Genomic DNA, 114,261 nt, shown 5'->3' with positions numbered 1-114,261 from the left:
AGTCTATGAATGGCTGGGCGGCTACAGCGAGAACGACCAGGGCGACAGCTACGCGAAGATCCGCCTGCAGGAGCTGCAGTGCGCGCACGAGCTGGCCACGGGCCACACCAATGTGGCCGGCATGGCGCCGGGCTACCTGTTCCAGATGACGCACTGCCCGCGCGAGGCCGACAACCGCGAATACCTCGTCACCCAGACCCGCTACGACCTGCAGGAGCCCGAGTACTCCACCGGCGGCACGGCCGAATCGGTGTGCGAGTTCGACTTCACCGTGCTGCCCTCCAACGTGGCCTACCGGCCCGCGCGCAAGACGCCCAAGCCGCGTACCAACGGCCCGCAGACCGCCACCGTGGTCGGCCCCGAAGAGATCTGGACCGACCGCTTCGGCCGCGTGAAGCTGCAGTTCCGCTGGGACCGCTACGGCCAGTCCGACGAGAACAGCTCGTGCTGGGTGCGCGTGTCGAGCAACTGGGCCGGCGCCAACTACGGCACCATGCACATGCCGCGCGTGGGCCAGGAAGTGATCGTCGACTTCATCGGCGGCGAACCCGACCGCCCGATCATCACCGGCCGCGTCTACAACAACGACCAGATGCCGCCGTGGGAGCTGCCGGCCAATGCCACGGCCAGCGGCATCCTCACGCGCTCCAGCACCGGCGGTGCGGCCAACCAGGCCAACATGCTGCGCTTCGAGGACCGCACGGGTGCCGAGCAGATCCTGCTGCATGCCGAGCGCAACCTCGACGTGGAGGTGGAAGCCGACGAAACGCACACCACCGACGGCACCCGCACCACCCTCATCAAGGGCCACGAATCGGCCACCTACCAGAGCGGCGAGACGCGCGACATCACCGCGGGCGCGAAAGAAACCATCACCGGCGGAGACACGCGCGACGTGACCGGCGGCTTCAGCGAAACGGTCCAGGGCGGCGTCACGCAGACCATCTCGGGCGGCAAGACGCGCACGCTCAGCGGCGGGCTGGACGACACGATCTCGGGCGGGGTGAAGCTTGCGATCACCGGCGGCTTCAACGGCACCATCGACGGGCAGGAGATCCGCTTCGTGAGCGACGGCCGCAACGACACGATCAACACCTCGAACAACGTCACGGTCAATGGCCCGTCGACCACGATCGTCACCGGCCCGACGGTCCACACTTCGCCCGACGTGACCTTCAACACGACCAACCACATCCACAACACGACGCAGCACGTCATCAACACCAGCGTCTACAACACCACGTCGAACACCTACAACAACCTGACCAACAACTACACGAACAACTCGGTCAGCTACACGAACAACTATGCAAAGAGCAGCGACTGGCGCTGGTTTCGCGCGGGCGGCGTGGGGGTGCGGATCAGCCTCGTCGGCATGTCGTTCGACGTATGGGGGGCGCGCCTGCAGTACTACGCGGGGCTCAACGCACAGATCGCCACGGTGAAGATCGACACCGCCGTCTTCTCGCTGAAGAACAAGCCGCTGGAGGTCAGTGCGAAGGGCCTGGCCATCGCGAACAAGGGGATGCTCATCGCCACCGGCGGCCTCGCCGCGAAGTTCAAGGTACTGACGCTTGTCGCTTGAAACCTTCGAAACCATCCTCTGGGTCGTGTTCGCCATCGTGATGAGCGCGGTCCTCGTGACGGCCGCGTCGGTGGTGATCGTCGCGTCCCGCGAGAACCGCATCTATTCCGCCGAGGAGAAGACCTGGAAGCACCTGGCGCGCAACGGCGTCCCCGCGGAAGCAGTTGTCGAATCGGTCAAGCGTTCCGAGCACGAGCTCTCGCGCGGTGGATCGCAGGGCCAGACGGTGCTGGCGGTCGAGATGTCGCTGAAGGTCTTCGACGGCGCGGGCGGTTCGCATCCGGCGATTGTCAGGACGCTGGTCGACGAAGCCCTGCTGCCGCAGCTCTGCATCGCGGGCACCCAGGTGCACCTGCTGCGCGACCCCGACGACGCCTCGCGCCTGGCCATCGACCGCGCGCGCACGCCGCTTGAAATCCCGCGGGCCTCGGACTGACCGGGTGCCAGCCACGCCGTGAAAACCGTCAAGCCCCTGCGCCTGAGCGTGATCACGCGCCCGTTCCTTCGCGCCGGCCAGCAGCGGCTGGGCGTGACAGCGATGGGCATGGTCTCCATGGGCGAGACCAACGTGCTGCAGCCGGAGCCCGAGTTCTGGAAATCCGTTTCCGACGAACTCGGTCCCACCGGCGTGCTCGACCTCGGCATGCCCAAGGCCTGCGCCGAATTCCTTGCGACCGGCCACGCCTACACGCACCACCAGAAGGACAAGACGGCCTGCGCCGTCGCCGTGCATGTCGGCGCACTGACCAGGCAACTGGCGGTCTTCGGCGACCGGTTCTGGCTCGACGGCCGCGCGACCGCGCCGCAGCCCTTCGAATCGATGCGGCTCGACTGGAGCCGCGCCTACGGCGGCCCGGCCTTCGCCGACAACCCGCTGGGCATCGGCCATGCGCCGGAGCCGGTGAACGGGCTGCTGGTGCAGCGTCTGCCGAACGTCGAGCATCCGCACCGCCGCATCGACCATCCCTCGCGGCAGGCGGAGCCCGCCTGCTTCGGCGCGATGGACGTGAGCTGGCCGAGCCGCATGCGCCTGATCGGCAGGCACTACGACGCGCACTGGCGCGAGAACCTCTTTCCGGGCTTTTCGGACGACATGGACTGGCGCCTCTTCAATGCGGCGTCGCCCGAGCAGCGCTGGGCGGACCTCGACCGCATTCCGGGCGGCACGCCGTACGAAGTCTGGAACATGCACCCCACCCTGCCGGTGCAGCGCGGGCGGCTGCCGCACTGGCGGGCACGCAGCTTCATTGCCCGCAAGACGGCATCGGGCCAGACCGAACCCGAGCGCTTCGAGGAAGTGCCCCTGCGGCTGACCACCGCCTGGTTCTTTCCGCACCTGGCGCAGATCGCGCTGATCTGGCACGGCGAGACCGCCATCGCAGAGGACGATGCCGCCGATGTCACGCATGTGATGCCCGCCATCGAGGCCGCGTCCGACGCCGCACGGCCGCTCGAACACTACTTCGCGATCCTGCAGCGCCGCTGCGATCCCGAAACCGGAGGCCTCTACATGTTCCGCGACGACGAGCTGCTGCCCGCTTCTTCCATCGGGCCGTGGATCGACGAGATGGAAGAGGAAGAGTCCGTGCTCGTGCGCAACATGCGCGAACGCGGCAATGCGCTGCGCCAGGAGCTGACGCAACAGGCGCTGGACGCCGGCCACAAGCCGCGCCACTTCAAGGAGCGCGCGCTGCCTGCGCCCTTCACCAAGATGCCGACGCTGAACGAGTTGCCCGAATTCATCGAGCGCACGAAGGTCTACGAACGCGAGCAGCAGCACAAGCTCGAGGCCGCGCGCCGCGAGCTCGGGCAGATGGCCGAGGCCAATGCGGTGGAGTCGCGCAAGGTGGGCTTCGACTCCGGTGAACTCGTGGCCGGCGCCAACCGCAGCCAGGTCAAGGGTCCCCCTGCGTTCGACGCCCAGGCCGTGACGCAGGGCATGCGGGACATCGCCGCCGCCACGCGCACCGCCCCCATGTCGCCGGCCCAGGAACTGGAGCTCGGGAAGACGGCGGAAAGCGGCCAGCGCGGCCTGATCGACATGTACCGGCTCGGCGCACAGCACCAGTCGGCGGCCGATGCCATGACCGTTGAACGCTCCGGCGAAGCGCGACGGCGGGTGCAGGAGCGCATGGCCACCACCCGCGACCTCTCCGGCCTGGACCTGACGGGCGCAGACCTCTCGAACATGGATCTGCGCGGCGCCTGCCTGCGCCGCACGCTGCTCGAAAGCGCAGACCTGAGCGCCGCGCGGCTCGACGGGGCCGATGCCACGGAGGCCGTGCTGGTTCGCGCACGACTGGCACACACCTCGCTGGCCGGTTGCGTGCTGCACAACGCGAACCTGAGCCTGGCGCATTGCACGCACACCTCGTTCATACGTACGCAGCTCCACGACACCATGATCGAGAAAACCCGCTTCGACGACTGCGATTTCTCGGAGGCTCGCCTGGCGCACCTGAATCTCTTCGGCATGCACTTCCAGAACTGCCGCTTCGACCGTGCCAGCTTCGATTACGTGACCCTGCTCGAACAGAGCCGGCTGCAGGATTGCAGCTTCCGCGCGGCGACCCTGCACAAGTTCGGGCTGATCTCCTGCCAGGTCGAGCGGCTGGATTTCTCGCAGGCAAAGCTCGAGGCCTGCGCATGGGTCCACACCCTCGGCGACCGGGGCATCGTCTTCACCGGGGCCACATTGCAGACCAGTTGCTTCGTCGGCACCAGCAGCCTGCGCACCATCGACTTCGAAGGTGCCACCTTGATCCAGTGCAGCCTGCGCGACATGACGCTGGACGGTGCGCGCTTCGTCCGCGCCACGCTCGACACCTGCGACTTCTCGGCCTGCAGCCTCGTGGGCGCGGACCTGAGCTTCATCGATGCACCCGAGAGCCTGTTCATCCGCGCCGACCTGACCCATGCCTCGCTGCGCGGCGCCAACCTCATGAATGCGAGTCTGCAGAAGGCGCGCCTGATCGGCGTCGATCTGCGCGAAGCCAACCTTTTCCGTACCGACCTGTCGCAGGCCCTGATCGACACCGTGACCGAAACGCGCAACGCCTACATCGCGCAGACCAAGACCGTCCCGCGGCGCGCGGCGGAACCGGCGCGATGACGCCGGACGTGTTGGCGCAGAAGGTTCGCAGCGGCGAGTTCATCAAGGGCCAGGATTTCAAGGGCATGCGCTTCGACCACCTCGACCTGCGCGGCGGGACCTTCGGCGAATGCGATTTCTCGCAGGCGAGCTTCAGCGGCGCGCAACTGACCGAGTCGATGTTCGACAGCTGCCGCTTCGACGGCGCGCGGCTCGACACCGCCGACCTGCAGCGCTCGGCCTTCCATAAGTGCAGTCTGTTGCAAGCCAACCTGCAGGGCGCAACGTTGACCCGGGTGGCCTTCAGCGAATCGAACCTGCAGGGCGCCGACTTTGCGAGCGCCGGCCTGGGCCTTGCTGCCTTCCACAAGAGCAGGCTCGACGCGAGCCGTTTCGACCGTGCCGACCTCACGAAGGCCGTGTTCGGCGAATCGACCCTGGACGGAACGCGCTTCGACAATGTGCAGCTCGACACCACCGTCTACTACCGGGCCGGGTTGCGCAATGCCAGCTTCCAGGGCGCCAGCTTTCACAACGCGATCTTCAGCGAGGCCGACCTGGCGGGCCAGGATTTCTCGACGCAACAGTTTCACCTCTGCCAGTTCATCGACGCCGACCTGGTGGGCTGCAGCTTCGACCGGTCGCGGCTCACCCAGTGCAACTTCAAAGGGGCCAGGCTCGAGCGCGCGGTGCTCACCGCGGTGCATGCGCCGCAGTGTCTGTTTCCCGAGGCCGACCTACGCGACGCCGACTGTCGCGGCGGCCACTTCGCGCAGAGCCTCTGGGTCGATGCGCTGCTGGCCGATGCCGACCTGTCGGACGCACAGTTGGTGCAATGCGTGTTTCACCGCGCGCGCTGCAACCGCACCTCGTTCGCGCGTAGCGAGCTGGTCTACGCCGACTTCTCGTACGCCGACCTGAGCGACGCCGACCTGCGGGGTGCCACCTTCCAGCGCACGCAACTGCACCGTGCGGTACAGACCGGCACGCGCTGGAGCGACCGGCTCGGCGTGCTCGACAACGACCCCGAGCTCTTCGAGGCCGAGCGCCACGCCGCCGCGCGGGCCGTGCGGCCACAGCGCGCCGGCCGCGACGCGCTGGGCCGTCCCCTTCCGCTGGCGCAAGACCCCAAGGACTTCTCATGACCCATCGCATCCTGCGCGAAGCCGCGCAAATGCAGCACCTGATGCCGGATACCGCCTCGCCCGCCGAGGAAGGCGACATGCAGGCGCTGCTGCGCAAGCCCCTGCCCGCCGCGACCGCCGCCTGGACCGGCAGCGCACTGGGCACGGTGCAGCAACAGCGGACCGACGGCAGCTTCCTGGTCGAGAGCCAGGACGGCTGCGAACGCTGGCCATGCCCGCGCGCCGCCAGCTGCCTGCTCCAGCCCGCGCCGGGTGACGTCGTGCTCGTGGCCGGACCGCACCGCGACTGCCTCTACCTGATCGCCGTCGTCACGCAGGCCGATGCCAGCCGGTCGTGCATCGTCGCCGAAGGCGATCTCACCATCAGCTCGCGACGAGGCCGCATCTCGATGCAAGCCCCCTCGCTCAGCCTGAAGGCAGAGAAGGCGCAGATCGACATTGCCGACATGGACTACCGCGGCGCCGAAGTGCGCGTGACCACGCTGGTCGCCCGCTTCGTGGGCCGCACGCTGGAGACGGTTCTCGATCGACTGAGCGTGCTCACGCGCTCCAGCTTCCGCCTGACCGAAGAGGTCGAGCAGGTGCGCGCAGGCCAGATCGACATGCAGGCGTCGGAAACGCTGCGCATGCATGCGAAGAACACCCTTGTCACCAGCAAGGCGCTGGTGAAGGTAGATGCCGAACAGATCCACATGGGCTGAAAGAAGGAACAACTACATGTTTGCCAATGCACAGATGATGGGCATGGACCTCGCCTTTCCCGACGTCTGCAAGACGCCGCCCGCGATTCCCGTTCCCTATCCCAACTTCGCGCTCGGGCCGACGGCCATTCCCAACGCCTGGAACATCCTCTACGGCGGCACGCCGGCCCACAACCTTGCCACCACCACGCCCATCACCAACGGCGACAACGCGGGCGTGCTGATGGGCGTGGTGTCGCAGACGGTGATGGGCCCTTCGCGCCACATCACGGGGGCTTTCACCGTGCTGCTCAAGGGTTCGCCCTGCACGCGCATGACCAGCCTCTCGGTGCAGAACCGCTGCAACATCGTGGGGATGCGCATCGTGCCGAGCCAGTTCAAGGTGCTGGTGCTCGCGGCCTGAGGCTTCCTGTTCCTATTCCGCCTTGACGCCCGCCGTGCGGATGACCTTGCCCCACTTGGCCGTCTCGGCCTTGATGAAGGCATCGAACTCCTCGGGCGTGCTGCCGGCCGGAATGGTGCCCATGGCGTCCAGCTTGGCGCGCGTCTCGTCGCTCTTGATGATGCGCGCCAGCTCTTCCGACATGCGCTTGACGATGTCGCGCGGCGTACCGGCCGGCGCCAGCATGCCGGCCCAGGTGCTGCCGGTGAAGCCCGCGAAGCCCTGCTCGATGAAGGTCGGCACATCGGGCGCGGCGCTCAGGCGCTTGTCGCCCGCCACGCCGATCAGTCGCACCTTGCCCGCCTTGGCCTGGTTGATGAGGCCCGTGGGCGCGTCGAAGAACAGCTGGATCTGGCCACCCATCAGGTCCGTCAGCGCGGGCACCGCGCCGCGGTACGGAATGTGGATCATGTAGGTCTGCGTGAGCGACTTCCACAGCTCGGTCGTCAGGTGCGCGGCCGAGCCGTTGCCCGACGAGCCGAAGCTCACCTTGCCGGGATTGGCGCGCGCGTAGTCGATGAGTTCGCGCGCCGTCTTGAACGGCGCATTGACGCTGACCGCCGCGAGCAACGGCGAGATGCCCATCAGCGAAACGCCCGTCAGGTCCTTCTGCGGGTCGTAGGGCAGCTTGGGATACAGCGTGGTATTGGCCGCATAGGCCGCAATGACGACGCCGAAGGTGGTGCCGTCGGGCGGCGCCTTGGCCATGGCATCGACGCCGATCAGGCTGTTGGCGCCCGGCTTGTTGTCGATCAGCACCGGCTGGCCGAGCCGCGCCTGCAGGCCGACCTGCACCAGCCGCGCCATCTGGTCGGTGAACCCGCCCGGCGTGTAGGGCACGATGATGCGGATCGGCTTGCTCGGCCAGGCGCCCTGCGCCAGCACGGGCATCGGGAGGGTCGCGGCGGCAGCGGCGGCAAGGGTGAATCGGCGGCGTGAGATGGGGGCCTGCGGCATGGGTGGCGGCTTTCTCTGAGAAGAGTGAGCTGACCATTCTCGAAGGCGCTGCGCGGGCACCCCCTCAGGGTTTGCCCCGGCGGGGGGCCGGTTCAGAGCGGCAGGATGTCGCGCGTGCGACCGGTTGCGAGCCAGCCCTCGAACTCGTCGGAGAGCCGCTCTGCCTCCCGCGTGGCCCTGCTCCATGCGCCGATGCGGGCCTGCGCATCGTTCGCGAAGTGGATGAAGTCCTTGCGGTCGGGCAGCTTGCCGTTGGGAAGCGAGCGCACCCAGCCGGCATCGGGCGCGAGCACCACCATGCGATCCAGGAAACTGGTGGACTTGTGGCGCCAGCGCAGGCCCTTGTCGAGCCAGCCCGGCACCACCGCGCGCTGGAAATGCGGGTACAGCACGATGCCTTCGTCGGCCGGCTGGTAGTCCAGGTGCAGGTGGTAGTCGGTGATGCCGCCGTCCCAATACGCGCCGCGCGGCGCGCCGGGAATGTCGTGCACCGCGGCCAGGAGAAACGGGATCGAGCACGAGGCCTGCAGCACCAGGTTGAAGTTCTCTTCGCTGAGCGCATGCTGGCGCGTGCGGAAATCCCTGGTGCCAAAGGGCAAGGCCGCGCCGGGCGTGGAAAAGACGCATCGCTCCAGCCATGCGCCCAGGCCTTTGCGATGCAGGCTGTTGGTGGCAAAGGCGCCCAGGTAGCCGAAAGGCGTGCGCGCCCCGCCCTCGCGCCCGAGGATGTGGCGGCCGCGCGAAGTCACCACGTGGAGCCGGTAGCGCGCATGGCCCAGCACCTCGCCGATGCGCCCGCCATAGAAGTCGACCAGGCTCTCGGCAAAGCGCTCGCTGAGCTGCTGCGGGCTCAGCCGCTTCTGCCCCGGCGGCACCTCGAACTGCTGGCGCACGTAGTCGTGCTCGAAACGCTCGAAGGCCTTGTGCGGATCTGCAAGACAGGCCGTCGAAAGCCGCCATGCCCCGATCGACGCGCCCACCAGGTGCACCGGCTGGCTCGATTGCGCGAGCCAACGCCCGAAGATGAAGCGGTCGAGCGGCCCGAGGATCAGGCCCTTGGGGCCGCCCGCTGCGCCGGGAATCGTGCGCACGTCCTGCGGACGCAGGCCATGCGCTTCGATGTGCTTGCGGGCGGCGGGGCCGGCGTAGATGCGCAGTGCTTTCATCATGCCGGTTGCGTCAGCAAGAACCGTGCAGCACGGTCTACTTGCGCAACCCCTGCAGCTTCGCAAACGCGCTGGCCATCTGCCCCGCGGGCTGCGGCGAGTTGTCGCGGCGCGGGCCCTGCTGCTGGCCGCGCCCGGCGCCTTCGAAGCGGTTGTCGCGCGGCCCGTCGCGGCGCGCGGGCGCTGCATCGAGCTTCATCGACAGGCCGATGCGCTTGCGCGCCACGTCCACTTCCATCACCTTGACCTTGACGATGTCGCCGGTCTTGACCACTTCGCGCGCGTCGTTGACGAACTTGTGGCTCAGCTGGCTCACGTGCACCAGGCCGTCCTGGTGCACGCCCAGGTCGATGAAGGCGCCGAACTGCGCCACGTTGCTCACGGTGCCCTCGAGGATCATGCCCTCGACCAGGTCCTTGATGTCGTCCACGCCGTCGTTGAAGCGCGCCACCTTGAAGTCGGGGCGCGGATCGCGGCCGGGCTTCTCGAGTTCGCCCAGGATGTCCTTGACCGTGATGACGCCGAACTTCTCGTTCGCGAACAGCTCGGGCTTCAGGGTCTTGAGCATCTCGGCGCGGCCCATCAGCTCGGCGATCGGCTTGCCGGTCTTGACGATGATCTGCTCCACCAGCGGATAGGTCTCGGGGTGCACGCCCGTCACGTCGAGCGGGTCGGCGCCGCCGCGGATGCGCAGGAAGCCCGCGCTCTGCTCGAAGGCCTTGGGGCCGAAGCCGCTCACGTCGAGCAGCTGCTTGCGGGTGGAGAACGCGCCGTTCGATTCGCGCCAGCGCACCACGGCCTTGGCCACGCTGGCCGAGAGGCCAGAGACGCGGCTCAGCAGCGGCACGCTCGCGGTGTTGAGGTCCACGCCCACGGAGTTCACGCAGTCTTCCACCACCGCCTGCAGCGTGCGTGCGAGTTCGCTCTGGTTCACGTCGTGCTGGTACTGGCCCACGCCGATGCTCTTGGGGTCGATCTTCACCAGCTCGGCCAGCGGGTCCTGCAGGCGGCGCGCGATGCTGGCCGCGCCGCGCAGGCTCACGTCCACGTCGGGCATTTCCTGGGAGGCGAATTCGCTGGCCGAATACACGGACGCGCCGGCCTCGCTCACCACCACCTTGTCGACCGTCATCTCGGGCGCGCCGGCCTGCGCGGCCATCTTGGCCAGCAGCTTGATGAGGTCGGCGGCCAGCTTGTCGGTCTCGCGGCTGGCGGTGCCGTTGCCGATGGCGATCAGGTTCACGCCGTGCTTGGCGCACAGCTTGCCGAGCGTGTGCAGCGATCCTTCCCAGTCCTTGCGCGGCTCGTGCGGGAACACGGTGGCGGTCTCGACCAGCTTGCCGGTGGCATCGACCACCGCCACCTTCACGCCGGTGCGGATGCCCGGGTCCAGCCCCATCACGACGCGCTGGCCGGCGGGTGCGGCCAGCAGCAGGTCGCGCAGGTTGTCGGCAAACACCTTGATCGCGACCTTCTCGGCTTCTTCGCGCAGGCGGGTGAACAGGTCGCGCTCGGTGGAGAGCGCGAGCTTCACGCGCCAGGTCCAGGCCACGCACTTGCGCAGCAGGTCGTCGGCCGGACGGCCGGCATGGCTCCAGCCCAGGTGCAGCGCGATCTTGCCTTCGGCGATGCTGGGCTTGCCCGGCTCGGGCTCCACCGGCAGCACCAGCTTGGCGTCGAGGATGTCGAGCGCGCGGCCGCGGAACACGGCCAGCGCGCGGTGCGAGGGCACGCGGCCGATGGGCTCGTCGTAGTCGAAGTAGTCGCGGAACTTGGCGATGTCGGCGTTGTTCTCGTCCTTGCCGGTCATCAGGCTGGACTTGAGCAGGCCTTCGTTCCACAGCCATTCGCGCAGGCTCTGCACCAGGCCAGCGTCTTCGGCCCAGCGTTCGGAGAGGATGTCGCGCACGCCGTCGAGCACGGCCGCGACGGTCGAGAAATCGGGGCCCGGCTTGCCGTCGTCGAGCGTGGTGGCGGGCTGCAGGAAGGCCTTGGCTTCCACGGCGGGATCGAGCGTGGGGTCGGCCAGCAACTTGTCCGCGAGCGGCTCGATGCCGAACTCGCGCGCAATCTGGCCCTTGGTGCGGCGCTTCTGCTTGAACGGCAGGTACAGGTCTTCGAGCTCCTGCTTGGTCGGCGCGAATTCGATCGCGGCGCGCAGTTCGGGCGTGAGCTTGCCCTGCTCGTCGATGCTCTTCAATACCGCGGCGCGGCGGTCTTCGAGTTCGCGCAGGTATGAAAGACGCGCCTCGAGTTCGCGCAATTGAATGTCGTCGAGGCCGTCGGTCACTTCCTTGCGGTAGCGGGCAATGAACGGAACCGTGGCACCGCCATCGAGCAGTTCGATGGCCGCCTTCACCTGGTGCTCGCCTACCTTGATCTCGGCGGCGAGCTGGCGAATGATTTTTTGCATGTCGGAGGGGATCCCTGGAACTGGCGACGCCGTTCGGACGCCTTGCGGATAAAGCGCGGAAGTTTGCCATAGGGTACGGCCGCTCCACGGGAACCGGAGCCCCTGAAAATGCCTGCGCTAGTGGTAAACCACTATATGTCGAATTGGTACACCACGCAGAATGTGGTCTAACCACTTTGATCCACCATGGCACTCAAGCTCATCCCTCCCTCCTCCGCAGCGATGTCGAAAATCGGCCAACCTCCGGCGGAGAAGCCGTACCAGCGCCTGGCTGCCAATATTCATGAATTGGTCAAACAGGGTGAGTTTTTGGTCGGCCATCGGCTGCCATCCGAAAGGGCGCTGGCGGAGCGCTTCGACGTCAGCCGCACCTCGGTGCGCGAGGCCATCATTGCGCTGGAGCTGCAGGGCGTGGTCGAGGTGCGCGGTGGCTCGGGCATCTACATCTGCCAGCCGCAGGACGCGCCCACGCAGCTGCCGATGGCCCAGGAAACCGGCGCCGGCCCCTTCGAGCTGCTGCGCGCGCGCTGCCTGATCGAGTCCGAGATCGCCTCGCTGGCGGCCACCACGCGCAAGGACGCCGACCTCGACAAGATGTTCGGCGCGCTCGCCACCATGCGCGAGCAGATGCACGACAAGGAAGCCAACGAGGCGGCCGACCGCATGTACCACCTGCACATTGCCGAATCCACCGGCAACAGCGTGCTGCTGCAGACGGTGACGAACCTCTGGGACCAAGCCAAGGGCCCGATCTGGACCCAGATCGAGCAGCACTTCCATTCGCCCGCACTGCGCCTCCAGTCGCAGGACGACCACCAGCGCATCTTCGCCGCGATCGTTTCGGGCGATGCCGATGCCGCGCGGCTGGCCATGCGGGCGCACCTGGAACGCGTGATCGGCGAATTCGCCCAGAGCTGGCGCTAGGCGCACCCTGCCCCCGCGCGCGGCTGCCTCGGCGCGCTTGACCCTTTCAAAAAAGACGGAGACACGAACCATGAAGCCCAACCTCGCCCATTGCCTTGGCGCATTGCTGCTTGCCGGCAGCTTCGGCGCCGTCCATGCACAGGAGCCGCCCGCGCCCGGCGCGAGCCCGCGCATCGATGCCATCCGCAAGGCCGGCGAGCTGCGCGTCGGCGTGCTGCAGAACGCGCCCTGGCTGATCGAGAACACCACCGGCAACGGCGATCCCTGGAGCGGTCCGGCCTGGCTGCTGGCCAAGGAGTACGCCCGCCTGCTCGGCGTCAAGCTCAGCACGGTGCCGGTGTCGCACGAGACCAAGGTGCCGGTGCTGGCATCGAACCAGGTCGACATGACGATCAGCCCGCTGGGCGAGACGCCCGAGCGGCTGAAGGTGGTGGACTTCGTCGTCTACTCCGCCACCAGCGTGTGCATGTTCGGCCGTGCCGACAACGCCAAGCTGGCGAAGGCTGCCTCGGTCGACGACCTCAACCGGCCCGAGGTGACGATTGCCTACTTCACCGGCGGCGCCGAGGAAGGCTGGGTCAAGGAGCGCTTTCCCAAGGCCATGCTGCGTGCGGTGGCCAGCTCCGGCGCCACCGCGCCGGTGGAAGAAATCATGGCGCGCCGCGCCGATGCGGCACCGATCAACCGCGTGCCGTGGGTCGGGCTGCAGCACAAGGTCAAGGGCCTCGCGGTGCTGCCGAAGGAAAACAACTGCCAGGGCAGCACCGAGAAAGCCTCGCCGGTCGGCCTGGCCGTCGACAAGAACCAGCCCGCCTACCTCGAATGGCTGCGCCAGGTCGCCAAGGCCCGCAAGGCGCAGCTCGACGCTGACGAGGCCCGCGTGATCGGCGCACTGAAATAGGCAAGTCACACATCGTTCAGTCAACAGAAAAACCGGAGACCTTCATGCCACACATCCCCCGCACTTTCCTCGGCCGCAGGCTGGCCCGTGCAGCACTCGCAGCCGCCCTGGCCGGCACCTGCCTCGGCGCCCTGGCCCAGACCCCGCCGCCACCCGGCGCGAGCCCGCGCATCGACGCCATCCGCAAGGCCGGCGTGCTGCGCGTGGGCGTGGTCAACAACCCGCCCTGGCTGGCGCAGAACACCGCCGGCGACGGCGAGCCATGGTCCGGCCCGTCGTGGACGCTGGGCAAGGAATTCGCCAAGCTGCTGGGCGTGAAGGTGGAGCCCGTGGCGGTGAGCCATGAGACCAAGGTGCCGTCGCTCACGGCCAACCAGATGGACATCATGATCGGGCCGCTGAACGAGACTGCCGAGCGCGCCAAGATCATCGACTTCGTTACCTTCTCCAGCACCGGCGTGTGCATGTTCGGCCGCGCCGACAACCCGAAGTTCACCAGCGCGCGCACCCTGGAAGACTTCAACAAGCCCGAGATCACCATGGCGTATTTCTCGGGCGCCGGGGAGGAGCCGCTGGTGCGCCAGCAGTTCTCCAAGGCCAAGCTGCGTGGCGTCGCCAACTCCGGTTCGGTCGCGCCGATCGAAGAGGTGATGGCCGGCCGCTCGGACGTGGCGCCACTCAACCGCATGCTGTGGCCCAACATCAGCAAGAAGGTCAAGGGCCTGGCCGTGTTCCCCAAGGAGAAGGACTGCCAGGACAGCAAGATCTTCCAGATCCAGACCGGCATGGGCGTGGCGAAGGACCAGCAGGTGTACCTCGACTGGCTGCGCGCCGTGGCCCAGCGCATGCAGCCCGCGCTGAGCGAAGAAGAGCGCCGCATGACGCAGAACCTGAAGTGACGCCATGCTGAACTGCGAAATCCACGGCGCGCTCGACCTGCGCCTTGCCGAACGCCCCGCCGAACCGCTCGCGCCCACCCAGGTGCGCGTGGCCGTCAAGGCGGTGGGCATCTGCGGCTCCGACCTGCACTACTACCGCCACGGCCGCGTCGGCGACTTCGTGATCCGCGCACCGCTGACGCCGGGGCACGAGGCCTCGGGCCAGGTCGTGGAAGTGGGCGCGCAGGTCAGCTCGGTGAAGCCGGGCGACCGCGTCGCCATCAATCCCTCGCGCACCTGCGGTGTCTGCCGCTTCTGCCGCGCGGGCACCTCCAACCACTGCGAGAACGTGCACTTCTTCGGCAGCGCCAGCCGCTGGCCCCACATGCAGGGCGCGATGCGCGAGCAGGTGGTGGTCGAAGCCACGCAGTGCCTCGCCGTGCCTGACACGCTGTCGTTCGAACTGGCCGCCTTCGGCGAGCCGCTGGCCGTGGCGCTGCATGCGGTGCAGGAGGCCGGCTCGCTGCTCGGCAAGACGGTGATGGTGGTGGGCGCCGGCCCGATCGGCGCGCTGATCCTCATGGCCGCGAAGCTCGCGGGTGCCAGCCAGCTGATCGCGGTGGACATCGTGGACGAGACGCTCGCGGCCTGCACCCGCGTCGGCGCGACGCGCACCATCAACGCGGCCAGGGAGCCCGATGCGCTGCAGGCGCTGGCCGCGGACAAGGGCCAGGTCGATGCGAGCTTCGAGGTCTCGGGCCACTATGACGGCCTGGCCAACTGCATCCGGTCGACGCGCCCGCGCGGCACCATCGTGCAAGTGGGCACGCTCGGCGGCAACAGCGAGGGCTGCCCGTTCAACCAGGTCATGGTCAAGAGCCTGCACCTCGTCGGCAGCTTCCGCTTCGTCGACGAATACGCCTGGGCGGTGGACTACCTGAGCCGCGGCGTGCTCGACGTGTCGCCGCTCCTGACCGAGGCGGTGCCGGTGGCGCGCGTGCACGACGCCTTCGCGCTGGCGGCGGATCGTCATCGCGCGATGAAGGTGCTCGTCACGTTCTGACGGGATCGCCCGATCCTGCCGCCCTTCCCTCTCTCGCGGAGCTTCCATGGAATTCGACTTTTCCCCGATTGCCGACAACTGGCGCTTCTTCGCCGGCGGCCTGGGCGTCACGGTCGCGCTCAGCCTCATCAGCGCGGTCACCAGCATCCTCGCGGGCCTGGCGATCGCGCTGCTGCGGCTGTATGGCCCCGGCTGGCTGCGCCCGCTGCTCGTGTTCTACATCGACTCCATGCGCGCCATTCCGGTGCTGGTGGTGCTGGTGTGGATGTACTTTGCGTTCCCGCTGTTCGTGGGCTTCACCTTCGCGCCGTTCTGGGCCGCGGTGATCGCGCTGACGCTGCACATCGCGGCCTATGCGGCCGAGGTGATCCGCGCGGGCATCGAGTCCATCCGGCCGGGCCAGACGCGCGCCGCATTGGCGCTGGGCATGTCGCGCGCACAGCTGCTGCGCAAGGTGCTGCTGCCGCAGGCCACCATCCGCATGCTGCCGGCCTTCGGCTCGATCCTCACCATCGCCATCAAGGACACCGCCATTGCCACGGTGATTGCCGTGCCCGAGCTGATGCATCGCGCCGAGACCGTCGCAGGCCAGAGCTACCGGCCGGTGGAAGTGTTCACCGCGGTGATGGTGGCGTACTTCGCGATCCTGTTCCCGGTCACGCGCGGCATCGACAGGCTGTACCACCGCGTCGCGCACCTGGGGCGTTCATGATGAAGAGGGCCACCCCATGACTTTCGACTGGTCCGTGATCTGGACGCACCGCCAGGCCTTGCTCGAAGGCGCGGCGCTCACCGTGGGGCTGACGGTGCTGACCATGCTGCTGGCCGTGCCGGGCGGCATCATGCTGGCGCTGATGCGGCTGTCGTCGAACAGGCTGCTGCAGTCCGCCTCGCTCGCCTTCGTGGAGTTCTTCCGCAACCTGCCGCTGATCCTGGTGATCTACTGGGTCTTCTACGTGATGCCGATGGCGGTCGAGTTCCAGCTCTCCCCGCTCGTCACCGCACTGGTGGCCCTGGTGCTCAACATCTCGGCCTACAACGCCGAGACCTTCCGCGCCGGCATCAACTCCATCCGCAAGGGGCAACTGGAGGCGGCGCTCGCCATGGGCATGTCGCGCCGCCAGGCCATGTTCAAGGTGGTCATCCCGCAGGCGGGGCGCCGCATCCTGCCCGTGATCGCGAGCACCTGGGTCTCGCTCTTCAAGGACACCTCGCTGGTGTCCGTCATCGCCGTGAGCGAACTGGCCTATTCGGCGATGCAGATCCGCGCGCAGACCTTCCGCGTGCTGGAGATGCTCACCGCCATGGCCGTCCTCTACTGGCTGATGGGCTACCCGCAAGCCAAGCTGGTGGACTGGATCCACCGCAAATATGGAGTCAAGGAATGAACAACGACATCGCCCGCGCCCCCGCGCGCAAGAACGCCGACCAGCCGCCGGTGCTGGTCTACGAAGAGGTGCGCAAGCTCTATGGCGACTTCGTGGCGCTCAATGGCGTCTCGCTGCAAGTCCACAAGGGCGAGGTGATGTGCCTGATCGGCCCTTCCGGTTCGGGCAAGTCGACCCTGCTGCGCTGTACCAATGCGCTGGAGACGATCAACGGCGGGCGTGTGCTGATCGACGGCGTGCCGCTGCCCGTGCAGGAGTCGGCGGTGCGCAAGGTGCGCCAGCGCATGGGCATGGTGTTCCAGAGCTTCGAGCTGTTTCCGCACAAGTCCGCGCTCGACAACGTGGCCATGGGCCCCATCACCGTGCTGGGCATGCGCGAGGCCGAGGCCAAGGCGCGCGCCATGGCGCTGCTGGAGAAGGTCGGCCTGTCGGCCAAGGCCGGCAGCTTCCCGGCCAACCTCTCGGGCGGCCAGCAGCAGCGCGTGGCGATCGCGCGCGCCCTGGCCATGGAGCCGGAGGTGATGCTGTTCGACGAACCCACCTCCGCGCTCGACCCCGAGACGGTGGGCGAAGTGCTCAGCGTGATGCAGAAGCTCGCGCAGGAGGGCATGACGATGATCGTGGTCACGCATGAAATGGGCTTTGCGCGGCGCGTGGCCGACTGGGTGGTGGTGTTCGAGTCCGGCGCCATCATCGAACAGGGCCCGCCGGCGCAGATCTTCGAGCAACCCACCGTGGAACGCACCCGCGACTTCCTCGGCCACCTCGGCTGGAACGGCTGACGAACGAACCAACGAATGCCGCCGCCATCTTTCTCGCTTCCATCATGAAAATAACCAACGCCCGCGTCATCGTCTGCAGCCCCGGCCGCAACTTCGTCACCCTCAAGATCGAAACCGACGAAGGCCTGACCGGCATCGGCGACGCCACGCTCAACGGGCGCGAACTCTCCGTGGCCGCCTACCTCACCGAGCACGTCATCCCCTGCCTGATCGGCCGCGATGCGCACCAGATCGAGGACATCTGGCAGTACCTCTACAAGGGCGCCTACTGGCGCCGCGGCCCGGTCACCATGACCGCCATCGCCGCGGTCGACACAGCCCTGTGGGACATCAAGGCCAAGGCGGCCGGCCTGCCGCTGTACCAGCTGCTGGGCGGCAAGAGCCGCACCGGCGTGATGGTCTACGGCCATGCCAACGGCAGCGACATCGAGCACACGGTGGACGAGGTGCTGCGCTATGCGGACGCCGGCTACAAAGCCATCCGCGCGCAAAGCGGCGTGCCGGGCCTGGAGAAGGTCTACGGCGTCGGCAAGGGCACGCTGTTCTACGAACCGGCCGATGCCGACCTGCCCTCCGAGCACGACTGGTCCACCGAGAAGTACCTGCGCCACACGCCCAAGCTGTTCGAGCGCATCCGCGAGAAGCTCGGCTTCGAGCACCACCTGCTGCATGACGTGCACCACCGCCTGACGCCGATCGAGGCGGGACGCCTGGGCAAGGCGCTGGAGCCCTTCAACCTTTTCTGGATGGAGGACGCGACGCCGGCCGAGAACCAGGAAGCCTTCCGCCTGATTCGCCAGCACACCACCACGCCGCTGGCGGTGGGCGAGATCTTCAACTCCATCTGGGACTGCAAGGAGCTGATCGAGAACCAGCTGATCGACTACGTGCGCGCCACCGTGGTCCATGCCGGCGGCATCACGCACCTGCGCCGCATCGCCGACCTGGCCTCGCTCTACCAGGTGCGCACCGGCTGCCACGGCGCCACCGATCTGTCGCCGGTGTGCATGGGTGCAGCGCTGCACTTCGACCTGTGGGTGCCGAACTTCGGCATCCAGGAGTACATGCGCCACACCGAGGAAACTGACGCCGTGTTCCCGCACGCCTACACCTTCGACCAGGGCATGCTCTACCCCGGCGACGTGCCCGGCCACGGCGTGGAGATCGACGAGGCGCTGGCCGCGAGGTACCCCTACAAGCGCGCCTACCTGCCGGTGAACCGCCAGCAGCACGACGGCACGCTGTGGAACTGGTGAGCGTCATGTCCAGGCTGAATGCCGAGACGCTGGCCGCGCTGCCACCCGCGGTCGCGCGCCCTGCCTACGACCGCGCCGCACTCGAGGCCGGCATCGTCCACCTGGGTGTCGGCGCGTTCCAGCGCGGGCACCTGGCCGCCGTCAACGAAGCGGCATTGCATGCGAGCGGCGACCTGCGCTGGGGCATCGCCGGCGTGTCGCTGCGCAGCGCCGAAACGCGCGATGCGCTCGCGCCGCAGGACGGTCTCTACACGCTCGCACTGCGCGACGTGGACGACACCGGCATGCCGCGCGCGTCGCTGCAGGTCATCGGCTGCCTGCTCGGCGTGCAGGTCGCGCCCGAGGATCCGGCGGCGGTGCTCGCGCGCATCGCCCATCCCGCCACCCGCATCGTCAGCCTCACCGTCACTGAAAAAGGCTACTGCCACGACCCGGCCACCGGTGCGCTGCGCGCCGAGCATCCCGACGTGCTGCACGACCTCGCGCGCCCCGATGCGCCGCGCGGCACGCTCGGTTTCCTGGTTTCGGGCCTGCGCCTGCGACAGCTGCGCGGCCTCGCGCCGGTGACGCTGCTGTCGCTCGACAACCTGCCATCCAACGGGCACCTGCTGCGCGGCCTCGTGCTGGACTTCGCGCAGCGCGTCGATCCGCAGTTGGCACGCTGGATTGCCGAGCACTGCAGCTTCCCCTGCTCGATGGTGGACCGCATCGTGCCGCGCACCACCGACGCCGACCGCGCACAGGTCAACGCCGCGCTCGGGCTGGAGGACGCCTGGCCGGTGGTCGGCGAACGCTTTCTCGAATGGGTGGTGGAGGATGACTTCGCCGCCGGCCGCCCGGCCTGGGATGCGGGCGGCGCGCGCTTCGTGCCCGACGCGCGCCCCTTCGAGACGCTGAAGCTGCGCATGGTCAACGGCGCGCACTCGGCGCTTGCGTACCTGGGCGCCATGGCCGGCCTCGACACCGTGGATCGCGCCGTCGCCACGCCCGCCCTGCACCGCTACCTCGACCGCCTGATGCGCGAGGAGATCGCACCCACGCTGCCGGCGCTGCCCGGCCTGGACCTCGATGCGTACCGTTGGCGCCTGCTCGAGCGCTTCGCCAACCCGGCGCTCGCGCACCGCACCGCGCAGATCGCAATGGACGGTTCGCAGAAGCTGCCGCAGCGTCTGCTGGGCACGGTGCGCGACCGCCTGGCCGCGGGCGCTTCGATCGACCGCCTCGCTCTGGCCGTCGCGGCCTGGCTGCACTACCTGCGCGGCGTCGACGAACTGGGCCGCCGCCACGAGATCCAGGACCCGCTCGCCGATGCGCTGGCCGAACGCTGCACGGGGGCCGAACGCGCGGCAGCCGCGGCCGAACCGGCGCACGCCGACGAAGCGCGCGTAGCCGTGTTCGCGGCTTTCGCGCCGGTGTTCGGCAACGACCTCGGAAGCAATGCGCACTTCGTCTCGGCCGTGGCCACGCAGCTGCGTGCGCTGCGCGAACTGGGCGTGCACAAGACGCTGGCCGACCAGGCCTGAGCCAGCGCCCATCGGCCCGCGGTCACAATGCCGTGGCCATGCGCTTCTTCATCCGCTTCCTGCGCGCCCTTGCTGCGGCGCTGCTCGTGCCCATCTTGCTGTTCGAGGAATGGGGCTGGGAGCCGCTCGCCGCGCTGGTGCGCCGCCTGGCCCGGCTGCCGCTCTGGGCGCGGCTCGAAGACCGGCTGCGCGAACTGCCGCCGTGGGGTGCACTGCTGGCCTTCCTGCTGCCGGTGCTCATGCTGCTGCCGGTCAAGGTGCTCGCGCTCTTCCTGTTCGGCCGCGGCCATGCCGCAAGCGGCGTGACAGTGCTGGTCGCCGCCAAGCTGATCGGTACCGCCTTCGTCGCGCGCATCTTCCAGCTGGTCGAACCCGCGCTCATGCGCATTCCGCTGTTCGCCCGCTGGTATCCGCGCTGGAAAGCCTGGAAGGACCAGGTGCTGACGCTGGTCCGCGAGAGCCGGCCATGGCGCGTGGTGCGGGCCCTGAACCGCCGGCTCGCACGCGGATGGCGGCGATTGCGCGAGGGGTGAGTGCTTATTTTTACCCGGGTATATTGTGTTTTTAGTTTTGCCCGGGTAATATATGGCGCATGAACATGCCCCAGGAGGCGAGGCGCGCCCTCGCCAGGAAATACAAGGAAACGGTCCGCCCCGCGGGCGTCTTCGCCATCCGCAATACGCTCAGCGGCCGCCTCTACTTGGCCGGCAGTCTCGATGTGGAGGGAGCGATGAACCGCGCCCGCTTCGAACTCGGCTTGCGCTCGCACCGCAACAAGGCGCTGGTGCGCGACTGGGCCGCGCACGGTGCGGCGGACTTCAGCTTCGAGGTGATCGACCGCGTCAAGGAGCGCGACGACCCGGCCTTCGACCGCGCCGCGGAACTCGAAAAACTTCTTGTGCTCTGGCGCGAGGAGCTTCAGTGCCACGGCGACCGGGGCTACGACGCGCCATGAGCATCGATCCGCTGAACTTGTGCCTCACCATCGGCCGTGTCCACGCCAGCCTGAACCTGAAGCTCCAGGAGGAACTGGGCGCCTTCCATGGCCTGAACTACGAAGACTTCACGCTGCTTCATCGGCTGCTGAGCGCCGAAGGCGGCAGCATGCCGGCGGCCGAGCTTGCGCGATCCCTGGGGTTGCCGGTCTCGGCGTTGATTCGCAAAATGGTCCTGCTCGAAAAATCGGGACTGGCCGAACGCACGGCCGGCGCGAATGGGGACGGCCGCCACGCAGCCATTCGCCCCGGCGGCAGAAAACTGATGCAAGCTGCCGTCACGACCGCCGAAGCAATCTGCGCCAATGCGGTGAAATCGCTGGCTCCGCAAAGCCTGCCGCAAATCAACGTTGCGCTCCTTGCGCTTTGCCACGACGACACGCCGTACGACTGAGCGGTTCAACGGGTAGATTACGCACCCGTTTCGACCGCCCTCCGAAGAACAAAGAAATCCGACATGCCATCCGACACGCCACCCGGCAACCTGATAGTTTTTGCCGCCCTCAAGTGCATCGCCCAGGGAAGCACCGCCGACGTGCTCGCACAATTGCGCGTGCGCAAGGACGACACGCCCTATCTCGTGTTCAACGAACAGACTGGTGAACTGCTCGACTTCGACGTGCACAACCGGGCCGGTATCGTGGCGCATGCGGCCAGCGCCGAGACCTCCGAGGAAACCCCGCGCGGCGTGGGCCGCCCCAGGCTCGGCGTGGTCGCGCGCGAAGTCACCCTGCTGCCGCGCCACTGGGACTGGCTCAACCGCCAGCCCGGCGGCGCCTCGGTCGCACTGCGGCGGCTGGTCCAGGAAGCGAGCCGCGTCAACGCCGACCGCGACGCCGTGCGCGCATCGCGCGAAGCGGCCTACCGCTTCATGACCGCGATCGCCGGCGCCCTGCCCGGCTTCGAGGAAGCCACCCGCGCGCTGTTCGCCGGCGAGCGCGAGCGCTTCGATGAACTCGTCGCGGCCTGGCCCGAAGACATCAAGGCGCATCTGCAGCGGCTTTCCGCCGCCGGCTGGAGCGCCGCATGAGCGCGACGCCGACCACAAGCACCGCCGAAGCCAGCGCCGACCCGAGCGGCCTGCGCGGCACGCCGGTGGCGCCGGTGGGCGCACCGCGCACGCTGTGGAAGACCTTCCTGTTCTTCCTTGCGCCGATGTTGCTCAGCAACATCCTGCAGTCGATGTCCGGCACCATCAACAACATCTACATCGGCCAGATGATCGGCGTCGGCGCGCTGGCGGCCGTGTCGAGCTTCTTCCCGGTGATGTTCTTCTTCATCGCCTTCGTCATCGGCCTGGGCGCCGGCGCCTCGGTGCTGATCGGCCAGGCCTGGGGCGCGCGCGACGCCGCCAAGGCCAAGGCCATCGCGGGCACCGCGCTGTCGGTCGGCATCCTGCTCGGGCTGGCGGTGGCCGTGTTCGGCGGCGCCTTCACAGCGCCGCTGCTGGCCTTCCTGGGCACGCCGCCCGACGTGCTGGCCGACTCCACGCGCTATGCGCGCATCATGCTGATCGCAATGCCGGGGCTGTTCGTGTTCCTGCTCTCCACCGCCATGCTGCGCGGTGTCGGCGACACGGTCACTCCCCTGCTCACGCTGCTGATCTCCACCGGAACCGGCCTCGTGGTCACGCCCGCGCTCATCCGCGGCTGGGGCGGCCTGCCGCAACTCGGCGTCGCAAGCGGCGCCTGGGCTTCGGTGCTGGCCTTCGTGGTCGCCACGCTGTGGCTGGGCTGGCGCCTGCGCCGCCGCGGCAGCCCGCTGGCGCCCGATGCGGAATTTATCCGCCACCTGCGCATCGACCCCAAGCTGCTGAAGGCCGTGCTCAAGGTGGGCGTGCCCACGGGCGTGCAGATGATCGTGGTGGCATTGGCCGAGGTGGCGCTGCTCTCGCTGGTCAACAGCTATGGCTCCAGCGCCACCGCCGCCTATGGCGCGGTGAACCAGGTGGTGGCCTATGTGCAGTTCCCGGCCATCTCGATCGCCATCACGGCGTCCATTCTTGGCGCGCAGGCCATCGGCGCGGGCCGCGCCGACCGGCTGGGCGCCATCGCCAGGACCGCGCTGCTGATGAACCTGGTGCTCACGGGCGGGCTGGTGCTGCTGGGCTACCTGTTCTCGCGCCACCTCATGGGCTTCTTCATCACCAGCGCGCCGGTGATCGAGATCGCGCAGACGCTGCTGCACATCATGCTGTGGAGCCTGGTGATCTTCGGCATGGCCTCGGCCATCTCGGGGATCATGCGGGCCAGCGGCTCGGTGCTGGTACCCACGGCCATCTCCATCCTCTGCCTGATTGGCATCGAGGTGCCCGTGGCCTGGTTCATGAGCCACCGCATCGGGCTCAACGGCATCTGGTGGGCCTACCCCGTGACCTTCGGCGCGATGCTGCTGCTGCAGACGGCCTACTACCGGCTGGTGTGGCGCAAGAAGGCGATCCGGCGGCTGGTGTAGCCGGCGCGGCACATCACTCGCCGTCGAAGGCCTTCTGCGCCGCAGCGAGGTCGAGCTTGACCATTTTCATCATCGCCCGCATCGCGCGCGCGGCCTTGGCCGGGTCCTTGTCCTGGAACATCCGGATCATCGCCATGGGCGCGACCTGCCACGACACGCCGTAGCGGTCGGTGAGCCAGCCGCACTGCACCGGCTGGCCGCCGCCCTCGAGCAGCCTGTCCCAGTAGTGGTCCACTTCGGCCTGTGTCTCGCACTGCACGAGCATCGAGATCGCCGGCGTGAACTTGTACTCCGGCCCGCCGTTGAGCACCATGAACGCTTGCCCGTCGAGCTCGAAGGTGGCGGTCAGCAGCGACCCCTTGAGGCTCGGATTGGTGTCGCCCCAGAACAGCCTGTCGGTGACGCGCGAGTTAGGAAAAATCGAACTGTAGAACTTGAGCGCGTCTTCGCCATTGCCGTCGAACCAGAGGCAGGGAACGATCTTCTGCATGGAAATCTCCTGAGTCTTTGATAATGAACCTGAAGGTTCAGTATCCAGGCGATGCGAGGTGCTTGTCAACCCTTCGGGCTCGCCGTGCAGTACGACGCGGAACCCCACGCCCTGGTTCAAAAGGCCCTCGGTCACTTCCACCCTGCCCCCCATGCGGCCGGCAGCCTGCCTGACGATGGCAAGGCCCAGGCCCGAACCGCTCGCTTCGTGTCCCGATCCGCGATAGAAGCGCTCGAACACCTGTTCATGCTCCGCCGCCGGAATACCGGGACCGTCGTCGGCCACCGTGAGCACCAAGCCTGCCGGGTCTTCGGTGCGAAGCGTCACGGTCACCTGCGCACCGCCATGCACATACTGAACCGCGTTGTTGAGCAGGTTCTCCAATATCGACTGGAACGCCGGCACGTCGATCGGCACGTTCAGGTTGTCCGGCGCATCGAATGTCAACTCGACGCCGCGCGCCATGGCCCGCGGCGCTGCCTGCGCGAGGATCTCGCGGGCCAGCTGCGCAACGTCGACGTGCTTCGGCACCGCGGGCTGGGCATCGTCCAGCAGCGCAAGATCGAGCAGCTGCTGCGTCAAGTGCGAGGCCCGCGCAATCGCCTGCTCCAGATGAGCCTGCGCGCGGCCGCGGCTCTCGCTGTTGTCCGCGCCCGCCAGCGCATGCGCCTGCGCCGCGATGACCGCCATCGGCGTTCGCAGTTCGTGCGCGGCGTCGTGCACGAACGCGCGCTCGCGCGCTACCTTGTCGCGCAACTGCTGCAGCATGCGCTCGATTGCGGACGTCAGCGGCCTGAGTTCCGCATAGGGCGGATCGACGCCAAGCGGCGAAAGGTCGGATGCCTTTCGATGCCCGATGCCGTCGGCCAGGCGGCGCAACGGCCGCAATCCGTGCTTCACCGCAAACCAGACCGGCAGCAGCACGATAGGAAAGGCGAGCAGCAGGTAGGGCAGCACGCTGCGCGTGTTGTTGGGCAGCACCTTGACGAACGTGCGCTCGGGCTCTGCAATGCGCAGCGACCAGCGCAGCGTTTCGTCCTGGTACACCCAGTACGGCTCGCCATCGATGTGCTGCGTTGCCACCTTTCGCAACGGCCCCGCCAGGATCTCGCTGCGCAGTTCCGGCGACGAATGAATCAGCTTTCCCCCGCGGTCCGACAGCTGGAACCGGAGCGTCCCCGCCGGGTTGCCGCTGATCCGCATGCTCTTGTAGATCGTTTCGGCCGAGGCGATCACGGCGCGCACGCGCGCTTCGTCATCGAGCTGCGAGATCGCTTGCGTCAACGACCTGCCGAGCCGGCTCAACCCCTGGTCGACGGTCAACGACTGCCGGAAGTTGATATACATGTACACCTGCAATGCCAGCAGCACGAAGACGAAGGCCAGCAGCACCGCAAGAAACACACGCTGCACGAGCGAGGGGTGCCACAGCCTGCTCATGACACGAGCATGTAGCCCACGCCGCGCACGGTGTGCACCATGGCACCGCCGATCTTGCGCCGCAGGTTGGACACATGCACCTCCACCGCGGCGAAATCCACCGGATCGCCCAGGGGCTCCAGCTTTTGCGCGAGCACACCCTTGGCAACCACCGCGCCCGGCTCGCGCGCCAGTTCGAGCAGCAGCCGGAATTCGCGCGGCGACAGTTCCAGCGGCTCGCCGTTCAGCGACGCCACGTGTCGGCGCGGTTCGATGGACAGCGTGCCCAGGGTCCACACCTCGCTGGCCTGCCGCGCCGAGCGGCGCAGCACGGCGCGAATGCGCGAAATCAGCTCGGCGGTGGCGAAGGGCTTGATCACGAAATCGTCGGCGCCTCCGTCGAGCCCGGCCAGCCTGTCTTCCACCGCCGATCGGGCGGTGATCACGATGACCGGGAGGCTGCTGCCCTCGCGCCGCCAGCGCGCGAGCAGCTCAAGGCCATTGCCGTCGGGCAGCGACAGGTCGAGCAGCACGCAGTCGAATGCGCTCCCGTCCAGCTCGCGTGGCGCATCCGCCGCCCGCCGGCGCCATTCGCTGCTCAAGCCGTCGACCTTGAGCGCGGCCTGCAGGGCGCGGCCAAGTTCAAGGTCATCTTCGATCAGCAGGATGTGCACCCGGCCATTGTGCGCGACCGAACCTTTGGCATAGCCAAAGGTTACCGCCCGCAGAATCCAGGCGCGGACAAAGCCGCACGCCAGAACATTCACGAGGGACGAAAAAACATGAGAAACATCAGGACCCCCAGCGGTTGGTACGCCGCTCTTGCAGCCAAGTGCAGCGCCGCGGCACTGCTTGCCGGCTGCGCCACCGGCCCCACGCACCCCGCACTGGTGTCGGCGCGGCAGGACAACACGCTCCCGCCTCTCGTGCCGATGCGGCGGTTCGTGGCGAACATCGATGCGGTCAACGGCCACGTTCTCTCGCCCGATGGACAACAGCTTGCATGGGTGCAGGCGGTCGGTACCGATGTGGGACTTGGCGTGCGCAAGACGTCCGATGCAGCCGAGGTCAAAAGCCCCAGCACCCGCACCTTTGCGATCGGCACGCTCGCGCGGCCCTTCGTGTCCGGGCCGACCTACATGTGGCTGCCCGACAGCCGCCACCTGGCCTACCTCAAGGACTTCACGGGCGACGAGAACACGCAGATCTTCGTGCTCGACACCGAGGCTCCGGGCGCCAGGCCCTGGGCCGTCACGCCCTGGCCGGGCGTGCGCTCGGCCATGCTGGGATGGGGCGCGCCGGGCAGTGCCACCTTCCTGTTCGCGAACAATCAGCGGGACCGCTCCAGCATGGATCTTTTCGAAGGCGATGCCCGCACGCGCACCGTGCGCGAAATTGCGCGCAGCGAGCCCGACAGCCGCGTGCTGGCCTGGTTCATCGACACCCGGCGCGAACTCGCGGGCCGCATGCGGCAGCTCGGAAGCGCGGACGGCTCCGACCGGCTTCTGGAACTGCGCCAGCCCGACGGTAGCTGGCGCGCCTTCAGAACGGTGAGAGCATTCGATTCCTTCTGGCCGCAGCGCGTCGATCTCGGCGCTGGGCGGCTCTGGGCATTGACGAATGTGGGACGCGACAAGCTTGCGCTGGTCGAGGTCGATCTCGCCAACGGCACGGAGAAGCTGCTCGCGGAAGATGCCGAGGTCGACCTTGACTACGGCGTGTTCCCGCCGCAGCAGGGAGCGCCGCTGGCGTATGTTTCCGAACCTAGCCGTCCCCGCATCTCCTATCTCGACACCGCACTGGCCAGCGAAGTGGCCGGCGCCGAGAAGACGGCCCGGGAGCGCGGCTGGCTGGAGGCCGAACCCGTCATCACGCGGCCCGCTAGCATGGCCAACGATGTGCGCCGCATCGTGCTGCGCTCGACCACCGAGAACGAACGCGTCGAACTGCTGCTGGACCGCGCGAGCGGTCAGCTCACACGCCTCACGCCGCCGCGCGAGCCGACGGCCAACCTCTTCTCGCCCATGGAACCCTTCTCCTTCAAGGCGTCGGATGGTCTCGTGGTGCATGGCTATCTCGTGCGGCCGCTCGGGGTAAAGGGGCCCGCGCCACTGGTGGTCGACATCCACGGCGGCCCCTGGGTCCGCGACTCATGGCAATCTGCGGGCTTTACACCCACTCAGATGCTGGCGAACCGAGGCTATGCCGTCCTCAACGTGAACTACCGCGGCTCTGGCGGCTACGGGCGCGCCTTCATGATGGCGGGCGCGCACGAAACCAGCGGCCGGCTTCAGCGCGACATTGCGGAGGCCGTGCAATGGGCCATCGATCAAGGCGTGGCCGACCCCAAGCGCGTGGCCGTGCTCGGCGGCAGCTTCGGCGGGTTCTCGGTGCTCGCCCAACTGATCCAGAAGCCGCACGACTACCGGTGCGGCATCGACGTGGTGGGCGTAGCCAACTGGCCCCGCGCGATCGAGAACTGGCCGCCCTTCTGGCGCAACCGCCACTATTTCGCACTCTTCTTCGGCGACGTGAACAAACCGGAGGAACGCGCACGCATGCTGCAGGACTCGCCCGTCTCGCAGATCGACCGCATCACCGCGCCGTTGCTGGTGATTCATGGTGCCAACGACGTGCGCGTGCTGCGGCAGGATTCGGACGATGTGGTGGCCACGCTCCAGAAGCTCGGCCGGCCGGTCGAGTACATGAGCTTTCCCGACGAAGGCCACAGCGTGCGCAAGTGGCGCAACCGGCTCGCGCAATGGCGAAAGATCGAAGACACCCTGGCAGTGTGCCTTGGCGGGCGCAGCAACGGGTTCGACTTCTACGAACTGATGCCCCGGCAATAGTCATCACAGCGCCGGGCGCAGCGCGGCTTTTTTCAGCCGTCGGTGCCGTGATCTTTCGCAGCCCCGCCGCCGATCATCCGCCAGGCGCTCAAGGCGCTGAGCACGGCGAGCCCGGCGCTCAGCAGCATCACCCAGCGAAAGCCCGCGACGAAAGATTCGGCCACGGCTTTCTTCAAGGCCGCGGCGGTGGCCGCATCGACGCCCGGCGGCAGTGCGGCGCCGGCCAGCTTGCTGCGCTCGCCCGCGAGAAATGCCGTCGCCTCGGGCGAGGCCCCCATGCCGCGCAGGCTCTCGGCCAGGGTGCCGTCGAAAGCCCAGGCCATGATCACGCCGAACACCGCAATGGCCAGCACCGCGGCCGCGCGCGACACCGCGTTGTTGACGCCCGAGGCCACCCCCGCCTGCTCCGGCCCCACCGCGTTCATCACCGTGGTGGTGAGCGGTGCCACGGTCACGGTCATGCCGAAGCCCAGCACCACCACCGCGGGAAAGAAGCCGCTCCAGTAGCTCGCGCCCACGCCGGGCACCGCGAACAATGCAAAGCCGGCTGCGGCAATCGCTGGACCGATCACCAGCGGCAGCCGCGGACCGAAGCGGTCGACCAACTGGCCGGCCCAGCCCGAGAGCGCGAACATGATGAGGATGAACGGCAGCAGCGCCGCGCCCGCCACGGTGGCCGAGTAGCCCTGCACCTGGATCAAGTTGAGCGGGAAGAAATACAGTCCGCCGCCGAGCGCTGCATACAGCAGCAAGGTCAGCAGGTTGGCACCGCTGAAGTTGCCGATGCGCAGCAGCACGAGCGGCAGCATCGGCGTGTGCGCCATGCGCTCCGCGGCCACGAAGCCTGCGCTGGCCGCAACGCCGATGCCCAGCGCGGCCAGCACCGGGGGCGAGCTCCAGTGCTGCGTGGGCGCCTCGATGAAGGCGTAGACGATGCCGCCGAGGCCGGCGGTGGCCAGCAGCGCGCCGACCAGGTCGAGCCCGCCGCTGGCCGACGATCCGTGGCTCTCGGGCACGTGGCGCCACGCGATCCACAGCACCAGCAGCGCCATCGGCACGTTGATGAGGAAGGCCCAGGTCCACGAGAAGTGATCGACCAGGAAGCCCCCGAGCACCGGCCCCGCGGCCGCAGTGATGCCGCTGAAGCCCGACCAGATGCCGATGGCCTTGCCGCGCTCCTTCTCGGGAAATGCGGCGCTGATGAGCGCCAGGCTGCCGGGCACCAGCAAGGCCCCGCCGATGCCCTGCACCGCGCGCGCGGCAATCAGCTGCTGCACGCTGCCGGAGAGCCCGCAGGCCACCGAAGCGATGGCGAAGATGCCCACGCCGATCGCAAAGATGCGGCGCCGCCCGAAATGGTCGCCGAGCGCGCCGCCCACCAGCAGCAGCGCCGCCAGCAGCAAGGCATAGGACTCGACCACCCATTGCGCCTGGAACGCCGTGGCCCGCAGGTCGGCCTGGATGGCCGGCAGCGCCACGTTGACCACCGTGCCGTCGATGAAGGCCATGCTCGAGCCCACGATGGCCGCGGCCAGCACCCAGGGCTTGGACGCTTCGGGACAGGCGCCCTCCTGCGCACTGGCGCCGTGCAGGATCAGCGTGTCGTCGCAGGGCGCCTTGCCGATCTGTGCCATGGTGACCTCCGATCTATCTGGAAGCAGATGCCGGGATTGCTCCTTCCGCTTCCGGTGGAAGGAGAAAGAATCAGGCCGGGCATGCGGTCACCGCCGGATTCGCGCGCGCTGCACTCACGCTGCGCGCGATGGCCGCGGCCGCCGCGGCAGTGACGCGCTGCGCGCCCTGCGCCACGGCATCGATGCCGCCCGCAACGGCTTCACCCAGGTTCAGCTGGCACGCCATCGTGCGGGGCTCGTCGGAGCGCCGCAGCGTCCAGTTGAAGCCCGCATCCACCCGGCCTCCGTCGACCGCGTCGAACTGGCGCACCTGCACCGCGATGCGCCACACGGGCTGCGAAGACTGGCGGCCGCCCTTGGTGACATCGAGCGCGCCGAGCCGCGCCGCGATGCCGCTGGCCAGCGCATCCTGCAGCTCGTTCTCGAACGACGCGGCCCAGCGGTGCTGCTCGAGCACATCCACCTGCACGCTGCCGTTCGGCCGGCCCACCACCATCTGCGGCCGCGCGAGCCGCTCGGGCACCGCCACCGGTGCCAGCTCGATGTAGAGCGGCGCGGCAGAGCCGAGGGTCGATGGCGCTGCGTCCGCCGCCGCGACCGGGCTGGCCAGCGTGTAGTAGTTGTCGGGCTTGCCCGCGCAGCCTGCGAGGACCATCAGCGCTGCGGCAGTGGCAGCGAGCAGGAACGGTTTTTTCTGCATCATTTCTTGTCGTCCGGTTTGCCGCGCAAGAGCGACTCGGGATGGCGCTCGAGGTAGTCGGTCAGCACGCGCACCGAGCCCGCGGCGCGGGTCAGCTCGCGCAGCGTCTGGCGCATGTCCTGCTGCAGCGGCGAGTCGTCGGCCAGCGTGCGCTCGGCACTGTTGACTGTCTTGCGCACGTCCTTCATGGCGGCGGCCAGTTCGGGCGTCAGGTCGGTGTTGATGCGGTCCACCGCCTGCTCGGTACTGGCCAGCGTCTTGTTGAGCGAGGCGAGCGTGGTGCGCAGGTCGGCCGCGATCTGCTCGTACGGCACCTTGTTGAGCTTGCTTGCGATCTCCTGCACCTGCGACTGGATCTCGTCGAGGCTGTTGGCGATGGTGGGCAGCTCGATTGGGTTCTTCGCCATGTCGATCTTGACGGGCGGCGCCTTGGGGAAGAAGTCGAGCGCCACGTACACCTGCCCGGTCAGCAGGTTGCCGCTGCGCAGCTGCGCGCGCAGGCCCTTCTCGGCCAGGAAGCGCAGCCGCTCCTGCTGGGTGGCGCGCGACTCCACGCCGCTCTCGCCCGCGCGGCGGCGCAGCCGGTCCGGGTAGACCTGTACCAGCACCGGCATGCGGAACTCGCGCTCGGCGCGGTCGAACTCTACGCCGATCGACTTGACCTCGCCGATCACCACGCCGCGGAAATCGACCGGCGCCCCCGGCGCAAGGCCGCGCAGCGACTGGTTGAAATACATCAGCAGCGTCTGCGAAGGACCGTCGGGCTCCTTCATGGCCGCGGTTTCGTCCTGCGCCAGCGTGAAGGCCGTGTTCTCCTTGGCCAGCGGACCCATGGCGTCATCGGGTGCCTGGAACGCGATGCCGCCGAGCAGGATGGTGGCGAGCGACTGCGTGCGCAGCGTGAAGCCGCTGGCGCTCAGCTGCGCGTCGATGCCGCTGGCCTGCCAGAAGCGCGTGTTGACCCCCACGAACTTGTCGTAGGGCGCATTGACGAAGATGCGCAGCGTCACGCCGCGGCCGTCGCCGTCGAGTTCATAGGCCGCCACCTGGCCGACCTTGATGCGCCGGAAATACACCGGCGAGCCCACGTCGAGCGAGCCCACGTCGGTGGCGCGCAGCAGGAACTGCTGGCCCGAGGCATCGCGCGTGACGATGGGCGGCACCTCCAGCCCCTTGAACTCGCTCGCGGTTTCCTTCGACACGCCTGCGTCGGCGCCGATGTAGGCGCCCGACAGCAAGGTGCCCAGGCCCGAGATGCCGGAGGTGTCGAGTCGCGGCCGCACCACCCAGAAGCGCGAATCCTCGGCGGTGAAGCTCTCGGCCTCCTTGCTGAGCTGCACGGTCACCTGCACATGCGACCGGTCGCGCGCGAGCTTCAGGCTCTGCACCGTGCCGATCTGCACGTCCTTGTACTTGACGGCCGTCTTGTTGGCCTCCAGGCCTTCGGCCGTGTTGAAGGTGAGCACGATCTCGGGCCCGCGCTGCATCAGGATCCTGACCACCAGCATCACGCCGACCAGCGCTGCAACGATGGGGATCAGCCAGATCAGCGAGGGCAGCCATTCGCGCCGGCGCACCACGCGCGGCGGAGGAAGCCCCGTCGGGGCCGCAGGGTCGTTGGGTCTGGCTTCTTCGTCACTCATGCTGGCTTCTGTTCCCTGTTGTCGCGTGCCGGTTCCCGGCGTTCCCGTTCGGCGTCCTGCTGCTGCCTGCTGTCCCAGGTGAGCCTGGGGTCGAAGCTCAGCGAGGCCAGCATCGTCAGCACCACCACCGACCCGAATGCCGCAATGCCCACGCCCGCGTTGATGACCGCAAAGCCCTGGATCTGCACCAGCCCGGTGAGCAGCGACACCACGAACACGTCGAGCATCGACCAGCGGCCGATGATCTCGATGATGTGATAGAGCTTGGCCCGCTCGGGCCGGCGCCAGTTGCTGCCGCGCTGCGCCAGCAACGCAAGCAGGATCAATACCGTGAGCTTGAACAGCGGCACCAGGAAGCTCGCAATGAAGATGATGGCCGCGAGCCCGTAGGCGCCCGACACCCAGAAATAGATGACACCGCTCAGGATGGTGTCGTACTGCGCACCGAACAGCGTGCGCGTGATCATCACCGGCAGCAGGTTGGCCGGGATGTACATGATGCATGCCGCGATCAGGAAGGCCCAGGTGCGGCTCAGGCTGTAGGGCTTGCGCGTGTGCAGGTGCGTGCCGCAGCGCCCGCACGGTTCGCCCTCGGCGGCGTGGCGCCAGACGGCATCGCAATGCGGGCAGGCCAGCAGGCCCATCGCGCTGGCCGTTGCCAGCGGCGCTTCGCCGTCGTCCCGGGTCTGGAGCTCGCCTGCGCTCACGCAGCCTCCCCGTCGGGCTCGCCGGGCGGGCGAAAGGTCATTTCCCAGAAGGCATTGGGATTGAACGAGAGCACGGCGGTGAGCATGACCGTGAGCGCCATGAAGGCCCACAGCGCCGGCCCGGCCACCACGCTCGCCATGCTGGAGAGCTTGACGATCGCCACCAGCACGCCGAGCAGGAACACCTCGATCATTCCCCAGGGCCGCAGCATCTGCATGGCGCGCACCAGAATGGCAAAGCCGGCCGGGCGGTACTCGCGGCTGAGCGGCACCAGCAGGTAGGTCAGGATGCACAGCTGCATCAGCGGGAATAGCAGCGTCGTGGCCAGCACCAGCAGCGCCACCACCGACATGCCCTCCCTGCTCAGCACCACGACCGCGCCGGCCAGCGTGGTCTGGCTGCGCAGGCCCTGCAGCTCGATCTCGACGATCGGGAACAGGTTGGCAATGGCGAACATGATCAGGCATGCCACCGTGAGCGGCAGGATGCGGCGGTGCTGGTCGCCCGGGTGGCGGTAGAGCTCGGTGCCGCAGCGGACGCAGCACGACACCTCGCGCGGCTTCAGGGGAGCGCGGCTGAAGACCGCGTCGCAGCCCGGACAAACCACGGTTTCAGGTACTTCCGTCATAGGGGCGTACCCTAACCTATTCAGCCGCCGTGCCCTGTCGTCTTCAGCCGCAGGCTGCTGAAGACCGCCGCCAGGCCCGCGCAGCAGGCCGCCAGCACCAGCGCCACCACCGGCCCGTGGCCGCCATGCGGACTCCAGACGCTGAACACGCCGGCCAGCACCACCGCGCCAAGCGTCTGCCCCGTGAGCCGCGCCGTACCCAGCATGCCGCTGGCCGCGCCACTGCGGTGCGCCGGCGGCGAGGTCACGATGGTGTGGTTGTTGGGCGACTGGAAGAGCCCGAAGCCCAGCCCGCACAGCGCCATGCGCCAGGCGATGTCGGCATTGCCCGGATGCGCCGGCAGCGCCGCCAGCAACCCCAGGCCGATGGCCAGCAGGCCCAGCCCGATGCCGCCGAGCAGCCCGTCCGGATAGCGCCCGATCAGCCGGCCCGCAATGGGCGCCATGGCCACGATGGCCAGCGGCCAGGCGGTGATGAGGAGCCCGGCCTCGATGTGGCTGCGGCCGTACACCTCGAGCAGCAGGAACGGCAGCGCAATGTAGGCCAGCATCTGCGCACAGAAGGCGGCCACCGAAGTGCCCATGGAAAGCGCGAACACCGGAATGCGCAGCAGGTCGATCGGAAACAGCGGCACCGCCAGCTTGCGCTGCCGCCGAAGATAGACGAAGCCCACCGCCACGCCGGCCAGCAGGATGGCCCAGGCCGACTGCTGCGAGCCGCCGCCGGCCACGCTGCCCTCGCGCACGCCCAGGCGGTCGACGCCCAGGAACACCAGCGAGAACATCAGCACGTTGAGCGCCACGTCGATCGGCGAAAAGCGCAGGCCCGACGCCGGTGCCACGCGGTTGAACGGCAGCGCCCGCAAGCCCAGCGCCAGCGTGATGGCGCCCAGCGGGACGTTGATGGCAAACAGCCACGGCCACGAAGCCACCGAAAGAATGGCGGCGGCCACCGAGGGTCCGGCCACCGAGGACGTGGCCACCACCATCGAGTTGATCGCCATGCCGCGCCCCAGCAGCGCCGAGGGAAAGGTCAGCCGCACCAGCGCCGCGTTCACGCTCATGATGCCGGCCGCGCCCAGGCCCTGGAAGGTGCGCGCGGCAATCAGCGTGGTCAGCGAATCGGCAAAGGTGGCGCCGATCGAGGACACCGTGAACACCGCCATGCCCACCAGGTAGACGCGCCGGTAGCCGACCAGGTCGCCCAGCGACGCCAGCGGCAGCAGCATGACCAGCGTGGCGATCTGGTAGGCGTTCACCACCCAGATGGCGTGCGAGGGGCTGGCCTGGAGTTCGCGCGCAATGCCCGGCAGCGCCAGGTTGACGATGGTGCCGTCGAGCACGGCCACCATGATGCCGAGAATGATCACCAGCATTGCGCGCTGGCGCGCGGGCTGGTCCAGCCCGTCGACGGGCTGCGCGGCCTTGCCGTCCACGGACGCCGCGGCTTCCATGTGCGCCGTGCTGCTCACGCCTGCTGCGTCCTGCGGGTGGGCTCTGACCGTACGCTGCCCAGCGTGAGCCAGGTCAGCACCAGCGCGATCAGCGCGCCGCCGGCCATGCCGGTCACCATCGGCAGCGGACGGCCGTCTGTGAAGAGGCCCACCACCGCCATGGCCAGCGCGCCGGTCAACATCTGCAGCGTGCCGAGCAGCGCCGAGGCCGTGCCCGCGATGGCGCCGTGCATCTCCAGCGCCAGCACGCCGGTGGTCGGAATCACCAGGCCCATGAAGCCGGAGGCGATGAAGTACAGCACGATCAGCACCCAGAGGCTGTCGCCGCCCGCCGCAAAGTACGAGAACATGGCCAGCATCGCGATGCCCGACGCCACGACGCCGAACTTGACCAGGCCCACCAGCCCGAAGCGCTCGCCCAGCGAGCCCGTGAACTGCGAGGCGCCGATGAAGGCCGCCGCGTTCACGCCGAAGGCCACGCTGTACAGCGCGGGCGACAGGCCGTAGTGGTCGATCATCACGAACGACGAATTCGCCAGGTAGGTGAAGAAGCCCGCCATCGCGAAGCCGCCGATGAACACCAGCCCGAGATAGTGCCAGTCGCGCAGCAGCACCCAGTAAGCCGACAAGGCGCTGCCGAGGCTGCTCTCGACGCGCTCCGAAGGCGGCCGCGTTTCGCGCAGCTGCGTGACCATCATCGCGAGGCCCGCCACCGCGGCGATGGTCACGGCCCAGAACACGCCGCGCCAGCCCGCCACCGCGATCACCGCGCTGCCCGCGAGCGGCGCGAGGATCGGCGACACGCTGAACACCAGGATCAGGAGCGACATGAGCCGCGCGGCATCGGTGCCGGTGTGCAGGTCGCGCACCACCGCGCGCGGAATCGCCATGCCGGCCGCCGCGCCCAGGCCCTGCACGAAGCGCAGCGCGATCAGCGTGTGGATGTCGGTGGCCAGCGCGCAGCCCACGCTCGCAAGCGCAAACAGCACCAGCCCGGCATAGAGCGGCGGCTTGCGCCCGACCATGTCCGAGACCGGCCCGTACAGCAGCTGGCCCGCGCCCAGCGAGAGGAAGAACGCCGTGAGGCTCATCTGCACTGCGCCGATGTCGGCGCGCAGCGCCTGGCCGATGGCCGGCAGCGCCGGCAGGTACATGTCGATGGCGAAGGGCCCGATGGCGGAGAGCAGGCCCAGCAGCAGGGCCATCTTGAAGAAGGGAGAAGAAGGACGCATTGGACCGATTGTCGCCAAGGGCGGCATCCGGTGCAGGCGTGGGGTCGCCGCCCCGCTGTTGCTAATTCTGCGCAAAGAGTACGACCTTCGTATTCACGCCATCCGCATGGACGTTGCCAGTCATACGCAACGACGCAGACGGCCGCTACGCTATCGCTTTCCCAGCCGGTTCCGCACAACGAATCGCAACATCGCATCCAGGAGCAGCACCCCATGGCCCTCGCCCGAACGATCCATGCCGACCTCTTTCGTGTCTTTCTCCTGACCCTGGTGTCGCTCTTCGCCATTCCGGCGGCGACGCTGGTTTTCACGGAGTACGCGTTGCATTCGGAGGACGCCGAATTCCTGCAGGGGATCGAGAAGCGCATCGCCTCCGACACCCGCCTGTCCGCCGACGACAAGGCGCTGACCGCAGAGTTCTATCGCAGCCACCCGCTCTCCAAGGCCTGCAGTGCCACCGCGCCCGAAGACAGGAACTTCCACGACAAGGTGTGCAGCCCCTACTCGATGCACTGGCAGTTCCACTGGGCCGACCGTGCTGCCATCTGGACGCTGGTGCTCGGTGCGGCATTGCTCGCCGCGGCGCTGGTGCTGGGCGCATTGGCCTTTGCCAACCGCGGCCTGCGCTATGCGAGCTTCGTTGCGGGCTGGCGGCTCATGACGGTGTCGAGCGCGGTCGAGGTCGCGCTGCAGAGCGCGATGCTGGTGTGGCTGTCGTTCTGGCTCACGGCCTACTTCTGGCAGAGCTACTACGTCAAGCTGATCATCATCGCGGGCATTGCGGCCGCGGTGGCCGTGTTCTATGCGATCTACACGCTGTTCAAGAAGCTGCCCTTCGGCAACGAGATCGAAGGCGAAGTGGTCGACCAGGCCGATGCGCCGCGCCTGTGGGAGCGCATCCGCCAGCTCGCCGCCCGCGTGAAGACCGCACCGCCCGACCAGATCGTTGCCGGCATCGACACCAACTTCTTCGTCACCGAAGCGCCCTGCGAGGTGGGCGGACGCACGCTGCACGGCCGCACGCTGTTCGTCAGCATTCCGCTGCTGCGCGTGCTCGACCAGTCGGAGGCCGATGCGGTGCTGGCGCACGAACTGGCCCACCTGGGCGGTGGCGACACCCGCAGCAGCGCCGCGCTCGGCCCCAAGCTGCTGCAGTTCGACCAGTACACCTGGAAAATGCGCGACGGCGGCCTGAGCATCGTGGCGCACTACCTGCTTCGCCTCTACCGGATGATCTTCGCCTTTGCCCTGGCGCGCGACAGCCGGGAGCGCGAATACAAGGCCGACCGCGTCTCCGCGAGCCTTACCGCGGCGGGCGCCATCGTGCAGTCGCTGATCAAGATCTCGGCCTACGCCAGCTACCGCAACGACGTCGAACGCAAACTCTTTGCGCAGGACCGCCAGCACGACGGCGCGCTGGGCATCGCCGGCTTCGTGGCCGCCGGCTTGCCGCCCTATGCCAATTCGGACGCGTTCGTCGAGACCATGAAGACCGCCGATGTGCCGCACCCCTACGACAGCCATCCACCGCTGCTCGAACGCATGCGCAACGTCGGCCACCACGTGCCCGAAAGCGCCTACGGCGCCATCGTTGCCACCGCGCCGGAGGTCTCGTGGGCCGACGACATCGAGACCGCCGCCGCCATCGAGCAGCGGCTGTGGAGCGACTACGAGCAGCGCTTCGTCCAGAACCACGAACTGAGCCTTGCCTACCGCTACGAGCCGGCCACCGAAGAAGAGCGCGCCGTGGTGCTGCGCCACTTTCCGCCGGCTGCGTTTGCACTGAAGAACGGCGAGAGCGTCGAGGTGAGCCACGAGGGCCTGCACCAGAGCGTGGATGGCGGCTCGACCATCGGCTGGGACGAGGTCAAGAACCTGACCTTCCAGGACAACACCTTCGGCGACATGCTGGTCGTCACGCACCACGACAAGGGCATGCTCGGTGCGCGCACCACCAAGGTCAAGGTGGGCGGCCTCGGCAAGCAGAAGGAGAACTTCAAGGCCGCGGTCGGCCGCTACTGGCAGCGGCACCAGATCATGCGGGCGCAGCAGCAGCAACAGGCGTCGTCACAGTCATGATCGAACCCGGCAGCATTCCAACGCTCTACCAATGGCTTGGCGGCAGCGAGGCGCTGCTTCGCCTGACGACGCGCTTCTATGAAAACGTCAAGGCAGACCCCCTGCTGGCACCGGTCTTCGCCCACATGGACGCCGATCATCCGGCCCACGTGGCCGCGTTCCTGGCCGAGGTGCTGGGCGGGCCGGCCGACTATTCGCAGCATCACGGTGGGCACCCGCACATGATCCGGCAGCACCTGAATCGCCACCTGCAGCAGGAACAGCGGCGCCGCTGGGTCGGGCTGCTGCTGGACACGGCGGACGAACTCGCGATGCCGGACGATCCCGAGTTTCGTTCGGCGCTGGTCGGCTATCTCGAGTGGGGCTCGCGGCTCGCGGTCATCAACTCGCAGGCTGGCGCGGCCGTGGACGCGGATGCACCCATGCCCAAATGGGGATGGGGCGAAGTCAAGGGGCCGTATTCGGGCTGAGCGCGCCCTCAATACAAGGTGGACCGCTGCCGCGCCGGCAGCTCGCGGTCGTAGGTCTCGCCGTCGAATGCGGCGTCGGTCAGCGCCGACAGGATGGCGCCGGGCGTGGGCACCTCGCGGCGCGATTCTGCCGGCAGCGGCGCCCACAGCTTCGAGCGCTGGATGGCGCGCGCGCACTGGAAGAAAACCGAGTCGACCCGGATCTCGATCACGCACTGCGGCAGCTTGCCCTCCATCGCGAAGCGCGCCATGAGTTCGGGCGCGGTCGTGATGCGCGCCTTGCCGTTCACGCGCAAGGTCTCGCCCACGCCGGGAATCAGGAACAGCAGCGCCACGCGCGGATCGGCCACGATGTTGCGCAGGCTGTCGATGCGGTTGTTGCCGCGGCGCTCGGGCAGCAGCAGCGTCTTCTCGTCCTGCACCGCCACGAAACCTGGCGGGTCGCCGCGCGGCGAGGCGTCGAGGCCGCCGGGTCCGGTGGTGGCCAGCACCGCGAAAGGAGAAGCGGCAATCAGCGCCTGGTAGCTCGGGTGCAGCCAGGGCACCTCCTTCTTGAGCGAGGCCTCGCCGGCTTCGCCGAACAGCGCTTCGAGCTGCCCGATGGTGTCGATGGCATGGGTCATGGGATCACTCCTTGTTTTTTGTCTGCCGTGGCCGACGGGTTTCTGCCGCACGCCAGTGCCGCCGCGGCCAGCAGCAGCGCGCAAACGCCGTAGAGCCACGACGATGCCACGACCGGCAGCAAGAGCCCGGCCAGCAGCGGCCCGATGCCGGCGCCGATGTCGCGCCACACCGCTCGCGCAGCCAGCGCATGCATGCGTTCCGGCCCCGGTGTGCGGCGCGCCACGATGGGCGGCAGCAAGGGCAGCTGCAAGGCGCGCAGCACCACGATCAATGCCGCGCAGCTCCACAGCCAGCCAAGGCCGAAGCCTGCCAGCGCAATCGCCGTCACGAGCGAGAGGCTCACCAGCAGCCGCTCGGCACCGAAGCGCTCCGCCATGTGGCCGCCGACCGGGCTCAGCAGAATTTCCGCCAGGTAGCGCAGCGCCATCAGCGAACCGGCCATCACCACCGCGCCGCCCGGCATCAGGTCCTTGCCCAGATAGGAGAGGCCGACGATGAAGAGCCCGTCGAGCGTCAGTCCTTCCATGAACGACCAGGCATCGAGGCTGTTGGGCCGCCCGAAGCGGCGCCCGGGCTTCCTGTGTCCGCTGCCGTGCGGCACCGAAGGCAGGCGCCTCGCGGCAAGCACCGCCACCAGCGAGAACGCGGCAAGAATGCAGAAGATCGCGCGCGGGCCGGCCCACAGCGCCAGCAGCGCGCCCAGCGGCAGCGCCAGCACCGGCCCCATCGCGATGAGCGCGCGCGAACGCCCGCTGCGGCGCGCCGCACCCAGGAGCTCGGCCGTGGCCAGCGACTGGGTCGACAGATTGAGCGCGGCAAAACACAGGCCCCACACGAGCCGCAGCGGCAGCAGCGCCCAGAAGCCCGAGAGCGTGGCGTAGCCGAGTCCGCAGAACGCAGCCGCCACCACCGCGATGGTGCACGTGAGCCTGTCGCCGTTGCGCGCATAGAAGCGCGCCACCCAGCCGTATCCCGCAATGCGCACGAGCCGATTGGCCGCAAGCAGCATGCCGGCTTCCGCCAGCGTCACGCCGAATTGCCCGGCATACATCGGCAGCAGCAGGTAGAGCACGACGTCGGCCGGCAGCGAAAGCCCGAGCGCAATGGCCGCGTGGCGGGAGTTCAGGTCGGTGGCAGCGAGAGCTGGAGCGGGCGTGGTGCGAAACATCGAGCCCGCATGGTGCGCCGACGCAAGGCATGCCGACAAACGACATTAACGCCCGCCATGCGTGAGAAAATTGCACACATGCCGCTTCGAGAACCGCCCCTCAATGCCGTGCGCGCCTTCGTCGCCGCGGCCCGCCACCAGAGCTTCACGAGGGCGGCCGTCGAACTTCACGTGACGCACAGCGCGGTGAGCCGGCAGATCAAGAGCCTCGAAGAATGCCTGGGGGTCGCGCTGTTCGAGCGCCGCATCCGCCAGGTCGCCTTGACCGCGGAAGGACAGCAGTTCTTTGCCGAGGCAGGCCCGGCCATCGCGCAGATCCATGCGGCGGCGCGTGCATTGCAGGCACAAGGTCCGGCCCGTGCCGTCAGGATCAACGTGCGGCCCTCCTTCGCGGTGCGGTGGCTCATTCCCCGCCTGCCTTCGTTCGTCGAGCGCTATCCCGAGATCGAGCCGCAGGTGGTCACGAGCACGGTCATGCCCGAACAGGCCGCAGGCAGCTTCGACATCGCGGTGCGCCGCGGGCTCGAGGGCTGGCCGCCCTCCATCGAGGTGCGCCCGTTCCTCGAAGACGAAGTGCTGGTGGTCGGTGCGCCGGCGCTGTTCAAGGCGCATCCGCTCGCGGACCTGCGCACGCTGGCCTCGCACGTGCAGCTGTCGGCCCGCACGCGCAAGGAAGACTGGGACGCCTGGAAGAAGCACGTCGGCGCGCCGCGTGCCAGGCCCGCGGGCCGGCTCCAGTTCGATCACCTGCACTTCGTGCTGCAGGCCGCCGTCGACGGGCTCGGCATCGCGCTGGCGCCGACCTCGCTGGTGGCGCACGACCTGGCCTCGGGCCGGCTGCAGTCGCCGCTGCCCGCGCTGCGCATGGCGCTGAACCGCTATTACTACGGCCTGGCGCCCGATGCCGCACCGGAAGCCGCGTACGTCGCGCAATGGTTCGAGGAAATGATGGCCTTGGGCTCACAAGGCGCGATGACGCTCGCAGGTCCGTAAACGGCCAGCGCAGGACGGCGCGCGCCCGCAGCATGGGGCTTCCTCCCACATGAAGCTCCTTGCCGCATGAAAGCCGCCCTTCCCCGTCCCTTTGTCTATCTTGCGTGGTCCAACCTCGCGGCACAGTCCGCCGAGCAGTTGAGCCTTGCGGCGGTCCCGCTGGTCGCGGTGCTCATGCTGGGTGCCGGGCCGGGCGAGATCGGCTTTCTGGCCGCCATTCAGACGCTGCCTTTTCTCCTGCTGTCGATGCCGTTGGGCGTGCTGGCCGATCGCATGTCGCGACAGCGGCTGATGGTCGCATCCGAGGGGCTGCGCGCCGTCTCGCTGCTGGTGCTGCTGGCCATGGTGCTGGCGTCGAAACTCGGCATCGGCTGGCTGGCGGCGCTCGGATTCCTGGGCGCCGTCGGCACCGTGGGCTTCAGCGTCGCGGCGCCCGCGCTGGTGCCGGCACTCGTGCCGCGCGAGGCATTGGCAGCCGCCAACGGCCGGCTGGAGCTTGCGCGCAGCGCCGCGTTCACGGCCGGGCCTGCGCTGGCGGGCGCGCTGGTCGCATGGGCGGGCGCTTCGACGGCCTTCGTGCTGGCGGCGGTGCTGTCGATCTCGGCGGTGGGCCTGCTGCGGCGCCTGGCCGAGGCGCCGCGCCCATCCGCATCGCGGCGCCATCCGCTGCTCGATGTGCGCGATGGCGCGCGCTTTGTCTGGCAGCACGAATTGCTGCGGCCCATGCTGATGACGGGCGCGGTCTTCAACATCTCGTGGTTCGTGGTGCAGGCCGGCTATGTGCCGTATGCGGTGCGGGTGCTGGGCCTTGGCGCGCAGGCGGTCGGATTCACGCTGGCAATGTACGGCGCGGGCATGGTGGCGGGCGCGCTGCTGACGTCGCGCGTGGTGGCGCGCCTGCCGTTCGGCCGTGCGATCCAGGTCGGGCCCGCGGTGGCGGTGGTAGCCGCGGCGGCCATGGCGGCCACGCTGGTGGTGCCGGCCGCATCGCTGGCGGCGCTGTCGTTCTTCCTGTTCGGTGCCGGACCGATGGTCTGGACCATCACCACCACCACGCTGCGGCAGAGCGTCACGGCCGGGGCGATGCTGGGCCGGGTGTCGGCGGTGTTCCTCACGGTCAATGCGGGCGCCCGGCCGATCGGCGCCGCGCTGGGCGGTGCAGTGGGTGCCAGGTGGGGCGAGCCGGCCTGCCTGCTGCTCGCGCTGGCGGGCTTCATGCTGCAGGCGGGAATCATTTTTGCCTCGCGCATGGCGGGGCTGCAGCGGCTGCCGGTTGCCGCCGCCTGACGGCCTCCGGGGCTGCTAGAAAAGCGAAGCCATTCCGTTCGGCCGCGCGCCTTCGATGTCGAGCATGCGCAGCTTCGTGAGCGCGCCGCCGCCCGCCGAAAAGCCGCCGGGCTTGTTGCCCGCGGCCAGCACGCGGTGGCACGGCACCACGGGCGCGAACGGGTTGTGGCCCATGGCCTGGCCCACCGCGCGCGACAGGCCCTTGTCGCCCAGTTCGGCCGCGATCTCGCCATAGGTGCGCGTGTGCCCAGGCGGAATGCGCCGTGCAATCGCATAGATGCGCTGGTGGAATTCCGACACATGGCTCATGTCGAGGACGATGCCGCCCAGGTCGTCGGATGCGCCGTTCAGCAAGCCCTGGATGGCTGCGATCGCGCGCTGGGCGCTTTCGGGAGGCTCGGCCTCGTTCAGGTTCGCAAAGCGACGCTGCATGCGCGCCCGCGTGGCGGCTCCGCCGTTTTCTTCCGGCAACTGCACGCCGACGAGCCCGCGCGGACCCCAGGCCAGCGCGCAGGTGCCGATCGCGGTCTCGAACAGCGCGAAGCCCGGCTCCACCGTGGCTTCTGCTGCCGCTGCCGTTGTCTCTGCCGTTCGTTCTGCTGCATTCATCACTCCATTTTGTGCCAGCCGCTAAGTCTGTTCAGACGACAGGGTTGGTGGCGCGAGATGCCGCTCCAGCAGCACCGCCACATGCACCGCCTCGCGCTGCGCGCCGTCGCCGATCTGGTGGCGGCAACTGGTGCCGTCGGCCACCACGATGGCGTCGGGCTTCGCGCGGATCGCCGGCAGCAGGCTGGCCTCGGCCATCTGCATCGACACGTCGATGTGGCGCGCCTCGTAGCCGAAGCTGCCCGCCATGCCGCAGCAGGAGCTTTCGATCAGCTCGGGCTCGGCACCGGGAATGAGCCGCAGCACTTCCAATATCGGGCTGACCGCGCCGAAGGCCTTCTGGTGGCAATGGCCGTGCAGCAGGATCGGCGCCGTGGCGGGCGTGAGCGCGAGCGCGAAGCGCCCGGCCTTCAGCTCGCGCGCAATGAACTCCTCGAACAGCAGGGCCTGCCTGGCCACGGTTTCGGCCTTCGTGCCGAAGCCCATCACCAGGGTCTCGTCGCGCAGCGTGAGCAGGCAGGAAGGCTCGAGCCCGACGATGGCAATGCCGGCCTCGGCCAGCGGCCGCAGCGCATCGATCAGCGCCTCGGCACGGCGCTTGGCCTCGCCCACCATGCCGCTCGCCAGGAAGGTGCGGCCGCAGCAGTGGTGCCCGCTGCTCTTCTCGACCGTGTGCAGCGTGTAGCCCGCGGCCTTGAGCACGCGGGCCGCCGCCAGCGCGTTCTCGCTCTCGAAGGTGCCGTTGAAGGTGTCGACGAAAAGCACCGCCGCGCGGCCGCCGTTCGCCTGCACCGACAGCACGGCCTCGCGGCTGGCGAACATGCCATGCAGCTCGGCCTTGGCGCGCCAGAAGGTGTCGGAGCGCCATTCGGGCAGCGACCGCCGTGCCGAAAAGCCCAGCAGCTTCTCGCCCAGCCAGGCCGCGCCAGGCACGGTGTTGCGAAGGTTCATGAGCCACGGCACGCGGCTTACCCTGTGTGCGTAGTCGGGCATGTGGGCCACCAGCCTGTCCTTGAGCGTGTGGCCGTGGCGTTTCTTGTAGTGGTCGAGGAACTCGATCTTCATCTTCGCCATGTCGACGCCGGTCGGGCAGTCGCGCTTGCAGCCCTTGCAGCCGACACACAGATCCATGGTCTCGTGCATCTCTTCGCCGGTGAAGGCATCCGCACCGAGCTGGCCCGAGAGCGCGAGCCGCAACGTGTTGGCGCGCCCGCGCGTCAGGTGCTGCTCGTCGCGCGTCACGCGGTAGCTCGGGCACATGGTGCCGGCGTCGAACTTGCGGCAGTGGCCGTTGTTGTTGCACATCTCCACGGCCTTGGCGAGGCCGCCGGTGCTGTCGCCGCCGGTGCCGGGCGCGGTGGTCTTCTCGGTCACCGGGTCGGCATTGACGTTCCAGGCCGACCAGTCGAGCACGGGCTTGAGCTCGATGCGCCTGTAGGGCCTGGGCGCGGTGGGCGGCGCAAAGCGGAACAGCGAGCCGTCGTCCATGCGCGGCGGGTCGACGATCTTGCCGGGGTTGAACAGGTTGGCCGGATCGAGCTTCTGCTTGATGGCGCGAAAGGCCTCGTTGAGGGCCGGGCCGAACTGCCATTCGATCCACTCGCCGCGGCACAGGCCATCGCCGTGTTCGCCGCTGAAGGCGCCCTTGTACTTGCGCACCAGCGCCGAGGCTTCTTCCGCAATGGCGCGCATCTTGGTGGCGCCGCCGGCGCGCATGTCGAGAATCGGCCGCACGTGCAGCGTGCCGACCGAGGCATGCGCATACCAGGTGCCGCGGCTGCCGTACCTCGCAAACACTTCAGTCAATGCATCGGTGTATTCGGCCAGGTGCTCGAGCGGCACGGCGCAGTCCTCGATGAAGCTCACCGGCTTGCCGTCGCCCTTCAGGCTCATCATGATGTTGAGGCCGGCCTTGCGCACTTCCCACAGGTTCTTCTGGCGCGCGTCGTCGGGCATTTCGACCACGCTGCCGGGCAGGCCGAGGTCGCCCATCAACTCGACCAGCTGCCTGAGCCGCGGCAGCAGCGCGGCCTTCTCGGCACCGGCAAACTCGACCAGCAGGATGGCCGCGGGCTTGCCGATCAGCGCGGTTTCCACCGTGGGCTTGAAGGCCGGGTTGGCAAGGCTCAGATCGATCATCGTGCGGTCGACCAACTCCACCGCCGTGGGGCCCAGCTTCACGATGTGCTGCGCTGCATCCATGGCCGCATGGAAGGTCGGAAAGTTCACGATGCCCAGCACCTTGGCGCGCGGCAGCGGCGCGAGCTTGAGCGTGAGGCTCTTTGTGTAGGCCAGCGTGCCTTCGGCGCCGATCAGGAGGTGCGCGAGATTCACGCTGCCGTCGGCGGTGTAGGGGCGCTCGCTCTGGTTGTCGAAGATGTCGAGGTTGTAGCCGGCCACGCGGCGCAGCACCTTGGGCCAGTCGGCGTGGATCTGCTCGCGGTGCGCAAGCGCCAGCCCGTGCACGAACTCCGCGATGCCGGCCGCGCGAGGGCCCAGCGTGGCCTCAGGGCCGAACTCCACCAGTTCGCCACTCGAGAGCCAGGCGCTCGCGCCCAGCACGTTGTGCACCATGTTGCCGTAGGCGATGGAGCGCGAGCCGCAGGAGTTGTTGCCCGCCATGCCGCCCAGCGTGGCCTGCGCGCTGGTCGACACATCGACGGGGTACCAGAGGCCGTGCGGCTTGAGCTGCGCGTTCAGGTGGTCGAGCACCAGGCCGGGTTCGACGGTGGCGGTGCCCTCCTCCACGTTCACGTCCAGCACGCGGCGGAAATGCTTGCTGTTGTCGATCACCAGCGCAGCGCCCGTGGTCTGGCCGCACTGGCTGGTGCCGCCGCCGCGCGCGAGCACCGGCACCTTCAGGTCGCGTGCGACATCGATGGCGGTGGCGATGTCGCTTTCATTGGTCGGCACGAAGGCGCCGACCGGCGTGATCTGGTAGATCGACGCATCGGTGGCGTAGCGGCCGCGCGAGCCGTCGTCGAACAGCACCTCGCCCTCGGTCTCGGCGCGCAGCCGGCGTGCGAGCAGCTCGCAGGTGTCGTTGGGCGGAAGAACGGTTCCGGCGGGCTGGATGTGGCTGGCGGGATCGACACGCATGGTGTTGTGAGGGTCAGCTCGCTTTGTGGGCCTGGGGATAGATCTGGCCGGTGCGCATCAGCTCGAGCACCGTGTCGCGCTTGCGCATCACGTGAGAGATGAGCACCTTGCGCATGCCGGCGGCATCGCGCGCGGCCAGCGCATCGATCATCTGCTCGTGCTCCTCGACGGCGTGCTTCCACTTGGCATCGTTCTGGTTGGTTCGAAAGCGCAGCGACTGCACGCGGGCATTGATGGAGCGGTAGGTGCTGGCGAGCACGGGGTTGCCCGCGGCCTCGTTGATGGCGGTGTGGATGCGCGCGTTGAGGCGGTAATAACCGGAGAGATCGCGCCGCGCGAAGCAGGCCATCATTTCGTAGTGCAGCGCGCGCACCTCGGCCAGTTCTTCGTCCGTGATGCGCTTGGCCGCCAGCTCGCCCGACATGCCTTCGAGCATGGCCAGCACCTCGAAGGTGTTGAGCACGTCGGCCTCGGTGAGCTTCACCGCCACCGCGCCGCGGTTGGGCAGCAGGTCGACCAGCCCTTCGGCCGCCAGCAGCTTGATGGCCTCGCGCAGCGGCGTGCGCGAGACGCGCAGCTGAAGGCAAAGCTCGCGCTCGTTGAGCTTGGCGCCCGGGGCGATGTGCCCTTCGACCAGCATCGTGCGCAGGCGCGAAGCCACCTGGTCGTGCAGCGCGAGGCGCGAGATTTCGATGATGTCTGCGGTCATGTCTGTTTCCCTTGAATGCATTTTGAATGCAAAAAATGACACCAACAACCCCTATACATCAGGGTAAACCATCATGTTTAATTCTATTTTGAATGCAAAACTGAAAGCGAAAGGACAGTCCATGCTGCAACTCGACCTCCATCCCACCGGCCGCCACTTCCTCCAGATCCCCGGACCGAGCCCGGTGCCCGACCGCATCCTGCGGGCCATGAGCCTGCCGACCATCGACCACCGCGGGCCCGAGTTCGGCACGCTGGGGCTCAAGGTGCTCGGCGGCATCAAGCAGATCTTCAAGACGAAGCATCCGGTCGCGATCTACCCTGCCTCCGGCACCGGCGCCTGGGAGGCCGCGCTCGCCAACACGCTGAGCCCGGGCGACCACGTGCTGATGTACGAAACCGGCCACTTCGCATCGCTGTGGCAGAAGATGGCCACGCGGCTCGGCCTTTCGACCGAATTCCTCGCCTGGTCCGGCAAGGACGACCAGTTGCCCGCCGCACCCAGCTGGCGCCGCGGCGTGCAGGCCGACCTCATCGAGGCCCGCCTGCGCAAGGACACCGAAAGGAAGATCAAGGCCGTGTGCGTGGTGCACAACGAAACCTCCACCGGCGTCACTTCCGACATCGCCTCGGTGCGCAAGGCCATCGACGCGGCGGGCCACCCGGCCCTGCTGATGGTCGACAGCATCTCGGGTTTGGCGAGCACCGATTTCCGGCACGACGAATGGGGCGTGGACGTCACCATCAGCGGTTCGCAGAAGGGCCTGATGCTGCCGCCCGGCATCAGCTTCAACGCACTCTCGCCGCGCGCGCTCGAAGCCTCCAAAGGCGCGAAGCTGCCGCGCGCGTTCTGGGCCTGGGACGAGATCGTGGAGATGAACAAGGATGGCTACTGGCCGTACACGCCCAACACCAACCTGCTCTACGGCCTGTCGGAATCGCTCGACATGCTGCTCGGCGAGGGGCTGGACAACGTGTTCGCGCGCCACCAGCGCTGGGCCGCCGGCGTGCGCGCGGCGGTCAATGCCTGGGGCCTGCCGATCCAGTGCGCCGACCCGGCCGTGTATTCGCCCGTGCTCACCGGCGTGATCACGCCCGAAGGCGTCGACGCCGATGCGCTGCGCCGGCTCATCCACCAGCGCTTCGACCTCTCGCTGGGCACGGGCCTCGGCAAGCTCAAGGGCCGCATGTTCCGCATGGGCCACCTGGGCGACAGCAACGACCTGACGCTGGTGGCCATGGTGGCGGGTGTGGAAATGGGCATGAAGCTCAGCGGCATCAAGCTGGCAGGCAGCGGCGTGCAGGCCGCGATGGACCATTTCGCGAACCATGCAGCGGCACCTGTCGGCCTGCAGAAGGCAGCGTAGTCGCAAGAAAAAACACCGGCCGCAGCGCGCCGCTCGAACGGCGCGGCGGCCACCACCACCTGCCGGGCTTTCCAGCCCGGCACGCATCGGACCCACCACACACCGGAGACAAAGATGATGCAGAGACGTTCGCTGATTCAGGCCGCGGGTGCCGCGGCCGCAACGCTGGGCGTGCCCCGGCTCTTCGCGCAGGAGTGGCCTTCGGGGCCGGTGCGCATCGTGGTGGGATTTCCGCCCGGCGGCGGCACCGATGCGCTCGCGCGCGTGGTGGCCCAGAAGCTCACGGTGATGTGGAACCAGCAGGTCATCGTCGAGAACAAGGCCGGCGTGGCCGGCGTGCTGGCGGCCGAATACGTGTCGCAGCAGCCCAGCGACGGCAGCACGCTGCTCATGGCGCACATCAACAGCCATGCGCTCGCGCCCAGTCTGCAGCCCAAGCTGCGCTACAGCGTGGAGCGCGACTTCGTGCCGATCGTGCTGGTGGGCGTCACGCCCAACCTGCTGATCGCCAGCCCGGCGCAGAAGGCGCTCACGGTGAACGACATCGTGGCCGCCTGCAAGGCCTCGCCCGGCACGGTGAGCTTCGGCTCCGCGGGCGCGGGCTCGGCACAGCACCTGGCGCTGGAAATGTTCAAGCTGCAGGCCCGGGTGGATGCGCTGCATGTGCCCTACAAGGGCAGCGGCCCGCTGCTGGCCGACCTGATGGGTGGACAGATCCAGTACAGCTTCGAGACCATGACCGCGGCCACGCCGCACGTGAAGAGCGGCCGCGTGCTGGCCGTGGCGCAAACGCGCACCAAGCGCGCCAAGGGCCATCCGGGCGTGCCCACGATGCAGGAGCAGGGCTTTGCGGGTTTCGAGGCCACCACCTGGTATGGGCTTGCGGGCCCGGGCAAGCTGCCTGCAGGCGTGGCCGAGAAAGTCAATCGCGACGTCAACGCGGTGCTCGCGATGCCCGACGTGCAGGAGCGCCTCGACACCTACGGCGCCGAGGACGGCGGCGGTTCGCAGGACAAGTTCAAGCAGTTCATCGCCACCGAGATCGCCAAGTGGGCGAAGGTGGTGAAGGATGGCAAGGTGCACGTGGATACTTGATTCAAACGCTGTTGTTCGAGGTGCGCTCCCGCCGACGGGGTACCTTGCTCCGCGAATGTCCCCCGCCTTCGGCTCCTCCTTTATTTCGCTGCGCAAGGCACCCCATCGACGGGAGCGTTATGCGGAGCGGTCGTTAGCTGTACACCACGAGCGTGCCCTGTGCACGCGCCCTGTACAGCAGCGCCCCGAACAAAAACGTCCCGAACAAGACAAAAGCAGCGAAGACAATCCCCCCATGACTCCCTCAATGACAGCCCTCGCCAATGCCCTGATCAAGGCCCGCCAAACGAACCAGACGCTCGATGCCACGCCCTGGCTCGGCACGCTGGAGACGGCCGTCCAGGCCTATGAAGTGCAAGACGCCGTCTCTTCGGGGCTGGCCTGGTTCGGCAACGGGACCGTGCCCCGCGTCTGGAAATCCGGCGGCGGCTCGCGCAGCGCCACGCTCACGCATGCACCGCTGCCCCCGGCCGGCGTGCGCACGAGCCCGGCGGACTTCAGCGACCTTGCCTTTCATGTGCCCGGCATCGAGGCGGAGATCGCGCTGCGGCTCGGGCAGGACGTGACGCCCGCCATGGCCGCGACGCTCGACCATGGCGATGCGGCTTCGCTCATCGATGCGATGGCGGTCTCGGTGGAGATCGTCGATTCGCGCTGGCAGGACCTGGCCGCCACGCCCGCGTTGCTGCGCCTGGCCGATTCGCAGGTGCATGGCGCGCTTGTGATCGGCGAATGGCAGCCCTATGCGGCGGTCGACTGGGCTTCGCAGCGCTGCGAAACGAAGGTCGGCCCATCGGAAACCGTGGTGCGCGAAGGCACCCATCCGCTGGCCGATCCGGCGTGGCTCCTGCCGATCTGGCTGCGCCACATCACGCGGCACGGGCAGACGGCGCCGGCCGGCACCGTGGTCACCACCGGCTCATGGGTCGGCATCGTGCCCTGCCGCCGCGGCGATCAGGTGACGGCGGAATTCGCCGGCATCGGCGCGGTGCGTCTGAGCGTGTAGCGCCCTCCCCCCACGCCCGAGCACGCCACCAGGAAGTCGAGCACCGCGCGCACGCGCGCCGGCAAGGTGCCGGCCTTGCCGATGTACACGGCGTGGATCGGCTCCACCTCGCCCGGGTTGAATTCCTCGAGCAGCGGCACCAGCCGGCCGGCATCGATGTCGTGCTGGATGTGATACAGCGACAGCCGCGCCACGCCCGCGCCGGCAATGGCCAGCTGGCGCAGGGTTTCGCCGTCGCCCGCGCGAACCGGCCCGGCCACGGGCAACGCCATCATTCGCCCGTCCACGCGCAGCGGCCAGTCGGGCGTGCTGCGCCGGTAGGTCCAGCCCAGGCGGTTGTGCGCCTCCAGTTCCTGCGGCGTGTGCGGCGTGCCGTACTTGGCGAGGTAATCGGGCGAGGCCACGATGGACTGGCTGGTTTCGCCAAGGCGCCGCGCCACCAGGTCGGATGGCGGCAGCTGGCCCCAGCGGATCGCGATGTCGGCGCGCTCGTCCATCAGGTCGACGATGCGGTCGGTGAGCGCGATGTCCAGCGTGATCTGCGGATGCAGTTCGAGCAGGCGCGGCACCAGCGGTACCAGCCGGTGGTGCCCGAAGGACACGCTCGCGTTGATGCTCACGCGCCCGCGCGGCGCGGCGCCCGCAGCGGCACAGCGCTCGGCCTCGTCCATGTCGGCGAGCACGCGCGTGCTGCGCTCGTAGAAATGCAGGCCCTCGGGCGTGAGCTGCAGCTTGCGCGTGGAGCGGTGCACCAGCTGGATGCCCAGCCGCAGTTCCAGCCGCGCCACGAGCTTGCTCACCGCGGAAGGCGTCATGTCGAGCAGGCGCGCCGCCGCCGAGAACCCACCAGATTCGACCACCTGCACGAAGGCTTCCATTTCGCCGGAGCGGTTGACGTCGATGCGCGGCATGGCGTTTCCTTGCGTCTTTCTATTGTGAGTTCAAGTCACAAGTCTATGTCCGGGCGGCATTCTAGTCATTCTGGCCGCCAGCCCGCACAGTTGAGCCATCATGCCAATCGCTCTGCTCGCCCTTACCGCCGGTGCCTTCGGAATAGGTACCACCGAATTCGTCATCATGGGCCTGCTGATGCAGGTGTCGGCGGATCTCCACGTCTCCATCACGGCCGCCGGCCTGCTGATCTCGGGCTATGCGCTCGGGGTGGCCGTGGGTGCGCCCATCCTGACCATCGCCACCCGCAAACTGCCGCGCAAGACCGTGCTGCTCGCGCTGATGGCGATCTTCACGCTCGGCAACCTGGCCTGCGCGCTCGCGCCCAGCTACGAGCTGCTGATGGCCGCGCGCGTGGTCACCTCGCTCGCGCATGGCACCTTCTTCGGCGTGGGCTCGGTGGTGGCCACCGGCCTGGTCGCGCCGGAACGCCGCGCCTCGGCCATCGCCATCATGTTCACCGGCCTCACGGCCGCCACGTTGCTGGGCGTGCCGGCCGGGGCCTGGCTCGGGCTGCAGTACGGCTGGCGCGCCACCTTCTGGGCGGTGACGCTGATCGGCGTGCTGGCCTTTGCGGTGCTTGCCGTGTTCGTGCCCCGCGTCAAGGGCGAAGCCAGGCCGGCGCCGCTGCGCGAGGAGCTCGCGGTGCTCGCGCGGCCGCAGGTGCTGCTCGGCCTGGCGATGACGGTGCTCGGCTTTGCGGGCGTGTTCGTGGTGTTCACCTACATCCAGCCCTTGCTGACGCAGGTCACCGGCCTGTCCGAATCGGTGGTGTCACCGATCCTGCTGGTGTTCGGCGGTGGCCTGGCCGTGGGCAACCTCCTCGGCGGCAGGCTGGCCGACAGGTCGACCATGCCCGCCGTGCTCGGCACGCTGGTGGCACTGGCCGCGGTGCTTGGCGCGATGCAGTTCACCATCGCAACGCCGTTCACGGCCGTGGTGTTCGTCGGCCTGCTCGGCATCGCTTCGTTCGCCACCGTGGCACCGATGCAGCTGCGCGTGCTCGAGAAGGCCTCGGGCGCGGGCCAGAACCTGGCGTCGAGCCTCAACATCGCGGCCTTCAACCTGGGCAATGCACTCGGCGCGTGGGTGGGCGGCGTGGTCATCGACCATGGCCCGGGTCTGCGCGCGCTCGGCTGGGTGGCTGCGCTGCTCACGCTCATCGGGCTGGCGATCGCGCTCTGGAGCCGCTCGCTCGATCAGCGCGAAGGAAGTGTCTCGACAGCCGATTGCACCTCGGTGCAGGCCTGAACTCTCCATCTTTTTAAATCCACCACAAAGACAACATCATGGAACAACGCTTTCTCGGCCGCTCGGGCTTCAAGGTCCCCGCACTCGGCTTCGGCGCCGGCACCTTCGGCGGACAAGGCCCGCTCTTCAGCGCCTGGGGCAATACCGACGTCGAGGGCGCACGCAGCATCGTCGACCTGGCGCTGGATGCCGGCGTGACGCTGTTCGACACGGCCGACGTGTATTCGAACGGCGCTTCGGAATCGATCCTTGGCGCCGCGCTCAAGGGCCGGCGCGACAAGGCCATCATCTCGACCAAGCTCGCGCTGCGCGCCGGCGATGGGCCGAACGACGTCGGCGCCTCGCGCCACCACCTGATCGCCGCGACCGATGCCGCGCTCGAGCGCCTGGGCACCGACTACATCGACATCCTCCAGCTGCACGCCTTCGATGCGATGACGCCGGTCGAGATGGTGCTCGACACGCTCGACGACCTGGTGCGGGCAGGCAAGGTGCGGCTGATCGGCGCATCGAACTTCTCGGGCTGGCAGCTGATGAAATCGCTCTCGGCCTCCGACCGGCTCGGGCTGCAGCGCTTCGTGGCCAACCAGACCTACTACTCGCTGATCGGCCGCGACTACGAATTCGAACTCATGCCGCTGGGCCTGGACCAGGGCCTGGGCGCCATCGTCTGGAGTCCGCTGGGCTGGGGCCGGCTGACCGGCAAGGTGCGGCGCGGCCAGCCGCTGCCCGCCGGAAGCCGCCTGCATGAAACCGCCGGCTTCGCGCCGCCCGTGGACGAGGAGCGCCTGTACCGCGTGATCGATGCGATGGACCAGGTGGCGGAGGAAACCGGCAAGACCCTGCCGCAGATCGCGCTCAACTGGCTGCTGCAGCGGCCCACCGTGTCGAGCGTGCTGATCGGTGCGCGCAACAAGGAGCAGCTCAGGCAGAACCTCGGCGCGCTCGGCTGGCAACTGAGCGCGGACCAGATCAAGCGGCTCGATGCGGCCAGCGCGGTGACGCCGCCCTACCCTTACTACCCGTACTGGAACGGTCAGTTCTCGGAGCGCAGCCCGGTGGCGGTGTGAGCTGACCGCGGCATGGTCGCGCCGAGCTGGTCGGCCAGCCGGTCGACCTTCTGCTCCGCCTGCCGCAGCGACTCTGCGAGCTGCTCGCCGCCGAACTCGTCGCACTCCACCGCGGCCTCGAACACCTCGGTGATGCCGATGTAGCCGAACACCGATCGCACCGTGCGCTCGGCATGGTTCAGGTGCGCGATGCGCCCGCCCGGGTCGTAGCCGTGGTCGCCGCGCGCGCCGAGCAGCACCATGCGCTTGCCCGCTTCCGCAAGCATCGGCCAGTACGGTACCGCACCGCGCGCACGGTCGAAGCCGAAGGTTCGGCCCACGCGCACGATGTTGTCGATCCAGGCCTTGAACTGCGCGGGCACGCTGAAGTTGTACATCGGCAGGCCCACCACGATCAGGTCGGCGGCAACGAGCTGGTCGACCAGCCGGTCGCTCTCGGCCAGCGCGTCGGCCATCCAGGGTTCGCGCTCGGCAGGTGCGGTGAAAGCGGCGTGGATCCAGCGGGCATCGACATGCGCAGGCGGATGCTGGCCCACGTCGAGGTAGTCGACGCGGTCGTTCGGCCGCGCCGCGCGCCAGCGCTCGACGAAGCGCGCAGACAGCCGGCGCGTGTGCGAGCCATGGGCATCGATGCCGGAGCGGCCCGGGCGGGCGCTGGCATCGATGTGAAGAAGATTCAGGTTCACGGTATTCATGGATGAAATGCTCTGTTCTGTCTTGCACTGCCACAATGGCGGCGCAGGTCCTGAATCTAGAGACACGCGCAACCTTCGACAAACGATCATTTCTCCATCGATGAACGAGATTGGCCCATCCATCCGGCGCCCGCGGCGGCTGCCGCCCCTGCTCTCTCTGCGGGCCTTCGAAGCGGCGGCCGCGCACCTGAGCTTCCAGCGCGCGGCGCTCGAACTTTCGGTGACGCCCTCGGCCATCAGCCACCAGGTGCGCGCGCTCGAAGACACGCTGGGCCGGCCGCTGTTTCGCCGGCTCACGCGGCAGCTCGCGCTGACGCCCGCGGGAGAGCGGCTGTTCGACGACCTGCGCGCCGGCTTCGACGCGCTCGAGGCTGGCGTCGAAAGGCTGCGCCAACCGTCGGCCTTGCAGGCCGTCACGCTCACCACCAACACCGCCTTCGCGGCACGCTGGGTGCTGCCGCGCATGGTGGCTTTTCGCAAGGCCTGCCCCGGCATCGAGCTGCGGCTGCATGCCAGCGACACGCTGGTCGACCTGGCGCGCGGCGGCGCCGACATCGCCGTGCGATCGGGCAGCGGCAACTGGCCGGGCCTGGTGTCACGCGAGCTGATGCCCGAGCGCTACGCGCCGCTGTGCAGCCCGATGCTGGGCCTGAGGCGCGCGAGCGATCTGCCGAAGCACCAGTTGATCCATTGCGACTGGCAGCCCGGCGCCGCAGCGCCCGCGCTGTGGCCGCGGTGGTTCAAGGAAGCCGGCATCGCGCCGCCGCGAGGCCGGTCGATGAAGGCCGCGGGCCTGTCGTTCTCGGACGAGACCCACGCCATCCTTGCCGCGCTCGCGGGCCACGGCGTGGCGCTGCTGAGCCTCACGCTCGCGGCCGAGGAGCTGCGCAGCGGCGCGCTGGTGCAGCCCTTCGGCCCGGCGCTCGACACGGGCAGCTACTTCCTCGCGGTGGCCGCCGGGTATGAGGGCGAACCGGCCGTTCGCGCCGTGTGGGAGTGGATTGCGTCGCAGGCCGCTGAGGGTTGAAATCTGCCCATGCACCCAGAGCGTGCCCTGGTGCGCAGGGCATCGGGTGCTCCCCGCAGCGAAATCAAGGAGGAGGCCGCAGGCCGGGGGACATTCGCGGAGGGGAGTATCCGGTGGCCTGTGCACGCGCCCTGAACAACAACGCCCTGAACAAAGCTCAGCCCGCGCGCAACTGCTCGCGCAACTTCTGCCCGATCTCCGGCCGTTCGAGGAACGGATCGGCCGGGTTTTTGACCGCCACAATGTTCTCCATGCGGCTACGCACATTGCCCAGCGCCTTCGGGTGGCTGAACACGTAGAACTGGTTGTCGCTGATCGCGTCGAACACCTTCGCCGCCACCTCGGCCGCGGTGATCTTGCCGCTGCTCACGGCCTTGTTGCTCATGGCCTGGCCGATCAGCTGGCTCTTGGTGAGCTCGGTTTCCTTAGGCGCGTTCGGCCGGTTGCGCTCGCTGCTCGTGATGCCCGTGGGCACGAAGTACGGACACAGCAGGCTCGCGCCGATCTGGTCGGTGACGAGGTTCAGATCCTGGTACAGCGTCTCGGTCAGGCTCACCACCGCGGCCTTGGCGGCGTTGTAGATGCCCATGTTGGGCGGCGTGAGCAGCCCGGCCATGCTCGCGGTGTTGGTGATGTGGGCGCGGTAGGCCGGGTCTTTCGCGGCGGCCTCGAGCATCATCGGCGTGAACAGGCGCACGCCGTGGATCACGCCCCACAGGTCCACGCCGAGCACCCATTCCCAATCGGCCACGGTGTTTTCCCACACCAGGCCGCCCGCGCCCACGCCGGCGTTGTTGAACACGAAGTGCGGCGCGCCGAAGCGCTCCTTCACGGCGGCGGCCAGGGCCTCCATCTGGGCGGCGTCCGATACGTCGACCTTGCGGGCCAGCACCTGCACGCCGGCGGCTTCCATCTCGGTGCGCGCCTTGTCGAGCGCGTCCTGCTGCACGTCGACCAGCACGAGGTTCATGCCGCGCGCGGCCCCGATGCGCGCGCACTCGAGGCCGAAGCCCGAACCCGCGCCGGTGAGTACGGCCGTCTTGCCCTTGAAGTCCTGAATCATTTGCCGGTGTCCTTCTTGCGTTGAATGTCTCTGACGTTGGAGGCACCATTGAAATACGGAATGCGCCGCAGCGCAGTCACGAAGGTGCCCCGTGCCGGCGCGTTCTTTCAGGCCTCCGCTTTCTTCAGCACATAGCCGATGCGCGGGAAGTGCACGTACACCGTGCCCACGCGCTCGCTGCTGCGCTCCAGCGTGTAGTGCGTGCGCGTGGCGGCCACCAGCGTGCCGGGGGTTTCCTCGAGGCCGAAGCTCTCGGCACGCACCGTGACCGCGCTGCCCAGCGCAATGCCATGATCGTCCTGGAAGGTGCTGTCGGTCAGCAGGGTGTGCGGCGTGGCGGCCTTGGCGATGGCAATGGCTTCCTCCGCGCTGGATTTCTCGGTCGTGCCATGGCCGATGGCGGCCATGCGATCCATCCAGTCGACCACCGCGGGCGTGAGGTCGAGGATGCCGCGCACCGAGTCGATGCGGCGCGTGTACCAGAGCGGGTGGTAGGCCGAGAAGTCGGCAATGCACGGCGCCTCGCCCAACAGGTAGGGCTTGTCGTCGAGCATGTCGGACAGGCGGCGCAGGTACGACTTGTAGGCGCCGGCGGCGTCGGCCGGGCGCAGCCGCGCCATGTTGCCCGCACTCATCTTGCCGCGGTCTTCGCCGAAGGCCTTGGCGACCTCGGGCGGCGCCTTGGCAAACACTTCGGCCGCGCCCTTGGGCTGCAGGTTCCAGGCCATCGCGGCCCAGAACAGCGTGGTGTCGGCCCATTGCGCAAGGATGCGCGACATGCCCTTCTCGGGCTCGGGATAGAGCGTGGCTTCGGGCTGCAGGTGCTCGAGCACGTCGGCGATGAGCGCGCTGTCGCAGTACATGTCGGCGCCGATCTGCAGGAACGGCGTCTTGCGGTAGCCGCCCGTGAGCACCTCCACGTCTGGCTTGGGCATGATGGCCGGAATGAGGACGGACTTCCAGGGCAGCTTCTTGGCACCGAGGATGAGCCGCACCTTCTCGGAAAACGGCGAGGTGTTGTAGTGGTGCAGGATGAGGTCGGCCATGTGCTGTTTCCCGTGGGTGGAGTGCTTGCTCGACTGTCGCCGTATTCAGCGCGGTTGCGCGCGCTCGATGATCGAATCGAAATCGGTGCCCGCACCCAGCGTGCCGAACACGTTGCCCCAGTCGCCGCCCAGGCGCGATGCGCAGAAGGCATCGGCGACGGCCGGCGGCGCGGTTTGCGCGAGCAATGCAGCCTGCACCGCCAGGGCCACGTCCTGCGCCAGGCGGCGCGCCTCGGCCTCGGAAGCCATGGCCTCGATGCGTGCCGGAAGCGCGTCGGCCAGGCGGTCGAGCGCCGCATGCTGGCCGCGCGCGGGGGCCAACTCTTTCGCGAGTGCCGCCACCGCATCACCCTTGCGCAGGCCGCGCAGCAGGTCGAGCGCCATGATGTTGCCGGCGCCCTCCCAGATCGAGTTGAGCGGCATCTCGCGGTAGATGCGCGCCATGATGCCTTCGCCCCCCTCTTCCACATAGCCGTTGCCGCCGAGGCATTCCATGGCTTCCTGGGCGAAGTGACTGCCGCGCTTGCAGACCCAGAACTTGGCGACGGGCGTGAGCAGGCGCGCCATCAGGCGCTCGTGCTCGTCGGCCTGCCGGTCGAAGGCGCGCGCGAGGCGGATGGCCAGTGCAGTGGAAGCTTCGCTTTCGAGGGCGAGGTCGGCCAGCACGTTCTTCATGAGCGGCTGCTCGATCAGCGGCTTGCCGAAGGCCTTGCGCTGGCTGGCGTGGTTGAGCGCAATGCCGAGCGCCTGCCGCATCAGGCCACTGGTGCCCAGCGCGCAGTCGAGCCGGGTCATGGTGCCCATCTCGAGGATCTGCGGAATGCCGCGCCCCTCTTCGCCCACGAGCCACGCGCTGGCGCCGTGGAACTCGACCTCGGAACTGGCATTGGCCTTGTTGCCGAGCTTGTCCTTCAGGCGCTGGATGTGCATGGCGTTGCGGGTGCCGTCGGGCAGCACGCGCGGCAGGAAGAAGCAGCTCAGCCCGGCGGGCGCCTGCGCGAGCACCAGGAAGGCGTCGCACATCGGCGCCGAGAAGAACCACTTGTGGCCGATGATCGCGTAGCGCTCACCCCAGACGTCGCTGCCATCGCGCACGGCCCGCGTGGTGTTGGCGCGCACGTCGGAACCGCCCTGCTTCTCGGTCATGCCCATGCCCATGGTCACGCCGGCCTTGTCCTTGAACGAAGCAAGCGCCGGGTCGTACCAGAGGCTGCCGAGCTTCGGGCCCCAATCGGCATACACGGCGGCGTTGCTGCGCAGCGCGGGTGTGGCCGCGTAGGTCATCGAGACGGGGCAAAGGATCGACGGCTCCAGCTCAGTGAAGAGCATGAAGCCGGCCGCCCGCAGCACATGCGGGGAAGCGGAAGTGCCCGTCCAGGGGGTGCCGTGCAGGCCCGCGCCCACCGCGGCGGCCATGAGCAGGTGATAGCTCGGATGAAACTCCACCTCGTCGATGCGCCGCCCGAAGCGGTCGTGCGTGTGCAGCTCTGGCGTGTGGGTATTGGCGAGCCGCGCATGGGCCTGCATCTCGGCCGAGCCCAGGGTGACCCCGAGCTCCTGCAACTGCGCCACATGTAGCTGCGGCGCGTTGAATTTCAACGCATCGCGAAGGGGCCGGTTGGTTTCGAAGAGGTTGTAGTCCACCAGCGGCTCGGGCTGGTTGAAGACCTCATGCGTTCCAGCATTCTTCATACAGAACCTCCGATGGATCAGTTCCAGAGGCGAGCTTAGTCCTAGATCAGTTTGACCAGTTGCTTGCCGAAATTCTTGCCCTTGAGCAAACCCAGGAAGGCTTCAGGGGCGGATTCGATGCCTTGCGCAATCGACTCGCGCGGCTTGAGTTTGCCGGAGGCCACCAGCGCGCCAAGCTCGGCCAGCGCCTCGGGCCACACCTCCATGTGCTCGCTCACGATGAAGCCTTCGATCTTCATGCGGTTGATGAGGATCAGCGCCGGATTCGCGAGCGGCAGCGGCTGGCCGTCGTAGCCCGCGATCATTCCGCACAACGCAACGCGCGAGAAGGCGTTGGCGCGCAGCAGCACGGCGTCGAAGATGTAGCCGCCCACGTTCTCGAAGTAGCCGTCGATGCCGTTCGGGCAGGCTTCCTTGAGCGCGGCGCTCATGCTCTTCACGTCGGGATGCTGGCGGTAGTCGATGCAGGCGTCGAAGCCGAGCTCGTCGGTCACGTACTTGCACTTGTCCGGGCCGCCCGCGATGCCCACCACGCGGCAACCGCGCGCCTTGGCAAGCGCGCCGAAGGCGCTGCCCACGGCACCGCTGGCGGCCGTGACGACCATCGTCTCGCCGGCCTTCGGCGCAATGATCTTCACCAGGCCGTACCAGGCGGTGACGCCCGGCATGCCCACTGCGCCCAGGTAGTGCGACAGCGGCACGTGCGTGGTGTCGACCTTCTTCAACGCGCCGGGCTGCGAGGCATCGACCACGCTGTATTCCTGCCAGCCGCCGAAGCCCACCACCTTGTCGCCCATCGCGAACTTGGGGTGCCTGCTTTCGACCACTTCGCCGGCCGTGCCGCCCTGCATTACCTGGCCCAGCGGCTGCGGCTGCGCATAGCTCTTGGAATCGTTCATGCGGCCGCGCATGTACGGGTCCAGGCTCATGTAGTGGTGGCGCACCAGCACCTGGTTGTCGGCGAGCGCGGGTGTTTCGGCAGTCACGAGCTTGAAATTGCCGGCCACGGCTTCGCCATCGGGGCGGTTGTCGAGGTGAATCTGTTTGTTGGTGGGCATGGAGGTCTCCGGAGAAATGCCGTTAATCGGTAGAAGGCGGACGCATCGCGTTGGCGCTGGCGGGCCCCGTAGGCAGGCGGCGCTTCACGTACTTGAAGGTGCCGGTGGCATGCGCGCACACGCGCTCCTGCTCGTCATAGATCTTGGCTTCGGTGAAGGCCAGCGTCGCGGTGCGGTGGATCAGCGTGCCGCGCGCATGCAGCGGCCCGACCGAAGGCTGCATGAAGCTGGTCTTCATCTCGATGGTGACCACACCCGTCTCGGGCGCCACGCTGCGCGCCGCGGCCGCCATGGTGATGTCGAGCAGCGTCATGCAGGCGCCGCCATGCGTCACGTCGAAGGTGTTGAGGTGTTCGGGTTTGGCGGTGTAGACGATTTCGGACTCGCCGCCCTCGAACTTCGTAAGCTCGAAGCCGAGGTGGCGCGCGAACGGAATCTGGCTCGTGTACGAGCGGACGTTGATGTCGGTGAAGTCGGAGGAAGGCATGTTGCGGTTTACTTGTGTTCTAGGCCCCGAGCACCACGCTGACGCCACCATCCACAGCCAGCCACTGGCCGGTGATGTGCTTGCCGGCATCGCTCGCATACAGCAGCGTGAGCCCCTTCAGGTCTTCGTCGTCGCCAAGGCGGCCGAGCGGCGCATGCGAGGCCATCTTTTCCTCGCCCAGCGACTTGATCAGGCCCGCCGCCATCTTCGTCATGAAGAAGCCTGGGCAGATCGCGTTCACGTTGATGTTGTACTTGCCCCATTCGGCGGCCAGCGTGCGCGTGAAGCCGATCACCGCCGTCTTCGAGGTGTTGTAGGCCAGCGTCTGCATCTCGGGCGGGTTGCCGTTCAGGCCCGCGATCGATGCGATGTTGATGATGCGGCCCGTCTTCTTCGGAATCATGTAGCCGTTGGCGACATGCTGCGACAGGATGAAATAGCCGCGCACGTTGAGGTTCATCACCTTGTCCCAGGCCTCGACCGGATGGCTCTCGGCCGGCGCGCCCCAGCTGGCGCCCGCGTTGTTTACGAGGATGTCGATGGCGCCCATGCGCTGCAGCGTCTCGTCGGCCAGGCGGCGGGTGTCTTCTTCCTTCGAGCAGTCGGCGGCGATCCAGCGCGCGTCGATGCCGGCCGATTGCAGCTCGGCGGCAGCCTGCTCCAGGTCGTCAGCCTTGCGCGAGCTCAGCATGATCTTTGCGCCAGCCTCGCCGAGCGCATGCGCCATCTGCAGGCCCAGGCCGCGCGAGCCGCCGGTGATGAGGGCGGTCTTACCGCTGAGGTCGAACAGCTGTTGAATGGTGCGGGCGGTCATGGATGTCTCCGTTGTTCTGGTTGGATGTTCAGGCGATGTAGTCCATGCACTGGCGCGCTTCGCGCACCGCGCCGATGAAGGGCTTCAACGCCACGTGCTGCGGATGGTCTGAATAGGCGGCGAGCGCAGCCGTATCGGTGAATTCCGAATACAAGATCAGGTCGCAGGTGGCTTCGAGCCCGGGCTGGGCAATGGCCACCTCGAAACGCAGCGTGCCGGGCGACAGTTTGGCGCAGGCATCGAGCAAGGCCTTGGCCTTCAGCAGGTTGGTTGCCTTGTCGGCGCCTTCGGCATGTTCCTTGAACTTCCACATCACGATGTGCTTGAGCATGGCCTGCCTTTCGCTGTTATTTGTCGTTGAGGCGCGAGCGCACGTAGATGAGCACGAAGCCCACCAGGGCGACCACGCCGCCGGGCACGGCCATCGACCAGCCGAGCGCCGGCTCGGTGCGGCCCGTGGCAATGCCGAGAATCACGAGAAACAGGCCGCCGTAGATCAGGATCCAGATCCACTTCTCGAGCCGCGCGTGCGGCTTCGGCGGCTTGACGGGGTTGGGAGTGTTGTTGGGGGCGGCGTTGGCCATTGTCAAAAAGCGTCCTCGGGCAATGCTGTACAGGTAGGGTCGCGGCTTTCGACCACGTTGAGCCAGGCACCGATTTTCGGCAGCTCGTAGTGGAAGAAGTAGTCCGTGGCGCCTATCTTGCCAGCTGTTACCGCCCTCGCCTTTTCCGCATCGATTTCGAGTGCCCGCCGCGCCACGTCCAGCCAGATCCAGGCCAGCACGGTGTGGCCGAAGGCCTGCATGTAGGGCACGGCGTTGGCCAGCGCGTCGGCCGGATCGCCGGTGGACCAGGCGGCCTCGGTGGCGCTGCCTATGCGCTGCAATGCGGCCCCCAGCGCCTTGGCATGCGCCGCTAGCGCGGGCACCTTGGCCGCATGGCCGATGGTCTCGGTGATGCGTCCGCCCAGCAACTGCAGGCCGCGGCCCTTTTCCATCAGCACCTTGCGGCCCAGCAGGTCGGCCGCCTGGATGCCGTGCGTGCCCTCGTGGATCATGTTCAGGCGGTTGTCGCGCCAGTACTGCTCCACCGGAAAATCGCGCGTATAGCCGTAGCCGCCGTGCACCTGGATGGCCAGCGAATTGGCTTCCAGGCACCACTCGCTGGGCCAGCTCTTGGCGATGGGCGTGAGCACCTCGAGCAGCAGGCGCGCGTCGTCCGCGGCCTGCGCGTTGCCGGTTTTCTGCTCGTCGACCAGCCGCGCGCAGTACAGCTCCAGTGCCAGCGCACCTTCGCAGTACGCCTTCTGCGCGAGCAGCATGCGGCGCACGTCGGCGTGCTCGATGATGCGCACCTGCGGGCTGGCCGAGTCCTTCGCGACCGCCGTGCCGGGCTGCTCCGCCTTCTTCACGAGCCGGCCTTGTGGCCGGGTCTTTGCATAGTCGAGCGAGGCGTGGTAGCCGGCCATGCCCAGCATGGTGGCGGCGGTGCCGACGCCGATGCGCGCCTCGTTCATCATGTGGAACATGCAGTGCAGGCCCTTGCCGGGCTCGCCGACCAGGTAGCCCACCGCGCCTGCCTTGCCGCCGACCGGGTACTTGCCCTCGCCGAAGTTCAGCAGCGTGTTGGTGGTGCCGCGCCAGCCGAGCTTGTGGTTGAGGCCCGCCAGCGCCACGTCGTTCCTGCTGCCCAGCGTGACCTTCACGCTGCCAGCCTCCCCCTCTCCCGCTTGCGGGAGAGGGCCGGGGTGAGGGTTCTCCACGTTCACCAGCCACTTCGGCACGATGAACAGGGAAATCCCGCGCGTACCCGGCACCAGCTTGCCGCTGGCGTCCGGAATCTTGGCAAGCACGATATGCACGATGTTCTCGGTGAGCTCGTGGTCGCCGGCCGAGATCCACATCTTGTTGCCTGTGAGCCGATAGCGCGGCCCGAGCGGATCGCCCTGGTAGTCGTCGCCATCGGGCACGGCGCGCGTGGCCACGTCGCTCAGCGACGAGCCGGCCTGCGGCTCGGACAGGCACATGGTGCCGGCCCAGCGGCCCGAGAATTCGTTCTTGGCGAACACTTCCTTCTGCATCTCGGTGCCATGCACCATCAGCAGGTTGGCGTTGCCGCTGGTGAGCATGTTCGAGCCGATACTGACCGACGCCATCGCGAAGAAGCTGTTGGCCGCAGCCTGCAGCGTGTAGGGCAGCTGCATGCCGCCAATGTCGTAGTCCTGCGCCGCGCTCATCATTCCCGATTCGACAAAAGCCTTGTGCGCATCGTGCGTGGCCTGCGGCAGGACGACCTTCTCGCCGTCGAAATGCGGCTCCTGCGTGTCGACGATGCGATTGGCCGGCGCGTACTTTTCGCGCGCAATGCGCTCGCAGGTGTCGAGCACCGCATCGAAGGTCTCGCGCGAATGGTCTGAAAAGCGCTCGCGCTGGCTCAGCGATTCCGCGTCGAGCCAGTCATAAAGCAGGAAGTCGAGGGTGGGACGCAGGCTCATGATCGATCTCGGTGTGAATGGATGCGCGGGCTCTGCGCCAGGAACACCGCGGAACCGGCTTTACCAGGCCGCCGGTGTTGCCCCCGGAAGGGGGTTGGCGGAGGCGATACGTAGTGCGCCGCAGACTGGGGGAGAGTCAAAGCACCTCGAAGACGCCGGCAGCACCCATGCCGCCGCCGATGCACATCGTGACCAGCACCTTCTTCGCACCGCGGCGCTTGCCTTCGATGAGCGCGTGGCCCGTCAGGCGCTGGCCGCTCACGCCGTAGGGGTGGCCCACGGCGATGGCGCCACCGTCCACGTTCAGGCGGTCGCCCGGAATGCCGAGCTTGTCGCGGCAATAGATCACCTGCACCGCGAAGGCCTCGTTGAGTTCCCACAGGTCGATGTCGTTGACCGTGAGGCCCAGGCGCTTGAGCACCTTCGGAATCGCGAACACCGGGCCGATGCCCATTTCGTCGGGCTCGCAGCCGGCCACGGCAAAGCCGAGGAAGCGACCGAGCGGCTTCAGGCCCTTTTGCTGCGCGTACTTCTCGTCGACCACCACGCAGGCGCCGCCGCCGTCGGAGAACTGGCTGGCATTGCCGGCCGAAATGAGACCACCGGGCAGTGCCGGTCGAATGCCGCTGATGCCTTCCTTGGTCGTGCCGGCACGGATGCCTTCATCGTTCTCGACCGTGACTTCCTTGGTGCGCAGGCCCATCACGGGATCGGCCACGCCGGCCAGCACGGTGATCGGTGCGATCTCTTCCTTGAAGCGGCCGGCTTCGAGCGCGGCGGTGGCCTTCTGCTGGCTGGCGGCGCCGTACTCGTCCATGGCGTCGCGGCCGATGTTGTAGCGCTTGGCCACCTGCTCGGCCGTCTGCAGCATGTTCCAGTAGATCTCGGGCTTGTGCTTCACGAGCCAGGGGTCGGCCAGCATGTGCTTGTTGGCTTCGTTCTGCACGCAAGAGATGCTCTCCACGCCGCCAGCCACGTACACCTCGCCCTCGCCCGCGATGATGCGCTGCGCCGCGGTGGCGATGGTCTGCAGGCCCGACGAGCAGAAGCGGTTGATCGTCATGCCCGAGGTGGTGACCGGGCAGTCGGCGCGCAGCGCGATCTGGCGCGCGATGTTGGAGCCGGTGGCGCCTTCGGGCGTAGCGCAACCCATGATCACGTCGTCGACCTCGGCGGCTTCGATGCCGGCGCGCGAGATGGCGTGCTGCACGGCGTGGCCGCCGAGCGTGGCGCCGTGCGTCATGTTGAAGGCACCCTTCCAGCTCTTCGCGAGCGGCGTGCGGGCGGTGGAAACAATGACGGCGCTGGTCATGGTGAGGTCCTTTGAAGATGGAAGGAAAAGAAGGTTGTCGTCATTGCGCCGGCGCAGCGTTGGTGTTGCGCAGGAGCTGGTGATAGAAGCCGATCATCTCGCCGTAGTTGGAGATGGCCAGGCGCTCGTTGTTGCCATGGAAACGCGCAAGGTCCTCGCTCTTCATGCGGAACGGCGAGAAGCGGTAGACGGCGTCGCTCACCAGGCTGAAGTGGCGCGAATCGGTGGCTGCGGTCATGAGGCCGGGCGCGACCACCACATCGGGAAACGACTGCCGCACCGCCTGCTGGATCGCGCGGTAGCCGGTGCTGTCGGTCGGTGAAACGGGCGATGGCTCCGAGTTGCCGGGGTAGCGCTTGATCTTGATCTCGTCGTTGCCCAGGCTCTTGCGCAGGTGCGCCTCGACGCTGTCGATGCTGTCGCCCGGCAGGATGCGGAAGTTGACCGCCGCCTCGGCGCGGCCCGGCAGCACGTTGTCCTTGTTGCCGGCGCGCACGATGGTGAGCGCGGTGGTGGTGCGCAGCATCGCGTTGCTGCTCGGGCTTTTTTCGAGCTGGCCGCGCACCAGCGGCTCGGTGAGCCACAGGTTGGAGAGCATCACGCGGTTGACGCCGCCCATCTCGGGTGCGAGCGCGCCGAACATCTGGGCTGCCACGCCCTGGATGCCGCCGGGCATCGGGTTGGCTTCGAGCCGCGCGAGCGCCGCGCTCATGCTGCCGATGGCACTGCGCTGCGGCGGCATCGACGAATGGCCGGGGGCGGTGTCGAGCGAAAGAAAGAAGGTGCCATAGCCCTTCTCGGCCAGTCCGATGAGCGCCGCGGGCTTCGAAAGGCCGGGCAGCACGCCGTCGAGGATCAGCAGGCCCTCGTCGAGCACCCAGTCGAGGCGCACGTTGCGCGACTTGAGCAGTTCGGCAATGGGCTGCGCGCCGCGCAGGCCGCTCACCTCTTCGTCGTCGCCCATCACGAGGTAGACGGTCTGCCTCGGCTGGAAGCCGCTGCCGATCAGCAGCTCGATGGCTTCCATCTGCGCGAACAGGTTGCTCTTGTTGTCGAGCGTGCCGCGGCCCCAGACGAAGCCGTCCTTGATCTCGCCCGCGAAGGGATCGACCGTCCAGGCTTTCTCGGTGCCCGGGGCGATCGGCACCATGTCCTGGTGCGCCATCAGCGCGATGGGCAAGGCCTTCGGATCGGTGCCGCTCCATGTGTAGAGCAGCGCCCTCTGGCCCACCACTTCCTTCTTGAGGGTCGCGTGGACCTTCGGGAACTGCTGCGCGAGATAGGCGTGAAGCTTGTCGAACTCGGCCGCGTTGGCGGCCGGATCGTCCATGGCCGACACCGTGCGAAACGTGATTGCCGCGGACAGCCGCTTCGCGGCCGCCTGCAGGTCGATGTCCAGCTTGGGTGCGGGCGCCACCGCCAGCTGCTGCGATGGCGTGGTCCAGGTCTTGACCGCCACGGCCGCCACCAGTGCCAGGAGCACCAGCAGCAGCCCGAGGAAGATGCGTTTCAACATGGGCAGTCGATGTCCCGTCGCGATCAGCCGAACTGCTTGCCTTCGGCCGCCAGCTTCTGGATCAGCGGCGCGGGCTGCCAGAACTCGGCATCGTCGCGCGGGTTCCTGGCAAAGCGCTTCATGGTTTCGGCCACGTTGTACAAGCCGACCTGCGATGCGTAGTGCATCGGGCCGCCGCGCCAGATCGGGAAGCCGTAGCCGGTGAGGTACACCATGTCGATGTCGCCGGACTTCGAGGCAATGCCATCCTCGAGGATGTGTGCGCCTTCGTTGACGAGCGCATACACCAGGCGCTGCACGATCTCTTCATCGGAAATCTTGCGCGGCGTGATGCCCAGTTCCTTGCGGTGGTCCTCGATCATCTTGTTGACCAGCTCCGATGGAATCGCATCGCGCTTGCCGGCCTGGTAGTCGTACCAGCCCGCCCCGGTCTTCTGGCCGAAGCGGCCCAGTTCGCAGAGCTTGTCGGCCGTGCGGCTGTACTTCATGTCCGGGTATTCCACGGCGCGGCGCTTGCGAATCGCCCAGCCGATGTCGTTGCCGGCCAGGTCGCCCATGCGGAACGGGCCCATGGCAAAACCGAACTTCTCGACGGCCTTGTCGACCTGCTGCGGCGTGGCACCCTCGTCCAGCAGGAAGCCTGCCTGGCGCGAGTACTGCTCGATCATGCGGTTGCCGATGAAGCCGTCGCACACGCCCGAGACCACGGCCGTCTTCTTGATCTTCTTGCCAATGTCCATGACGGTTGCCAGGACGTCCTTGGCCGTTTCCTTGCCGCGCACCACTTCGAGCAGCTTCATCACGTTGGCCGGGCTGAAGAAGTGCATGCCGACCACGTCCTGCGGGCGCTGAGTGAAAGCCGCGATCTTGTCGACGTCGAGCGTCGAGGTGTTGGAAGCCAGGATGGCGCCCTTCCTGGCCACGCGGTCGAGTTCCTTGAACACCTTCTCCTTCACGCCGAGTTCCTCGAACACCGCTTCGATGATCAGGTCGGCATCCTTCAGGCCGTTGTAGTCGAGCGTGGTGCTCAAAAGCGCCATGCGCTGCTCGTACTTGTCCTGCTTGAGCTTGCCCTTCTTGACCTGGGATTCGTAGTTCTTGCGGATGGTCGCAATGCCGCGGTCGAGCGCTTCCTGCTTCATCTCGAGAATCTTCACGGGAATGCCCGCATTCAGGAAGTTCATCGAGATGCCGCCGCCCATGGTGCCGGCGCCGATCACGCCCACCGACTTGATCTCTCGCTTGGGCGTGTCGTCGGGCACATCGGGGATCTTGGAGGCCGCGCGCTCGGCCATGAACAGGTGGCGCAGCGCCAGCGATTCGGGCGTGAACATCAGCGCGGTGAAGATCCGGCGCTCTTCGGCCATGCCTTCGTCGAACTTCATCCTGGTGGCGGCCTGCACCGCATCGACGCACTTGAGCGGCGCCGGATAGTTCTTCGACATGCCGCCGACCATGTTCTTCGCGAACTGGAAGTAGGCATCGCCCTGCGGGTGCTTGCACGGCAGGTTGCGCACCAGCGGCAATGCGTCGCCGGTCTTGCCCGCGACGCCCTTGGCGAATGCAACGGCTTCCTCGAACACCGATTCGGGCGAGGCCGCGAGCTTGTCGAACAGCTTCTGGCCCGGCAGGCTGGCGAGCAGTTCGCTCTTGACGGGCTCGCCGCTCACGATCATGTTGAGCGCGGTCTCCACGCCCAGCACGCGCGGCAGGCGCTGCGTGCCGCCGGCACCGGGGATCAGGCCCAGCTTGACCTCAGGTAGTGCAATGCTGGTGCCGGGCGCCGCCACGCGGTAGTGGCAGCCGAGCGCCAATTCGAGGCCGCCGCCCATGCACACCGAATGGATCGCCGCGACGATCGGCTTGGGCGAAGCCTCGAGCGCGAGGATCACGCTCAGCAGGTTGGGCTCCTGCAGCGCCTTGGGTGTGCCGAACTCCTTGATGTCCGCACCGCCCGAGAACGCCTTGCCGGCGCCCGTGATGACGATGGCCTTGACGGCATCATCGGCATTGGCCTTCGCGAGCCCATCGGTGATGCCGATGCGGGTCGAGAAACCGAGACCGTTGACCGGAGGGTTGGTCAGTGTGATCACGGCGACATCGCCGAGCACTTTGTATTCAGCCGTCATGCTGCGTTCCTTGGTGTGTGAAGAAAAAGAAGAAAAAGCACGAGTGTTCTTTTTCGAGGGATTCTAGGCGTTTCGCGTGGCTCAACAATGGCACGCAGTCGCTGTTGGGACAAGAGGATCCGGGGCGCGGCCCGGATCCCTGGGGGGCTTCTTCAGACCTCTAGCCACTCTTTGCGAGTGGTGGCGTCGGCGCGCAGGCTGTCGGGGGTGCCATCGAACACGATGCTGCCGTGCCCCATCACGAGCGCGCGGTCCGAGATCTGCATCGCGATGGTCAGCTTCTGCTCGATCAGCAGCACCGAGATGCCCTTGTCCTTGAGCGTCTTCAGGTACTGCCCCACCAGCTCGACGATCTTGGGCGCAAGGCCTTCGGTGGGCTCGTCGATGATGATCAGGTCCGGGTCGCCCATCAGGGTGCGGCACAGCGTGAGCATCTGCTGCTCGCCGCCCGAGAGCACGCCGGCCTCGGTATGCTGGCGCTCCTTCAGGCGCGGGAACATGCCGTACATGTCGTCGAAGGACCAGCGGCTGCCCTTGCCCGATCCTTTCTGGCCCAAGAGCAGGTTCTGGTGCACCGTGAGCTTGGGGAAGATGTCGCGGTTCTCGGGCACGTAGCCGATGCCCAGGTGTGCGATCTCGTAGGCCTTCCTGCGCAGGATGTCCTGCTCCCTCCAGCGCAGCGTGCCCTCGGCATGCACCAGGCCCATGATGGCCTTGGCGGTGGTCGAGCGGCCGGAGCCGTTGCGGCCCAGCAGCGCGACGATTTCGCCGGCGCCGACGTTGAAGGAAACGCCATGCAGCACATGGCTCTTGCCGTAGTAGGCGTGGATGTCGTGAAGCTTCAGCATGTCAGTTGACTCGCGGCACGTTGTTGTTGCAGGTTGCTTGTGTTCGAGCGCTCTTGTTCAGGGCGCGTGCACAGGCCACCGAGTACTCCCCTCCGCGAATGTCCCCCGCCTTCGGCTCCTCCTTGATTCCGCTGCGGGGAGCACCCGATGCCCTGCGCACGATGAGCGCGGTCGTTGTGCTGGCCGATCAACGACCGCTGCACATGACGCTCCCGTCGATGGGGTGCCTTGCGCGGCGAAATCAAGGGGGAGGCCGCAGGCCGGAGGACATTCGCTTCGCCGCGTACCCCGTCGGCGGGAGCGCGCCCTGAACGAGGGACGCCGCGTCGAGTCGAAGTGCAGTGCGTCATCAATGCCCTGCCCCCTGCGCATCGGCAACCGAAGAACCCAGATAGGCTTCCTGAACCCGCGCATTGGCGCGAACGGCCGCCGGCGTGTCGAAGGCGATGACCTCGCCATACACCACCACCGCGATCTTGTCGGCCAACCCGAATACCACGCCCATGTCGTGCTCCACCGTGAGCAGCGTCTTGCCGACCGTCACATGCTTGATCAGCGAGATGAAGTGCGCCGTCTCGGTCTTGCTCATGCCCGCCGTGGGCTCGTCCAGAAGAATGACGCCGGCGCCGCCGGCAATGGTCACGCCGATCTCGAGCGCGCGCTGCTCCGCGTAGGTGAGGTTCACCGCGTGCACGTCGCGCTTGCGCTCCAGGCCGATCTGCTTGATGAGTTCTTCGGTGCGCGCGTTGGCATCGTCGAGGTTCGAGAGAAAGCGCAGGAAGGTGTAGCGGTAGCCCAGGCTCCACAGCACGCCGCAGCGCAGGTTCTCGAACACGCTGAGCTTCGGGAAGATGTTGGTGATCTGGAAGCTGCGCGACAGGCCCAGCCGGTTGATCTCGTAGGGCTTCTTGCCGTCGATGCGCTGGCCGTTCAGCAACACTTCGCCGCTGGTGGGTACCAGTCGCCCGCTGATGAGATTGAACAGCGTCGACTTGCCCGCCCCGTTCGGGCCGATGATGGCCACGCGTTCCCCGGCCTTCACGGCCAGGTCCACGCCGCGGATGATTTCGGTCTTGCCGAAATTCTTGCGCAGCGCCTTCAGTTCCAGTGCGTATTGCGCGCTCATTTACGCCGCCTCCCGACGTTTGATTTCTGCTTCGATCTCTTCCTGCGCCTGGCCCCAGACACGCACGAAGCGGCGGCGCGCCACCTCGAGCGCAGCCAGGCCCACGGTCAGGATCGCAGCGGCGCCGAGCCAGCTTGCCGTGCCCGAGGTGTCGAGCGTCACGCCGAAGAAGTTCAGGTTGGGCCCGAGCGCCGCGTTGAGCTGGATGTGATAGATCATCTCGATCAGCGCGGCAGCGCCCACCACCACCGGCACCAGCGCCACGGCCAGCGCGATGTACAGGAGCCAGAAGCGGTCGAACTTGCCGAACTTGGCGACCCGCAGGTTCATCATCACCAGGCTGGCGATGCCGCCGGGCGCGAACATCACCATGAACACGAACACCAGGCCGAAGTAGAGCTGCCAGGCCTTCGAGAGCTCCGACAGCAGGATCGACGCGAACACCAGCAGCACAGCGCCGATGATCGGCCCGAAGAAGAACACCGCCCCGCCCAGGAAGGTGAACAGCAAGTAGCCGCCCGAGCGGATGGCGCTCAGGCTGTCGGCCGCGTTCACGATCTCGAAGTTGATCGACGCCAACCCGCCACCGATGCCCGCGAAGAAGCCGGCAATGATGAACGCGAAGTAGCGCACGCGCTGCGTGTTGTAGCCGATGAACTCCACGCGCTCCGGGTTGTCGCGCACCGCGTTCAGCATGCGGCCGAGCGGCGTGCCCGTGAAGGCATACATGAGCGCGGTACAGACGAAGCAATACGCGGCGATCAGGTAGTACACCTGGATCTGCGAGCCGAAGTTGAAGCCGAAGAAGGTCGGTCCGTAGACCCGGTCGGTGGTGATGCCGCCCTCGCCGCCGAAGAAGCTCGGGAACATCAGCGCCATGGAGGCCACCAGTTCGCCGATGCCCATGGTGATCATCGCGAAGGTGGTGCCCGACTTCTTCGTCGTGACGAAGCCCAGCAAGATGGCGAAGAACATGCCGGCCAGGCCGCCCACCAGGGGAATGGCCACGAGCGGAATCTGCAAGCCGCCCTTGGCGCCCATGTTCATCACGTGGATGGCAAGGAAGGAGCCGAGCCCGACATACACCGCATGGCCGAAGCTCAGCATGCCGCCCTGCCCCAGCAGGATGTTGTAGCTCAGGCAGATGATGATCAGGTAGCCCATCTGCGAGAGCATGGTGAGCGCCAGGCTGCTCTTGAACACCAGTGGCGAAACGATCAGCACGATCGCGAACAGCGACCAGATCAGGAAGCGCCCGATGTTCCAGGGCTTGAAGCGGTAGTACTGCGTGGTTGTGGTTGTCGTTGTCATGGCTTCAGTCCTCCCGGGTACCAAGAAGACCCTTGGGCCTGAAGATGAGGATCAGCACCAGGAACAGGTACGGCAGGATCGGCGCAACCTGCGAGATCGTGAGCTTGAGCAGCTCGTAGCCGAAGGTCTGGTCGGTCACGGTAAAGCCCAGCATCTGCAGGCCGCCGGCGAACGACTGGTCCATGGCCACCGCGAAGGTCTGGATGATGCCGATCAAAAGCGACGCCAGGAATGCGCCGGCCAGCGAGCCCATGCCGCCGACCACCACCACCACGAAGATGATCGAGCCCACGGAGGCAGCCATGGCGGGCTCGGTGACGTAGGTGTTGCCGCCCACCACGCCCGCAAGGCCCGCGAGCGCGGCACCGCCGCCAAACACCAGCATGAAGACGCGCGGCACGTTGTGCCCCAGCGCCTCGACCATGTCGGGATGCTTCAGCGCCGCCTGGATCACCAGGCCGATGCGCGTGCGCGTGAGCAGCAGCCACACCGAGATGAGCATCAGCACGGCCACCAGCATGATGAACGAGCGCGACTTCGGAAACTGGGTGCCGTACAGCGAAAACAGCGGCCCCTGGAGCTGCGGCGGCAGGCCGTAGGGCACGGTCGAACGCCCCCAGGCAAGCTGCACCAGCTCCAGGATCAGGTACGAAAGCCCGAAGGTCACCAGGAGCTCGGGCACGTGGCCGAACTTGTGCACCCGGCGCAGGCTGTAGCGCTCGAAGGCGGCGCCCAGCAAGCCCACCAGCAGCGGCGCAATGAAGAGCGCAGGCCAGAAGCCGATGATGCCGGACAGCGTGTAGGCAATGTAGGCGCCGAGCATGTAGAAGCTGGCGTGCGCGAAGTTGAGCACGCCCATCATGCTGAAGATCAGCGTAAGGCCGGAGCTCAGCATGAACAGCAGCAGCCCGTAGCTGACGCCGTTGAGCAGCGAGATGACGAAGAATTCGACGTTCATCGGTCTTTCGTGTCAGGTAAAAAAAGAAAAAGGCCCGAGTGGTGAAGTCGGGCCTCGACCGGTCAGCGCGCGATCAGGCGATCAGGAGTTGTTGGGCCGCTTCATCTGGCAGCTCGTGGGCGTGCTCGCAACATAGGCCTCGTAGAACTTGACGGGCGCCAGCGTGTAGCCGGTGTTCTCCGGGCTGTAGGGGTTCTTGGCATCGGCCTTCTGCCAGCGTGTGATCCACAGCCCCTGCTGCAGCTGGTGGTCGGCCTTGCGCATCTCGACGTCGCCGTTGAAGCTCTTGAACTTCATGCCTTCCATCGCGGCCGCCACCTTGACGGGCTCGGTCGACTTGGTGCGCACGAAGGCTTCGCTGAGCATGGCGTACACCGTGTAGATGTCGGTGGTGTACATGTCGTCGTTGAACTTCTTCTTGAACTCGTTCATCAGCGGCTGGACGGGGCCGGGCGCGTTGTAGTGGCTGTAGCCCACCTGGTACACCTTGCCGTCCGAAGCTGCGCCCATGGCGGTGGGCGTGCCGTTCGTCACGGCGTAGTAGGTGTAGAACTTGACGTTCAGGCCCGAGTCGTTGGCCGACTTGATGAGCAGCGCGAGGTCGGAGCCCCAGTTGCCGGTAATGACGGTGTCGGCGCCCGAGGCCTTGATCTTGGCGATGTAGGGCGAGAAGTCGCGCACCTGGGCCAGCGGATGCAGGTCGTCGCCCACGATCTCGACATCGGGGCGCTTGTCCTTGAGGTTCTGCTTGGCGAACTTCGAGACCTGCTGGCCATGCGAGTAGTTCTGGTTGATGAGGTAGACCTTCTTGATGTCGGGCTGTTCCTTCATGAAGGCGGTCAGCGCTTCCATCTTCATGGAGGTGTCGGCGTCGAGCCGGAAGTGCCAGTAGCTGCACTTGCTGTTGGTCAGGTCGGGGTCCACGGCCGCGTAGTTGATGTAGAGCACTTCCTTGCCCGGGTTGCGGGCGTTGTGCTTCTCGAGCGCGTCGATGATGGCCAGCGCCGGCCCGGAGCCGTTGCCCTGCACCACGTAGCGCGCGCCCTGGTCCATGGCCGAGCGCAGCGCGCTGGTGGTTTCCTGCGGACTGAGCTTGTTGTCGATGGCGATGACCTCGAACTTCACGCCGGCCGCATTCTTCTTGTTGAACTCCTCGGCCAGGAACTGGAAGGTCTTGAGCTGGTTGGTTCCCACAGCCGCCATCAGGCCCGACAGCGGGTCGAGCCAGGCGATCTTCACGGTTTCGCCCTTCTGGGCCAGGGCGCCGGCGGCGCTCGCTGCAAGGATGGATGCGGTAGCGATTTTCAGAGCGAACTTCACGATCTATTTCTCCTGGTCAAACCGATTCAAATGGCCGCACGAGAGTACAAGCGTTTGTGCCCCCTACCCTCAGGGAATGCCCGTAAGGAGGCGGCCGCAAGGCCCATTTCTATCGCACAGGCGACACCGCATTTCTCCAAGTTGCTACCCAACGGTAGGCAGCTGCTACCAGCGGGTAGGAAATGCGTTCACACAGGCGCTCAGGGGCGCTTCATCTGGCAGGTCGTGGGCGTACTCGCCACATACGACTCGTAGTACTTCACGGGGACATTCGTGTAGCCGGTGTTCTCGGCGTCGTAGGGATACTTGGCGCTGGCCTTTTCCCAGCGCGAGATGTACAGGCCCTGCTGCAGCTGGTGGTCGGCCTTGCGCATCTCGACTTCGCCATTGAAGCTCTTGATCTTCATGCCTTCGAGTGCGGCCGCGACCTTGACCGGATCGGTCGATCTGGTCTGGACGAAAGCGGCATCGAGCAATGCGAACGTGTGGTAGATCGAGGACTGCGTCAGGTCGTCGTTCATCTTCTTCTTGTAGCCAGCAAGCAGCTTCTGGATCTCGCCGCCCATGTTGTAGTGGGCATAGGCCACCGTGTAGACCTTGCCTGCCGAGGTAGCGCCCATGGCCGTGGGCGTGCCGGCGCCCGGCGCGTAGTACGTCAGGAACTTGACGTCCAGCCCCGAGTCGTTCGCCGCCTTGATGAGCAGCGACAGGTCGGAGCCCCAGTTGCCCGTGATGACCGTGTCGGCGCCCGAGGCCTTGATCTTGGCGATGTAGGGCGAGAAGTCGCGCACCTGCGCGAGCGGGTGCAGGTCGTCGCCGACGATCTGGATGTCGGGGCGCTTGATCTTCAGGTCTTCCTTGGCGAACTTCGACACCTGCTGGCCGTGCGAGTAGTTCTGGCCGAGGATGTAGACCTTCTTGATGTCGGGCTGGTCCTTCATCCAGGTGGTCAGCGCTTCCATCTTCATGGAGGTGTCGGCGTCCAGGCGGAAGTGCCAGTAGCTGCACTTGCTGTTGGTGAGGTCGGGGTCGACCGCCGCGTAGTTCAGGTAGAGCAGTTCCTTGCCGGGATTGCGCGCGTTGTTCTTTTCGACGGCGTCGATGATCGCAAGCGCCGGGCCCGAGCCGTTGCCCTGGGTGATGTAGCGCGCACCCTGGTCCTGCGCCGAGCGCAGCGCAGCGGTGGTTTCCTGCGGGCTGAGCTTGTTGTCGATGGCGATGATCTCGAACTTCACGCCCGACGCGTTCTTCTTGTTGAACTCTTCGGCCAGGAACTGCGTGGTCTTGAGCTGGTTGGTGCCCACCGCGGCCATCAGGCCGGAGAGCGGGTCGAGCCAGGCGATCTTGACCGTCTCGCCCTTCTGGGCGAAGGCGGCGGCCACGCCCACCAACATGGCACAGGCAGCGACTGACTTGAGAGCAAATTGCATGAAGAGTCTCCGGAATGAAAGGCGGGATGCCAGCGTACAAGTGCCCTTTTCTTCTCCGCACAGGGATTGCCCGGAAGGAAGGCCGCGAAGGCAGCCTTCCTATCGCGTGCGCGACAGTGCGGGTGGGCTTTGGCGCTTCGTCAGCAGGTGGGTAGCTTGTAGTCCTTGAGCAGCTCGCGCAGCCTGGTCTTGAGGATCTTGCCGGTGGCGCCGATCGGAATCGCCTCGACGAACACCACGTCGTCGGGAATCTGCCACTTGGCCGTCTTGCCTTCGTAGAACTTCAGCAGCTCCTCGCGCGTGACTTCCGCATTGGGCTTCTTCACCACCGCGATGATCGGCCGCTCGTCCCACTTGGGGTGGTACACGCCGATGCAGGCGGCCATGGCAATGGCCGGGTGCGCGACGGCGATGTTCTCGATCTCGATCGAGCTGATCCACTCGCCGCCGGACTTGATCACGTCCTTGCTGCGGTCGGTGATCTGCAGGTAGCCCTCGGGGTCGATGGTGGCGACGTCCCCGGTGGGGAACCAGCCGCGGCCCTGCTCGTCGCGAATGAGCGGATCGCCGCCCTCGCCCTTGAAGTATTCCTTCACGATCCACGGGCCCTTGACCAGCAGGTCGCCGTAGGCCTTGCCGTCCCAGGGCAGTTCCTTGCCGGCGCCGTCGACGATCTTCATGTCGACGCCGAAGATGGCACGGCCCTGCTTCATGCGGATCTGCAGCTGCGCATCGGGCGGCAGCGCGAGATGCTTGTTCTTGAGTGTGCACAGCGTGCCCAGCGGGCTCATCTCGGTCATGCCCCAGGCGTGCAGCACCTCGACGTTGTAGTTCTCCTGGAACGCCGTGATCATGGCCGGCGGGCAGGCCGAGCCGCCGATCACGGTGCGGTTGAGCTTGCTGAACTTCAGGCCGTTGGCCTGCATGTGGCCGAGCATCATCTGCCACACGGTGGGCACGCCGGCCGCGAAGGTGACGCCTTCGGCTTCGATCAGCTCGTACACCGACTTGCCGTCGAGCGCCGGGCCGGGAAACACGATCTTGCAGCCCACCAGCGCGGCCGAGTACGGAATGCCCCAGGCGTTGACGTGGAACATCGGCACCACCGGCAGCACCGAGTCGCGCGCCGACAGCCGCATGACGTCGGGCAAGGCCGCGGCGTAGGCGTGCAGCATGGTCGAACGGTGGCTGTAGAGCGCGGCCTTCGGATTGCCCGTGGTGCCGCTCGTGTAGCACATGCTCGAGGCCGAGTTCTCGTCGAAGGTGGGCCAGTCGTAGTCGGTGGACTGCCCGCCGATCCAGCTTTCGTAGCTCACGAGGTTGGGCACGCCACTGTCCACCGGCAGCCTGTCGGCATCGCACAGGGCAATCCATTTGCGGATCGTGGGGCACTTGGCGTGCACCGCCTGCACCAGCGGCAGGAAGCTCAGGTCGAAGCACAGGATCTGGTCTTCGGCGTGGTTGGCGATCCAGGCGATCTGGTCGGGGTGCAGGCGCGGGTTGATGGTGTGCAGCACGCGACCGCTGCCGCTCACGCCGTAGTACAGCTCCAGATGCCTGTAGCCGTTCCACGCCAGGGTGGCGATGCGGTCGCTGAACAGCAATTGCTCGCCGTCCAGTGCATTGGCCACCTGCCGGGCGCGCGATGCGATCCCGCCCCAGGTGGTGCGGTGGATGTCGCCCTCGACCCGGCGCGAGACGATCTCGCCGTCGCCGTTGTGGCGCTCGGCGAACTCGATCAGCGACGAGATCAAAAGCGGTTGGTCTTGCATCAAACCCAGCATCTACGGACTCCTTTTTGAAATGACTTCATGAAAGCTTGCGAACAACGGATTCACGCAAGCTTCGGCCACTTCCACAATGACACAAACCCGCACTGCCGGATTGAACGCAGCGGCTCATTGGTGCACCTGATCAAGGGACGGCCTGCACCGGCGTGATCACGGCCGCGGAGGGCGTGGCGTCGAGCCGCAGCTGCGACGGCCATGTCGCCCAGGTTGCACCAAGTTCGGGCGTGTTCGGGTCGCCCTTGCGCATGAAGGCCCCGACACTGGCCATGACGGCGTTGGACAGGGCGAGCCGGCCCGGCTGGTTGACCTTGCCGCCCATCACGTTGCTGAGCAGCGCGCCGCCGAAGTTGCCGAACACGAACGGCAGGTCGAACGCATGCGCGGCCCCGTACACGTCGTTCCACGGCGTCGGCTCCTGCGCCCAGTCGAGGCGGTAGTGCCAGATGTTCGACTGACGCGTCTTCATCGTGTTCAGCAGGTTGTCGCGGTTGGCCTCGAAGAGCCCCTTCGTGATGACGGCGGTCGCCGCGTTGTAGCCCGTGCCGGGCGTGTCTACCGGAAGGTAGAACGGATCGATGATGTCGGCCACCGCGAGCGTGGGGGCTGCGTCGGGATCGAAGTCGAACATCATCGAGAAGCGCTGGGCATCGGTGACGATCCAGCCCGGCTTCGGGAAGCCGATGGTTCCCAGCAGCGACGCAAAGAGCTTGCCCTCGTCGCGCGTGTTGCCTGCGAGCATCGGCACCTTGACGTAGTTGTCGGCGGCGATCGCGCCGATCGGATCGACAGGCAGCACCGTGCCGTCGGGAATGGGCGCGACGCTGCCCAGGCCATTGGCGACCACCGTGGCCAGCATCGCACCACCCTCCTGGGCGCGCAGGTATTCGGCAATCTGCGCCGGCGTGCGCATGCCGATGTAGGCCTTGGCGGCGGCCGCGTCGGCGGCGGTGCCATCGGCCACGAGCAGCTTCTCGAGGATCGACTGGCCCTGCGCAAGCGAGACGGATGCCGGGACCAGCGTAGGCAACGTCCCCGGCGGCAGGTTGGTCGCGAGCGAAATCCCGCCGCTCATCTCGAAGGCCTTGTGGAACAGCCCCTTGGCCATCGGCGAGGTCATCACCGCCAGCAGGTTGGTGGCACCGGCCGATTCGCCCGACAGCGTGACATTGCCCGGATCGCCGCCGAAGTTCGCGACGTTGTTCCGGATGAAGCGCAGCGCCGCCATGTTGTCGAGCAGCGCGAAGTTGCCCGAGTCGTCGCCCGCGGTGCCGCCCGGGCGCAGCTGCGGCATGTTCAGGAAGCCCAGGATGCCCAGGCGATAGCTGGCGGTGATGACCACCGCGTTGGCGGCCTTCGCGAGCCGGGCGCCGTCGTAGAGCGGATCAGCCGTGTAGCCCGAAATATTGCTGCCGCCATGCACGAACAGCAGCACGGGCAGGTTCTGCTCGCCGGTGGCGGGACGCCAGATGTTGACGAACAGGCAGTCCTCGCTGCCGACCGGCTTGCCCAGCATGGTGCCGATGGTCGCGTCGTAGGTGTTGTTGGCGCCGGGGCCGAAGAGGCGGCCGATCTGTAGGCAGGCGTTGCCGAACTTCATGGCCGGGCGGATGCCGCTCCACGCCTCGGGCTCCACCGGCGCGCGCCAGCGCAACGCGCCGGCCGGCGGCTGCGCGAAAGGAACGCCCTTCCAGAACCATGTGCCCGAATTGGCGCTGTCGTCCACGCCTTCGATCTTGCCGGCCACGGTTTGGCGCACCATGGGGCCGTCGGCAGCCGGGGGCGGTGCGGCCGGTGGCGGCGGCGCGGGCGGGAGGACCGGCAGGAACGGGAACGACGAGCCCGAAGAACCACCACCGCAGGCCGCGAGGGCCAGGCAGGCCGTCACGGCCAGCGTCCGCGCTGCCGCTGCCGTTCTTGCTGCACCCTGGTTCTCTGGCCGTGCCTGTACCGCTGCTGTCAGTGCCGTATTCATTATTTGTCTCCACACCGGGTTAATCGGAATTCCTGCCTCCGTGTCCGGTGGCCATACTCCGGCCCGCCGAACCCGTAAAAAATTCTAGGAACGCACGCCGTTTCCTTCGCTATCGCAAGCGCGCCAAATCAATGACTTCAGGAGCCTCCATGCCGCACGCCCAGCGCCGACCGCAACGACGGCCCGGCTGCGCGCAGCAGCCGGAGCTTCGGACCAGCTCTGCCGCCTGGCTCGAAGGCGTGCTCTCCATGTTCGAAGCCGAAGGGCTCGACGTGCCTTCGCTGCTGCGCGACGCCGGTTTCGATCCTGATTCGCTGCACCGCCAGAACGCGCGCGTGCCGGTCGACGAGATCTCGGTGCTCTGGCAGCTTGCGGTGGCGCGCGCCGACAAGTCCACGCTGGGCCTGCACCGCGACCTGGCCGCCACGCACAGCAAGCTGGGCACGGTCGGCCACGCCATGGCCTGCAGTGCAGACCTGGGCGCGGCGCTCACCCGGCTCACGCGCTACATGGCGGTGATCTCGGACGCGACCGCTTTCTCGCTGCAGCGCGAGGCGCGCGGCTGCTGGATGGTGATGGAGCACACCGGCGGCAGCCTCCCGATTCCGCGCCAGCGCGTCGAATACGCCCTGCTGACCGTCTTCATGCAGTGCCAGTGGCTCACGCGGCGCGAGCTGCAGCCGCTGGCCCTGGAGTTCGTCTATCCGCCGCCGGCCAACGACCGGCTGCACCGCGAGGCCTTCGGCTGCGCCATCCGCTACAACGCGCCGGCCAACCGCCTGCTGCTGTCGGCGGCGGACATGGCCATGCCGCTGCCCACCCACCACCCGGCGCTCGGCGAGATGCAGGAGCACCTGCTGGACGACCAGCTGAACCTGCTGGGCCAGACCACCACCAGCACCCTGGTGTGCGCCGAAATCGCGCGGCGGCTGCCGCAAGGCGAACCGCGCCGGCAGGACGTGGCCGCCGGCCTCGGCCTCGCGGAGCGCACGCTGCAGCGGCGGCTGCAGGAGGAATCGGTGTCGTTCCAGTCGCTGCTCGACCGCACCCGCCGCGAACTGGCGCAGCAGTACCTGGCGGAAGACCGGCACACGCTCACCGACGTCGCCGACATGCTCGGCTTTGTCGACAGCAGCAACTTCTTCCGGGCCTGCAAGCGCTGGTTCGGGCTGCCGCCCGCCCAGTACCGGGCGCGGATCTGGGACACGCCGGCGCTCGCCCATTGAGGAGCTTCGAGCGGCGTTTGAGTCCCCGATGGCCCGCGCCGCAAGGGGTCTCGCGCTCTGCCGGACAATCCGGGCATGAGCTTGCTTGCTGAAGACACGGCCGCCGCGGACCTGGGATTGCGCTGGAAACCCGGTTTCGGGGCGCTGGGCCCCGCTTTTCTCACCCAACTGCGGCCAACGCCCCTGCCCGATCCCTACTGGGTGGGCCATAGCGAGGCGACGGCCCGGATGCTCGGCTTGCCGGCCGATTGGCGGCAATCGGACGGCACGCTGTCGGCCTTGACCGGCAACCTGACCGTGGCCGGCACGCAGCCCTTCGCCACCGTGTACAGCGGCCACCAGTTCGGCGTCTGGGCCGGCCAGCTCGGCGACGGCCGCGCCATCATGCTCGGCGAAACCGAGGGCGGCCTCGAAGTGCAGCTCAAGGGCGCGGGCCGCACGCCCTACTCGCGCGGCGCCGACGGCCGCGCCGTGCTGCGCTCCAGCATCCGCGAATTCCTCTGCAGCGAGGCCATGCACGGCCTTGGCATTCCGACCACCCGCGCGCTCTGCGTCACGGGCTCGGACGCCCCCGTGTACCGCGAAGTGCCCGAATCCGCTGCCGTCGTGACCCGCGTGGCGCCCAGCTTCATCCGCTTCGGCCACTTCGAGCACTTTGCCGCCAACCAGCGCGACACCGAACTGCGCGCGCTGGCCGACTACGTCATCGACCGCTACTACCCGGCCTGCCGCACCACCGATCGCTTCAACGGCAATGCCTATGCAGCCTTCCTGGAAGCCGTGAGCGAGCGCACCGCCGCCCTGCTCGCGCAGTGGCAGGCCGTGGGCTTCTGCCATGGGGTCATGAACACCGACAACATGAGCATCCTCGGGCTCACCATCGACTACGGGCCGTTCCAGTTCCTGGACGGCTTCGATCCGCGCCACATCTGCAACCACAGCGACGCCAGCGGCCGCTATGCCTTCAACCAGCAGCCCAACGTGGCCTACTGGAACCTGTTCTGCCTGGCGCAGGCGCTCCTGCCGCTGATCGGCGACCAGGAAATCGCCGTCGCCGCGCTGGAGTCCTACAAGACGGTGTTCCCGCGCGAATTCGAGGCCCGCATGCGCGCCAAGCTCGGGCTCGCGGAGCCGGCCGAAGGCGATCGCGCGCTCATCGAGGGCGTGCTGAAGCTGCTGGCCGCCGAAAAGGTCGACTACACCATCTTCTGGCGCCGCCTTTCGCCGCACATGGCCGACGGCCACGCCGAGCCGGTGCGCGACCTGTTCCTGGACCGGGCGGGCTTCGATGCCTGGCTGCTATCCTTTTCGCAGCGGCATGCGCAGGCGCCGCGTCCGGAAGCCGCGGCCCTGATGCTCAAATCGAATCCGAAGTACGTGTTGCGGAACCACCTGGGCCAGCAGGCCATCGAAGCGGCGAGCCAGAAGGACTTCTCGGGTGTGGCAACCTTGTTGGCCCTGCTCGAAACCCCATTTGAAGAACATCCCGGCGCCGAAGCCTATGCCGGGTTCCCGCCCGACTGGGCCTCCACGATCGAAATCAGCTGCTCATCATGACCACTCCCGTAGAGAAAACCGACGCCGAATGGAAAGCCCTGCTTGCCGAAAAAGGCGCCGAGCCCGTGGCCTTCGAGGTCACGCGCCACGCGGCCACCGAACGGCCCTTCACCGGCAAGTACGAGGCGCACTGGGATGACGGCACCTACCACTGCATCTGCTGCGGCGCGAAGCTGTTCGAATCGGGCACCAAGTTCGACGCGGGCTGCGGCTGGCCCAGCTTCTCCGAAGAGGCCGTACCGGGCGCCATCAGGAACATCGTCGACCGCTCGCACGGCATGGTGCGCACCGAAAACGTCTGCGCCAATTGCGGCGCCCACCTGGGCCACGTGTTTCCCGACGGCCCCACCGAAACCGGCCTGCGCTACTGCATGAACTCGGCCTCGCTCGACTTCAAGAAAAAATGAAACTGATCCTCGACTTCTTTCCGATCCTGCTGTTCTTCGGCGCCTACAAGCTGGCCGACATCTACACCGCCACCGGCGTGCTGATGGCCGCCACCGTGCTGCAGATGGGCATCATCTACGCGTTGGACCGCAAGCTGCAGGCCATGCAGAAAGCCACGCTGGTGCTCATTCTGCTTTTCGGCACGCTCACGCTGGTGCTGCACGACGACCGCTTCATCAAGTGGAAACCCACGGTTCTCTACGGCGCCATGGCCATTGCCCTGGCGGTGGCGCTGTGGGCGCTGAAGAAGAACTTCCTCAAGATGCTGCTGGGCTCGCAGCTCCAGCTGCCGGACCGCATCTGGGGCCGCCTCAACGTGGCGTGGATCGGCTATTGCCTCTTCATGGCGGCCATCAACGGCTACGTGGCGGCGTACTTCACCACCGAGGCATGGGTCAACTTCAAGCTCTGGGGCTACGTGTTCCCGATCGTGTTCCTGGTGGCGCAGGGCCTCTACATCTCGCCGCACCTCAAGGGCGACGACAAGCCCGCATCATGAGTGCTGCCTTGAGCCACCCCCTGCCGACTGCGCGCGACCTCGAAGCGGCGCTGCGCCAGGCGCTCCAGCCGACCACGCTCGAGGTGATCGACGAAAGCGGCGCCCACGCGGGCCATACCGGTGCCAACGCCGAGGGCCGGGGCACCCATTTCCGGGTTCGCATCGCTTCCCCACTGTTCGAAGGGAAGCCCCGCGTGGCGCGCCATCGCCTTGTGTATGATGCCCTCCAAGTTTTTATCGCACAGGGTCTGCACGCCATCGCCATCGAGGTGCTCTGAGTCGTTCGATTGCCGGCACGCCGCCGATCTGCCAAAAACAGGGCATGACGGCCGCGGCGGCCCGACCCGATCTTCCATTTCTCGCCCTTCCTTCGTCTCGTCCGCTTTTTTTCACGCGCTTTTTCCTACACGCGCATTTCCCCTCCAGCCTGATATTCATTCCATGAAAAAACAACTCTTGCAGGCCGTCGCGGCCGCAGCGCTGCTCGGTGCGATTCCTCTGGCGGCAGTGGCGCAGAACGCAGCCATCGTCAACGGCAAGCCCGTGCCCAAGGCGCGCATGGACGTGCTGGCCCAGCAGCTGGCGGCAGCCGGCCGGCCGGTCACGCCGGAAATGCAGGGCCAGCTGCGCGAGGAAATCGTCGCACGCGAAGTGTTCATGCAGGAAGCGCAGAAGCAGGGCCTGGACGCCACCGACGACTACAGGAACCAGCTCGAACTCGCCCGCCAGGCCATCCTGATCCGCGCGCTGTTCGAGAACTACCGCAAGACCAGCCCGGTCTCGGACGCCGACGTGAAGGCCGAGTACGACAAGTTCGTGGCGGCCAATGGCGGCAAGGAATACAAGGCACGCCACATCCTGGTCGAGACCGAAGACCAGGCCAAGAAGATCATGGCCGACCTGAAGAAGGGCACCAAGTTCGAGGACATCGCCAAGAAGCAGAGCAAGGACCCGGGATCGGGCGCCAACGGCGGCGATCTCGACTGGGCCAACCCCGCGAGCTTCGTGCCCGAGTTCTCCGAAGCGATGATCAAGCTCAAGAAGGGCGAGACCACGGCAGCCCCCGTCAAGACGCAGTTCGGCTACCACATCATCCGCGTCGACGACATCCGCCAGGCGCAGCTGCCGAAGCTGGAAGAAGTGCAGCCGCAGATCACGCAGCAGCTGCAGCAGCAGCGCCTGCAGAAGTACCAGGAAGAGCTGCGCGCGAAGGCAAAGGTCGAGTAAGGCCCGGATTTTCTTCACGCCATGAAAAAAGCGGCCCGCGGGCCGCTTTTTTTATCTCCGGGTTCTTTCTTTCAGCCCACCCAGCGGCGCGCATTGCGCCAGATGCGCATCCACGGGCTCAGTTCGTTCTTGTCGCCACCGGTCCAGCTCATCTGGATGTTGCGGAACACGCGCTCGGGGTGCGGCATCACGGCCGTGAAGCGGCCGTCGGGCGTGGTCACCGAGGTCAGGCCGCCCGCGCTGCCGTTCGGATTGAACGGGTACTGCTCGGTCGGGTTGCCGTGGTTGTCCACGAAGCGCATCGCCGCAATGGCCTTGGCCGCGTCGCCGCGGTGCTTGAAGTTGGCATAGCCCTCGCCGTGCGCCACTGCGATCGGCAGGCGCGTGCCGGCCATGCCCGCAAAGAAGATGCTCGGCGATTCGAGCACCTCGACCATCGACAGGCGCGCCTCGAAGCGCTCGCTCTGGTTGGTGGTGAAACGCGGCCAGGCCTCGGCGCCGGGAATGATGTCGGCCAGTTCGGCGAACATCTGGCAGCCGTTGCACACGCCCAGGCCGAAGGTATCTTCGCGGCCGAAGAAGGCCTTGAACTGTTCGGCGAGCTTCGGGTTGAAGGTGATGCTGCGCGCCCAGCCGATGCCGGCGCCCAGCGTGTCGCCGTAGCTGAAGCCGCCGCAGGCCACCACCCCCTTGAAGTCGGCGAGGTCCGCCCTGCCCGCCTGCAGGTCGGTCATGTGGACGTCGAAGGCTTCGAAGCCTGCTTCAGTGAACGCGTAGGCCATCTCGACATGCGAATTGACGCCCTGCTCGCGCAGGATGGCAACCTTGGGGCGCGACGACAGCAGCCCCGGGCCGAGTTCACCCCAGCCCTTGCCGAGCGGCGGCGAGACATGCCAGTGCAGGCCCGGATCGGCGGGTTCGCCCGCCGCGGCGTGCTCGGCATTGGCGCAGTCCGGGTTGTCACGCTCGCGGGCGATCTTCCAGCTGACCGAGTCCCACACCTGGTGCAGGTCCTGCAGCGTCGCGCTGAACACCGACTTGGCATCGCGCCAGACTTCGAGTTTGCCCTTGCCGGCATCCATCGTGGAGCTGGCGGGCCGCGTCTTGCCGACGAAGTGGCTGTGGGCGCTGAGGCCGTGGGCGCGCAGCACCTGCATCACGTCGTTGCGCTCTTCGGTGCGCACCTGCAGCACCATGCCGAGCTCTTCGTTGAACAGCGCCTTCAGCGTGAGCTCCTCGCGCCGCGCGCTGACCTGCTGCGCCCAGTTCTTGGCGTCGCCGGTTTCCATGCGGCTGTCGGAGATGCCGTCGCCTTCGGTGACCAGCATGTCGACGTTGAGCGCCACGCCCACGTGGCCCGCAAAGGCCATTTCGCAGGCGGTGGCGAACAGGCCGCCGTCGCTGCGGTCGTGCATGGCCAGGATCTTGCCGTCGGCGCGCAGCGCGTTCACGGCATTGACCAGCGCGACGAGTTGCGCCGGGTCGTCGAGGTCGGGCACGGTGTCGCCGCTCTGGTTCAGCGTCTGCGCCAGGATGCTGCCGGCCATGCGGTGCTGGCCGCGGCCCAGGTCGATCAGCACCAGCGTGGTGTCGGCCTCCGAGGCATCGAGCTGCGGCGTGAGCGTGCCGCGCACGTCGGCCAGCGTGGCGAAGGCGGTCACGATCAGGCTCACGGGCGAGGTGACCTTCCTGGCTTCGTCCCCATCCTTCCACTGCGTGCGCATCGACAGCGAATCCTTGCCGACCGGAATCGACACGCCGAGCGCCGGACACAGCTCAAGGCCCACGGCCTTGACGGTTTCGTACAGCGCGGCGTCTTCGCCGGGCTCGCCGCAGGCGGCCATCCAGTTGGCCGAGAGCTTCACGCGCGAAAGCTCGATCGGCGCCGCCAGCAGGTTGGTGATGGCCTCGGCCACGGCCATGCGGCCCGAGGCCGGCGCGTCGAGCACCGCCAGCGGCGTGCGCTCGCCCATGCTCATCACCTCGCCGGCGAAGCCCCTGTAGTCGGCCAGCGTCACGGCGCAATCGGCCACCGGCACCTGCCAGGGGCCGACCATCTGGTCGCGGTGGCTCAGGCCGCCCACGGTGCGGTCGCCGATGGTGATCAGGAAGCGCTTGGAGGCCACCGTCGGGTGCGACAGCACGTCGATGGCGGCCTTCTGCAGGTCGACGCCCGTGAGGTCGAGCGGCTTGAAGCTGCGCGCCAGCGCCTTGACGTCGCGGTGCATCTTGGGCGGCTTGCCGAGCAGCACGTCCATCGGCATCTCGACGGGCTGCACCTCGGCGCCTTCGTCGGCCACCAGCAGCTGGCGCTCCTCGGTCGCCACACCCACCACCGAGAACGGGCAGCGCTCGCGCTCGCAGAAGGCCTTGAACTGTTCGAGCGATTCCGGCGCAATGGCCAGCACATAGCGCTCCTGGCATTCGTTGCACCAGATCTCGTTCGGCGCCATGCCCGATTCCTCCAGCGGCACGGCGCGCAGGTCGAAGCGCGCGCCGCGGCCGGCGTCGTTGGTCAACTCGGGGAAGGCATTGCTCAGGCCGCCCGCGCCCACGTCGTGGATCGCGAGGATCGGGTTGGCCGCGCCCTGCTGCCAGCAGTGGTTGATGACCTCCTGCGCACGGCGTTCGATTTCGGGGTTGCCGCGCTGCACCGAGTCGAAGTCGAGCTCGGCCGCGTTGGCGCCCGTGGCCATGGAACTCGCGGCGCTGCCGCCCATGCCGATGCGCATGCCAGGGCCGCCGAGCTGGATCAGCAGCGAGCCGGCCGGGAACTGGATCTTCTTGGTCTGCGTGGCGTCGATTTGCCCCAAGCCGCCCGCGATCATGATGGGCTTGTGATAGCCGCGCTGCACGATGTCGAGGTCGCTCGCCACGGTCTGCTCGTATTCGCGGAAATAGCCCAGCAGGTTGGGCCGGCCGAATTCGTTGTTGAACGCGGCGCCGCCCAGCGGGCCCTCGGTCATGATCTGCAGCGGGCTGGCAATGTGCTCAGGCTTGCCGTAGTGGCCCTCTTCCGGCCAGAGCTTCGACACCGTGAAGCCCGTCAGGCCGGCCTTGGGCTTGGAGCCGCGGCCGGTGGCGCCTTCGTCGCGGATCTCGCCGCCCGCGCCGGTCGAGGCACCCGGAAACGGGGAAATGGCGGTCGGGTGGTTGTGCGTCTCGACCTTCATCAGCACGTGGCTCAGCGCGCTATCTTTTTGATAGCTCTGCGAGCCCGCAGCCGGAATGAAGCGCTCGACCGTCGTGCCCTCCATCACCGAGGCGTTGTCCGCATAGGCGATCACCGTGTGCTGCGGGTTCTGCTTCTCGGTGTGGCGGATCATCGAGAACAGGCTTTGCGGCTGGGCCTCGCCATCGATGGTGAAGCTGGCGTTGAAGATCTTGTGGCGGCAGTGCTCGCTGTTGGCCTGCGCGAACATCATCAGCTCGACGTCGCTCGGGTTGCGCCCGAGCCGGGTGAAGGCTTCGACCAGGTAGTCGATCTCGTCTTCCGCCAGCGCCAGGCCGAAACCCGTGTTGGCCGCCACCAGCGCGGCGCGGCCGCCGCCCTGCACATCGACCTGCGCCATCGGCTGGGCCGGCAGCTCGCTGAACAGGCTGGCGGCCTGCTCCACCGTGGCCAGCACCGATTCGGTCATGCGGTCGTGCAGCGGAACGGCCACGGCGGCCAGCAGGTCGCCCTCGAGCACGGGCGCCTTGCCGATCAGCGGGGCCTTGAGCTTCAGGTGGTACTGGGTGACCCGCTCGACCCGTCGCAGCGCCAGGCCGCAGTTGTGGGCGATGTCGGTGGCCTTGGAAGCCCAGGGCGAAACGGTGCCCAGGCGGGGCGTGACGACCACCGAAGTGCCCGCCTTGGCCGGGGCCTCGAAGGGCTCGCCGTAGGTCAGGAGCGCGGCGAAGCGCTCGTGGTCGGCCGCGCCGAGCGCCGCATCGGTGACCACCAGGTGCACGAAACGGGCGCTGATGCTCTCGATGCGCGGCTCGATCGCCTGCAGCTTTGGCAGCAGCTGCCGCGCGCGGAAATCGCTGAGTGCGCTGCCGCCCTCGAAAAGGGTTACGACGGGAAGGGCTTGAGGTGCGGGCTGCGTCACGGTCGAATGGGCCTGGGGCCGCGTTGGGAATCAGAAAAATCGAGGCGGACGGCCGCTGACTGGGGCCATCCGCGTAAGCCCTGAATTTTAGCCGGGTGAATGGGATAATTCCGGGATGAGCATTACCTACAAAGACGCCGCAGGCATCGAAGCCATGCGCGTCGCCTGCCGCCTGGCTTCCGAGGTGCTGGACTACCTCACGCCCCTCATCAAGCCCGGCATCACCACGAACGATGTCGACCGCCTGGCCGCCGAATACATGGTCAAGCAGGGCACCACCTCGGCGACCGTGGGCTACATGGGCGCCAGCAGCGTGCCTTTTCCGAAGTCGCTCTGCACCTCGGTGAACCACGTGGTCTGCCACGGCATCCCCAATGACAAGCCGCTGAAAAAGGGCGACATCATGAACGTCGACGTGACCGTCATCAAGGACGGCTGGTTCGGCGACAACAGCCGCATGTACATCATCGGCGATACCTCCATTGCCGCCAAGCGCCTGTGCCACATCACTTTCGAAGCCATGTGGCATGGCATCCTGCAGGTGCGCCCGGGCGCCCACCTGGGCGACGTGGGCCACGCGATCCAGAAATTCGCCGAAGGCCAGGGCTTTTCGGTGGTGCGCGAATTCTGCGGCCACGGCGTGGGCCAGCGGTTCCACGAAGAACCCCAAGTGCTGCACTACGGCCGACCGGGCACGCTGGAAGAACTCAAGCCCGGCATGATCTTCACCATCGAGCCGATGATCAACGCCGGCAAGCGCGAGGTGAAGGAAGACTTCAAGGGCGGCCAGTACGACGGCTGGACCATCGTCACCCGCGACCGTTCGCTGTCGGCGCAATGGGAACACACGGTGCTGGTCACCGAAACGGGCTACGAGGTGCTCACGCTGTCGGAAGGCAGCCCACCCCTGCCCTCGTTCGTCACCTCCACGAAAACGTGAGCCGCGCGAGCGGCGCACGGCCGAGGACACAGCCGTGATCGAACCAGCCAAGATCGATGTCGCCACGCTGCGCGAAGCCTATCGCGCCAGGAAGCTGGCGCTGTTCGACACCCTGCGCTTTGCCCGCGCGCCCACGCGTAGCGTACACACGGTGCTGCGGCAGCTGTCGGCCCTGGCCGACCAGACGCTGTGCGCGCTCTGGCGGGAAGCCGATTTCGGCGACTCGCTCGCGCTGGTGGCCGTGGGCGGCTTCGGCCGCGGCGAACTGTTCCCCTACTCCGACGTCGACGTGCTGCTGCTGCTGCCGCCCGAGGGCGAGGCCGGCGCGGTCGATCCGGCCCGCATCGAGGCCTTCATCGGCCACTGCTGGGACGCGGGGCTCGAGATCGGCTCCAGCGTGCGCACCGTCGACGAGTGCCTGGCCGAAGCCGAGAAGGACGTCACGGTCCAGACCTCGCTGCTCGAGTCGCGGCTGATCACGGGCGACAAGAAGCTCTTCGTGGCGTTCCGCAGGCGCTTCGCACGGGCCATCGATCCGCAGGCCTTCTTCGTGGCCAAGTCGCAGGAAATGCGCCATCGCCACCAGAAATTCGACAACACGCCCTATGCGCTCGAGCCCAACTGCAAGGAATCGCCGGGCGGCCTGCGCGACCTGCAGACCATCCTCTGGATGACCAAGGCCGCCGGCTTCGGTGGCCGGTGGGACGACCTCGCCAAGAACGGCCTGGCCACCTCGTTCGAGGCACAGCAGATCAAGCGCAACGAAGCGCTGCTCTCGCTGATCCGTGCGCGCCTGCATGTGATTGCCAACCGGCGCGAGGACCGCCTGGTGTTCGACCTGCAGACCGCCGTGGCCGCGAGCTTCGGCTACGAAGGCGAATCGCAGCGCAAGTCCAGCGAGGCGTTGATGCGGCGCTACTACTGGGCGGCCAAGGCGGTGTCGCAGCTCAACCAGATCCTGCTGCTGAACATCGCGGAGCGGCTGCAGCCGGTGGACGAGCAGCACACGCCGATCAACGAGCGCTTCTACGAGCGCGCCGGCCTGATCGAGATTGCGAGCGACGACCTCTACGAGCGCGAGCCGCACGCCATTCTCGAGACCTTTCTTCTCTACCAGAAGACCATCGGCGTGAAAGGCCTGTCGGCACGCACGCTGCGCGCGCTCTACAACGCGCGCCACGTGATGGACAGCAAGTTCCGCAACGACCCGGTCAACCACCAGACCTTCATGCGCATCCTGCTGCAGCCCTACGGCATCACGCATGCGTTCCGGCTCATGAACCAGACCTCGGTGCTGGGGCGCTACCTGCGGGTGTTCCGCAGCATCGTGGGGCAGATGCAGCACGACCTGTTCCATGTGTACACGGTGGACCAGCACATCCTGATGGTGCTGCGCAACGTGCGGCGCTTCTTCATTGCCGAGCATGCGCACGAATACCCGTTCTGCTCGCAACTCGCGGCGGGCTGGGACAAGCCATGGATCCTTTACGTGGCGGCGCTGTTCCACGACATCGCCAAGGGACGCGGCGGCGACCATTCCACGCTCGGCGCACGCGACGTGCAGCGTTTCTGCAAGCAGCACGGCATCGCGCGCGAAGATTCCAGGCTGATCGAATTCCTGGTTGCAGAGCACCTGGTGATGAGCCAGGTCGCGCAGAAGCAGGACCTGAGCGACCCCGAGGTGATCGGCGCCTTCGCCAAGCGCGTGGGCAACGAGCGCTATCTGACCGCGCTCTATCTGTTGACGGTGGCCGACATCCGCGGCACCTCGCCGCGCGTGTGGAATGCCTGGAAGGGCAAGCTGCTCGAAGACCTGTACCGCTTCACCCTGCGCGCGCTCGGCGGCCGCATGCCCGACCCCGACGCCGAGGTGGAATCGCGCAAGCGCGAGGCGCTGGTGCAGCTTGCGCTGCACGCCCAGCGCTTCGAGGCCCACAAGGCCCTGTGGGCCACGCTCGACGTCGGCTACTTCATGCGCCACGATGCCGCCGAGATCGCCTGGCATGCCAAGCAGCTCTCGCGCTTCGTGCCACCGCCCAATGTGCCCGTGGACCCCAAGGCGCCGCCGATCGTGCGGGCGCATCTTTCGCCTGTCGGCGAAGGCCTGCAGGTGGTGGTCTACACGCCCGACCAGCCCGACCTGTTCGCGCGCATCTGCGGCTACTTCGACCAGTCCTCGTTCAGCATCCTTGACGCGAAAGTACACACCACGAGCAACGGCTACGCGCTCGACACGTTTCAGGTGGTGACCACCTTCCTGCCCGACCACTACCGCGATCTCATCAGCATGGTGGAGTCGGGCCTGGCGCAGACGCTGACCGAAGCCGGCCCCCTGCCCCCACCCAGCGTGGGCCGCGTGTCGCGGCGCGTGCGCAGCTTTCCGATCAAGCCGCGCATCAGCCTGCTGCCCGACGACAAGGCGCAGCGCTGGCTGCTCAACATCTCGGCCAGCGACCGCGCCGGGCTGCTTTATTCGGTGGCGCGCGTGCTCGCACGGCATCACCTGAACCTGCAGCTCGCCAAGGTCACGACCCTGGGCGAGCGGGTGGAAGACACCTTCCTGATCAGCGGGCCGGAACTGCAGGGCCAGAAGACGCAACTGGCCATCGAGACCGAGCTGATGGAAGCGCTGGCGTCCTGAGCCGCTTTCCGCTTGTTTCATCCGCGGGTGCATCCTGCGGCATGATGGTGCCGACTTGATTCAACTCGAACGGCAACCCTCGACATGAGCCAGAAAACCAATCCCCTCGCGGGCCAGCCCGCACCGCTGGACCTGCTCGTCAACGTCCCGCGCCTCGTTTCGGCCTACTACGCGGGCCAGCCCGATCCCTCGGTGCCTTCGCAGCGCGTGGCCTTCGGAACCTCGGGCCACCGCGGCTCCTCCTTCGACAACGCATTCAACGAATGGCATGTGCTGGCCATGAGCCAGGCCATTGCCGACTACCGGCGCCAGAAGGGCATCGACGGCCCGCTGTTCCTCGGCATCGACACGCATGCGCTTTCGACGCCCGCCTTCAACAGCGCGGTCGAGGTGCTGGCGGCCAACGGCGTCGAGCTGATGCTCTCGAAGGACGACGAGTACACGCCTACGCCGGCCGTCTCGCATGCGATCCTGGTCTACAACCGCGGACGCACGACGGGGCTGGCCGACGGCATCGTGATCACGCCTTCGCACAATCCGCCCGAAAGCGGTGGCTTCAAGTACAACCCGCCCAACGGCGGCCCCGCGGGCACCGACATCACCTCGGCGGTCGAAGCCGCGGCCAACGCCTTTCTTGCAGCCGGCCTCAAGGGCGTGAAGCGCCTGCCGCTCGCACAGGCGCTGCGCGCCTCGACCACGCACCGCCACGACTACCTGAACACCTATGTCGAAGACCTCGCGCTGGTGCTCGACATGGATGCGATCCGCGACGTTGCAGTCGATCTCGGCGTCGATCCGCTGGGTGGCGCCGGCGTGCGCTACTGGCCGGCCATCGCCGAGCGCTACAAGCTCGGGCGGCTCAACGTTCTGAGCCAGGAGGTCGATCCCACCTTCCGCTTCATGTCGCTCGACTGGGACGGCCGCATCCGCATGGACCCGTCGTCGCCCGATGCCATGCACAAGCTGATCGGCCTGCGGGACCGCTTCGGCATTGCCTTCGCCTGCGACACCGACCATGACCGCCACGGCATCGTCACGCGCAGCGCGGGGCTGCTGCCGCCCAACAACTACCTGGCGGTGATGGTCGACTACCTCTTCACGCACCGGCCGCAATGGGCGGCGCATGCGGCGGTCGGCAAGACGGTGGTCAGCAGCCAGATGATCGACCGCGTGGCCGCCCGGCTGGGCCGCAAGCTGTACGAGGTGCCGGTGGGCTTCAAGTGGTTCGTCGACGGGCTGGTGGATTCGTCGCTGGGCTTCGGCGGCGAGGAAAGCGCGGGCGCCACCTTCCTGCGGCGCGACGGCTCGGTCTGGACCACCGACAAGGACGGCATCGTTCCCGCCCTGCTCTCGGCCGAAATTGCCGCGCGCACCGGGCGCGACCCTGGCGAACGCTTTGCCGAACTGGCGCAGGCGCTGGGCCAGCCGGTGGCCAATCGCGTGGACGCGGCGGCCACCGTCGAGCAGAAGAAGAAGCTCTCGAGCCTGTCGCCGCAGCAGGTGCTGTCCACCGAGCTCGCAGGCGAGAAGATCCAGAACGTGCTGAGCCGCGCCCCGGGCAACGGCGCGGCCATCGGTGGCGTGAAGGTGGTCACAGAGAACGGCTGGTTCGCCGCGCGGCCCTCGGGCACCGAGAACATCTACAAGATCTACGGCGAGAGCTTTCTCGGTGCCGAGCACCTGGGCCGCATCCTCGAGGAAGCGCAGCAGCTGGTGGACAAGGCGCTGGCGACTGGCTGAGAAGCTTCATCGAACGTCCGGCGCTGCCATGAACACCGAACTGTCGCGTCTCGCCGCCGAGCTTGGCCTGAACGATCCCGGGCACGCATCGCTGCGCCTGGCTTTCGGCCTGGCTTGCGCGGACCGCATCGGGCATCTGCTGGAAGACCCGCGCGCCATCGAAGGCCTCTCGGTGGCGCATGCCGTTCTCGACGGCAAGGCCGACGAAGCAGCCTTGACGGCGGCCCGCGCGGAGTTGGCGGCCGTGGCGAACGGGCACCGGGGCTCGAACTCGATCGATGGCTCGGCACATGCGGCGGTTTCCGCCACGTATGCGGTGGCCAATGCCCTGGCCGGCCGGGCCCTCGAGGCCGCGAGCTACGCAGCCTATGCGGCTGTCTATGCCTACGGTGGCTATGCGATCACGGACCCGACGGCCTTCGAGGATGAATTCGCGTGGCAGGTCCAGACTCTCGAGACACTGGCGCAACCGCATGCATCCTCGGCCGGTCCGGCTCAGCGCGTGCCCTCTCCCAGCCGCCGCTCGAGCCACACGCTGTAGCGCGAAAGCCCGAAGCACAGCACCCAGTACACCGCTGCAATAAAGAGGTAGCCCTCGAGGTAGAACGGCCGCCAGGTCGGGTCGCCGCCGAGCGCCAGGCCCAGCGCGCCGGTCAGCTCGAACAGGCCGACCACCGTGACCAGCGAGGTGTCTTTCAGCGTGCCGACCACGCTGTTGGTCAGCGCCGGCACCACCAGCCGCAGGGCCTGCGGCAGCACGATGTCCCGCTGCACCGGCCAGCGTCCGAAGCCCAGCGCCATCGCCACCTCGGTCTGCCCGCGCGGCACGGCCTGCAGCCCGCCGCGGATGATCTCGGCCAGGTAGGCCGCCACGAACAGCGTGAGTCCCGCCAGCACGCGCACCAGCACGTCGGGTTGCCAGCCCGCGGGCCAGAGCAGCGGCAGCAGGAACGACGCCATGAACAGCACCGAGATCAGCGGCACGCCGCGCACCAGCTCGATGTAGCTCGCGCTGAGCGTGCGAACCACCGGCCAGCCCGAGCGGCGCCCCAGCGCAAGCAGCAGCGCCAGCGGAAAGGCCAGCGCCAGGCCCACCACGGCAAGGCCGATGGTGAGTGGCAGTCCGCCCCAGCGGCTGGTTGGCACAGGGACGAGGCCCGCCACGCCGCCGCGCATCAGCAGCACGAACAACAGCAGCGCCGCAATCCAGAGCGGTGCCAGCCACCAGCGCCAGCTGCGCGGCCAGGCGCTCAGCACGGTCACGGCCGACAGCACGACCACGGCAATGGCCGGGCGCCATTGCTCTTCGTAGGGAAAGCGCCCGAACAGCATCGGCCGCCATTTCTCGGCCACCACGCCCCAGCAGGCGCCGTGCTGCACAGCGCGGCAGGCTTCTGCGTCAGGCCGGAACACGGCGTGCACCACGCCCCATTCAATGGCGTGGAAGCCGCCCCACGCCAGCAGCACGACCAGCAGCACGGTGGCCAGGGCCCGCAGCGGCGAACCCCAGAGTTCGCTGCGCCAGGCGATGGGGCCCTGGGCGACGTTCCTCATCGCCAGCCCCTGAGCGCGACGCGCGCGTTGTAGCGATTCATGCCGAAGGAGATCAGCAGCGACAGCAGCAGGTACACCGCCATGATGATCGCGATGCACTCGAAGGCCCGCCCGTTCGAGCCGATGGTGGTGTTGGCCACCGACACCAGCTCCGGATAACCCACGGCCACCGCGAGCGATGAATTCTTGGTCAGGCTGAGCAGCTGGTTGGTGAGCGAAGGCACGATCACCCGCAGCGCCTGCGGCAGGATCACGATGCGCAGCTGCTGCACCGGCGTGAGGCCCAGCGCCTGCCCGGCCAGCACCTGCCCTTGCGACACCGAGAGGATGCCGGCGCGCACGATCTCGGCCACGAACGCTGCCGAATAGAAGGACAGGCCGGCGACGATGGTCACGTACTCCGGGCTCAGCGCCGCGCCGCCGCTCACGCCGAAGTCGCCGCGCTCGGGCCATTCGAAGTGCGTGGGCCACCAGCCGCCCTCGCCCGACGCCGGCCAGGGCACGCTGAGGCCGGCCTTGCTGAGCCACACGCCGGGCAGCAGCCGCACAGGTTCGGTGGGGTCGGGCAGCAGGTTGGCGATGGCAAAGGCCAGCATCAGCAACTGCACGAGCAGCGGCACGTTGCGCAGCAATTCGACATAAGCGGTGCAGATGCCGCGCAGCAGCACATGCGGCGCGAGCCGGCCGATGCCGATCAGGGTGCCGAGCACGACCGAGAAGATCGCTGCGGGGACCGAGGCGCGCACCGTGTTGACCAGGCCTGCCAGAAAGGCGCGCCAGAACGGCTGGCTGGCATCGAAGTCGAGCCAGCCTTCGCTGATGGAGAAGCCCGCGGGCTCGACGAGAAAGTCGAAGCCCGAGCGGACGCCGCGCGCACGCAGCACTTCGAGCGCATGGTGCACCACCCAGAAGGCGCCGGCCACGACGGCCAGCACCAGCAGCGACTGGACGACCCAGGCCAGCCAGGCGCCGCGGCGCGAGGCTTCCCGGCTCATCGAACGGGTGGTGCGTAGATCAGGCCGCCCTTGTTCCAGAGGTTGTTCGAGCCGCGCGGCAGCTTGAGGACCGATTTCGGCCCGACGTTGCGCTCGAACATCTCGCCGTAGTTCCCCACGGCCTTGATGGCGCGGAACGACCAGTCCTTGTCGAGGCCCAGCAGCTTGCCCAGGTCTTCGCCGGTGCCGACCAGGCGCTGCTGCGCCGGGTCCTTGCTGTTGGCCTTGAGCTCGTCGGCATTGGCCTGCGTGACACCGAATTCTTCTGCCTCGATGAGCGCGTTGGGCACCCACTTGGCAATGGCAAACCATTCGTCGTCGCCGCGGCGCACCAGCGGCGCGAGCGGTTCCTTGGAAATCAGCTCGGGCAGGATGACGTAGTCGTCAGGGTTCGGCGCTTCCTTGTTGCGCAGGCCCGCCAGCGCCGAGGCGTCGGTGGTGAAGGCCTGGCAACGGCCGGAGAAGAAGGCCTTGAACGAGGCTTCGAAGCTTTCGAAGACGACGGTCTTGACCGGGATGTTCTGCGCGCGGAAGTAGTCGGACACGTTCTTCTCGTTGGTGGTGCCCGACTGCGTGCAGATGGTGGCGTTCTTGAGCTGCTTGGCGCTCGTGACCTTGAGCTTCTTCGGCACCAGGAAGCCCTGGCCGTCGTAGTAGGTGATGGTGGTGAAGTTGAAGCCCAGCGAGGTGTCGCGCGTGAGCGTCCAGGTGGTGTTGCGCGCGAGGATGTCGATCTCGCCGGCCTGCAGGGCCGAGAAGCGCTGCTGCGAATTGAGCGGCACGAAGTCGACCTTCTTCGGATCGCCCAGCACGGCCGCGGCAATCGCGCGGCAGGTGTCGACGTCCAGGCCCGACCAGTTGCCCTGCGTATCCGGCGCGGAGAACCCGGCCACGCCATTGGTCACGCCGCACTTCACGGTGCCGCGCTGCTTGACGGCATCGAGGGTCTTGCCGGCAAAGGCGGGGGCGGCAGCGGCAAACGCTGCAACGGTTGCGGCCACGGCCAGTGCGGGACGGAATCGGTTCTTCATTTGGTATGTTCTCCTCAACAACGAGCGAAAGGCAGTGTACGAGGCTGCGCGCCACCCTGCCAAGGAACGGACAGTTGAATGCATATGCTGCGTGCGCCGCCGGCTACGGGTTTTTCTCGCCGGCCGCATTCACTAACATACGGGCCTCCAACAACTTCACCAGGAATCTGCTCATGACCAAATCCGACGACACCGGCAAGCTCGTTCTGCGCGTCGCACTCGGCATCCTCATCCTGCTGCACGGCATTGCGAAGGTCGGCAAAGGCGTCGACGGGATCGGCGGCATGCTGGCATCCCATGGCTTGCCGGCTGCCTTGGCCTACCTGGTCTATGTCGGAGAGATCCTTGCGCCGGTGCTGCTCATCGTGGGGCTGTTCACGCGGCCGGCCGCACTGATCGTTGCCCTCAACATGCTGGCGGCCATCTGGCTCGTGCATCAGAAGGACCTGGGCGCGCTCAATGGCCAGGGCGGCTGGGCACTGGAGCTGCAGGGCATGTTCCTGTTCTCGGCGATCGCCATCGCGCTCTTCGGCGGCGGCCGCTTCGGCCTGGGCGGCAAGTACAACTGAAAGAAAGCAAGCGGCCGGTGACGAACCGGCCGCTTTTTTCGTCAATCGTCGTCGTTGGCGTCGAGCCCTGGAAACAGGACGTCGGTGTAGCCGAAGCGCGAGAAGTCGCGCACCCGCATCGGATAGAGCTTGCCCAGCAGGTGATCGACTTCATGCTGCACCACGCGCGCATGAAAGCCGCTTGCGATGCGGTCGATCGGATCGCCGTAGGGATCGAAGCCGGTGTAGCGGATGTTCGCGAAGCGCGGCACCACGCCGCGCAGGCCCGGCACCGACAGGCAGCCTTCCCAGCCCTCTTCTTCCTCCTCGCCGATCGGCGTGATGACCGGATTCAGGAGCACGGTGCGCGGCACCGGGGGTGCGTCGGGGTAGCGGGGATTGACGACATCGGTGCCGAAGATCACGAGCTGCTGGTCGACGCCGATCTGCGGCGCGGCCAAGCCGGCGCCATTGACTGCCAGCATGGTCTCGAACATGTCGCGCACCAGCAGGTGCAGCTCGTCGTTGTCGAAGGCAACCACCGGCTGCGCAACGCGCAGCAACCGGGGGTCGCCCATCTTGAGGATTTCGCGGATGGCCATGGCGGGGATTATCGCGAGCGGCCCCGCCACGCGGTCACGGAGGGGTTTGGCTCGGCGTCTTGGAGTCCGGCGACGACCACAGTCGCGACGCGCCGCGCGGCGGCTGCGACCGGTACTGCGGCAGCGGCGACACGCCTGTATTGCCGGTCGGCGGCACGATGGCTCCACCACCAGGCGGTCGGCCGCCTCCCCAACCGGGACGAGAAGGCACAGGCACCGGCACGGGCACCGGTCGCACCGCCGGGTAGCCCGGCCGTCCGTAATAAGGCCTGTCGTAGTAGGGGCGGTCGTAATAGCGGCGCCCGCCGTCGTAGTAACCGCCACCCTGGATATAGACCGGCGCCGGATTCACCACCACCGGGTCCGCGTAGTACGGCTGCGAATAGCCCCCACTGTAGTAAGGGTCGCCAGGAACAGCCACGCAGCCGCCGAGCAGCGCGAAGCCGCCGACGGCGACACAGATACCGAGAACACGAATTTTCTGCATGAGGGACTCCTTGTCAGCCTTCTGTTTTCTTCAACGTCAGCTTGTAGACCCTGTTGACTGCGCCGGTGTGAAGTCGCGTAACGGGCGGTAAGAACACCGCGCCATCCGCTCCTTCAACCCGGAACACCATTGGCAAGTATCTCCAGCATATGCGCTTCATCGATCACGTTCACGCCGATTTCACGGGCCTTGTCGAGCTTGCTGCCGGCCTCCTCGCCAGCCACAAGGTAGCTTGTCTTCTTGCTGACCGAGCCCGCCACCTTGGCGCCGGCTGCCTCCAATTTATCCTTCGCTTCGTCCCTGCTCAGCGTAGGAAGGGTACCGGTAATCACGAAGGTCAGACCCGCCAACGGCTTGGGGGCACGCGCAGCGGGCTCGCCCTCTTCCCACGTCAGCCCGCAGGCCCGCAGCTGCTCGACCACCTCGCGGTTGTGCGGCTGGTCGAAGAAGGTGCGCAGGCTTTGGGCAACGACCGGGCCGACATCGTTGACTTCAAGCAACTGCTCCTCGCTCGCGTCCATGATCGCGTCGAGCTTGCCGAAATGCTTGGCCAGGTCTTTCGCGGTGCTCTCGCCCACATGCCGGATCCCGAGCCCGAACAGGAAGCGCGGCAGCGTGGTCTTCTTCGAGGCCTCGAGCGCATCGACGAGGTTCCTGGCCGACTTCTCGGCCATGCGGTCCAGCCCCGCCAGAGTGGTGAACCCCAGCCTGTAGAGGTCGGGCAAGATGCGGATCAGGTTGGCATCGACCAATTGCTCGACCAGCTTGTCGCCGAGCCCGTCGATGTCGACCGCGCGCCGCGCCGCAAAGTGCAGGATGGCTTCCTTGCGCTGGGCCGCGCAGAACAGGCCGCCGGTGCAGCGGTAGTCGACTTCGCCTTCTTCGCGCAGCGCCTCCGATCCGCACACCGGGCACTGGTGCGGCATGGTGAACAGCGGCCCGCGCTCGCTGTCGGGCCGGGCCAGGCTTTCCGGCACCACGCCGACCACTTCGGGGATCACGTCGCCGGCACGCCGCACGATGACCTTGTCGCCCACGCGCACGTCCTTGCGGCGTGCCTCGTCCTCGTTGTGCAGCGTGGCGTTGGTCACGGTCACGCCGCCGACGAACACCGGCGCGAGCTTGGCCACCGGCGTGAGCTTGCCGGTGCGGCCCACTTGCACTTCGATGCCGAGCACCTCGGTGATCTGCTCCTGCGCCGGATACTTGTGCGCCACGGCCCAGCGCGGCTCGCGCGAGACGAAGCCCAGCCGCCGCTGCAGCTCGATGCTGTCGACCTTGTAGACCACGCCGTCGATGTCGTAGGGCAAGGCATCGCGCTGGCGCCCGATGTTCTCGTGGAAGGCAATCAGTTCAATGGCGCCGGTCGCACGCGCAGTCTGTTTGGCCACCGGGAATCCCCAGGCATCGAACTGCTGCAGCCATTCGAACTGGGTCGGAAAATCCGGTCCGCCTTCGCTGGCCGGCGTGACCTCGCCGAGGCCGTAGGCAAAAAAGCTCAGCGGCCGCGCCGCCGCAATGGCCGGATCGAGCTGGCGCACCGCGCCGGCCGCCGCATTGCGCGGGTTGACGAAGACCTTCTCGTTCTTCTGCCCGGCCGCGATCTTCTCGCGCTGGCGCTCGTTGAGCGCGTCGAAATCGGCGCGCTTCATGTAGATCTCGCCGCGCACCTCGACCACGGGCGGCGCCTTGCCGTTGAGCCGCAGCGGAATCTCGCGCACCGTGCGGATGTTCTGCGTGACTTCTTCGCCGACTTCGCCGTCGCCGCGCGTCGCGGCCTGTACCAGCACCCCGTTCTCGTAGCGCAGGTTCATGGCCAGGCCGTCGAACTTGAGCTCGCAGACGTACTCGACCTGCGGCCCGTCCTCGGCCAGGCCGAGCTCCTTGCGCACGCGGGCGTCGAACGCGCTCGCACCGTCGGGCGTGATGTCGGTCTCGGTGCGGATCGACAGCATCGGCACCCTGTGGCGCACCTTCACGAAGCCATCGAGCACCTTGCCGCCGACGCGCTGCGTGGGCGAATCGGGCCTGCGCAGTTCGGGGTATTCGGCCTCCAGTGCCTGCAGCCGCTGGAACATCCTGTCGTACTCGGCGTCAGGCAGCTCGGGTGCGTCGAGCACGTAGTAAAGATGGGCGTGCTTGTGGAGCTGTTCGCTCAGTGCGGCGGCTTCGCGTGCCGCTTCGTCGCGCGTGGTCATGGGTGTCTCCCGAACGATCGGATCAGCTGAAGAGGCGGCGCGCCAGCGGCGAACCGGCGGCCAGGTCGCGCGACTCGAGCGTGTCGTAGAGCTGCTCGAGGTCGGCGCCGATCACGTCCATGGTTTCTTCGCGCAGCAGTTGTCCGTCGCTGTCGGTGACCACGCCGTCCATCTCGCGCGCCAGCGTGGCGGCGGCTTCGCGCATGCGGCGGAACGGCTGCTCGGCGCGGTCGACCTGCGGCACGTCCAGGCTCAGGCTGAGCTCGCGGATGGCCGATTGCGCCGGGTCGTCGGCCAGCGCGGCCTGCGTGTCGAACGAGAGTCCGAGGACCGGAGGCAGCCCGACCTCGCTGGTCGGCAGCACCATGCGCCCCGGGATGATCCCGGCCACGAAACCCAGGCGGGCGGCGTTCTGCTGCACATAGCCGGGACTCCAGGCCGCATGCAGCGCGCGCAGCACGAAACCCAGCTGGGCATCGTGCGCGCTTGCGAACTGATCGAGTTCGCGGGCGCGCGCCACCTCGTCGAGCATTTCGGGAAATTCGAGCGCGCCATTGACGGCATCGGCAAAGGCCTGCGCCTTGACGACGAATTCGGAGTATTCGATCTCGTTGAGCGCGCCGGTGCGGTTGGCCAGCTGCACGCCCACCTGGAACGCGCTGTAGCGCTGGCCCGGCACGGGCGGCTCCCACTGGCCGGTGTGCTCGTTCAACCCTTCGATGGCCACGGGCTTGCTGCCCGCGCGGCGCGTGGGCGGCATGGCCGCGATGGCCGCATCGCCCGATGCGAGCCCGTCCAGCGACACCGGCGCGATCACATCGATGAGCGGATCGAGCCCGCCGCGCCGCTCGGCCGCCGGCACCGGGCTGGCACCCGGCGCGGGCAGGTCGGGGTCGAACAGGGGCTCGTGGCGTTCGTGGCCCGGCATCTGGTGCGGATCGACATGCAGCATCGGCTCCACCCCGTCGGACGAGGAAGATGGCCGATTCGCTTCGGACAAGCCGCCGTCAGCGGCGTCGGGCTGCCGCGGCGCATTGCGGCGCGAGGTCACGGTGTTGTAGGCAACGACGGCCGCGAGGACGAGGCCGCCGAGGATGGCCAGGGCGAGAGTGAGATTGCTCATGCGCTGCCCGGCTCAAGCAGCTTCGACCATGGAGGCAGCCGCTTCCATGTCGACTGCGACGATCCGCGAGACACCCTGCTCCTGCATGGTGACGCCGATCAGCTGCTCGGCCATTTCCATGGCGATCTTGTTGTGGCTGATGAAGAGGAACTGGGTTTCGCGGCTCATGGCGGTCACGAGTTTGGCATAGCGTTCGGTGTTCGCGTCATCCAGCGGCGCGTCCACTTCGTCGAGCAGGCAGAAAGGCGCCGGGTTGAGCTGGAAAATCGCAAACACCAGCGCGATGGCTGTGAGCGCTTTTTCGCCACCCGAGAGCAGGTGGATGGTCTGGTTCTTCTTGCCCGGAGGCTGCGCCAGCACCTGCACGCCGGCATCGAGGATTTCGTCGCCCGTCATCACCAGCCGCGCATTGCCGCCGCCGAACAGCTCGGGGAACATGCGGCTGAAGTGCTCGTTGACGATCTTGAAGGTGCCACCCAGCAGGTCGCGCGTTTCGGCGTCGATCTTGCGGATGGCGTCCTCGAGGGTGCCGATGGCCTCGTTCAGGTCGGCGGACTGCGCGTCGAGGAAGGTCTTGCGTTCGCTGGCCACGGCGAGCTCGTCGAGTGCTGCCAGGTTGACCGCGCCCAGCGCCACCACTTCGCGGTTCAGGCGGTCGATTTCGCCTTGCAGGCCGGTGAGGCGGACCTTGTCGGTTTCGATCGACTGGGCAATGGCCTCGAGGTCGGCGCCGGCGTCGTCGAGCAGTTGCTGGTATTGCTCGACGCCCAGGCGCGCGGCCTGTTCCTTGAGCTGGAATTCGGTGATGCGCTGGCGCAGCGGATCGAGTTCGCGCTCGAGCTGCAGCCGGCGTTCGTCGCTGGCACGCAGCTTCAGCGTGAGGTCGTCGTACTGGCTGCGCGCCGCACCCAGCGCGGCCTCGCGCTCGAGCTTGAGCGCCAGCGCGTCCTGCAGGCCGGCCTGGGCCGCCGCGTCGGACAGGCGGCCGAGTTCGGCCCGGGCGCGCTCGTCTTCGTCGGTGAGCGACAGCACCTGCTGCGATGCGGTTTCGATCGCGCGGTTCAGCTCGCCGCGGCGGGCTTCGAGCGTGCGCTGCGAGAAGGTGGCCTCCTGCGCCTGCCGCTCGAGGCTGCGATGCTGCTCGCGGCTTGCGGCCAGCGCGCGGCCGGCTTCGATCACGCGTTCGTCGAGCTGCGCGTGGCGCTCCTGGCTGTCGGCCAGCTGCATGTCGAGCTCTTCGAAGCGGCCTTCGGCGGACATGCGCCTTTCCTGCAGCTCCTCGAGTTGCGCGTCGACCTCGCCAAGGTCGGTGGCCAGCTGCTCGCTGCGCGCGCGCGTCTGCTCGGCGAGCTGCGTCATGCGCAGTGTCTCGACCTGCAGTTCATGCGCACGCGATTGCGTTTCCGCGGCTTCGCGGCGCGCCGTCACGAGGCGCTGCGCGGCATCGGCGTAGGCGGCTTCGGCGCGGACCAGCGCCGTGCGTGCCTCTTCGCTGATGAGCACCTGGGCCCGCAGCTGGCGCTCGAGGTTTTCCATTTCCTGCTGGCGCGCCAGGAGGCCGGCCTGTTCGGAATCGGGGGCGTAGAAGTTCACGCTGTGCGAGAACACGGCGTGGCCGCTCTGCACGTAGATGACTTCGCCCGGCTGCAGCGTCGCGCGCTGCGCGAGCGCCTCTTCGAAACTCTGCGCCGTGTAGCAGCCGTGCAGCCAGTCGGTCAGCAAGGCCTGCAGGCCCGCATCGTTCAGGCGCAGCAGGCTCGACAGGCGAGGCAGCGTGCCGCCGTCCTGCGGCGCGCCGGCCGCGGGCGGGCTGTAGAACGCGAGTTTGGCAGGCGGCGCATCGTTGCCGAAGGCGCGCACCATGTCGAGCCGGCTGACTTCGAGCGCGCCCAGGCGCTCGCGCAGCGCCGCTTCGAGCGCGTTTTCCCAGCCCTGCTCGATGTGGATGCGGCTCCACAGCCCCTGCATGCCTTCGAGCCCGTGCTTGGCAAGCCAGGGCGCCAGCTTGCCGTCGGTCTTGACCTTTTCCTGCAGCGCACGCAGTGCCTCGAGCCGCGCCGAGAGCTCGGCATGGCGCGCGCCTTCGGTGTTGACGGCCTGCTGCTTCGCGCGGCGGTCGTCGTCGAGCTGCGGCACCGAGTCCTGCAGCTCGTGCAGGCGGGCGTCGGCCTCGCTCGCGGTTTCCTGTGCGGCCGCGTGCTCGTCCTGCAGGGATTGCAGGCGCGCTTCGTCGGGCGCGGCCAGGGCGTTCTGGTCGGCGCGCAGGCGTTCGCTGCGCTGCGTGAGCTGCCGGCTCTGCTCTTCGATGTTGCGCTGGTCGGCGGCCAGCACCTGGATCTGCTGCTGCACCTGCGAGACGGCCGTGCGCTGGGCGTTGGCTTCGTCCTGGGCGCGCTGCACGGCTTCCTCGAGCTCGGGCATGCGCGCGTCGTGTTCCTCGAGCTGCGCGGCCAGCAGCACGGCCTGCTCCTCGGCGTCGACGCCCTGGCCGGCCAGGGTTTCGATCTCCGCCTCGGCCTCTTCGCGGCGGTGGCCCCATTGGCCCATCTGCTCGCGCAGCTGGACCAGCCGCTGCTCCACGCGCTGGCGACCTTCGACCACGAAGCGGATCTCGCCTTCGAGGCGGCCCACTTCGGCACTGGCTTCGTAGAGCTTGCCCTGGGCCTGGTTGACCTGGTCGCCGGCCGCGTAGTGGGCCTGACGCACGGTTTCAAGTTCGGATTCGATGCGGCGCAGGTCGGCGGTGCGCGATTCGAGGTCGTTGATGGCCTTTTCCGAGTCGGCCTTGATCCTGGCCTGGTCGGCATCGCTTTCGCTTCGCTTCAGGAACCACAGCTGGTGCTGCTTCCTGGTGGCGTCGCCCTGCAGCGTGTTGTAGCGCGCGGCCACTTCGGCCTGCTTCTCGAGTTTTTCGAGGTTGGCGTTGAGCTCGCGCAGGATGTCTTCCACGCGCGTGAGGTTCTCGCGCGTGTCGCCCAGCCGGTTCTCGGTTTCGCGCCGTCGCTCCTTGTACTTGGAGACGCCCGCAGCCTCTTCGAGGAACAGGCGCAGTTCTTCGGGCTTGGATTCGATGATCCGGCTGATCGTGCCCTGGCCGATGATGGCGTAGGCGCGGGGCCCCAGGCCCGTGCCCAGGAACACGTCCTGCACGTCGCGGCGGCGCACCGGCTGGTTGTTGATGTAGTAGCTGCTGGTGCCGTCGCGCGTGAGCACGCGCCGCACCGCGATTTCGCCGAACTGGTTCCACTGGCCACCCGCGCGGTGGTCGGCGTTGTCGAACACCAGTTCCACGCTCGAACGGCTGGCCTGCTTGCGCGTGGTCGTGCCGTTGAAGATCACGTCCTGCATCGACTCGCCGCGCAGCTCCGACGCGCGCGACTCGCCCAGCACCCAGCGCACCGCATCCATGATGTTCGACTTGCCGCAACCGTTGGGCCCGACGACGCCGACCAGTTGGCCCGGCAGCAGGAAGTTGGTGGGTTCGGCGAACGACTTGAAGCCCGAAAGCTTGATGGAATTGAGACGCACGACTTGTCGGCCTGCCTTGGCATGACGCCAAGGTGTTGATTTGTAAGGAAAATTGCACGGACCTGCCGTTCGAGACAGGCCGCCGCCCCAGCCGTGGATGATAACGTCAGGGCATGAGCGATTCCCTGGTTTCATCACCCCTTGCCGTGCGCCGCGGTTGCCTGCTGGCTGGTGCGGCCGCCCTGCTGGGCCTCGGCGGCTGCGCGGCCGTGCGTTCCACCGACCGCGCCGAACCCTATACCAACCAGGAATGGTTGCAGTCCAGCGCCAACCGCATTGCCAATCTTTCCCTGCGCGACAACCTGCAATCGATCCGGCGCGTGCAGACCACGCTCTACCGGCGCAATCCGCGCGAATGGCGCAAGTCGGCAGCCAGCGTCGAGGCAGCCGCCCAGCGCGCCTGGGATGCGGTGCTGACCGGCCCCGCCCTGCCCGAGCTGCGCGGCGCCACCGGCATCGATGCCATCCGCATGGCTTTCGACGCCGGCCCGCAGGGCTACCAGGGGGACCGGGTGGCGGCGCTGGTCGTCGGCTGGGCCACGATGCTCAAACAGGCCAACGGCGACACCTGGGACCAGACCATGCTCGACGGCGTCAACGCCGAGAACAGCTTCCGGGCCGCTCGCAACTTCGAGATATCGCTCTGGCTGATTGCCTCCAAGACGGGCCCCGACGGCCAGCCCCTGCTGCTGGCCACCGAGATCAGCGAGCGCGGGCGCAACCTCGTGGCCGACCGCGAACTGTCCAAGGTGGTGGCACGGCTCGACCTGCTGGCCGCCCAGGCCGACGAGAAATACCGGCGCGCGGCACTCGATTTCGGCCAGAACTGGGTCATGGGCGTCGTGATGCCTTTCTTCACACTGGTACCCAGGTAAGGATTCAGCCACTTGGTCACGGAAAGATATTTCCCAAACTCGCATTTGCGGTAATATCTTTCCGTGACCAAGCAAGAACTCGTCACCGCCCTGACGGCCCGGCGCGATGCCACGGGCCTCACCCATGCGGACATTGCGCTGCGCTCCGGCCTGACCGAGCGCTCGGTACGCAATGCGCTGAGCCTGAAGGGGAATCCGCAGATGTCCTCCCTGCTGGCGCTGGTGGATGCCCTGGGCCTCGAACTGCAGCTCGCGCCCAAGGGCTTCGGCGAACGCACGGATGCGGATCCCGGCTATCGCCCGGTTCCCACGCGCATCGGCGATGCCGTCGGCGGTGCGGCTGCGCCGTCGGCATCGGCTTCCGAGCCCCGTTCGAGGAAGCGTTCGCCATGAACGTCAAGATCCTCGAGATCTGGCTCGGCGCGCGCCGCTTCGGCAAGCTCTTCCAGTACGCCGACCTGTGCCGCTTCGTGGCGGAGCCGGAACTGATTGGTGCGCCGCCGCCCGAGGTGCTTTCGCTTTCGATGGTGGCCAGCGATCCCTCGGCGCAGGCGGCCCTGTGGAGCGATGTCAGGAACCCGCTTTTCAACGCACAGGGCGGGCAGTTGCCGCGCTTCTTCCAGAACCTGCTGCCCGAAGGCGTGCTGCGCAGCCATATCGCGCAGTTGCGCGGCTGCCGCGAGAACGACCATTTCGAACTGCTTGCGGCCTGCGGCGGCGACCTGCCCGGCGCGGTGAGCGCCCGGCCGGTTGCGGTCGACCGCGGCACCTTGCAGCGGCTCATCACCCAGGACCAGGACGCGCTCGAGATGTCCGTGGTCGAGTTGCCCATGCCGCAAGGCATCTCGGTGTCGGGCGTGCAGCCCAAGCTCGGCCTGCGCCGGCAAGGCGGGCGCTACGTGGCCCGCACCCGCGCCGGTGCGAGCACGCGCGTGATCGCCAAGCTGCCCGTGGCCGGGCGCCCCCACATGCCGCAGTTGGAGATGCTGTCGCTTCAACTGGCAGGCGCGGCCGGCGTCGAGGTCTGCCACGCCGAACTCGCGCCGCTCTCGGCCATTGCGGCCGAGCACAGCTACGCGCTGCCCGATGAGCCCGACTTTCTTGCCGTGACGCGTTTCGACCGCGAAGGCGCGCGCCGCATTCATTTCGAGGACTTCGCACAGGTGCTCGCCGTCGACCCGATGCACAAGTACAGCGCCAGCTATCTCGACATGGCGCTGGCCATGCGCGCCTTTCCATCGCTCGGCGAAGAAGCGGTGCTCGAACTCGTGCGGCGCCTCGCGGTGAACGATCTGCTCGGCAACCCCGACGCGCATTTGAAGAACTTCGGCGTGCTGTACCCCGACGGCATCGCGCCGCGGCTGGCCCCGGCCTACGACATCGTGGCGTATGCGGCGCTCCAGGGCGTCGACGGCCATGCCCTGCCTCTTCTGCCTGCGGCACCCGGCGAGGCCGCCCCCAGGCGGACCGCCCTGTTCACACCCGCCAACGTGCGCGCCTTCTGCTTCTCGGCCGGGCTGCACGAGCCGCTGGTGCGGCGCGCCGTCGCCGACACGGCGCGGCTCGCGCGCAGCCAGTGGCCCGGGATGATCGACGCATCAACGCTGCCTGCCGCGTGGAAAGAACGGCTGCAGCAGCGCTTGCAGGCACATCCCTTGCTGCAAGGCATGACCAGGCGCGGCAAATAAGAAAGCGAAAAACGCGGCCCCTAGAATGATTCAGCCCTTCACTCCTCAACCCATTCGAGGCAGCAGCAACTCATGAGCTCCATCAATTTCATCGGCGGCGAAAAAGGCGGTGTCGGCAAGTCGGTCACGGCGCGCGTGCTGGCGCAGTACTTCATCGACCACAGCAAGCCTTTCACGGGCTTCGACACCGACCGCTCGCACAGCTCCTTCACGCGCTTCTACGAAGGCTTTGCTTCCCCCATCGTGGTCGACAGCTTCGAGGGACTCGACACCGTGGTGAACGGCTTCGAGACGAACCCGCAGCAAAGCGTCATCGTCGACCTGGCGGCCCAGACGCTGGCGCCGCTGTCGCGCTGGATCAAGGAATCGGACCTGTTCGACGTGTTCGACGAACTGGGCGTGGCCGTGAACTTCTGGCACGTGCTGGACGACGGCAAGGACTCCACCGACCTGCTCGGCACGCTGATCGACACCTTCGGCAGCCGGCCCAACTACATCGTGGTGCAGAACTACGGCCGCGGCAGCGACTTCGGCATGCTGCTGGCGTCGCAGTCGCTCTCCAAGGCCACCGTGAACGGCGCCCGCGTGATCACGCTGCCGCGCCTGCACGAGGCGAGCATGCGCAAGATCGATGCGCAGAACACCAGTTTCTGGAAGGCCGTGAACGACCGCGAAGGACCTCATGCGCTCGGGCTACTGGAGCGCCAGCGCGTGAAGTCCTGGCTGGCGACCGCCTACGCGGCCTTCGATACCCTGCCGCTTTAGCGCGCCGGACGCCGGCGAAGCAGCAACACGAGCAACAGGATCGCCAGCACCACGAAGGCAATGAACGACCAGTTCGCCAGCGTCAGGCCGAACAGAGACCAGTCGACCTTCGAACAATCGCCGCCGCCGCGGAAGATCATCGGCAGCGCCCGCTTGAGCGGAAAGGTCTCGATCATTCCGTAGAGGTCGCGCCCGCAGGTCACGACCTCGGGCGGATTCCACTGGAGCCAGCTTTGCGCTGCCGCCGTGTAGGCGCCGCCGATGGCTGACACCAGCGCCAGCACACCGCCCGTCGCCTGCAGGCCGCGGCTCCTGAACACGCCGGCCAGCCCGGTGAAGAGCGCCACCAGCACCAGCGCATAGCGCTGCACGATGCACATGGGACAAGGCTCGAGGCCGACCACGTGCTGCAGGTAGAGCCCGAAGGCCAGCATCAGGACGCAGGCCAGGCAGATCAGCCCATACGCGCGGCGCGGCGCGCCGAAGTACCAATCGATCAAGGGGAAACCCAATCTTCTTCTACGAACACCCGGGCCTTGCGCGGCGTGGCGACAACCGTGTCGCCCTCCTGCAGGCCCAGTTCACGGAACTGTTGCGCAGGGAGTTGCGCCTCGATGATGGTTCCGGAGCCCGGATTATCTGGATTCGTTTCGGTGGGTTCAAGTTCCAGCCGCGCGATCGGGCCGACCACGATGGCGCGCGACAAGGTGGCCACGATGCCGGTTGCGCCGGCGGTGTAGCGCTCCACGGTAAGGTCGTGCGGCCGCACATAGGCCATGGCCTTGGCGTCGCGCGCGCCGCTGTGTTCGGGCGAGTCGAGTCGCATGCCGTCGAGCTGCACCGCGCCGTTGTCGGCCCGGCCATGGAACAGGTTCACGTCGCCCAGAAAGCCGTAGACGAAAGGGCTTGCGGGCTGGTCCCACACCTCTTGCGGGGAGCCGACCTGCTCGATGCGGCCCTTGTTGATGACCACCACGCGGTCGGCCACCTCGAGCGCCTCTTCCTGGTCGTGCGTGACGAAGATGGAGGTGACGTGCAGTTCGTCGTGCAGCCGGCGCAGCCAGCGGCGCAGCTCCTTGCGCACCTTGGCGTCGAGCGCGCCGAAGGGTTCGTCGAGCAGCAGCACCTTGGGTTCCACCGCCAGCGCACGCGCCAACGCGATGCGCTGGCGCTGTCCGCCGGAGAGCTGCGAAGGGTAGCGGTCGGCCAGCCAGTCGAGCTGCACCAGCTTGAGCAGGTCGGTCACCTTCTGCCTGATCTGCGCCTCACTCGGGCGCTCCTTGCGCGGCTTCACGCGCAGGCCGAAGGCCACGTTCTCGAACACCGTCATGTGGCGGAACAGCGCGTAGTGCTGGAACACGAAGCCCACCTGGCGTTCGCGCACGTGCACGTCGGTGGTGTCTTCGCCCGAAAAGAGAATGCTGCCCGTGTCGGCCGTTTCCAGCCCCGCGATGATGCGCAGCAGCGTGGTCTTGCCGCAGCCCGAGGGGCCGAGCAGCGCGACGAGCTCGCCCGACTCGACGTCGAGGTTCACGTTGTTCAGCGCCCGGAAGTCGCCGAACTGCTTGCTGATGTTGCGGATTTCGATGCTCATGGTCTTGTTCTTTCTCTCTCAGGCGGCCGAGGCTTGCGGCGGGCGCTCGGGCGGCAGTTCGGCGATGGCTTTCATTTCGCGTTCGTGGCGCCATTCGATGACCGACTTGATCACCAGCGTGACCAGCGCCAGGATGGCGAGTAGCGAGGCCACGGCAAAGGCCGCCACCGACTGGTACTCGTTGTAGAGCACTTCCACATGCAGCGGCATGGTGTTGGTCTGGCCGCGGATGTGGCCCGACACCACCGACACTGCGCCGAACTCGCCCATGGCGCGCGCGTTGCAGAGGATCACGCCGTACAGCAGGCCCCACTTGATGTTGGGCAAGGTCACGCGCCAGAAGGTCTGCCAGCCGGTCGCGCCGAGCACGATGGCAGCCTGCTCTTCGTCGGTGCCCTGCGCCTGCATCAGCGGCACGAGTTCGCGCGCAATGAACGGAAAGGTCACGAACACGGTCGCCAGCACGATGCCGGGCACCGCGAAGATGATCTTGATGTCGTGTTCGGCCAGCCACGGACCGAGCCAGCCCTGCGCGCCGAAGACCAGCACGTAGATCAGTCCCGCCACCACCGGCGACACCGCGAACGGCAGGTCCACCAGCGTGGTCAGGAAGGCCTTGCCGCGGAACTCGAACTTGGCGATGGCCCAGGCCGCGGCCACGCCGAACACCAGGTTCATCGGCACCGCGATGGCGGCCGTGATCAGCGTGAGGCGGATCGCGCTCCAGGCGTCGGGCTCCTTCAGCGCTTCGAGATAGGCGCCCAGGCCCTTGCGCAGGGCTTCCGTCGCCACGGCGGCCAGGGGCAGCACGAGGAACAGGAACATGAACGCGAGCGCAACGCCGATCAGCGTCCAGCGCACCCAGGCCGATTCGGTGGTGCCGGCCTGCGCGCGGCGGATGACTTTGGAAGGTGCACTCATCTCATGCTCCCGCGCGCTTGCGCTGCCAGGCCTGCAAGCCGTTGATGACCAGCAGCAGGAGGAATGAAATGACCAGCATCACCAGCGCGACCGCCGTGGCGCCCGCATAGTCGTACTGCTCCAGCTTGCCGATGATGATGAGCGGCGTGATCTCCGAGATCATCGGCATGTTGCCGGCAATGAAGATCACCGAGCCGTACTCGCCGATGGCACGGGCAAAGGCCATGGCAAAGCCGGTCAGCAACGCCGGCGCAATCGACGGGAAGATCACCTTCGTGAAGGTCTGAAGCCGCGTCGCGCCCAGCGAAGTGGCGGCTTCTTCGAGTTCCTTCTCGGCATCCTCGAGCACCGGTTGCACCGTGCGCACCACGAACGGCAGCCCGATGAAGATCAGCGCAATCACGATGCCCGCCGGCGTGAACGCCAGCTTGATGCCGTGCGGCTCGAGCAATTGCCCGATCCAGCCGTTGCCCGCGAGCAGCGCCGTGAGCGAGATGCCGGCCACCGCCGTCGGCAGCGCGAACGGCAGGTCGACCAGCGCATCGACGATGCGCTTGCCCGGAAACTTGTAGCGCACCAGCACCCAGGCCACGAGCAGGCCGAACACCGCGTTCACCACGGCTGCGATCAGCGAGGCGCCGAACGTGAGCCGGTACGAGGCCATCACGCGCGGCGCGCTCACGGCCACCCAGAACTGCTCCCAGCTCAGCGTGAAGGTCTTGAAGACCAGCGCCGAGAGCGGAATCAGCACGATCAGGCTCAGGTAAAGAATGGAGAAGCCGAGCGTTATGTGAAAGCCCGGCAGCACCCGCTTGGAACCCCCTGCCCGGTTCACATGCGAAAGCGGCGCTCCCGCGGACGGGAGCGCCGAAGAAACTGCGCCGCTCATTTACTTTGCGCCGGGCGTGTAGAGCTTGTCGAACTGGCCGCCGTCGTTGAAGTGCACCTTCTGCGCATCGCCGAGGCTGCCGAACAGTTCCTGCACCGTGAAAAGCTGCAGCGGCTTGAAGGTGGCGGCGTACTTCTTGAGCACGGCCTGCGAGCGCGGGCGCAGCGCATGCTTGGCCGCGATTTCCTGCGCCTCTTCGGAATAGAGCCAGTCAAGGTAGGCCTTGGCGAGTTCGCCGGTGCCCTTCTTCTTGGTGCTGCGCTCGACCACGGCCACCGGGTTCTCGGCCACGATGCTGATCGACGGGTAGACCGAATCGACCTTGCCCGTGCCGAACTCGCGGTCGATCGACACCACTTCGGATTCGAAGGTGATCAGCGCATCGCCGATGTTGCGCTGCAGGAAGGCGGTGGTCGCGTCGCGGCCGCCGCGTGCCAGCACCGGCACGTTCTTGAACAGCTTGCCGACGAACTCGGCCGCCTGGGCGTCGGTGCCGCCCTTCTTCTTGACGTAGCCCCAGGCCGCGAGATAGGCGTAGCGCCCGTTGCCGCCGGTCTTGGGGTTGACGATCACGACCTGCACGCCGGGCTTGACCAGGTCGTCCCAGTCCTTGATGCCCTTGGGGTTGCCGTTGCGCACCAGGAACAGCATGGTCGAGGTGGTGGGCGATGCGTTCTCGGGGAATTTCTTGTTCCAGTCCTTCGCGACCATGCCGGCATTGGCAAGAAAGTCGACGTCGGTGGAGGTGTTCATGGTCACCACGTCGGCATCGAGGCCGTCGGCCACCGCGCGCGCCTGGGCGCTGG

General features: G+C 67.4%; 99 protein-coding genes and 1 pseudogene (2 of these 100 running past the window's edge). 46 read left to right on the top strand and 54 right to left on the bottom strand.

The features are described from left to right. The 6 genes in view from VAPA_RS13235 to VAPA_RS13210 are tightly spaced (at most 18 nt apart) and all read left to right on the top strand, a layout consistent with a single transcriptional unit that may run on beyond the window. Positions 1-1,585, top strand: the 3' portion of a protein-coding gene (locus tag VAPA_RS13235) for a type VI secretion system Vgr family protein (RefSeq protein WP_021007281.1). The gene continues 761 nt to the left of window position 1, outside the view; the window shows 1,585 of its 2,346 coding nt (coding positions 762-2,346); its start codon lies off the left edge, out of view; it ends in the stop codon at positions 1,583-1,585. After that, complete coding sequence (locus tag VAPA_RS13230) at positions 1,575-2,021, top strand: hypothetical protein (RefSeq protein ID WP_021007280.1); 447 nt, start codon at positions 1,575-1,577, stop codon at positions 2,019-2,021. The genes VAPA_RS13235 and VAPA_RS13230 overlap by 11 nt, the downstream gene beginning before the upstream one ends. An 18-nt stretch (positions 2,022-2,039) precedes the next feature. Beyond that, entirely contained in the window at positions 2,040-4,697 is a 2,658-nt protein-coding gene (locus VAPA_RS13225) for a DUF2169 family type VI secretion system accessory protein (protein WP_021007279.1), read from the top strand. Next, positions 4,694-5,821, top strand: a complete 1,128-nt coding sequence (locus tag VAPA_RS13220) for a pentapeptide repeat-containing protein (protein ID WP_021007278.1) — start codon at positions 4,694-4,696, stop codon at positions 5,819-5,821. Before VAPA_RS13225 ends, VAPA_RS13220 begins: the two co-directional genes overlap by 4 nt. Further along, the gene (locus VAPA_RS13215) at positions 5,818-6,522 is read left to right on the top strand and encodes a DUF3540 domain-containing protein (RefSeq protein ID WP_080666808.1); all 705 of its coding nucleotides are present in this window, start codon (positions 5,818-5,820) and stop codon (positions 6,520-6,522) included. The genes VAPA_RS13220 and VAPA_RS13215 overlap by 4 nt, the downstream gene beginning before the upstream one ends. 16 nt (positions 6,523-6,538) lie before the next feature. Further along, a complete protein-coding gene (locus VAPA_RS13210) occupies positions 6,539-6,925 on the top strand; it encodes a DUF4150 domain-containing protein (RefSeq protein ID WP_021007276.1) in 387 nt (128 codons plus the stop codon). A 12-nt stretch (positions 6,926-6,937) separates the two neighbouring features. Here VAPA_RS13210 and VAPA_RS13205 read toward each other — a convergent pair whose 3' ends face one another. The 3 genes from VAPA_RS13205 to VAPA_RS13195 form a co-directional block, all read right to left on the bottom strand. Beyond that, a complete protein-coding gene (locus tag VAPA_RS13205; protein ID WP_021007275.1) occupies positions 6,938-7,921 on the bottom strand; it encodes a tripartite tricarboxylate transporter substrate binding protein in 984 nt (327 codons plus the stop codon). Positions 7,922-8,013: 92 nt separating this feature from the next. After that, the gene (locus tag VAPA_RS13200) at positions 8,014-9,087 is read right to left on the bottom strand and encodes a patatin-like phospholipase family protein (protein ID WP_041946443.1); all 1,074 of its coding nucleotides are present in this window, start codon (positions 9,085-9,087) and stop codon (positions 8,014-8,016) included. A 37-nt stretch (positions 9,088-9,124) separates the two neighbouring features. Then, positions 9,125-11,500 carry a Tex family protein gene (locus VAPA_RS13195; protein WP_021007273.1) on the bottom strand — a complete coding sequence of 792 codons (2,376 nt, stop codon included), beginning with the start codon at positions 11,498-11,500 and terminating at the stop codon, positions 9,125-9,127. Between the two features lie 186 nt (positions 11,501-11,686). Between VAPA_RS13195 and VAPA_RS13190 the strand changes: the two genes are divergently transcribed. The 14 genes from VAPA_RS13190 to VAPA_RS13125 all read left to right on the top strand — a co-directional run bounded on the left by VAPA_RS13190 (position 11,687) and on the right by VAPA_RS13125 (position 23,664). Continuing rightward, complete coding sequence (locus tag VAPA_RS13190; protein ID WP_021007272.1) at positions 11,687-12,424, top strand: FadR/GntR family transcriptional regulator; 738 nt, start codon at positions 11,687-11,689, stop codon at positions 12,422-12,424. A 70-nt stretch (positions 12,425-12,494) separates the two neighbouring features. Further along, positions 12,495-13,325, top strand: a complete 831-nt coding sequence (locus VAPA_RS13185; RefSeq protein WP_021007271.1) for a substrate-binding periplasmic protein — start codon at positions 12,495-12,497, stop codon at positions 13,323-13,325. A 44-nt stretch (positions 13,326-13,369) separates the two neighbouring features. After that, positions 13,370-14,224: a transporter substrate-binding domain-containing protein gene (locus tag VAPA_RS13180; protein WP_021007270.1), complete on the top strand. Its 855-nt coding sequence runs from the start codon at positions 13,370-13,372 to the stop codon at positions 14,222-14,224. A 4-nt stretch (positions 14,225-14,228) separates the two neighbouring features. Continuing rightward, complete coding sequence (locus VAPA_RS13175) at positions 14,229-15,266, top strand: L-idonate 5-dehydrogenase (protein WP_021007269.1); 1,038 nt, start codon at positions 14,229-14,231, stop codon at positions 15,264-15,266. A 46-nt stretch (positions 15,267-15,312) separates the two neighbouring features. After that, entirely contained in the window at positions 15,313-15,978 is a 666-nt protein-coding gene (locus tag VAPA_RS13170; protein ID WP_021007268.1) for an amino acid ABC transporter permease, read from the top strand. 16 nt (positions 15,979-15,994) lie between these two features. Then, entirely contained in the window at positions 15,995-16,654 is a 660-nt protein-coding gene (locus VAPA_RS13165) for an amino acid ABC transporter permease (RefSeq protein WP_021007267.1), read from the top strand. Further along, positions 16,651-17,436 (top strand): amino acid ABC transporter ATP-binding protein, encoded by a 786-nt coding sequence (locus VAPA_RS13160; RefSeq protein ID WP_021007266.1) that lies wholly within the window; start codon positions 16,651-16,653, stop codon positions 17,434-17,436. The genes VAPA_RS13165 and VAPA_RS13160 overlap by 4 nt, the downstream gene beginning before the upstream one ends. Before the next feature lie 44 nt (positions 17,437-17,480). Further along, positions 17,481-18,692, top strand: a complete 1,212-nt coding sequence (gene manD / locus VAPA_RS13155; protein WP_021007265.1) for a D-mannonate dehydratase ManD — start codon at positions 17,481-17,483, stop codon at positions 18,690-18,692. A 5-nt stretch (positions 18,693-18,697) separates the two neighbouring features. Continuing rightward, complete coding sequence (locus tag VAPA_RS13150) at positions 18,698-20,215, top strand: mannitol dehydrogenase family protein (RefSeq protein WP_021007264.1); 1,518 nt, start codon at positions 18,698-18,700, stop codon at positions 20,213-20,215. Positions 20,216-20,253: 38 nt separating this feature from the next. Then, positions 20,254-20,748 (top strand): hypothetical protein, encoded by a 495-nt coding sequence (locus VAPA_RS13145; RefSeq protein ID WP_021007263.1) that lies wholly within the window; start codon positions 20,254-20,256, stop codon positions 20,746-20,748. Between the two features lie 59 nt (positions 20,749-20,807). After that, positions 20,808-21,170, top strand: a complete 363-nt coding sequence (locus VAPA_RS13140; RefSeq protein ID WP_021007262.1) for a GIY-YIG nuclease family protein — start codon at positions 20,808-20,810, stop codon at positions 21,168-21,170. After that, on the top strand, positions 21,167-21,604 hold the full coding sequence (locus VAPA_RS13135) for a MarR family winged helix-turn-helix transcriptional regulator (RefSeq protein ID WP_021007261.1): 438 nt from the start codon (positions 21,167-21,169) through the stop codon (positions 21,602-21,604). The genes VAPA_RS13140 and VAPA_RS13135 overlap by 4 nt, the downstream gene beginning before the upstream one ends. Positions 21,605-21,667: 63 nt before the next feature. Further along, positions 21,668-22,240, top strand: coding sequence for a DUF2239 family protein (locus tag VAPA_RS13130; protein ID WP_021007260.1), 573 nt, complete (start codon positions 21,668-21,670; stop codon positions 22,238-22,240). Then, positions 22,237-23,664, top strand: coding sequence for an MATE family efflux transporter (locus VAPA_RS13125; protein WP_021007259.1), 1,428 nt, complete (start codon positions 22,237-22,239; stop codon positions 23,662-23,664). Before VAPA_RS13130 ends, VAPA_RS13125 begins: the two co-directional genes overlap by 4 nt. A gap of 13 nt (positions 23,665-23,677) precedes the next feature. On the opposite strand, the gene VAPA_RS13120 is transcribed toward VAPA_RS13125, so the two are convergent. The 3 genes and pseudogenes from VAPA_RS13120 to VAPA_RS13110 all read right to left on the bottom strand — a co-directional run bounded on the left by VAPA_RS13120 (position 23,678) and on the right by VAPA_RS13110 (position 26,247). Then, complete coding sequence (locus tag VAPA_RS13120) at positions 23,678-24,154, bottom strand: VOC family protein (RefSeq protein ID WP_041946442.1); 477 nt, start codon at positions 24,152-24,154, stop codon at positions 23,678-23,680. Positions 24,155-24,253: 99 nt separating this feature from the next. Next, positions 24,254-24,922: pseudogene (locus VAPA_RS35160) on the bottom strand (sensor histidine kinase); the annotation flags it as partial. A 668-nt stretch (positions 24,923-25,590) separates the two neighbouring features. Continuing rightward, positions 25,591-26,247 (bottom strand): response regulator, encoded by a 657-nt coding sequence (locus VAPA_RS13110; protein ID WP_021007257.1) that lies wholly within the window; start codon positions 26,245-26,247, stop codon positions 25,591-25,593. A 108-nt stretch (positions 26,248-26,355) separates the two neighbouring features. Here VAPA_RS13110 and VAPA_RS13105 point away from each other — a divergent pair, with 108 nt between their 5' ends. Further along, entirely contained in the window at positions 26,356-28,422 is a 2,067-nt protein-coding gene (locus VAPA_RS13105) for a S9 family peptidase (protein WP_021007256.1), read from the top strand. Positions 28,423-28,454: 32 nt separating this feature from the next. Here the strand turns inward: VAPA_RS13105 and VAPA_RS13100 are convergent, their stop codons facing one another. The 7 genes from VAPA_RS13100 to VAPA_RS13070 form a co-directional block, all read right to left on the bottom strand. Then, a complete protein-coding gene (locus VAPA_RS13100; RefSeq protein WP_021007255.1) occupies positions 28,455-30,056 on the bottom strand; it encodes an MFS transporter in 1,602 nt (533 codons plus the stop codon). 70 nt (positions 30,057-30,126) lie between these two features. Continuing rightward, the gene (locus tag VAPA_RS13095; RefSeq protein ID WP_021007254.1) at positions 30,127-30,759 is read right to left on the bottom strand and encodes a PqiC family protein; all 633 of its coding nucleotides are present in this window, start codon (positions 30,757-30,759) and stop codon (positions 30,127-30,129) included. Then, positions 30,756-32,399 carry a PqiB family protein gene (locus VAPA_RS13090; RefSeq protein WP_021007253.1) on the bottom strand — a complete coding sequence of 548 codons (1,644 nt, stop codon included), beginning with the start codon at positions 32,397-32,399 and terminating at the stop codon, positions 30,756-30,758. Before VAPA_RS13090 ends, VAPA_RS13095 begins: the two co-directional genes overlap by 4 nt. Continuing rightward, entirely contained in the window at positions 32,396-33,106 is a 711-nt protein-coding gene (locus VAPA_RS13085; RefSeq protein ID WP_021007252.1) for a paraquat-inducible protein A, read from the bottom strand. The genes VAPA_RS13090 and VAPA_RS13085 overlap by 4 nt, the downstream gene beginning before the upstream one ends. After that, complete coding sequence (locus VAPA_RS13080) at positions 33,103-33,735, bottom strand: paraquat-inducible protein A (protein ID WP_021007251.1); 633 nt, start codon at positions 33,733-33,735, stop codon at positions 33,103-33,105. Before VAPA_RS13080 ends, VAPA_RS13085 begins: the two co-directional genes overlap by 4 nt. Positions 33,736-33,755: 20 nt before the next feature. Further along, a complete protein-coding gene (locus tag VAPA_RS13075) occupies positions 33,756-35,189 on the bottom strand; it encodes an MFS transporter (protein WP_021007250.1) in 1,434 nt (477 codons plus the stop codon). Between the two features lie 14 nt (positions 35,190-35,203). Then, positions 35,204-36,394 carry a multidrug effflux MFS transporter gene (locus VAPA_RS13070; RefSeq protein WP_041946104.1) on the bottom strand — a complete coding sequence of 397 codons (1,191 nt, stop codon included), beginning with the start codon at positions 36,392-36,394 and terminating at the stop codon, positions 35,204-35,206. A 240-nt stretch (positions 36,395-36,634) separates the two neighbouring features. On the opposite strand from VAPA_RS13070, the gene VAPA_RS13065 reads away from it, so the two are divergent. Beyond that, positions 36,635-38,500 (top strand): M48 family metallopeptidase, encoded by a 1,866-nt coding sequence (locus VAPA_RS13065; RefSeq protein WP_021007248.1) that lies wholly within the window; start codon positions 36,635-36,637, stop codon positions 38,498-38,500. Further along, the gene (locus VAPA_RS13060; RefSeq protein WP_021007247.1) at positions 38,497-38,970 is read left to right on the top strand and encodes a group II truncated hemoglobin; all 474 of its coding nucleotides are present in this window, start codon (positions 38,497-38,499) and stop codon (positions 38,968-38,970) included. Before VAPA_RS13065 ends, VAPA_RS13060 begins: the two co-directional genes overlap by 4 nt. A gap of 8 nt (positions 38,971-38,978) precedes the next feature. Here the strand turns inward: VAPA_RS13060 and VAPA_RS13055 are convergent, their stop codons facing one another. Together VAPA_RS13055 and VAPA_RS13050 are read right to left on the bottom strand one after the other, a co-directional pair. Beyond that, positions 38,979-39,593 carry a pyridoxamine 5'-phosphate oxidase family protein gene (locus tag VAPA_RS13055; RefSeq protein ID WP_021007246.1) on the bottom strand — a complete coding sequence of 205 codons (615 nt, stop codon included), beginning with the start codon at positions 39,591-39,593 and terminating at the stop codon, positions 38,979-38,981. Then, complete coding sequence (locus tag VAPA_RS13050; protein ID WP_021007245.1) at positions 39,590-40,762, bottom strand: MFS transporter; 1,173 nt, start codon at positions 40,760-40,762, stop codon at positions 39,590-39,592. The genes VAPA_RS13055 and VAPA_RS13050 overlap by 4 nt, the downstream gene beginning before the upstream one ends. Before the next feature lie 78 nt (positions 40,763-40,840). Between VAPA_RS13050 and VAPA_RS13045 the strand changes: the two genes are divergently transcribed. Both VAPA_RS13045 and VAPA_RS13040 read left to right on the top strand, forming a co-directional pair. After that, complete coding sequence (locus VAPA_RS13045; protein WP_021007244.1) at positions 40,841-41,755, top strand: LysR substrate-binding domain-containing protein; 915 nt, start codon at positions 40,841-40,843, stop codon at positions 41,753-41,755. Positions 41,756-41,821: 66 nt separating this feature from the next. Continuing rightward, entirely contained in the window at positions 41,822-43,042 is a 1,221-nt protein-coding gene (locus VAPA_RS13040; protein WP_021007243.1) for an MFS transporter, read from the top strand. 15 nt (positions 43,043-43,057) lie between these two features. On the opposite strand, the gene VAPA_RS13035 is transcribed toward VAPA_RS13040, so the two are convergent. Genes VAPA_RS13035 through VAPA_RS13025 form a run of 3 tightly spaced genes read right to left on the bottom strand, consistent with a single transcriptional unit; the run spans position 43,058 to position 47,459 of the window. Beyond that, positions 43,058-43,651 (bottom strand): methylated-DNA--[protein]-cysteine S-methyltransferase, encoded by a 594-nt coding sequence (locus VAPA_RS13035; RefSeq protein ID WP_051255325.1) that lies wholly within the window; start codon positions 43,649-43,651, stop codon positions 43,058-43,060. A 21-nt stretch (positions 43,652-43,672) separates the two neighbouring features. Beyond that, positions 43,673-46,750 carry an FAD-binding and (Fe-S)-binding domain-containing protein gene (locus VAPA_RS13030; RefSeq protein ID WP_021007241.1) on the bottom strand — a complete coding sequence of 1,026 codons (3,078 nt, stop codon included), beginning with the start codon at positions 46,748-46,750 and terminating at the stop codon, positions 43,673-43,675. A gap of 13 nt (positions 46,751-46,763) precedes the next feature. After that, positions 46,764-47,459 (bottom strand): GntR family transcriptional regulator, encoded by a 696-nt coding sequence (locus tag VAPA_RS13025; protein ID WP_021007240.1) that lies wholly within the window; start codon positions 47,457-47,459, stop codon positions 46,764-46,766. 121 nt (positions 47,460-47,580) lie between these two features. Between VAPA_RS13025 and VAPA_RS13020 the strand changes: the two genes are divergently transcribed. From VAPA_RS13020 to VAPA_RS13010, 3 genes are all read left to right on the top strand, one after another. Next, a complete protein-coding gene (locus VAPA_RS13020; RefSeq protein ID WP_021007239.1) occupies positions 47,581-48,825 on the top strand; it encodes a pyridoxal-phosphate-dependent aminotransferase family protein in 1,245 nt (414 codons plus the stop codon). Between the two features lie 117 nt (positions 48,826-48,942). Then, positions 48,943-49,920, top strand: coding sequence for a Bug family tripartite tricarboxylate transporter substrate binding protein (locus VAPA_RS13015; RefSeq protein WP_021007238.1), 978 nt, complete (start codon positions 48,943-48,945; stop codon positions 49,918-49,920). Between the two features lie 235 nt (positions 49,921-50,155). Then, positions 50,156-50,926 (top strand): fumarylacetoacetate hydrolase family protein, encoded by a 771-nt coding sequence (locus VAPA_RS13010; RefSeq protein WP_021007237.1) that lies wholly within the window; start codon positions 50,156-50,158, stop codon positions 50,924-50,926. Here VAPA_RS13010 and VAPA_RS13005 read toward each other — a convergent pair. Then, positions 50,875-51,837: a LysR family transcriptional regulator gene (locus tag VAPA_RS13005; RefSeq protein WP_021007236.1), complete on the bottom strand. Its 963-nt coding sequence runs from the start codon at positions 51,835-51,837 to the stop codon at positions 50,875-50,877. The two genes, VAPA_RS13010 and VAPA_RS13005, sit on opposite strands and share 52 nt — an antisense overlap. Before the next feature lie 100 nt (positions 51,838-51,937). Here VAPA_RS13005 and VAPA_RS13000 point away from each other — a divergent pair, with 100 nt between their 5' ends. Both VAPA_RS13000 and VAPA_RS12995 read left to right on the top strand, forming a co-directional pair. Further along, entirely contained in the window at positions 51,938-53,128 is a 1,191-nt protein-coding gene (locus VAPA_RS13000; RefSeq protein WP_021007235.1) for an MFS transporter, read from the top strand. 38 nt (positions 53,129-53,166) lie between these two features. After that, on the top strand, positions 53,167-54,198 hold the full coding sequence (locus tag VAPA_RS12995) for an aldo/keto reductase (RefSeq protein WP_021007234.1): 1,032 nt from the start codon (positions 53,167-53,169) through the stop codon (positions 54,196-54,198). On the opposite strand, the gene VAPA_RS12990 is transcribed toward VAPA_RS12995, so the two are convergent. Continuing rightward, positions 54,165-54,893, bottom strand: a complete 729-nt coding sequence (locus tag VAPA_RS12990) for an FMN-dependent NADH-azoreductase (protein WP_021007233.1) — start codon at positions 54,891-54,893, stop codon at positions 54,165-54,167. The genes VAPA_RS12995 and VAPA_RS12990 overlap by 34 nt on opposite strands. Before the next feature lie 100 nt (positions 54,894-54,993). On the opposite strand from VAPA_RS12990, the gene VAPA_RS12985 reads away from it, so the two are divergent. After that, complete coding sequence (locus VAPA_RS12985) at positions 54,994-55,920, top strand: LysR substrate-binding domain-containing protein (protein ID WP_021007232.1); 927 nt, start codon at positions 54,994-54,996, stop codon at positions 55,918-55,920. A gap of 157 nt (positions 55,921-56,077) precedes the next feature. Here the strand turns inward: VAPA_RS12985 and VAPA_RS12980 are convergent, their stop codons facing one another. The 20 genes from VAPA_RS12980 to VAPA_RS12885 all read right to left on the bottom strand — a co-directional run bounded on the left by VAPA_RS12980 (position 56,078) and on the right by VAPA_RS12885 (position 80,286). After that, positions 56,078-56,983 carry an SDR family oxidoreductase gene (locus VAPA_RS12980; protein ID WP_021007231.1) on the bottom strand — a complete coding sequence of 302 codons (906 nt, stop codon included), beginning with the start codon at positions 56,981-56,983 and terminating at the stop codon, positions 56,078-56,080. Between the two features lie 107 nt (positions 56,984-57,090). After that, on the bottom strand, positions 57,091-58,029 hold the full coding sequence (locus VAPA_RS12975) for a glutathione S-transferase family protein (RefSeq protein WP_021007230.1): 939 nt from the start codon (positions 58,027-58,029) through the stop codon (positions 57,091-57,093). Positions 58,030-58,074: 45 nt separating this feature from the next. Then, complete coding sequence (locus tag VAPA_RS12970) at positions 58,075-59,721, bottom strand: isovaleryl-CoA dehydrogenase (RefSeq protein WP_021007229.1); 1,647 nt, start codon at positions 59,719-59,721, stop codon at positions 58,075-58,077. A 41-nt stretch (positions 59,722-59,762) separates the two neighbouring features. Further along, positions 59,763-60,779, bottom strand: coding sequence for an NADP-dependent oxidoreductase (locus VAPA_RS12965; RefSeq protein ID WP_021007228.1), 1,017 nt, complete (start codon positions 60,777-60,779; stop codon positions 59,763-59,765). Between the two features lie 22 nt (positions 60,780-60,801). Beyond that, positions 60,802-61,266 carry a PaaI family thioesterase gene (locus VAPA_RS12960; protein WP_021007227.1) on the bottom strand — a complete coding sequence of 155 codons (465 nt, stop codon included), beginning with the start codon at positions 61,264-61,266 and terminating at the stop codon, positions 60,802-60,804. A 19-nt stretch (positions 61,267-61,285) separates the two neighbouring features. Further along, positions 61,286-62,080, bottom strand: a complete 795-nt coding sequence (locus tag VAPA_RS12955; RefSeq protein WP_021007226.1) for an SDR family oxidoreductase — start codon at positions 62,078-62,080, stop codon at positions 61,286-61,288. A 28-nt stretch (positions 62,081-62,108) separates the two neighbouring features. Beyond that, positions 62,109-62,411, bottom strand: coding sequence for a Dabb family protein (locus tag VAPA_RS12950; RefSeq protein ID WP_021007225.1), 303 nt, complete (start codon positions 62,409-62,411; stop codon positions 62,109-62,111). Between the two features lie 16 nt (positions 62,412-62,427). Then, positions 62,428-62,664, bottom strand: coding sequence for a hypothetical protein (locus tag VAPA_RS12945; RefSeq protein ID WP_021007224.1), 237 nt, complete (start codon positions 62,662-62,664; stop codon positions 62,428-62,430). A 2-nt stretch (positions 62,665-62,666) separates the two neighbouring features. Continuing rightward, a complete protein-coding gene (locus tag VAPA_RS12940; RefSeq protein WP_021007223.1) occupies positions 62,667-64,574 on the bottom strand; it encodes an acyl-CoA dehydrogenase in 1,908 nt (635 codons plus the stop codon). 136 nt (positions 64,575-64,710) lie between these two features. Beyond that, entirely contained in the window at positions 64,711-65,886 is a 1,176-nt protein-coding gene (locus VAPA_RS12935) for an acetyl-CoA C-acyltransferase (RefSeq protein WP_021007222.1), read from the bottom strand. Positions 65,887-65,926: 40 nt separating this feature from the next. Continuing rightward, complete coding sequence (locus VAPA_RS12930; protein ID WP_021007221.1) at positions 65,927-67,402, bottom strand: M20 family peptidase; 1,476 nt, start codon at positions 67,400-67,402, stop codon at positions 65,927-65,929. 23 nt (positions 67,403-67,425) lie between these two features. Further along, a complete protein-coding gene (locus VAPA_RS12925; protein ID WP_021007220.1) occupies positions 67,426-69,531 on the bottom strand; it encodes a 3-hydroxyacyl-CoA dehydrogenase NAD-binding domain-containing protein in 2,106 nt (701 codons plus the stop codon). A gap of 152 nt (positions 69,532-69,683) precedes the next feature. Continuing rightward, a complete protein-coding gene (locus VAPA_RS12920; RefSeq protein ID WP_021007219.1) occupies positions 69,684-70,379 on the bottom strand; it encodes an ABC transporter ATP-binding protein in 696 nt (231 codons plus the stop codon). A gap of 349 nt (positions 70,380-70,728) precedes the next feature. Beyond that, positions 70,729-71,505 carry an ABC transporter ATP-binding protein gene (locus VAPA_RS12915; protein ID WP_021007217.1) on the bottom strand — a complete coding sequence of 259 codons (777 nt, stop codon included), beginning with the start codon at positions 71,503-71,505 and terminating at the stop codon, positions 70,729-70,731. Then, complete coding sequence (locus VAPA_RS12910) at positions 71,506-72,816, bottom strand: branched-chain amino acid ABC transporter permease (RefSeq protein WP_021007216.1); 1,311 nt, start codon at positions 72,814-72,816, stop codon at positions 71,506-71,508. 4 nt (positions 72,817-72,820) lie between these two features. Beyond that, positions 72,821-73,774, bottom strand: a complete 954-nt coding sequence (locus tag VAPA_RS12905) for a branched-chain amino acid ABC transporter permease (protein WP_021007215.1) — start codon at positions 73,772-73,774, stop codon at positions 72,821-72,823. Between the two features lie 81 nt (positions 73,775-73,855). Continuing rightward, positions 73,856-75,094 (bottom strand): branched-chain amino acid ABC transporter substrate-binding protein, encoded by a 1,239-nt coding sequence (locus tag VAPA_RS12900; protein ID WP_021007214.1) that lies wholly within the window; start codon positions 75,092-75,094, stop codon positions 73,856-73,858. 200 nt (positions 75,095-75,294) lie between these two features. Beyond that, positions 75,295-76,524: a branched-chain amino acid ABC transporter substrate-binding protein gene (locus tag VAPA_RS12895; RefSeq protein ID WP_021007213.1), complete on the bottom strand. Its 1,230-nt coding sequence runs from the start codon at positions 76,522-76,524 to the stop codon at positions 75,295-75,297. A 140-nt stretch (positions 76,525-76,664) separates the two neighbouring features. Beyond that, entirely contained in the window at positions 76,665-78,308 is a 1,644-nt protein-coding gene (locus VAPA_RS12890; RefSeq protein ID WP_021007212.1) for a 3-(methylthio)propionyl-CoA ligase, read from the bottom strand. Between the two features lie 130 nt (positions 78,309-78,438). Beyond that, positions 78,439-80,286, bottom strand: coding sequence for a carboxylesterase/lipase family protein (locus tag VAPA_RS12885; protein ID WP_051255324.1), 1,848 nt, complete (start codon positions 80,284-80,286; stop codon positions 78,439-78,441). A gap of 149 nt (positions 80,287-80,435) precedes the next feature. Here VAPA_RS12885 and VAPA_RS12880 point away from each other — a divergent pair, with 149 nt between their 5' ends. The 6 genes from VAPA_RS12880 to VAPA_RS12855 all read left to right on the top strand — a co-directional run bounded on the left by VAPA_RS12880 (position 80,436) and on the right by VAPA_RS12855 (position 85,242). After that, on the top strand, positions 80,436-81,512 hold the full coding sequence (locus tag VAPA_RS12880) for an AraC family transcriptional regulator (protein ID WP_021007210.1): 1,077 nt from the start codon (positions 80,436-80,438) through the stop codon (positions 81,510-81,512). A gap of 75 nt (positions 81,513-81,587) precedes the next feature. Then, the gene (locus VAPA_RS12875; protein ID WP_021007209.1) at positions 81,588-83,069 is read left to right on the top strand and encodes a protein adenylyltransferase SelO; all 1,482 of its coding nucleotides are present in this window, start codon (positions 81,588-81,590) and stop codon (positions 83,067-83,069) included. Continuing rightward, positions 83,066-83,476: a peptide-methionine (R)-S-oxide reductase MsrB gene (msrB, locus tag VAPA_RS12870; RefSeq protein ID WP_021007208.1), complete on the top strand. Its 411-nt coding sequence runs from the start codon at positions 83,066-83,068 to the stop codon at positions 83,474-83,476. The genes VAPA_RS12875 and msrB overlap by 4 nt, the downstream gene beginning before the upstream one ends. Next, a complete protein-coding gene (locus VAPA_RS12865) occupies positions 83,473-84,015 on the top strand; it encodes a septation protein A (protein ID WP_021007207.1) in 543 nt (180 codons plus the stop codon). Before msrB ends, VAPA_RS12865 begins: the two co-directional genes overlap by 4 nt. Next, positions 84,012-84,293, top strand: coding sequence for a BolA family protein (locus VAPA_RS12860; RefSeq protein ID WP_021007206.1), 282 nt, complete (start codon positions 84,012-84,014; stop codon positions 84,291-84,293). Before VAPA_RS12865 ends, VAPA_RS12860 begins: the two co-directional genes overlap by 4 nt. Positions 84,294-84,456: 163 nt before the next feature. Then, positions 84,457-85,242: a peptidylprolyl isomerase gene (locus VAPA_RS12855; protein ID WP_021007205.1), complete on the top strand. Its 786-nt coding sequence runs from the start codon at positions 84,457-84,459 to the stop codon at positions 85,240-85,242. A gap of 71 nt (positions 85,243-85,313) precedes the next feature. On the opposite strand, the gene purL is transcribed toward VAPA_RS12855, so the two are convergent. After that, positions 85,314-89,336: a phosphoribosylformylglycinamidine synthase gene (gene purL / locus VAPA_RS12850; protein WP_021007204.1), complete on the bottom strand. Its 4,023-nt coding sequence runs from the start codon at positions 89,334-89,336 to the stop codon at positions 85,314-85,316. A 115-nt stretch (positions 89,337-89,451) separates the two neighbouring features. On the opposite strand from purL, the gene map reads away from it, so the two are divergent. From map to VAPA_RS12830, 4 genes are all read left to right on the top strand, one after another. Beyond that, positions 89,452-90,276, top strand: a complete 825-nt coding sequence (gene map / locus VAPA_RS12845; protein ID WP_021007203.1) for a type I methionyl aminopeptidase — start codon at positions 89,452-89,454, stop codon at positions 90,274-90,276. 34 nt (positions 90,277-90,310) lie between these two features. Further along, positions 90,311-92,917: a [protein-PII] uridylyltransferase gene (locus VAPA_RS12840; protein ID WP_021007202.1), complete on the top strand. Its 2,607-nt coding sequence runs from the start codon at positions 90,311-90,313 to the stop codon at positions 92,915-92,917. An 84-nt stretch (positions 92,918-93,001) separates the two neighbouring features. Beyond that, positions 93,002-94,657, top strand: coding sequence for a phosphoglucomutase (alpha-D-glucose-1,6-bisphosphate-dependent) (gene pgm, locus VAPA_RS12835; RefSeq protein WP_021007201.1), 1,656 nt, complete (start codon positions 93,002-93,004; stop codon positions 94,655-94,657). 28 nt (positions 94,658-94,685) lie between these two features. Beyond that, positions 94,686-95,198 (top strand): hypothetical protein, encoded by a 513-nt coding sequence (locus tag VAPA_RS12830; protein WP_021007200.1) that lies wholly within the window; start codon positions 94,686-94,688, stop codon positions 95,196-95,198. Here the strand turns inward: VAPA_RS12830 and VAPA_RS12825 are convergent. From VAPA_RS12825 to VAPA_RS12815, 3 genes are read right to left on the bottom strand one after another with little or no spacing between them, the layout of a single operon-like run. Continuing rightward, complete coding sequence (locus tag VAPA_RS12825) at positions 95,153-96,211, bottom strand: amino acid ABC transporter permease (RefSeq protein WP_021007199.1); 1,059 nt, start codon at positions 96,209-96,211, stop codon at positions 95,153-95,155. The two genes, VAPA_RS12830 and VAPA_RS12825, sit on opposite strands and share 46 nt — an antisense overlap. Next, on the bottom strand, positions 96,208-97,206 hold the full coding sequence (locus VAPA_RS12820; protein ID WP_021007198.1) for an amino acid ABC transporter permease: 999 nt from the start codon (positions 97,204-97,206) through the stop codon (positions 96,208-96,210). Before VAPA_RS12820 ends, VAPA_RS12825 begins: the two co-directional genes overlap by 4 nt. Next, positions 97,203-98,237, bottom strand: a complete 1,035-nt coding sequence (locus VAPA_RS12815) for an amino acid ABC transporter substrate-binding protein (RefSeq protein ID WP_021007197.1) — start codon at positions 98,235-98,237, stop codon at positions 97,203-97,205. The genes VAPA_RS12820 and VAPA_RS12815 overlap by 4 nt, the downstream gene beginning before the upstream one ends. 173 nt (positions 98,238-98,410) lie before the next feature. Here VAPA_RS12815 and VAPA_RS12810 point away from each other — a divergent pair, with 173 nt between their 5' ends. Then, positions 98,411-98,806, top strand: coding sequence for a DoxX family protein (locus VAPA_RS12810; RefSeq protein ID WP_021007196.1), 396 nt, complete (start codon positions 98,411-98,413; stop codon positions 98,804-98,806). A gap of 41 nt (positions 98,807-98,847) precedes the next feature. Here the strand turns inward: VAPA_RS12810 and def are convergent, their stop codons facing one another. The 5 genes from def to smc all read right to left on the bottom strand — a co-directional run bounded on the left by def (position 98,848) and on the right by smc (position 106,723). Beyond that, positions 98,848-99,387: a peptide deformylase gene (gene def, locus VAPA_RS12805; RefSeq protein ID WP_021007195.1), complete on the bottom strand. Its 540-nt coding sequence runs from the start codon at positions 99,385-99,387 to the stop codon at positions 98,848-98,850. 34 nt (positions 99,388-99,421) lie between these two features. Continuing rightward, complete coding sequence (locus tag VAPA_RS33895) at positions 99,422-99,874, bottom strand: hypothetical protein (RefSeq protein WP_021007194.1); 453 nt, start codon at positions 99,872-99,874, stop codon at positions 99,422-99,424. Between the two features lie 113 nt (positions 99,875-99,987). Next, positions 99,988-102,072, bottom strand: a complete 2,085-nt coding sequence (ligA, locus tag VAPA_RS12800) for an NAD-dependent DNA ligase LigA (RefSeq protein WP_021007193.1) — start codon at positions 102,070-102,072, stop codon at positions 99,988-99,990. Positions 102,073-102,094: 22 nt separating this feature from the next. Continuing rightward, positions 102,095-103,195, bottom strand: coding sequence for a cell division protein ZipA C-terminal FtsZ-binding domain-containing protein (locus VAPA_RS12795; RefSeq protein WP_021007192.1), 1,101 nt, complete (start codon positions 103,193-103,195; stop codon positions 102,095-102,097). A 12-nt stretch (positions 103,196-103,207) separates the two neighbouring features. After that, the gene (smc, locus tag VAPA_RS12790) at positions 103,208-106,723 is read right to left on the bottom strand and encodes a chromosome segregation protein SMC (RefSeq protein WP_021007191.1); all 3,516 of its coding nucleotides are present in this window, start codon (positions 106,721-106,723) and stop codon (positions 103,208-103,210) included. 113 nt (positions 106,724-106,836) lie between these two features. On the opposite strand from smc, the gene VAPA_RS12785 reads away from it, so the two are divergent. The 4 genes from VAPA_RS12785 (at position 106,837) to VAPA_RS12770 (ending at position 110,051) form a co-directional block, all read left to right on the top strand. Then, positions 106,837-107,598, top strand: a complete 762-nt coding sequence (locus tag VAPA_RS12785; RefSeq protein ID WP_021007190.1) for a hypothetical protein — start codon at positions 106,837-106,839, stop codon at positions 107,596-107,598. Positions 107,599-107,661: 63 nt separating this feature from the next. Further along, a complete protein-coding gene (locus VAPA_RS12780; RefSeq protein WP_021007189.1) occupies positions 107,662-107,991 on the top strand; it encodes a helix-turn-helix domain-containing protein in 330 nt (109 codons plus the stop codon). After that, the gene (locus VAPA_RS12775) at positions 107,988-109,286 is read left to right on the top strand and encodes a type II toxin-antitoxin system HipA family toxin (protein ID WP_021007188.1); all 1,299 of its coding nucleotides are present in this window, start codon (positions 107,988-107,990) and stop codon (positions 109,284-109,286) included. The genes VAPA_RS12780 and VAPA_RS12775 overlap by 4 nt, the downstream gene beginning before the upstream one ends. A gap of 72 nt (positions 109,287-109,358) precedes the next feature. Next, positions 109,359-110,051 carry a P-loop NTPase family protein gene (locus VAPA_RS12770; protein ID WP_021007187.1) on the top strand — a complete coding sequence of 231 codons (693 nt, stop codon included), beginning with the start codon at positions 109,359-109,361 and terminating at the stop codon, positions 110,049-110,051. Here the strand turns inward: VAPA_RS12770 and VAPA_RS12765 are convergent. The 5 genes in view from VAPA_RS12765 to VAPA_RS12745 are tightly spaced (at most 18 nt apart) and all read right to left on the bottom strand, a layout consistent with a single transcriptional unit that may run on beyond the window. Then, positions 110,048-110,551: a disulfide bond formation protein B gene (locus tag VAPA_RS12765; protein ID WP_021007186.1), complete on the bottom strand. Its 504-nt coding sequence runs from the start codon at positions 110,549-110,551 to the stop codon at positions 110,048-110,050. The genes VAPA_RS12770 and VAPA_RS12765 overlap by 4 nt on opposite strands. Then, positions 110,548-111,645, bottom strand: a complete 1,098-nt coding sequence (locus VAPA_RS12760) for a sulfate/molybdate ABC transporter ATP-binding protein (RefSeq protein WP_021007185.1) — start codon at positions 111,643-111,645, stop codon at positions 110,548-110,550. Before VAPA_RS12760 ends, VAPA_RS12765 begins: the two co-directional genes overlap by 4 nt. 18 nt (positions 111,646-111,663) lie before the next feature. Continuing rightward, positions 111,664-112,566 (bottom strand): sulfate ABC transporter permease subunit CysW, encoded by a 903-nt coding sequence (gene cysW / locus VAPA_RS12755; protein WP_021007184.1) that lies wholly within the window; start codon positions 112,564-112,566, stop codon positions 111,664-111,666. A 1-nt stretch (position 112,567) separates the two neighbouring features. After that, positions 112,568-113,455: a sulfate ABC transporter permease subunit CysT gene (cysT, locus tag VAPA_RS12750; RefSeq protein ID WP_021007183.1), complete on the bottom strand. Its 888-nt coding sequence runs from the start codon at positions 113,453-113,455 to the stop codon at positions 112,568-112,570. After that, positions 113,456-114,261: the 3' portion of a sulfate ABC transporter substrate-binding protein gene (locus VAPA_RS12745; RefSeq protein WP_021007182.1), read on the bottom strand. It continues 211 nt past the right edge of the window; 806 of the gene's 1,017 nt are visible here — the last part of the coding sequence; its start codon lies off the right edge, out of view; the stop codon is at positions 113,456-113,458.

Source organism: Variovorax paradoxus B4 (genome assembly GCF_000463015.1).
Lineage (GTDB): Bacteria > Pseudomonadota > Gammaproteobacteria > Burkholderiales > Burkholderiaceae_C > Variovorax > Variovorax paradoxus_E.
Note: the sequence above shows the minus strand (reverse complement) of the source record. Positions and strands in the feature narration are given on the sequence as shown.

Bases quoted from the DNA above. Each gene is read 5' to 3' on its own strand.
- VAPA_RS13220 (WP_021007278.1), top strand. From the start codon at position 4,694: ATGACGCCGGACGTGTTGGCGCAGAAGGTTCGCAGCGGCGAGTTCATC.
- VAPA_RS13215 (WP_080666808.1), top strand. From the start codon at position 5,818: ATGACCCATCGCATCCTGCGCGAAGCCGCGCAAATGCAGCACCTGATG.
- VAPA_RS13210 (WP_021007276.1), top strand. From the start codon at position 6,539: ATGTTTGCCAATGCACAGATGATGGGCATGGACCTCGCCTTTCCCGAC.
- VAPA_RS13205 (WP_021007275.1), bottom strand. From the start codon at position 7,921: ATGCCGCAGGCCCCCATCTCACGCCGCCGATTCACCCTTGCCGCCGCT.
- VAPA_RS13200 (WP_041946443.1), bottom strand. From the start codon at position 9,087: ATGAAAGCACTGCGCATCTACGCCGGCCCCGCCGCCCGCAAGCACATC.
- VAPA_RS13195 (WP_021007273.1), bottom strand. From the start codon at position 11,500: ATGCAAAAAATCATTCGCCAGCTCGCCGCCGAGATCAAGGTAGGCGAG.
- VAPA_RS13190 (WP_021007272.1), top strand. From the start codon at position 11,687: ATGGCACTCAAGCTCATCCCTCCCTCCTCCGCAGCGATGTCGAAAATC.
- VAPA_RS13185 (WP_021007271.1), top strand. From the start codon at position 12,495: ATGAAGCCCAACCTCGCCCATTGCCTTGGCGCATTGCTGCTTGCCGGC.
- VAPA_RS13180 (WP_021007270.1), top strand. From the start codon at position 13,370: ATGCCACACATCCCCCGCACTTTCCTCGGCCGCAGGCTGGCCCGTGCA.
- VAPA_RS13175 (WP_021007269.1), top strand. From the start codon at position 14,229: ATGCTGAACTGCGAAATCCACGGCGCGCTCGACCTGCGCCTTGCCGAA.
- VAPA_RS13170 (WP_021007268.1), top strand. From the start codon at position 15,313: ATGGAATTCGACTTTTCCCCGATTGCCGACAACTGGCGCTTCTTCGCC.
- VAPA_RS13165 (WP_021007267.1), top strand. From the start codon at position 15,995: ATGACTTTCGACTGGTCCGTGATCTGGACGCACCGCCAGGCCTTGCTC.
- VAPA_RS13160 (WP_021007266.1), top strand. From the start codon at position 16,651: ATGAACAACGACATCGCCCGCGCCCCCGCGCGCAAGAACGCCGACCAG.
- manD (WP_021007265.1), top strand. From the start codon at position 17,481: ATGAAAATAACCAACGCCCGCGTCATCGTCTGCAGCCCCGGCCGCAAC.
- VAPA_RS13150 (WP_021007264.1), top strand. From the start codon at position 18,698: ATGTCCAGGCTGAATGCCGAGACGCTGGCCGCGCTGCCACCCGCGGTC.
- VAPA_RS13145 (WP_021007263.1), top strand. From the start codon at position 20,254: ATGCGCTTCTTCATCCGCTTCCTGCGCGCCCTTGCTGCGGCGCTGCTC.
- VAPA_RS13140 (WP_021007262.1), top strand. From the start codon at position 20,808: ATGAACATGCCCCAGGAGGCGAGGCGCGCCCTCGCCAGGAAATACAAG.
- VAPA_RS13135 (WP_021007261.1), top strand. From the start codon at position 21,167: ATGAGCATCGATCCGCTGAACTTGTGCCTCACCATCGGCCGTGTCCAC.
- VAPA_RS13130 (WP_021007260.1), top strand. From the start codon at position 21,668: ATGCCATCCGACACGCCACCCGGCAACCTGATAGTTTTTGCCGCCCTC.
- VAPA_RS13125 (WP_021007259.1), top strand. From the start codon at position 22,237: ATGAGCGCGACGCCGACCACAAGCACCGCCGAAGCCAGCGCCGACCCG.
- VAPA_RS13120 (WP_041946442.1), bottom strand. From the start codon at position 24,154: ATGCAGAAGATCGTTCCCTGCCTCTGGTTCGACGGCAATGGCGAAGAC.
- VAPA_RS13105 (WP_021007256.1), top strand. From the start codon at position 26,356: ATGAGAAACATCAGGACCCCCAGCGGTTGGTACGCCGCTCTTGCAGCC.
- VAPA_RS13100 (WP_021007255.1), bottom strand. From the start codon at position 30,056: ATGGCACAGATCGGCAAGGCGCCCTGCGACGACACGCTGATCCTGCAC.
- VAPA_RS13095 (WP_021007254.1), bottom strand. From the start codon at position 30,759: ATGATGCAGAAAAAACCGTTCCTGCTCGCTGCCACTGCCGCAGCGCTG.
- VAPA_RS13090 (WP_021007253.1), bottom strand. From the start codon at position 32,399: ATGAGTGACGAAGAAGCCAGACCCAACGACCCTGCGGCCCCGACGGGG.
- VAPA_RS13080 (WP_021007251.1), bottom strand. From the start codon at position 33,735: ATGACGGAAGTACCTGAAACCGTGGTTTGTCCGGGCTGCGACGCGGTC.
- VAPA_RS13075 (WP_021007250.1), bottom strand. From the start codon at position 35,189: ATGGAAGCCGCGGCGTCCGTGGACGGCAAGGCCGCGCAGCCCGTCGAC.
- VAPA_RS13070 (WP_041946104.1), bottom strand. From the start codon at position 36,394: ATGGCCCTGCTGCTGGGCCTGCTCTCCGCCATCGGGCCCTTCGCCATC.
- VAPA_RS13065 (WP_021007248.1), top strand. From the start codon at position 36,635: ATGGCCCTCGCCCGAACGATCCATGCCGACCTCTTTCGTGTCTTTCTC.
- VAPA_RS13060 (WP_021007247.1), top strand. From the start codon at position 38,497: ATGATCGAACCCGGCAGCATTCCAACGCTCTACCAATGGCTTGGCGGC.
- VAPA_RS13055 (WP_021007246.1), bottom strand. From the start codon at position 39,593: ATGACCCATGCCATCGACACCATCGGGCAGCTCGAAGCGCTGTTCGGC.
- VAPA_RS13050 (WP_021007245.1), bottom strand. From the start codon at position 40,762: ATGTTTCGCACCACGCCCGCTCCAGCTCTCGCTGCCACCGACCTGAAC.
- VAPA_RS13045 (WP_021007244.1), top strand. From the start codon at position 40,841: ATGCCGCTTCGAGAACCGCCCCTCAATGCCGTGCGCGCCTTCGTCGCC.
- VAPA_RS13040 (WP_021007243.1), top strand. From the start codon at position 41,822: ATGAAAGCCGCCCTTCCCCGTCCCTTTGTCTATCTTGCGTGGTCCAAC.
- VAPA_RS13035 (WP_051255325.1), bottom strand. From the start codon at position 43,651: ATGAATGCAGCAGAACGAACGGCAGAGACAACGGCAGCGGCAGCAGAA.
- VAPA_RS13030 (WP_021007241.1), bottom strand. From the start codon at position 46,750: ATGCGTGTCGATCCCGCCAGCCACATCCAGCCCGCCGGAACCGTTCTT.
- VAPA_RS13025 (WP_021007240.1), bottom strand. From the start codon at position 47,459: ATGACCGCAGACATCATCGAAATCTCGCGCCTCGCGCTGCACGACCAG.
- VAPA_RS13020 (WP_021007239.1), top strand. From the start codon at position 47,581: ATGCTGCAACTCGACCTCCATCCCACCGGCCGCCACTTCCTCCAGATC.
- VAPA_RS13015 (WP_021007238.1), top strand. From the start codon at position 48,943: ATGCAGAGACGTTCGCTGATTCAGGCCGCGGGTGCCGCGGCCGCAACG.
- VAPA_RS13010 (WP_021007237.1), top strand. From the start codon at position 50,156: ATGACTCCCTCAATGACAGCCCTCGCCAATGCCCTGATCAAGGCCCGC.
- VAPA_RS13005 (WP_021007236.1), bottom strand. From the start codon at position 51,837: ATGCCGCGCATCGACGTCAACCGCTCCGGCGAAATGGAAGCCTTCGTG.
- VAPA_RS13000 (WP_021007235.1), top strand. From the start codon at position 51,938: ATGCCAATCGCTCTGCTCGCCCTTACCGCCGGTGCCTTCGGAATAGGT.
- VAPA_RS12995 (WP_021007234.1), top strand. From the start codon at position 53,167: ATGGAACAACGCTTTCTCGGCCGCTCGGGCTTCAAGGTCCCCGCACTC.
- VAPA_RS12990 (WP_021007233.1), bottom strand. From the start codon at position 54,893: ATGAATACCGTGAACCTGAATCTTCTTCACATCGATGCCAGCGCCCGC.
- VAPA_RS12985 (WP_021007232.1), top strand. From the start codon at position 54,994: ATGAACGAGATTGGCCCATCCATCCGGCGCCCGCGGCGGCTGCCGCCC.
- VAPA_RS12980 (WP_021007231.1), bottom strand. From the start codon at position 56,983: ATGATTCAGGACTTCAAGGGCAAGACGGCCGTACTCACCGGCGCGGGT.
- VAPA_RS12975 (WP_021007230.1), bottom strand. From the start codon at position 58,029: ATGGCCGACCTCATCCTGCACCACTACAACACCTCGCCGTTTTCCGAG.
- VAPA_RS12970 (WP_021007229.1), bottom strand. From the start codon at position 59,721: ATGAAGAATGCTGGAACGCATGAGGTCTTCAACCAGCCCGAGCCGCTG.
- VAPA_RS12965 (WP_021007228.1), bottom strand. From the start codon at position 60,779: ATGCCCACCAACAAACAGATTCACCTCGACAACCGCCCCGATGGCGAA.
- VAPA_RS12960 (WP_021007227.1), bottom strand. From the start codon at position 61,266: ATGCCTTCCTCCGACTTCACCGACATCAACGTCCGCTCGTACACGAGC.
- VAPA_RS12955 (WP_021007226.1), bottom strand. From the start codon at position 62,080: ATGACCGCCCGCACCATTCAACAGCTGTTCGACCTCAGCGGTAAGACC.
- VAPA_RS12950 (WP_021007225.1), bottom strand. From the start codon at position 62,411: ATGCTCAAGCACATCGTGATGTGGAAGTTCAAGGAACATGCCGAAGGC.
- VAPA_RS12945 (WP_021007224.1), bottom strand. From the start codon at position 62,664: ATGGCCAACGCCGCCCCCAACAACACTCCCAACCCCGTCAAGCCGCCG.
- VAPA_RS12940 (WP_021007223.1), bottom strand. From the start codon at position 64,574: ATGAGCCTGCGTCCCACCCTCGACTTCCTGCTTTATGACTGGCTCGAC.
- VAPA_RS12935 (WP_021007222.1), bottom strand. From the start codon at position 65,886: ATGACCAGCGCCGTCATTGTTTCCACCGCCCGCACGCCGCTCGCGAAG.
- VAPA_RS12930 (WP_021007221.1), bottom strand. From the start codon at position 67,402: ATGTTGAAACGCATCTTCCTCGGGCTGCTGCTGGTGCTCCTGGCACTG.
- VAPA_RS12925 (WP_021007220.1), bottom strand. From the start codon at position 69,531: ATGACGGCTGAATACAAAGTGCTCGGCGATGTCGCCGTGATCACACTG.
- VAPA_RS12920 (WP_021007219.1), bottom strand. From the start codon at position 70,379: ATGCTGAAGCTTCACGACATCCACGCCTACTACGGCAAGAGCCATGTG.
- VAPA_RS12915 (WP_021007217.1), bottom strand. From the start codon at position 71,505: ATGAGCGCGCAATACGCACTGGAACTGAAGGCGCTGCGCAAGAATTTC.
- VAPA_RS12910 (WP_021007216.1), bottom strand. From the start codon at position 72,816: ATGACAACGACAACCACAACCACGCAGTACTACCGCTTCAAGCCCTGG.
- VAPA_RS12905 (WP_021007215.1), bottom strand. From the start codon at position 73,774: ATGAACGTCGAATTCTTCGTCATCTCGCTGCTCAACGGCGTCAGCTAC.
- VAPA_RS12895 (WP_021007213.1), bottom strand. From the start codon at position 76,524: ATGCAATTTGCTCTCAAGTCAGTCGCTGCCTGTGCCATGTTGGTGGGC.
- VAPA_RS12890 (WP_021007212.1), bottom strand. From the start codon at position 78,308: ATGCTGGGTTTGATGCAAGACCAACCGCTTTTGATCTCGTCGCTGATC.
- VAPA_RS12885 (WP_051255324.1), bottom strand. From the start codon at position 80,286: ATGAATACGGCACTGACAGCAGCGGTACAGGCACGGCCAGAGAACCAG.
- VAPA_RS12880 (WP_021007210.1), top strand. From the start codon at position 80,436: ATGCCGCACGCCCAGCGCCGACCGCAACGACGGCCCGGCTGCGCGCAG.
- VAPA_RS12875 (WP_021007209.1), top strand. From the start codon at position 81,588: ATGAGCTTGCTTGCTGAAGACACGGCCGCCGCGGACCTGGGATTGCGC.
- msrB (WP_021007208.1), top strand. From the start codon at position 83,066: ATGACCACTCCCGTAGAGAAAACCGACGCCGAATGGAAAGCCCTGCTT.
- VAPA_RS12865 (WP_021007207.1), top strand. From the start codon at position 83,473: ATGAAACTGATCCTCGACTTCTTTCCGATCCTGCTGTTCTTCGGCGCC.
- VAPA_RS12860 (WP_021007206.1), top strand. From the start codon at position 84,012: ATGAGTGCTGCCTTGAGCCACCCCCTGCCGACTGCGCGCGACCTCGAA.
- VAPA_RS12855 (WP_021007205.1), top strand. From the start codon at position 84,457: ATGAAAAAACAACTCTTGCAGGCCGTCGCGGCCGCAGCGCTGCTCGGT.
- map (WP_021007203.1), top strand. From the start codon at position 89,452: ATGAGCATTACCTACAAAGACGCCGCAGGCATCGAAGCCATGCGCGTC.
- pgm (WP_021007201.1), top strand. From the start codon at position 93,002: ATGAGCCAGAAAACCAATCCCCTCGCGGGCCAGCCCGCACCGCTGGAC.
- VAPA_RS12830 (WP_021007200.1), top strand. From the start codon at position 94,686: ATGAACACCGAACTGTCGCGTCTCGCCGCCGAGCTTGGCCTGAACGAT.
- VAPA_RS12825 (WP_021007199.1), bottom strand. From the start codon at position 96,211: ATGAGGAACGTCGCCCAGGGCCCCATCGCCTGGCGCAGCGAACTCTGG.
- VAPA_RS12820 (WP_021007198.1), bottom strand. From the start codon at position 97,206: ATGAGCCGGGAAGCCTCGCGCCGCGGCGCCTGGCTGGCCTGGGTCGTC.
- VAPA_RS12815 (WP_021007197.1), bottom strand. From the start codon at position 98,237: ATGAAGAACCGATTCCGTCCCGCACTGGCCGTGGCCGCAACCGTTGCA.
- VAPA_RS12810 (WP_021007196.1), top strand. From the start codon at position 98,411: ATGACCAAATCCGACGACACCGGCAAGCTCGTTCTGCGCGTCGCACTC.
- def (WP_021007195.1), bottom strand. From the start codon at position 99,387: ATGGCCATCCGCGAAATCCTCAAGATGGGCGACCCCCGGTTGCTGCGC.
- VAPA_RS33895 (WP_021007194.1), bottom strand. From the start codon at position 99,874: ATGCAGAAAATTCGTGTTCTCGGTATCTGTGTCGCCGTCGGCGGCTTC.
- ligA (WP_021007193.1), bottom strand. From the start codon at position 102,072: ATGACCACGCGCGACGAAGCGGCACGCGAAGCCGCCGCACTGAGCGAA.
- VAPA_RS12795 (WP_021007192.1), bottom strand. From the start codon at position 103,195: ATGAGCAATCTCACTCTCGCCCTGGCCATCCTCGGCGGCCTCGTCCTC.
- VAPA_RS12785 (WP_021007190.1), top strand. From the start codon at position 106,837: ATGAGCGATTCCCTGGTTTCATCACCCCTTGCCGTGCGCCGCGGTTGC.
- VAPA_RS12775 (WP_021007188.1), top strand. From the start codon at position 107,988: ATGAACGTCAAGATCCTCGAGATCTGGCTCGGCGCGCGCCGCTTCGGC.
- VAPA_RS12770 (WP_021007187.1), top strand. From the start codon at position 109,359: ATGAGCTCCATCAATTTCATCGGCGGCGAAAAAGGCGGTGTCGGCAAG.
- VAPA_RS12760 (WP_021007185.1), bottom strand. From the start codon at position 111,645: ATGAGCATCGAAATCCGCAACATCAGCAAGCAGTTCGGCGACTTCCGG.
- cysW (WP_021007184.1), bottom strand. From the start codon at position 112,566: ATGAGTGCACCTTCCAAAGTCATCCGCCGCGCGCAGGCCGGCACCACC.
- cysT (WP_021007183.1), bottom strand. From the start codon at position 113,455: ATGAGCGGCGCAGTTTCTTCGGCGCTCCCGTCCGCGGGAGCGCCGCTT.